This is a genomic window from Caballeronia sp. LZ065 (assembly GCF_031450975.1).
In the GTDB taxonomy this organism is placed as follows: Bacteria; Pseudomonadota; Gammaproteobacteria; order Burkholderiales; family Burkholderiaceae; genus Caballeronia.
In genome coordinates this window covers 513,699-626,675 of sequence record NZ_JARUXV010000001.1, presented here as the reverse complement: position 1 = coordinate 626,675, position 112,977 = coordinate 513,699, and the positions used below count along the sequence as shown (strand labels likewise).

At 64.2% G+C, this 112,977-nt stretch carries 107 protein-coding genes and 1 tRNA gene (2 of these 108 running past the window's edge); 42 read left to right on the top strand and 66 right to left on the bottom strand.

The genetic code is table 11. The features are described from left to right. Both QCE63_RS02965 and QCE63_RS02960 read right to left on the bottom strand, forming a co-directional pair. On the bottom strand, window positions 1-283 hold the 5' portion of the coding sequence (locus QCE63_RS02965; RefSeq protein ID WP_309830375.1) for an HIT family protein. 152 nt of this gene lie to the left of the window's left edge; 283 of the gene's 435 nt are visible here — the first part of the coding sequence; its start codon is at window positions 281-283; its stop codon lies beyond the left edge, outside the window. A gap of 35 nt (window positions 284-318) precedes the next feature. Then, the gene (locus tag QCE63_RS02960; RefSeq protein ID WP_309830373.1) at window positions 319-4,425 is read right to left on the bottom strand and encodes an FAD/FMN-binding oxidoreductase; all 4,107 of its coding nucleotides are present in this window, start codon (window positions 4,423-4,425) and stop codon (window positions 319-321) included. 524 nt (window positions 4,426-4,949) lie between these two features. On the opposite strand from QCE63_RS02960, the gene ilvA reads away from it, so the two are divergent. The 3 genes from ilvA to queF are packed head-to-tail and all read left to right on the top strand — an operon-like array spanning window position 4,950 to window position 8,235. Further along, window positions 4,950-6,473 carry a threonine ammonia-lyase, biosynthetic gene (gene ilvA / locus QCE63_RS02955; protein ID WP_309833661.1) on the top strand — a complete coding sequence of 508 codons (1,524 nt, stop codon included), beginning with the start codon at window positions 4,950-4,952 and terminating at the stop codon, window positions 6,471-6,473. A gap of 5 nt (window positions 6,474-6,478) precedes the next feature. Further along, window positions 6,479-7,414: a 5'-nucleotidase gene (locus tag QCE63_RS02950; RefSeq protein ID WP_309830371.1), complete on the top strand. Its 936-nt coding sequence runs from the start codon at window positions 6,479-6,481 to the stop codon at window positions 7,412-7,414. After that, complete coding sequence (gene queF / locus QCE63_RS02945) at window positions 7,411-8,235, top strand: NADPH-dependent 7-cyano-7-deazaguanine reductase QueF (protein ID WP_309830368.1); 825 nt, start codon at window positions 7,411-7,413, stop codon at window positions 8,233-8,235. The genes QCE63_RS02950 and queF overlap by 4 nt, the downstream gene beginning before the upstream one ends. Before the next feature lie 61 nt (window positions 8,236-8,296). Here queF and QCE63_RS02940 read toward each other — a convergent pair whose 3' ends face one another. Genes QCE63_RS02940 through QCE63_RS02930 form a run of 3 tightly spaced genes read right to left on the bottom strand, consistent with a single transcriptional unit; the run spans window position 8,297 to window position 11,074 of the window. Next, window positions 8,297-8,677, bottom strand: a complete 381-nt coding sequence (locus QCE63_RS02940) for a RidA family protein (RefSeq protein WP_309830366.1) — start codon at window positions 8,675-8,677, stop codon at window positions 8,297-8,299. Between the two features lie 28 nt (window positions 8,678-8,705). After that, entirely contained in the window at window positions 8,706-10,184 is a 1,479-nt protein-coding gene (locus QCE63_RS02935) for a D-aminoacylase (RefSeq protein WP_309830364.1), read from the bottom strand. A 2-nt stretch (window positions 10,185-10,186) separates the two neighbouring features. Further along, entirely contained in the window at window positions 10,187-11,074 is an 888-nt protein-coding gene (locus tag QCE63_RS02930) for a MurR/RpiR family transcriptional regulator (RefSeq protein ID WP_309830361.1), read from the bottom strand. 141 nt (window positions 11,075-11,215) lie between these two features. Here QCE63_RS02930 and QCE63_RS02925 point away from each other — a divergent pair, with 141 nt between their 5' ends. Continuing rightward, window positions 11,216-12,490, top strand: a complete 1,275-nt coding sequence (locus QCE63_RS02925; protein WP_309830358.1) for an amino acid deaminase — start codon at window positions 11,216-11,218, stop codon at window positions 12,488-12,490. Here QCE63_RS02925 and QCE63_RS02920 read toward each other — a convergent pair. Together QCE63_RS02920 and QCE63_RS02915 are read right to left on the bottom strand one after the other, a co-directional pair. After that, window positions 12,487-12,957 carry a MarR family transcriptional regulator gene (locus QCE63_RS02920; RefSeq protein WP_309830355.1) on the bottom strand — a complete coding sequence of 157 codons (471 nt, stop codon included), beginning with the start codon at window positions 12,955-12,957 and terminating at the stop codon, window positions 12,487-12,489. The genes QCE63_RS02925 and QCE63_RS02920 overlap by 4 nt on opposite strands. A gap of 16 nt (window positions 12,958-12,973) precedes the next feature. After that, the gene (locus tag QCE63_RS02915) at window positions 12,974-14,569 is read right to left on the bottom strand and encodes an MFS transporter (RefSeq protein ID WP_309830353.1); all 1,596 of its coding nucleotides are present in this window, start codon (window positions 14,567-14,569) and stop codon (window positions 12,974-12,976) included. A gap of 110 nt (window positions 14,570-14,679) precedes the next feature. Between QCE63_RS02915 and QCE63_RS02910 the strand changes: the two genes are divergently transcribed. Next, window positions 14,680-15,528 carry an EcsC family protein gene (locus tag QCE63_RS02910; RefSeq protein WP_309830351.1) on the top strand — a complete coding sequence of 283 codons (849 nt, stop codon included), beginning with the start codon at window positions 14,680-14,682 and terminating at the stop codon, window positions 15,526-15,528. On the opposite strand, the gene QCE63_RS02905 is transcribed toward QCE63_RS02910, so the two are convergent. The 3 genes from QCE63_RS02905 to QCE63_RS02895 all read right to left on the bottom strand — a co-directional run bounded on the left by QCE63_RS02905 (window position 15,498) and on the right by QCE63_RS02895 (window position 18,262). Then, window positions 15,498-16,424, bottom strand: coding sequence for an alpha/beta hydrolase (locus tag QCE63_RS02905; protein ID WP_309830349.1), 927 nt, complete (start codon window positions 16,422-16,424; stop codon window positions 15,498-15,500). The genes QCE63_RS02910 and QCE63_RS02905 overlap by 31 nt on opposite strands. 10 nt (window positions 16,425-16,434) lie before the next feature. Next, window positions 16,435-16,881 (bottom strand): CHRD domain-containing protein, encoded by a 447-nt coding sequence (locus tag QCE63_RS02900; RefSeq protein ID WP_309830347.1) that lies wholly within the window; start codon window positions 16,879-16,881, stop codon window positions 16,435-16,437. 208 nt (window positions 16,882-17,089) lie between these two features. Further along, window positions 17,090-18,262, bottom strand: a complete 1,173-nt coding sequence (locus QCE63_RS02895; protein WP_309830345.1) for a porin — start codon at window positions 18,260-18,262, stop codon at window positions 17,090-17,092. Window positions 18,263-18,757: 495 nt separating this feature from the next. Here QCE63_RS02895 and QCE63_RS02890 point away from each other — a divergent pair, with 495 nt between their 5' ends. Next, complete coding sequence (locus QCE63_RS02890) at window positions 18,758-19,714, top strand: LysR family transcriptional regulator (RefSeq protein ID WP_309830343.1); 957 nt, start codon at window positions 18,758-18,760, stop codon at window positions 19,712-19,714. Between the two features lie 54 nt (window positions 19,715-19,768). Here the strand turns inward: QCE63_RS02890 and QCE63_RS02885 are convergent, their stop codons facing one another. From QCE63_RS02885 to QCE63_RS02860, 6 genes are all read right to left on the bottom strand, one after another. Then, window positions 19,769-22,630, bottom strand: coding sequence for an ATP-binding protein (locus tag QCE63_RS02885; RefSeq protein WP_309830341.1), 2,862 nt, complete (start codon window positions 22,628-22,630; stop codon window positions 19,769-19,771). Window positions 22,631-22,913: 283 nt separating this feature from the next. Continuing rightward, on the bottom strand, window positions 22,914-23,564 hold the full coding sequence (locus QCE63_RS02880) for a response regulator transcription factor (RefSeq protein ID WP_309830338.1): 651 nt from the start codon (window positions 23,562-23,564) through the stop codon (window positions 22,914-22,916). 129 nt (window positions 23,565-23,693) lie between these two features. Continuing rightward, window positions 23,694-24,401 carry a response regulator transcription factor gene (locus tag QCE63_RS02875; RefSeq protein ID WP_309830336.1) on the bottom strand — a complete coding sequence of 236 codons (708 nt, stop codon included), beginning with the start codon at window positions 24,399-24,401 and terminating at the stop codon, window positions 23,694-23,696. Window positions 24,402-24,510: 109 nt separating this feature from the next. Continuing rightward, window positions 24,511-25,143 (bottom strand): response regulator transcription factor, encoded by a 633-nt coding sequence (locus tag QCE63_RS02870; protein WP_309833660.1) that lies wholly within the window; start codon window positions 25,141-25,143, stop codon window positions 24,511-24,513. Window positions 25,144-25,707: 564 nt separating this feature from the next. Continuing rightward, a complete protein-coding gene (locus QCE63_RS02865; RefSeq protein WP_309830333.1) occupies window positions 25,708-26,250 on the bottom strand; it encodes a single-stranded DNA-binding protein in 543 nt (180 codons plus the stop codon). A 128-nt stretch (window positions 26,251-26,378) separates the two neighbouring features. After that, a complete protein-coding gene (locus QCE63_RS02860) occupies window positions 26,379-27,581 on the bottom strand; it encodes an MFS transporter (RefSeq protein WP_309830331.1) in 1,203 nt (400 codons plus the stop codon). Window positions 27,582-28,008: 427 nt separating this feature from the next. Here QCE63_RS02860 and uvrA point away from each other — a divergent pair, with 427 nt between their 5' ends. Both uvrA and QCE63_RS02850 read left to right on the top strand, forming a co-directional pair. Next, a complete protein-coding gene (gene uvrA, locus QCE63_RS02855; RefSeq protein ID WP_309830327.1) occupies window positions 28,009-30,882 on the top strand; it encodes an excinuclease ABC subunit UvrA in 2,874 nt (957 codons plus the stop codon). Window positions 30,883-31,004: 122 nt separating this feature from the next. After that, window positions 31,005-32,096 carry a hypothetical protein gene (locus QCE63_RS02850; protein WP_309830325.1) on the top strand — a complete coding sequence of 364 codons (1,092 nt, stop codon included), beginning with the start codon at window positions 31,005-31,007 and terminating at the stop codon, window positions 32,094-32,096. Window positions 32,097-32,171: 75 nt separating this feature from the next. Here QCE63_RS02850 and purU read toward each other — a convergent pair whose 3' ends face one another. The 5 genes from purU to QCE63_RS02825 all read right to left on the bottom strand — a co-directional run bounded on the left by purU (window position 32,172) and on the right by QCE63_RS02825 (window position 37,194). Further along, complete coding sequence (purU, locus tag QCE63_RS02845; protein ID WP_309830324.1) at window positions 32,172-33,041, bottom strand: formyltetrahydrofolate deformylase; 870 nt, start codon at window positions 33,039-33,041, stop codon at window positions 32,172-32,174. Window positions 33,042-33,072: 31 nt separating this feature from the next. Further along, on the bottom strand, window positions 33,073-33,930 hold the full coding sequence (locus QCE63_RS02840) for a DUF4743 domain-containing protein (protein WP_309830321.1): 858 nt from the start codon (window positions 33,928-33,930) through the stop codon (window positions 33,073-33,075). Window positions 33,931-33,949: 19 nt separating this feature from the next. Beyond that, entirely contained in the window at window positions 33,950-34,564 is a 615-nt protein-coding gene (locus tag QCE63_RS02835; RefSeq protein ID WP_309830319.1) for a LysE family translocator, read from the bottom strand. A gap of 1 nt (window position 34,565) precedes the next feature. Beyond that, entirely contained in the window at window positions 34,566-35,132 is a 567-nt protein-coding gene (locus tag QCE63_RS02830; protein WP_309807138.1) for an adenine phosphoribosyltransferase, read from the bottom strand. A gap of 67 nt (window positions 35,133-35,199) precedes the next feature. Beyond that, window positions 35,200-37,194 carry a cation:proton antiporter gene (locus QCE63_RS02825; RefSeq protein ID WP_309830317.1) on the bottom strand — a complete coding sequence of 665 codons (1,995 nt, stop codon included), beginning with the start codon at window positions 37,192-37,194 and terminating at the stop codon, window positions 35,200-35,202. A gap of 161 nt (window positions 37,195-37,355) precedes the next feature. On the opposite strand from QCE63_RS02825, the gene kdsD reads away from it, so the two are divergent. The 11 genes from kdsD (at window position 37,356) to QCE63_RS02770 (ending at window position 46,906) form a co-directional block, all read left to right on the top strand. Next, window positions 37,356-38,339 carry an arabinose 5-phosphate isomerase KdsD gene (gene kdsD, locus QCE63_RS02820; protein ID WP_309830314.1) on the top strand — a complete coding sequence of 328 codons (984 nt, stop codon included), beginning with the start codon at window positions 37,356-37,358 and terminating at the stop codon, window positions 38,337-38,339. 20 nt (window positions 38,340-38,359) lie between these two features. Beyond that, window positions 38,360-38,899, top strand: coding sequence for an HAD family hydrolase (locus QCE63_RS02815; RefSeq protein WP_309830312.1), 540 nt, complete (start codon window positions 38,360-38,362; stop codon window positions 38,897-38,899). A 4-nt stretch (window positions 38,900-38,903) separates the two neighbouring features. Then, window positions 38,904-39,506, top strand: a complete 603-nt coding sequence (gene lptC, locus QCE63_RS02810; protein ID WP_309830310.1) for an LPS export ABC transporter periplasmic protein LptC — start codon at window positions 38,904-38,906, stop codon at window positions 39,504-39,506. A gap of 29 nt (window positions 39,507-39,535) precedes the next feature. Continuing rightward, entirely contained in the window at window positions 39,536-40,243 is a 708-nt protein-coding gene (gene lptA / locus QCE63_RS02805) for a lipopolysaccharide transport periplasmic protein LptA (RefSeq protein WP_309830308.1), read from the top strand. A gap of 11 nt (window positions 40,244-40,254) precedes the next feature. Beyond that, the gene (lptB, locus tag QCE63_RS02800) at window positions 40,255-41,022 is read left to right on the top strand and encodes an LPS export ABC transporter ATP-binding protein (protein WP_309830306.1); all 768 of its coding nucleotides are present in this window, start codon (window positions 40,255-40,257) and stop codon (window positions 41,020-41,022) included. Between the two features lie 150 nt (window positions 41,023-41,172). Next, on the top strand, window positions 41,173-42,690 hold the full coding sequence (locus QCE63_RS02795; RefSeq protein WP_309830304.1) for an RNA polymerase factor sigma-54: 1,518 nt from the start codon (window positions 41,173-41,175) through the stop codon (window positions 42,688-42,690). A 181-nt stretch (window positions 42,691-42,871) separates the two neighbouring features. Further along, a complete protein-coding gene (gene hpf, locus QCE63_RS02790) occupies window positions 42,872-43,231 on the top strand; it encodes a ribosome hibernation-promoting factor, HPF/YfiA family (protein WP_309830303.1) in 360 nt (119 codons plus the stop codon). 391 nt (window positions 43,232-43,622) lie between these two features. Continuing rightward, entirely contained in the window at window positions 43,623-44,078 is a 456-nt protein-coding gene (ptsN, locus tag QCE63_RS02785; RefSeq protein ID WP_309830301.1) for a PTS IIA-like nitrogen regulatory protein PtsN, read from the top strand. A gap of 186 nt (window positions 44,079-44,264) precedes the next feature. Further along, window positions 44,265-45,233, top strand: a complete 969-nt coding sequence (hprK, locus tag QCE63_RS02780) for an HPr(Ser) kinase/phosphatase (protein ID WP_309830300.1) — start codon at window positions 44,265-44,267, stop codon at window positions 45,231-45,233. Between the two features lie 100 nt (window positions 45,234-45,333). Further along, a complete protein-coding gene (rapZ, locus tag QCE63_RS02775) occupies window positions 45,334-46,230 on the top strand; it encodes an RNase adapter RapZ (RefSeq protein WP_309830299.1) in 897 nt (298 codons plus the stop codon). A gap of 34 nt (window positions 46,231-46,264) precedes the next feature. Then, window positions 46,265-46,906, top strand: coding sequence for an LON peptidase substrate-binding domain-containing protein (locus tag QCE63_RS02770; protein ID WP_309830297.1), 642 nt, complete (start codon window positions 46,265-46,267; stop codon window positions 46,904-46,906). Between the two features lie 14 nt (window positions 46,907-46,920). Here QCE63_RS02770 and mutY read toward each other — a convergent pair whose 3' ends face one another. Together mutY and mutM are read right to left on the bottom strand one after the other, a co-directional pair. Continuing rightward, window positions 46,921-47,982, bottom strand: coding sequence for an A/G-specific adenine glycosylase (mutY, locus tag QCE63_RS02765; RefSeq protein WP_309830296.1), 1,062 nt, complete (start codon window positions 47,980-47,982; stop codon window positions 46,921-46,923). 5 nt (window positions 47,983-47,987) lie between these two features. Next, window positions 47,988-48,818, bottom strand: a complete 831-nt coding sequence (gene mutM / locus QCE63_RS02760; RefSeq protein ID WP_309830294.1) for a bifunctional DNA-formamidopyrimidine glycosylase/DNA-(apurinic or apyrimidinic site) lyase — start codon at window positions 48,816-48,818, stop codon at window positions 47,988-47,990. Window positions 48,819-48,902: 84 nt separating this feature from the next. Here mutM and QCE63_RS02755 point away from each other — a divergent pair, with 84 nt between their 5' ends. From QCE63_RS02755 to hisC, 8 genes are all read left to right on the top strand, one after another. Beyond that, window positions 48,903-50,780: a tetratricopeptide repeat protein gene (locus tag QCE63_RS02755; protein ID WP_309830292.1), complete on the top strand. Its 1,878-nt coding sequence runs from the start codon at window positions 48,903-48,905 to the stop codon at window positions 50,778-50,780. After that, window positions 50,780-51,400 carry a lipoprotein insertase outer membrane protein LolB gene (lolB, locus tag QCE63_RS02750; protein ID WP_309830290.1) on the top strand — a complete coding sequence of 207 codons (621 nt, stop codon included), beginning with the start codon at window positions 50,780-50,782 and terminating at the stop codon, window positions 51,398-51,400. Before QCE63_RS02755 ends, lolB begins: the two co-directional genes overlap by 1 nt. Window positions 51,401-51,427: 27 nt before the next feature. Continuing rightward, window positions 51,428-52,309 carry a 4-(cytidine 5'-diphospho)-2-C-methyl-D-erythritol kinase gene (gene ispE, locus QCE63_RS02745; RefSeq protein ID WP_309830288.1) on the top strand — a complete coding sequence of 294 codons (882 nt, stop codon included), beginning with the start codon at window positions 51,428-51,430 and terminating at the stop codon, window positions 52,307-52,309. A 55-nt stretch (window positions 52,310-52,364) separates the two neighbouring features. Then, window positions 52,365-52,441: transfer RNA gene (locus QCE63_RS02740), tRNA-Gln, on the top strand. Between the two features lie 50 nt (window positions 52,442-52,491). Further along, the gene (locus QCE63_RS02735; RefSeq protein ID WP_309807122.1) at window positions 52,492-53,445 is read left to right on the top strand and encodes a ribose-phosphate pyrophosphokinase; all 954 of its coding nucleotides are present in this window, start codon (window positions 52,492-52,494) and stop codon (window positions 53,443-53,445) included. A gap of 154 nt (window positions 53,446-53,599) precedes the next feature. Then, window positions 53,600-54,220, top strand: coding sequence for a 50S ribosomal protein L25/general stress protein Ctc (locus QCE63_RS02730; protein WP_309830286.1), 621 nt, complete (start codon window positions 53,600-53,602; stop codon window positions 54,218-54,220). A gap of 126 nt (window positions 54,221-54,346) precedes the next feature. Then, window positions 54,347-54,949, top strand: coding sequence for an aminoacyl-tRNA hydrolase (gene pth / locus QCE63_RS02725; protein WP_309830284.1), 603 nt, complete (start codon window positions 54,347-54,349; stop codon window positions 54,947-54,949). A gap of 12 nt (window positions 54,950-54,961) precedes the next feature. Continuing rightward, the gene (gene hisC, locus QCE63_RS02720; RefSeq protein ID WP_309830282.1) at window positions 54,962-56,029 is read left to right on the top strand and encodes a histidinol-phosphate transaminase; all 1,068 of its coding nucleotides are present in this window, start codon (window positions 54,962-54,964) and stop codon (window positions 56,027-56,029) included. A 13-nt stretch (window positions 56,030-56,042) separates the two neighbouring features. Here the strand turns inward: hisC and QCE63_RS02715 are convergent, their stop codons facing one another. The 3 genes from QCE63_RS02715 to rsmD all read right to left on the bottom strand — a co-directional run bounded on the left by QCE63_RS02715 (window position 56,043) and on the right by rsmD (window position 57,611). After that, window positions 56,043-56,300 carry a YfhL family 4Fe-4S dicluster ferredoxin gene (locus QCE63_RS02715; RefSeq protein ID WP_309807119.1) on the bottom strand — a complete coding sequence of 86 codons (258 nt, stop codon included), beginning with the start codon at window positions 56,298-56,300 and terminating at the stop codon, window positions 56,043-56,045. 77 nt (window positions 56,301-56,377) lie between these two features. Further along, complete coding sequence (coaD, locus tag QCE63_RS02710) at window positions 56,378-56,884, bottom strand: pantetheine-phosphate adenylyltransferase (protein ID WP_309807118.1); 507 nt, start codon at window positions 56,882-56,884, stop codon at window positions 56,378-56,380. A gap of 100 nt (window positions 56,885-56,984) precedes the next feature. Further along, the gene (rsmD, locus tag QCE63_RS02705; RefSeq protein ID WP_309833659.1) at window positions 56,985-57,611 is read right to left on the bottom strand and encodes a 16S rRNA (guanine(966)-N(2))-methyltransferase RsmD; all 627 of its coding nucleotides are present in this window, start codon (window positions 57,609-57,611) and stop codon (window positions 56,985-56,987) included. A 259-nt stretch (window positions 57,612-57,870) separates the two neighbouring features. On the opposite strand from rsmD, the gene ftsY reads away from it, so the two are divergent. Further along, window positions 57,871-59,148, top strand: a complete 1,278-nt coding sequence (ftsY, locus tag QCE63_RS02700; protein WP_309830280.1) for a signal recognition particle-docking protein FtsY — start codon at window positions 57,871-57,873, stop codon at window positions 59,146-59,148. A gap of 50 nt (window positions 59,149-59,198) precedes the next feature. Here ftsY and QCE63_RS02695 read toward each other — a convergent pair whose 3' ends face one another. From QCE63_RS02695 to QCE63_RS02685, 3 genes are read right to left on the bottom strand one after another with little or no spacing between them, the layout of a single operon-like run. Continuing rightward, window positions 59,199-59,831: a LysE/ArgO family amino acid transporter gene (locus QCE63_RS02695; RefSeq protein ID WP_309830278.1), complete on the bottom strand. Its 633-nt coding sequence runs from the start codon at window positions 59,829-59,831 to the stop codon at window positions 59,199-59,201. Beyond that, window positions 59,828-60,472 (bottom strand): maleylacetoacetate isomerase, encoded by a 645-nt coding sequence (gene maiA, locus QCE63_RS02690; RefSeq protein ID WP_309830276.1) that lies wholly within the window; start codon window positions 60,470-60,472, stop codon window positions 59,828-59,830. The genes QCE63_RS02695 and maiA overlap by 4 nt, the downstream gene beginning before the upstream one ends. A 10-nt stretch (window positions 60,473-60,482) precedes the next feature. Further along, window positions 60,483-61,181, bottom strand: a complete 699-nt coding sequence (locus QCE63_RS02685) for a fumarylacetoacetate hydrolase family protein (protein WP_309830275.1) — start codon at window positions 61,179-61,181, stop codon at window positions 60,483-60,485. A 348-nt stretch (window positions 61,182-61,529) separates the two neighbouring features. Between QCE63_RS02685 and ybiB the strand changes: the two genes are divergently transcribed. Next, the gene (ybiB, locus tag QCE63_RS02680; protein WP_309830273.1) at window positions 61,530-62,501 is read left to right on the top strand and encodes a DNA-binding protein YbiB; all 972 of its coding nucleotides are present in this window, start codon (window positions 61,530-61,532) and stop codon (window positions 62,499-62,501) included. A gap of 454 nt (window positions 62,502-62,955) precedes the next feature. Then, complete coding sequence (gene leuA / locus QCE63_RS02675) at window positions 62,956-64,620, top strand: 2-isopropylmalate synthase (RefSeq protein ID WP_309830271.1); 1,665 nt, start codon at window positions 62,956-62,958, stop codon at window positions 64,618-64,620. A 93-nt stretch (window positions 64,621-64,713) separates the two neighbouring features. On the opposite strand, the gene QCE63_RS02670 is transcribed toward leuA, so the two are convergent. Together QCE63_RS02670 and QCE63_RS02665 are read right to left on the bottom strand one after the other, a co-directional pair. Then, the gene (locus QCE63_RS02670; protein WP_309830269.1) at window positions 64,714-65,097 is read right to left on the bottom strand and encodes a nuclear transport factor 2 family protein; all 384 of its coding nucleotides are present in this window, start codon (window positions 65,095-65,097) and stop codon (window positions 64,714-64,716) included. Window positions 65,098-65,141: 44 nt separating this feature from the next. Further along, window positions 65,142-65,708 carry an acyloxyacyl hydrolase gene (locus tag QCE63_RS02665; RefSeq protein ID WP_309830267.1) on the bottom strand — a complete coding sequence of 189 codons (567 nt, stop codon included), beginning with the start codon at window positions 65,706-65,708 and terminating at the stop codon, window positions 65,142-65,144. A 376-nt stretch (window positions 65,709-66,084) separates the two neighbouring features. On the opposite strand from QCE63_RS02665, the gene rpoH reads away from it, so the two are divergent. Beyond that, window positions 66,085-67,017 carry an RNA polymerase sigma factor RpoH gene (gene rpoH, locus QCE63_RS02660; RefSeq protein WP_309833658.1) on the top strand — a complete coding sequence of 311 codons (933 nt, stop codon included), beginning with the start codon at window positions 66,085-66,087 and terminating at the stop codon, window positions 67,015-67,017. 140 nt (window positions 67,018-67,157) lie between these two features. On the opposite strand, the gene nagE is transcribed toward rpoH, so the two are convergent. The 5 genes from nagE to QCE63_RS02635 form a co-directional block, all read right to left on the bottom strand. Beyond that, window positions 67,158-68,969, bottom strand: coding sequence for an N-acetylglucosamine-specific PTS transporter subunit IIBC (nagE, locus tag QCE63_RS02655; RefSeq protein WP_309830265.1), 1,812 nt, complete (start codon window positions 68,967-68,969; stop codon window positions 67,158-67,160). 84 nt (window positions 68,970-69,053) lie between these two features. Then, window positions 69,054-71,651 (bottom strand): phosphoenolpyruvate--protein phosphotransferase, encoded by a 2,598-nt coding sequence (gene ptsP / locus QCE63_RS02650; protein ID WP_309833657.1) that lies wholly within the window; start codon window positions 71,649-71,651, stop codon window positions 69,054-69,056. A 12-nt stretch (window positions 71,652-71,663) separates the two neighbouring features. Then, entirely contained in the window at window positions 71,664-72,671 is a 1,008-nt protein-coding gene (locus QCE63_RS02645) for an SIS domain-containing protein (protein WP_309833656.1), read from the bottom strand. After that, the gene (nagA, locus tag QCE63_RS02640; RefSeq protein WP_309830263.1) at window positions 72,664-73,767 is read right to left on the bottom strand and encodes an N-acetylglucosamine-6-phosphate deacetylase; all 1,104 of its coding nucleotides are present in this window, start codon (window positions 73,765-73,767) and stop codon (window positions 72,664-72,666) included. Before nagA ends, QCE63_RS02645 begins: the two co-directional genes overlap by 8 nt. A 167-nt stretch (window positions 73,768-73,934) precedes the next feature. Then, entirely contained in the window at window positions 73,935-74,669 is a 735-nt protein-coding gene (locus QCE63_RS02635; protein ID WP_309830261.1) for a GntR family transcriptional regulator, read from the bottom strand. Window positions 74,670-74,988: 319 nt separating this feature from the next. Between QCE63_RS02635 and QCE63_RS02630 the strand changes: the two genes are divergently transcribed. Beyond that, a complete protein-coding gene (locus tag QCE63_RS02630) occupies window positions 74,989-75,915 on the top strand; it encodes a bifunctional helix-turn-helix transcriptional regulator/GNAT family N-acetyltransferase (RefSeq protein WP_309830259.1) in 927 nt (308 codons plus the stop codon). An 88-nt stretch (window positions 75,916-76,003) separates the two neighbouring features. Here QCE63_RS02630 and QCE63_RS02625 read toward each other — a convergent pair whose 3' ends face one another. Next, entirely contained in the window at window positions 76,004-76,813 is an 810-nt protein-coding gene (locus QCE63_RS02625) for a MetQ/NlpA family lipoprotein (protein ID WP_309830257.1), read from the bottom strand. 197 nt (window positions 76,814-77,010) lie between these two features. Between QCE63_RS02625 and QCE63_RS02620 the strand changes: the two genes are divergently transcribed. Next, window positions 77,011-77,310 (top strand): YciI family protein, encoded by a 300-nt coding sequence (locus QCE63_RS02620; protein ID WP_309833654.1) that lies wholly within the window; start codon window positions 77,011-77,013, stop codon window positions 77,308-77,310. A 33-nt stretch (window positions 77,311-77,343) separates the two neighbouring features. Here the strand turns inward: QCE63_RS02620 and QCE63_RS02615 are convergent, their stop codons facing one another. From QCE63_RS02615 to QCE63_RS02595, 5 genes are read right to left on the bottom strand one after another with little or no spacing between them, the layout of a single operon-like run. Then, window positions 77,344-77,934 (bottom strand): SCO family protein, encoded by a 591-nt coding sequence (locus QCE63_RS02615; RefSeq protein WP_309830254.1) that lies wholly within the window; start codon window positions 77,932-77,934, stop codon window positions 77,344-77,346. After that, complete coding sequence (gene cyoE, locus QCE63_RS02610; RefSeq protein ID WP_309830252.1) at window positions 77,931-78,836, bottom strand: heme o synthase; 906 nt, start codon at window positions 78,834-78,836, stop codon at window positions 77,931-77,933. Before cyoE ends, QCE63_RS02615 begins: the two co-directional genes overlap by 4 nt. A 9-nt stretch (window positions 78,837-78,845) precedes the next feature. After that, complete coding sequence (locus QCE63_RS02605) at window positions 78,846-79,955, bottom strand: COX15/CtaA family protein (protein WP_309830250.1); 1,110 nt, start codon at window positions 79,953-79,955, stop codon at window positions 78,846-78,848. 36 nt (window positions 79,956-79,991) lie between these two features. Beyond that, window positions 79,992-80,657, bottom strand: a complete 666-nt coding sequence (locus tag QCE63_RS02600) for a cytochrome C oxidase subunit I (protein WP_309830247.1) — start codon at window positions 80,655-80,657, stop codon at window positions 79,992-79,994. Between the two features lie 29 nt (window positions 80,658-80,686). After that, a complete protein-coding gene (locus QCE63_RS02595) occupies window positions 80,687-81,430 on the bottom strand; it encodes an SURF1 family protein (RefSeq protein WP_309830246.1) in 744 nt (247 codons plus the stop codon). Window positions 81,431-81,590: 160 nt separating this feature from the next. Here QCE63_RS02595 and QCE63_RS02590 point away from each other — a divergent pair, with 160 nt between their 5' ends. Then, entirely contained in the window at window positions 81,591-81,800 is a 210-nt protein-coding gene (locus QCE63_RS02590) for a twin transmembrane helix small protein (RefSeq protein ID WP_309830243.1), read from the top strand. Window positions 81,801-81,990: 190 nt separating this feature from the next. On the opposite strand, the gene QCE63_RS02585 is transcribed toward QCE63_RS02590, so the two are convergent. The 8 genes from QCE63_RS02585 to QCE63_RS02550 form a co-directional block, all read right to left on the bottom strand. Beyond that, entirely contained in the window at window positions 81,991-82,848 is an 858-nt protein-coding gene (locus QCE63_RS02585; RefSeq protein ID WP_309830240.1) for a cytochrome c oxidase subunit 3, read from the bottom strand. An 82-nt stretch (window positions 82,849-82,930) separates the two neighbouring features. Further along, complete coding sequence (locus QCE63_RS02580; protein ID WP_309807096.1) at window positions 82,931-83,131, bottom strand: DUF2970 domain-containing protein; 201 nt, start codon at window positions 83,129-83,131, stop codon at window positions 82,931-82,933. 5 nt (window positions 83,132-83,136) lie between these two features. Then, on the bottom strand, window positions 83,137-83,709 hold the full coding sequence (locus QCE63_RS02575) for a cytochrome c oxidase assembly protein (protein ID WP_309830238.1): 573 nt from the start codon (window positions 83,707-83,709) through the stop codon (window positions 83,137-83,139). Between the two features lie 9 nt (window positions 83,710-83,718). Then, window positions 83,719-83,859 (bottom strand): cytochrome oxidase small assembly protein, encoded by a 141-nt coding sequence (locus QCE63_RS02570; protein WP_309830235.1) that lies wholly within the window; start codon window positions 83,857-83,859, stop codon window positions 83,719-83,721. 64 nt (window positions 83,860-83,923) lie between these two features. Next, window positions 83,924-85,537, bottom strand: coding sequence for a cytochrome c oxidase subunit I (gene ctaD, locus QCE63_RS02565; RefSeq protein WP_309807093.1), 1,614 nt, complete (start codon window positions 85,535-85,537; stop codon window positions 83,924-83,926). A gap of 95 nt (window positions 85,538-85,632) precedes the next feature. Further along, window positions 85,633-87,261 carry a cytochrome c oxidase subunit II gene (gene coxB, locus QCE63_RS02560; RefSeq protein WP_309830233.1) on the bottom strand — a complete coding sequence of 543 codons (1,629 nt, stop codon included), beginning with the start codon at window positions 87,259-87,261 and terminating at the stop codon, window positions 85,633-85,635. A 57-nt stretch (window positions 87,262-87,318) separates the two neighbouring features. Then, a complete protein-coding gene (locus QCE63_RS02555) occupies window positions 87,319-87,792 on the bottom strand; it encodes a DUF2244 domain-containing protein (RefSeq protein ID WP_309833653.1) in 474 nt (157 codons plus the stop codon). Window positions 87,793-88,039: 247 nt separating this feature from the next. Further along, on the bottom strand, window positions 88,040-89,020 hold the full coding sequence (locus QCE63_RS02550; RefSeq protein ID WP_309830231.1) for a methyltransferase domain-containing protein: 981 nt from the start codon (window positions 89,018-89,020) through the stop codon (window positions 88,040-88,042). Between the two features lie 204 nt (window positions 89,021-89,224). On the opposite strand from QCE63_RS02550, the gene QCE63_RS02545 reads away from it, so the two are divergent. Then, complete coding sequence (locus QCE63_RS02545) at window positions 89,225-89,965, top strand: ComF family protein (protein WP_309833651.1); 741 nt, start codon at window positions 89,225-89,227, stop codon at window positions 89,963-89,965. Between the two features lie 22 nt (window positions 89,966-89,987). Then, window positions 89,988-90,458, top strand: coding sequence for a tRNA (uridine(34)/cytosine(34)/5-carboxymethylaminomethyluridine(34)-2'-O)-methyltransferase TrmL (trmL, locus tag QCE63_RS02540; RefSeq protein WP_309830229.1), 471 nt, complete (start codon window positions 89,988-89,990; stop codon window positions 90,456-90,458). Here trmL and QCE63_RS02535 read toward each other — a convergent pair. The 5 genes from QCE63_RS02535 to QCE63_RS02515 all read right to left on the bottom strand — a co-directional run bounded on the left by QCE63_RS02535 (window position 90,431) and on the right by QCE63_RS02515 (window position 93,282). Continuing rightward, window positions 90,431-90,961 carry an O-acetyl-ADP-ribose deacetylase gene (locus tag QCE63_RS02535; protein WP_309830225.1) on the bottom strand — a complete coding sequence of 177 codons (531 nt, stop codon included), beginning with the start codon at window positions 90,959-90,961 and terminating at the stop codon, window positions 90,431-90,433. The two genes, trmL and QCE63_RS02535, sit on opposite strands and share 28 nt — an antisense overlap. 64 nt (window positions 90,962-91,025) lie before the next feature. Then, the gene (locus tag QCE63_RS02530; protein WP_309830223.1) at window positions 91,026-92,024 is read right to left on the bottom strand and encodes an NAD(P)H-dependent glycerol-3-phosphate dehydrogenase; all 999 of its coding nucleotides are present in this window, start codon (window positions 92,022-92,024) and stop codon (window positions 91,026-91,028) included. Between the two features lie 33 nt (window positions 92,025-92,057). After that, complete coding sequence (secB, locus tag QCE63_RS02525; protein WP_309807086.1) at window positions 92,058-92,528, bottom strand: protein-export chaperone SecB; 471 nt, start codon at window positions 92,526-92,528, stop codon at window positions 92,058-92,060. Between the two features lie 71 nt (window positions 92,529-92,599). Beyond that, window positions 92,600-92,860, bottom strand: coding sequence for a glutaredoxin 3 (grxC, locus tag QCE63_RS02520; protein ID WP_309830221.1), 261 nt, complete (start codon window positions 92,858-92,860; stop codon window positions 92,600-92,602). Continuing rightward, window positions 92,857-93,282, bottom strand: a complete 426-nt coding sequence (locus QCE63_RS02515) for a rhodanese-like domain-containing protein (protein ID WP_309833650.1) — start codon at window positions 93,280-93,282, stop codon at window positions 92,857-92,859. Before QCE63_RS02515 ends, grxC begins: the two co-directional genes overlap by 4 nt. Window positions 93,283-93,463: 181 nt before the next feature. Between QCE63_RS02515 and gpmA the strand changes: the two genes are divergently transcribed. From gpmA to QCE63_RS02500, 3 genes are all read left to right on the top strand, one after another. Beyond that, the gene (gpmA, locus tag QCE63_RS02510; RefSeq protein ID WP_309830219.1) at window positions 93,464-94,210 is read left to right on the top strand and encodes a 2,3-diphosphoglycerate-dependent phosphoglycerate mutase; all 747 of its coding nucleotides are present in this window, start codon (window positions 93,464-93,466) and stop codon (window positions 94,208-94,210) included. A 318-nt stretch (window positions 94,211-94,528) separates the two neighbouring features. Next, window positions 94,529-96,112 carry a S41 family peptidase gene (locus QCE63_RS02505; protein WP_309830217.1) on the top strand — a complete coding sequence of 528 codons (1,584 nt, stop codon included), beginning with the start codon at window positions 94,529-94,531 and terminating at the stop codon, window positions 96,110-96,112. A gap of 148 nt (window positions 96,113-96,260) precedes the next feature. Beyond that, window positions 96,261-97,019, top strand: coding sequence for a molybdopterin-synthase adenylyltransferase MoeB (locus QCE63_RS02500; RefSeq protein ID WP_309830215.1), 759 nt, complete (start codon window positions 96,261-96,263; stop codon window positions 97,017-97,019). A 6-nt stretch (window positions 97,020-97,025) separates the two neighbouring features. Here QCE63_RS02500 and ptsP (QCE63_RS02495) read toward each other — a convergent pair whose 3' ends face one another. From ptsP (QCE63_RS02495) to QCE63_RS02465, 7 genes are all read right to left on the bottom strand, one after another. Further along, entirely contained in the window at window positions 97,026-98,786 is a 1,761-nt protein-coding gene (gene ptsP / locus QCE63_RS02495) for a phosphoenolpyruvate--protein phosphotransferase (RefSeq protein ID WP_309830213.1), read from the bottom strand. 220 nt (window positions 98,787-99,006) lie between these two features. Then, the gene (locus QCE63_RS02490) at window positions 99,007-99,276 is read right to left on the bottom strand and encodes an HPr family phosphocarrier protein (RefSeq protein ID WP_008351787.1); all 270 of its coding nucleotides are present in this window, start codon (window positions 99,274-99,276) and stop codon (window positions 99,007-99,009) included. A 36-nt stretch (window positions 99,277-99,312) separates the two neighbouring features. Next, a complete protein-coding gene (locus tag QCE63_RS02485; protein WP_309807079.1) occupies window positions 99,313-99,804 on the bottom strand; it encodes a PTS sugar transporter subunit IIB in 492 nt (163 codons plus the stop codon). A 289-nt stretch (window positions 99,805-100,093) separates the two neighbouring features. Next, window positions 100,094-101,050, bottom strand: coding sequence for a glutathione synthase (gene gshB, locus QCE63_RS02480; protein ID WP_309830210.1), 957 nt, complete (start codon window positions 101,048-101,050; stop codon window positions 100,094-100,096). A 52-nt stretch (window positions 101,051-101,102) separates the two neighbouring features. Continuing rightward, window positions 101,103-102,392, bottom strand: coding sequence for a glutamate--cysteine ligase (gene gshA, locus QCE63_RS02475; protein ID WP_309830208.1), 1,290 nt, complete (start codon window positions 102,390-102,392; stop codon window positions 101,103-101,105). 302 nt (window positions 102,393-102,694) lie between these two features. Further along, window positions 102,695-104,161 carry an ammonium transporter gene (locus QCE63_RS02470; RefSeq protein WP_309830206.1) on the bottom strand — a complete coding sequence of 489 codons (1,467 nt, stop codon included), beginning with the start codon at window positions 104,159-104,161 and terminating at the stop codon, window positions 102,695-102,697. A gap of 31 nt (window positions 104,162-104,192) precedes the next feature. Then, window positions 104,193-104,531, bottom strand: coding sequence for a P-II family nitrogen regulator (locus tag QCE63_RS02465; protein WP_014190273.1), 339 nt, complete (start codon window positions 104,529-104,531; stop codon window positions 104,193-104,195). A gap of 444 nt (window positions 104,532-104,975) precedes the next feature. Between QCE63_RS02465 and QCE63_RS02460 the strand changes: the two genes are divergently transcribed. Next, a complete protein-coding gene (locus QCE63_RS02460; RefSeq protein ID WP_309830204.1) occupies window positions 104,976-105,251 on the top strand; it encodes an accessory factor UbiK family protein in 276 nt (91 codons plus the stop codon). A gap of 94 nt (window positions 105,252-105,345) precedes the next feature. Continuing rightward, window positions 105,346-106,890: a YifB family Mg chelatase-like AAA ATPase gene (locus tag QCE63_RS02455; RefSeq protein ID WP_309830202.1), complete on the top strand. Its 1,545-nt coding sequence runs from the start codon at window positions 105,346-105,348 to the stop codon at window positions 106,888-106,890. 377 nt (window positions 106,891-107,267) lie between these two features. On the opposite strand, the gene QCE63_RS02450 is transcribed toward QCE63_RS02455, so the two are convergent. Continuing rightward, complete coding sequence (locus tag QCE63_RS02450) at window positions 107,268-107,873, bottom strand: hypothetical protein (RefSeq protein WP_309830201.1); 606 nt, start codon at window positions 107,871-107,873, stop codon at window positions 107,268-107,270. 166 nt (window positions 107,874-108,039) lie between these two features. Between QCE63_RS02450 and QCE63_RS02445 the strand changes: the two genes are divergently transcribed. Further along, window positions 108,040-108,579 (top strand): TlpA disulfide reductase family protein, encoded by a 540-nt coding sequence (locus QCE63_RS02445; RefSeq protein ID WP_309830199.1) that lies wholly within the window; start codon window positions 108,040-108,042, stop codon window positions 108,577-108,579. Window positions 108,580-108,635: 56 nt separating this feature from the next. On the opposite strand, the gene QCE63_RS02440 is transcribed toward QCE63_RS02445, so the two are convergent. The 3 genes in view from QCE63_RS02440 to QCE63_RS02430 are tightly spaced (at most 45 nt apart) and all read right to left on the bottom strand, a layout consistent with a single transcriptional unit that may run on beyond the window. Next, window positions 108,636-109,970, bottom strand: coding sequence for a sigma-54 dependent transcriptional regulator (locus QCE63_RS02440; protein ID WP_309830197.1), 1,335 nt, complete (start codon window positions 109,968-109,970; stop codon window positions 108,636-108,638). Window positions 109,971-110,000: 30 nt separating this feature from the next. After that, window positions 110,001-111,983, bottom strand: coding sequence for an ATP-binding protein (locus QCE63_RS02435; RefSeq protein ID WP_404990077.1), 1,983 nt, complete (start codon window positions 111,981-111,983; stop codon window positions 110,001-110,003). Between the two features lie 45 nt (window positions 111,984-112,028). Continuing rightward, window positions 112,029-112,977 carry the 3' portion of a dicarboxylate/amino acid:cation symporter gene (locus tag QCE63_RS02430; protein ID WP_309830193.1) on the bottom strand. The gene runs 341 nt beyond the window's last position, so 949 of the gene's 1,290 nt are visible here — the last part of the coding sequence; its start codon lies off the right edge, out of view; its stop codon occupies window positions 112,029-112,031.

Sequence of the window (112,977 nt, the reverse complement as noted above, 5' to 3'; positions counted from 1 at the left end):
GCGGGATGACGTGCCAGTGAACATGCGGCACTTGATTGCCGAGGCTCGCGAGATTGATTTTCTCAGGCACCAGCACCCGGCGCATGACGCGTTCGACGCCATTCACGCCGGCCATCACGCGCGCGCGATCCGGGTCCGGCAAATCGGACATCTCAGCGACATGCGCACCCCAGATCACACGGCACAGGCCGGGCCAATCGGGCTCATCGGCGAGGACGACGCGCAACGCGCCGTCCTGCCACAGTACTTCGCCGCCGTCTTCACGGCAAAACACACAGTCCATCTCGAACCTCTAGCGAATCGTCCTCGATGTCGCTATTACACCAGCACGCGCTCGATACCGCCATTGTTCGCGCGTTCGACGTACTGTTCCATCCAGTTCTCGCCGAGCACCTTGCGCGCGATTTCCACGACGATATAGTCCGCCTCGATGTTGGCGTCCTCGTTGTAGCGCGACAAGCCTTGCAGGCACGACGGGCAGCTCGTCAGGATCTTGACGTCCTGCGGCGCGGCGCCGTTGACCGGCTGCGGGCCGTCGCCGGCCTTGAGCACAGAACCGGGCTGCGCGCCAGCCGCACCCGCCGACGCATTCGCGATGTTGATCGCGTTCGCGCCCGCTTCCGCGACGAGCGAAATGCCGCGCAGCTTGGCCGCGCCCTTGCGGATTTCCTCTTCCTTGCGGAAGCGCACCTGCGTGGAGACGTCCGGCCGCGTCACCGCGAGCGTGCCCGACTCGCCGCAGCAGCGGTCGTTCTTCTCGATCTTGTAGCCGTCCTTCTCCGAACCCATCAGCTGATTGACCAGCTTGACCGGATCCATGGTCTTGATCGGCGAGTGACACGGGTCGTGATACATGTAGCGCGTGCCGCTGACGCCATCGAGCTTGATGTTCTTCTCGAGCAGGAACTCGTGAATGTCGATGATGCGGCAGCCCGGGAAGATCTTCTCGAATTCATAGCCTGCGAGCTGGTCGTAGCAGGTGCCGCACGACACCACCACGGTCTTGATGTCGAGATAGTTCAGCGTATTCGCGACGCGGTGGAACAGTACGCGATTGTCAGTGACGATCTTCTCGGCCTTGTCGAACTGGCCGGAGCCGCGCTGCGGATAGCCGCAGCACAGATAGCCCGGCGGCAGCACGGTCTGCACGCCCGCTTCCCACAGCATCGCCTGAGTGGCAAGCCCGACCTGCGAGAACAGCCGCTCCGAACCGCAGCCCGGGAAGTAGAACACCGCTTCCGAATCGACAGTCGTTGTCTGCGGATTGCGGATGATCGGGACGATCTTGTTGTCCTCGATATCCAGCAACGCACGCGCCGTCTTCTTCGGCAGGTTGCCCGGCATCTTCTTGTTGACGAAGTGGATCACCTGCGTGACGACCGGCGGCTTGCCGACGGTTGCGGGCGGCTTCGCCGTCTGCTTCCTGACGAACTTCTTCAGCACGTCGTTGCCGAGGCGCTGCGCCTTGTAGCCGATGCCCATCATCGCGGTGCGCGCGAGATTGATGGTCTGCGGATTGGTCGCGTTCAGGAAGAACATGCCCGCCGCATTGCCCGCGTTGAACTTCTTCTTGCCCATCTTGCGCAGGAGGTTGCGCATGTTCATGGTCACGTCGCCGAAGTCGATCTTCACCGGGCACGGCGTCACGCACTTGTGGCAGACGGTGCAGTGATCGGCGACATCGTTGAACTCGTCCCAGTGCTTGATGGACACGCCGCGGCGCGTCTGCTCTTCATACAGGAACGCCTCGACCAGCAGCGACGTGGCGAGAATCTTGTTGCGCGGGCTGTAGAGCAGGTTCGCGCGCGGCACGTGGGTCGCGCAGACCGGCTTGCACTTGCCGCAGCGCAGGCAGTCCTTGATGGACTCGGAAATCGCGCCGATATCCGATTGCTGCATGATGAGCGACTCGTAGCCCATCAGCCCGAACGACGGCGTATAGGCGTTGCGCAAGTCGGCGCCGTCGAACAGCTTGCCCTTGTTGAAGCGGCCGTGCGGATCGACGCGCTGCTTGTAGGCGCGGAAATCGCCAATTTCCTCTTCCGTCAGAAACTCCAGCTTCGTAATGCCGATGCCGTGCTCGCCCGAGATCACGCCGTCGAGCGAACGCGCCAGCTTCATGATGCGCGCCACCGCGTGATGCGCGTCCTGCAGCATCGCGTAGTTGTCGGAGTTGACCGGAATGTTGGTGTGCACGTTGCCGTCGCCGGCATGCATGTGCAGCGCGACGAACACGCGGCCGCGCAGCACTTGCTTGTGGATGGCCTGCGCTTCGTCGAGGATCGGCTTGAATTCGCCGCCGTTGAAGATCTGGCGCAACTCGGCGCGGATCTCCTGCTTCCACGAGATGCGCACCGTGCGGTCCTGCGCGACATGGAACACGTTGGCATCCGGCTGCACATCGACGCGGTCCGCGAATTTTTCCGCGAGCGCCTCGTAGCCGACCTGAAGCAAGTGGTGCTGGGCCTCGCGCAGCGGCATGTCGAGGTGCTCGCCGACGAAGCTCCAGCGCTCGCGCACACGCTTGAGCAGATCCAGCGCCTGCTGCACGCGGTCTTCGAGCAGCTCGGCGCTGGGGATCTCATTGGCGTCGTCGGTCTTGCCGAGCGGCAGCTTGCCGGTGCGGAAGAACGCTTCGAGCGCATTGACGAGTTGCAGCTTGTTCTTGATCGACAGCTCGATGTTGATGCGCTCGATGCCGTCCGTGTACTCGCCCATGCGATTGAGCGGAATCACGACGTCTTCGTTGATCTTGAACGCGTTCGTATGCTTGGCGATGGCGGCCGTGCGCGAGCGGTCCAGCCAGAAACGCTTGCGCGCCTCGGCGTTGACCGCGACGAAGCCTTCACCGCTCTTGCCGTTCGCCATGCGCACGACTTCGGACGTGGCGGCGGCAACGGCATCGGCGTTGTCGCCGACGATATCGCCGATCAGCACCATCTTCGGGAACGCGTTGCGCTTGCTCTTGGTGGCATAGCCGACCGCGCGCAGATAGCGTTCGTCCAGATGCTCGAGGCCGGCGAGAATCGCGCCGCCCTGCTTCGACGTCTCGAACAGATAGTCCTTGATCTCGACGATGCTCGGAATCGCATCGCGCGCCTGGCCGAAGAATTCGAGGCAGACGGTGCGCGTGTGCGCGGGCATCTTGTGCAGGATCCAGCGCGCCGACGTGATGAGGCCGTCGCAGCCTTCCTTCTGCACGCCGGGCAGGCCGGCGAGGAATTTATCCGTGACGTCCTTGCCGAGCCCTTCCTTGCGGAACGTGCGGCCGGCAATGTCGAGATTCTCGGTGCGGATCAGCTTCTCGCCCGGCGCGCGATTGCCGTCGAACCAGTCGAGCCGGAAACGCGCCACTTCGATATCGTGGATCTTGCCGCAGTTGTGATCCAGGCGCGTGACTTCGAGCCAGTTGCCTTCCGGATCGACCATGCGCCACCACGCGAGATTGTCCAGCGCCGTGCCCCACAGCACGGCCTTCTTGCCGCCCGCGTTCATCGCCACATTGCCGCCGACGCAGGACGCGTCCAGCGAAGTGGGATCGACTGCGAACACGAAGCCGGCCTGTTCCGCCGCTTCGGTCACGCGCCGCGTGACGACGCCCGCGCCCGAGAAGATGGTCGCGACCTTGTGCTCGACGCCCGGCAGGCTGGTCATTTCGACCGGTCCGAGTTGTTCGAGCTTTTCCGTGTTGATGACGGCCGAGAACGGCGTCAGCGGAATCGCGCCGCCGGTGTAGCCGGTGCCGCCGCCACGCGGAATGACGGTAAGCCCGAGTTCGAAGCACGCCTTGATGAGCCCGGCGATCTCGGCTTCGGTGTCCGGCGTGAGCACGACGAACGGGTATTCGACGCGCCAGTCGGTGGCGTCGGTGACGTGCGCGACGCGCGACAGGCCGTCGAACTTGATGTTGTCCTTCTGCGTCTGCCGGCCCAGCACGCGCGACGCGCGGCGGCGCAGGTCGGCCATGCGGGCGAACTCGGCGGCGAACTCGTCGACGGCGCGCCGCGCCGCGGCCACCAGCAACTGCACGCGCCCGGCGCGTTCCTGGCTGCCAGCTTCGTCGTGGTGAGCGGAGAGGTCCGCGCTGCGGCGCTTCTCGATTTCAGCGAGACGGTGATTCAGCGCGTCGACCAGCATACCGCGGCGCTTCGGGTTGTCGAGCAGGTCGTCCTGGAGATACGGATTGCGGCGCACGACCCAGATGTCGCCGAGCACTTCGTAGAGCATGCGCGCCGAGCGGCCGGTGCGGCGCTCGTTGCGGAGTTCGTCGAGGACGGCCCAGGCTTCGTCGCCCAGGAGCCGCATGACGATTTCACGATCGGAGAACGACGTGTAGTTATAGGGAATTTCGCGCAGACGGGGTTCGATATCGAGCGCCAAGGCGGCATGGGCGCCGTTCGGATCGAAGGCTTGAGGTGCGTTCATGTTCGACGGTTCGGTGTGCCGGCGGGCGCGCTTTGCAAAGCGGAAACGCCGACGATGCGCGTGGGGGCGCAAATTTTCGAGTGAGACTTATCTTGGCGAAGGCTGCCGGGCCGCTCTCTCGCGAAACGCTGCGAGGCGGACGTCATCACGACGCCTTCGGTGTGCCCGGAATCAACGCCACGATCGCGCGTGACGCGCATGCCGCTCGGCCGCCGCGTGCGACGCGCGGGGGACATGCGCCAGAAAATCGATCCGAAGCTGCCGGTGCATCTGCCGATCCTGATTGCTGATACGTAAAGGGAAATTCTAACCCAGGATCATGACGCGCGTTGCCGGGCGCTAGCAGGCGGAAGGGCTTTTTGCTAGTACATTCGCGACGCGTTCATGGCATTTTCGACGCTTTTTTGCACGACCGTCCGGACGGTCGAAGCATAGGCGGGGCGGCGAGCGTCGCGACAGGCGCTATCATGGATGCTTTCGCCCTCAAAACCCGCGCGCATGCGTGCCGCGTGACGATTCCCCGCATGACACATCCCGACTACCTGAAGAAAGTGCTGACCGCGCGCGTGTACGACGTCGCGCGGGAAAGCGAGCTCGAACCGGCGCACAATCTGTCGGCGCGCCTGCGCAACTCCGTGTTCCTGAAGCGCGAGGACAACCAGCCGGTGTTCTCCTTCAAGATTCGCGGCGCCTATAACAAGATGGCGAACCTTTCGGCCGACGAACTCGCGCGCGGCGTGATTACGGCCTCGGCGGGCAATCATGCGCAGGGCGTGGCGCTTTCGGCGGCGCGGCTCGGCTGCCGCGCCGTGATCGCTGTGCCGACCACCACGCCGCAAGTGAAGATCGACGCGATCCGGACGCATGGCGGCCCGACGGTCGAAGTCGTGCTGGCGGGCGAATCGTACAGCGACGCCTACACGCGCGCCGTGCAGCTTCAGGAAGAACGCGGCCTGACCTTCGTGCATCCGTTCGACGATCCCGACGTAATCGCCGGGCAAGGCACCGTCGCGATGGAAATCCTGCGCCAGCATCAGGGGCCGATCCACGCGATCTTCTGCCCGATCGGCGGCGGCGGGCTGGCGGCGGGCGTGGCGGCCTATGTCAAGGCGGTGCGTCCGGAGATCAAGGTGATTGGCGTGCAGACCGAGGATTCCTGCGCGATGGCGAAATCGGTCAAGGCGGGCGAGCGCATCACGTTGAACGAAGTCGGCCTTTTCTCGGACGGCACCGCGGTGAAGCTGGTCGGCGAGGAAACCTTCCGCCTGTGCCGGGAACTGCTCGATGACATCATCACCGTCGACACCGACGCCCTCTGCGCCGCCATCAAGGACGTGTTCCAGGACACCCGCTCGGTGCTCGAACCGGCAGGCTCGCTCGCGGTGGCGGGCGCGAAGCTGTATGCGGAACGCGAAGGCATCGAGGGCAAGACGCTGATCGCGGTGACCTCGGGCGCGAACATGAACTTCGACCGCATGCGTTTCGTCGCGGAACGCGCGGAAGTGGGCGAAGCGCGCGAAGCGGTGTTCGCCGTGACGATTCCCGAGGAGCGCGGCAGTTTCAGGCGCTTCTGCGAACTGGTCGGCACGCGCAGCGTGACCGAGTTCAACTATCGCATCGCGGACGCACAGGCCGCGCATATCTTCGTCGGCGTGCAGATCAAGTCGCGCAAGGAAACGGCGCAGATGATGACGGCCTTCGTCGAACATGGTTTCGCGACCGTGGATCTGTCGCACGATGAACTCTCGAAGCAGCACATCCGCTACATGGTGGGCGGCCGCTCGCCGCTCGCGCGCGACGAACGCCTGTTGCGCTTCGAATTCCCGGAGCGGCCCGGCGCGCTGATGAAATTCCTGTCGTCGATGGCGCCGGACTGGAACATCAGCCTGTTCCATTACCGTAACCAGGGCGCGGACTATAGCTCGATTCTGGTCGGCATTCAGGTGCCGCAGACGGACAACGCTGAGTTCGAGCGTTTCCTTGCGACGCTCGGCTATCCGTGGTGGGACGAAGGCGCGAATCCGGTGTACCGGCTGTTCCTCGGCTGACCGAGATGGCCTTCACGCTCGAAGACAAGCTTGTCGTCGCGATTTCGTCGCGCGCGCTGTTCGATTTCGAGGAAGAGAACCGCGTGTTCGAGACCGGCGACCTTGCGCGTTACGAGGCGTTGCAGCGCTCGCGGCTCGATACGCCCGCGAAACCCGGCGTGGCATTCAGCCTGATTCGCAAGCTGCTCGCGCTCAACACACAGGAACAACGTGTCGAGGTGGTGATCCTGTCGCGCAGCGATCCCATCAGCGGCCTGCGCGCGTTTCGCTCGTGCAAGGAGCATGGCCTGGCGATCGAGCGCGGCGTATTCACGCGCGGGCGCTCGCCGTTCCGCTATCTGCGGCCGCTGCGCGCTTCGCTGTTTCTGTCGGCGAATCCGGAAGATGTGCGGGCGGCGCTCGACGCCGGCTTTCCCGCCGCCAGCGTTCTGCCCGAAACGGTCGTCGCGGCGAGCCATTACGCCCATGAGATTCGCATCGCCTTCGACGGCGACGCCGTGATCTTTTCCGACGAAGCCGAGCGCGTCTTTCAGGAGAGCGGCCTGCCGGCGTTCATTGGCCACGAACTCGACAAGAAGGATTCGCCCTTGCCGGGCGGACCGCTCAAACCGCTGCTCGCCGCCCTTCACAAGCTCCAGCGCATTGCCGCACAAGGCGAGCGCGAAGGGACGACGCCCGCGAACGGCAGCCCGCCGATGCACATCCGCACCGCGCTGGTCACCGCCCGCTCCGCGCCTGCACACGAGCGCGCGATCCGGACGCTGATGGCCTGGAACATCGAGATCGACGAAGCGATGTTCTTGGGCGGCCTCGACAAGGGCGACTTCCTGCGTGAATTCGAGCCCGACTTTTTCTTCGACGATCAAATTCGCCATTGCGAATCGGCCTGCGTTGTCACGGCGACGGGGCACGTTCTCAGCGGCATAGCGAACGCCACATGACACCCGATCAATCTCCGCTCGGCAAGCCCGTCCACTACACCGAACAGTACGATGCGTCGCTGCTGTTCGCGATCGACCGCAAGCGTGCGCGCGATGCGATCGGCGTGCCTGCAAGACTGCCGTTTTTCGGCACCGACATCTGGAACGCCTACGAGCTCTCGTGGCTGAACCGGAACGGCAAGCCGCAGATCGCGGTCGCGACGTTCTTCGTGCCGGCGGATTCGCCGAACATCGTGGAGTCGAAGTCGTTCAAGCTGTATCTGGGATCGTTCGCGCAGACGCCGTTCGATTCCATCGACGACGTCCGCGCCGCCATCAAGCGCGATGTGTCCGCGATCTGCGGCACGACCGTGTCCGTGCAGCTCAGCGCGCCCGCGGATTTCGGCAAGCTCGTGATGGAAGAATTCGACGGCCTGTCGCTCGACCGGCTCGATCTCGATTGCAACGTGTACTCGCCCGACCCGTCTTTGCTGAGCGCGGCGCAGGGTGAGACGTCCGTCGACGAAACGCTGTTTTCGAATCTGTTGAAGTCGAATTGTCCAGTGACGGGCCAGCCGGACTGGGGCAGCGTGCAGATCCGCTACTACGGCTCGCAGATCGATCACGCGGGACTGTTGCGCTACATCGTGTCGTATCGTGAGCACACGGGGTTTCATGAGCAATGCGTCGAACGCATCTTCATGGACATCATGCGGGAGTGCAAACCGGAACGGCTCGCGGTGTATGCGCGTTATACACGACGCGGGGGGCTGGATATCAACCCGTTTCGCACCAACTTCAATCTGCCGATGCCGGATAATGCGCGGCTTGCGCGGCAGTAATTCGCACGGCAAGCCCTGCTTCGCGTGAAGCAGGGCTGGACCCGTCTTACGCCTTCTTGTTTTACGCCTTCTTGTAAGCCACGCAATCCACCTCGACCTTGCAGTCGATCACCATTGACGACACGACACACGCGCGCGCCGGCGGATTCGCGCCAAAATATTCCTTGAACACCTTGTTGAACGACGCGAAGTCACGCGGATCGTCCAGCCACACGCCGCAACGCACCACGTGCTCCGTGCCGTACCCCGCTTCCTGCAGGATCGCGAGCACGTTCTGAATCGCCTTGTGCGTTTGCTCGACGATACCGCCGTTGATCACTTCGCCGTTTTCCATCGGCGTCTGGCCCGACACGAACAGCCAGCCATCGGCCTCGACCGCGCGTGCGAACGGCATATGTGCGCCGCCTTGCCCCTTGCCGCCTTCCACGCCATAACGCTTCATCGCTTCACTCCTTGATTCAAAAACAGTCTTAGAACGCACCGTGCGCATCGAGCTTCGATGCCGCGCCGCGCGCAACGAAATGTCCCGCGCGCGCGCCGGTCACGGCCCGCTCGCGATACGTCAGCACCCCATTCACCCACACCGCGTCGATGCCGTCCGCCGCCTGCTGCGGCTGCGCAAAAGTCGCGGCATCGCGCACGCGCTCGGCATCGAACACGACCAGATCCGCGTGATGACCCACCTTCACCTCACCGCGCTCCGTCAAACCGAAGCGCCGCGCTGTCAGACTCGTCATCTTGCGCACCGCTTCCTCGAGCGGCATCAGCGCCGTGTCGCGCGCATAGTGCCCGAGCACGCGCGGAAACGCGCCCCAAAGACGCGGATGCGGCAACGGATCGTTCGGCAAGCCGTCCGAGCCGACCATCGTCGCGGGATGCGACAGGATGCGACGCACGTCGTCTTCCGACATGTTGTGATACACCGCGCCCGCCGGCTGCAAACGCTTCGCGGCTTCCTGCTGCGTCACCTGCCACGCGTCGGCCACTTCCCGGATCAGCTTGCCCGCCATCTCGGGATGCGGCGTCGACCAGGTGATCGTGATGTCGATGTCGCCCGTGACCTGCTTGAGATCGAGCGTCGATGAACTGCGGTTGTACGGATAGCAGTCGCACGCGACCGGCTGCCCCGCGCGCGTGGTGTCGATCGAGTTCAGCACTTCCGTACTGCGCCCCCAGTTCGACGGCCCCGCGCACTTCAGATGCGAAATCACCACCGGCACGCGCGCATGCCGGCCGACGCGATAAGCCTCGTCCATTGCATCGAGGATTGCGTCGAACTCGGTGCGCATGTGGGTCGTGTAGAGCGCGCCCGCGTGCGCCAGCGGCTCGGCGAGCGCCTGCACTTCCTCCGGCGGCGCGCTGAACGCCGAGCCATAGGCCAGACCGCTCGACAGACCGAGCGCGCCGTGCGCCAGCGCTTCCTCCAGTTGTGCACGCATGCCGGCGATTTCGTCGCCAGTAGCGGCGCGGTCGAGCCGGTCCATATGATTGCTGCGCAGCGCCGTATGGCCGATCAGCGCGCCGACGTTCACCGCCGGGCGCGCCTCGTTCACCGCCGCGACGTAGGCCGCAAAGGTCGGATACTGGAACGCGGCGGCGTCGCCGAGCAGGTTCATCGGGTCGGGCGGCGCGCCCTTCAACGTCACCGGCGACGCGCTGATCCCGCAATTGCCGACAATCACCGTCGTCACGCCCTGGGTGATCTTCGGCATCATCTGCGGTGCGCGGATCACGTGGGTGTCGTCGTGCGTATGAACGTCGATGAAGCCTGGCGCGAGCACCTTGCCTTCGGCATCGAAAGTGTCGTCGGCGCGCCAGCCGGACAAGCCGCCGGGCGCCGTGATCGCGACGATGCGACCGTCGCGCACCGCGACATCGCGCGCCACGGCGGGCGCACCCGTGCCGTCGATCACGCGGGCGCCAATGATCAGCGTATCGGCCTGTTCCATGATCAGTCTCCCAAAGGTTGACGCTCGCCCCCACCGCGATGCGCGTCGAGCGCATGCTTCATGCGGCGCAGCAGTTCGCGGCTGGTGTCGGCCTGCTTGACGGCCAGTTCGGTGACGAGCAAGTCGAGCGCCATCATCATCGCGTAGCGCGACGACGACGGCTTGTAGATGAAGTCGCTCTCCATCGCGATGACCGGGATCAGCCAGTCGGCCAGCACGCCGAGCGGCGACGCCGGCGCGGTCAGCGCGATCACGCGCGCGCCGTACTGCTTCGCGAGCCGGCAGCTCTCGACCATCTCTGGCGTCTGCCCCGTCACCGAGAGCGCGACCACGACGTGTTCCTTCGACAGGGTCGAGGCCACCATCCGTTGCAGCAGGCCGTCCTGGTACGACGCCACCGGCCGGCCAAGCCGCACGAGGCGAAAGCGCATTTCGTCGGCAAGCGCGGTCGAGCCGCCGCCCATGCCGAACACGTAGATCATCGCGGCGGCGGCGAGCGCGTCTGCGGCCTCGGCCACTGGCGCCGCCGCGAGCGCGCCCTGGTTTTGCGCGAGCGTGCTCTGCACTTCCTCGAAAATGCGCGCCGCCAGCGAAGCCGGTACGGCGTCGGCATCGCGCGTCAGGAAGCGCTGGCCGACGCCCGCCGCCTGCGCGAGCCGCAGCTTCAACTCGCGCACGTCCTCGCAGCCCACCGCCTTCGCAAAACGCGTGACCGTCGCGACGCTCACCGCCGCCTTGTCCGCCAGCGCGCCAATGCTCGCGCGCGACGCGGCCACGATGTCGTCGAGAATCAGCGCCGCCACCTTGCGTTCCGCGTCACGCAACTCGGGCGCGCGCTCCGCAATGCGTGCGACGATGTCGATACCGATGGAGTGGGACGGTCCGTTCATGACGTGCGCGGATGACCCGCGATGATGTTACTAAATAACATTTCCATCCCGGATGCTACTTTGGTTACCATCCTAGCGTCAACCTCGGAGCGCGAGAGACGGCGCCCGATTCCATTTAAACGGACGATGGAGCAGCAGCACATGAAAGTTACAAACTATCAAAGCCCGGCGATCGACCCGTTCGGCAAGGGTCTCGGCATGGTGCCGGGCACGGGCATCCAGTTGCAGGACGCAGCGCGTCTGCAATGGAACCTGCTGGAGGAAGATGTCAGCCTGCCCGCCGCCGTGCTCTACGCGGATCGCATCGAGCACAACCTGAAGTGGATGCAGGACTTTGTCGGCGAATACGGCGTGAAGCTCGCGCCGCACGGCAAGACCACCATGGCGCCGCAACTCTTTCGCCGTCAGTTGGAAACCGGCGCGTGGGGCATCACGCTGGCCACCGCGCATCAGGTGCGCGCGGCGTACCGCGGCGGCGTGTATCGCGTGCTGATGGCGAACCAGCTGGTCGGCAAGCGCAACATGGGCATGATCGCCGAGTTGCTCACCGATCCGAATTTCGAATTCTTCTGTCTGGTGGATTCAGCCGACGGCGTCGACCAGCTCGGCGAATTCTTCAGCTCGGTGCGCAAGAAACTCAATGTGCTGATCGAACTCGGCGTGCCGGGCGGGCGCACCGGCGTGCGCGACGACGCCCAGCGCGACGCCGTGCTCGCCGCCATCGGGCGCTGGCCGGGTACGATCGAACTGGCGGGCATCGAGTTGTATGAAGGCGTGCTGCAGGACGAAGCGCGGGTGCGCGAGTTCCTGAAGAGCGCCGTCGATGTCACGCGCGCGCTGATCGCCGACGGCAAGATCGCGCGCCAGCCGGCGATCCTGTCCGGCGCGGGATCCGCCTGGTACGACGTGGTCGCCGACGAATTCGCCAAGGCGCATAGCGATGCCATCGAAGTCGTGCTGCGTCCGGGCTGCTATCTGACGCACGATGTCGGCATTTACAAGAAGGCCCAGAACGAGATCTTCGCGCGCAATCCGATCGCGAAGAAAATGGGCCAAGGATTGAAGCCGGCGCTGCAGCTGTGGGCGTATGTGCAGTCGATTCCGGAGCCGGACCGCGCGATCATCGGGCTCGGCAAGCGCGATTCCGCCTTCGACGCGGGCATGCCGGAACCGGCGAAGCACTATCGTCCGGGCAACGACGCGCCGCGTGACATCGCGGCCGAAGAAGGCTGGGAGATTTTCGGCCTGATGGACCAGCACGCCTATCTGCGCATCCGTCCGGGCGACGATCTGAAAGTCGGCGACATGATCGCGTTCGACATCTCGCATCCCTGCCTGACCTTCGACAAGTGGCGTCAGATTCTCGTCGTCGATCCGAAGTATCGTGTCACCGAAGTGATCGAAACGTTCTTCTAGGCCTTCGCCTCGAGCGCGGCCGCCTGCGAAGCACTGGCGGCCGCCACGTCCTGAATGCGTCCCTCGAACATGTGCAGTGCGCTCGACAGCGCCTCGATGGCCTCGTCGGGCAGCGACGCCATCGTGTCGTGCAGGAACGCGTTGCGCCTTGGCAGGCCTTCCTTCGCGATCGCGCGGCCTTGCGCCGTCAGCGCGACATTCGACACGCGATTGTCGCGCGCATCCACGCTGCGCATGATCCAGCCGAGGCCTTCGAGCGTCTTCAACTGCCGCGTCAGCGCGCCGGGATCGACCTTCAGATGCTCGACGAGCTTCTTCTGCGACAGCACGCCCGCATGCTCGTGCAGCGCGAGCAGGATGCGCCAGCGGGGCATCGGCTGGCCGACGGCCGTCTCGAACGCCGACATGAACGCGCGATAGGTGCGTCCGAACTGTTGAATCACGGCGATACGGTCTTGTTCGTTCATGCTGGGACTCCCGTGCTCACTCGGCGAGGATGACCGGTTCCTGCGGCCCTTTCAGGCGCACCGGAGGAACACGCCGTGACTGCCAGACCGACACCACCGCGATCAGCGCCGCCAGCGCCAGCCCGATGTGAATCGCCGCCACCAGCGACTCGCGCGCGGACTCGAGCAGCATCGCGCCGTCGTGGCCTGCGGCGGCCAGTTGCGCGAGCAGCGTCCGTTGCCCGTCCTGGTTGATGAGGATCTGCGGATCCGAGAGATCGCCGGACCAGCGCAGCGCGTGCGCCTTGTCGAGCGCGAGGTTCACGCCGCTCGCGTACAGCTGGCTCACGAGCGTACCGGTGAGCGCCGTGCCGATCATCCCGCCGATCATGCGCAGCGATTGCAGCAGCGCGGTCGCGATGCCGAGATGCGCGCGCCCGGCCGTCTGCTGGGCGAACACGGTGAGGTTCGGCATCACGAAGCCGAGGCCCAGGCCGCCGAGCAACATGACCACCAGCAACATCGAACGCGGCATGTTGTGCGTGGCCACGACGACGCCCAGACACGACAGCGCCAGCAGCGAAAAGCCGGAATACAGCATCAGGTTGGCGTTCTTCAGCCGCGTCACGATGCGTCCGTTCACGATGCTGCCGATCGTGATGAACACCACGAGCGGCGTGATCATCACCCCCGCATCCTTCGGCGACATGCCGAAGCCGCCCTGGAACAGCAGCGGCGCGTAGAACAGCAGCGAGAACATCGTGAAGCCGCCGAGAATCGCCAGCGTGAAGAGCGCGGCGAGCGCCGGATTGCGGAACATGTCGATCGGCAGGATGGCGTAGTCGCAGCGCTTTTCCCAGCGCCACAAGCCGAAGCCCGCCGCGATGGCGACGACGAGCAAGCCCGCCGTTGCCACGCCGAAGCCGTGCTTGGGCAACATCTCGACGAACAGTTGCAGCGCGCCGAGCGACGCCGCGATCAGCAGCGCACCGGGCCAGTCGAGCCGCATCTTGCCCTGGTGGACGACGTGCCGCAGATGCGGCAGGAAGCGCCACACGAAGAACAGCGAGATCACGCCCACCGGCAGATTGACGTAGAACACCGAGCGCCAGCCGTAATACTGCGTCAGGAAGCCGCCGAGCGACGGCCCGACCGCATTGGCGATACCGAACGCCGAGCTCATCAGCACTTGCCAGCGCAGGCGCACGACGTTGTCCGGAAACAGATCCGCGATGCAAGCGAACGCCGTGCCCACCAGCATGCCGCCGCCGATTCCCTGCAAGCCGCGCGCGAGCACCAGGAACATCATGCTGTTGGCGAGCCCGCACAGTACCGAGGCGATGGTGAACACCACGATCGATGCAATCACGAACGGCTTGCGCCCGTAATAGTCGCCGAGCCGTCCGAAGATCGGCACCGTGATGACGGAGGTCAGCAAGTAGGAAGTGGCAACCCAGGCGTAGAGGTCGAAGCCCTTGAGTTCGGCGACGATGGTCGGCAGCGCGGTGCCCACCACGGTTTGATCGAGCGCCACCAGCATGGTGACGAAAGAGACGCCCAGCATCGCCATGAGCGATTCGCGGAAGGGCAGAACCTGTCCGCTGGAGTGATGCGCGGCGGTATGTACGGCCATCTTTGAGAGCGCAACGATTGACTAGTCAACGGAACGGGCATCATAGCACGCTGTGCTCCGCTCATTCGCGTGGCACTCTACGGCTTATGCTACGTACCGAACCTATCGCAATGGAACCGACGCCGATCATCACCTCTCCGCTCTCCGCCGACGATTTCGCTGCCCTCTCTCGCGCCAAGGCGCTGCTGGAGAGTCCGTCGCTGACCATGAAACTGGCGAGTGTCGTCGGCGCACCGATCGAGAAGCTGCTCGGACGCCTGCCGGGGGCCGCGCAGGAAAAAGTCGACGAAGCGACCCAGCTTGCGCTCCGCAAGTGTCTGCAACTGGCGCTGCGGACAATCAGCAAGAGCGCGCCCTCCGGCTCGCTGCTCGCGCCGCCGCCCGACAAGCCACACAACCTGATGCACAAGCTCGCCGTCGCGACGACCGGCGCGGCGGGCGGCGCGTTCGGCCTGTTCGCGCTGCCCGTGGAACTGCCGGTCACGACGACGCTGATGTTCCGCTCGATCTGCGATATCGCGCGCAGCGAGGGCGAAGACCTGCAACGGGTCGAAACGCAGCTGCAATGCTTGATGGTGCTGGGCATGGGCGGCACGAAAGCCAGCGACGACAACGCCGATCTCGGCTACTTCATCGTGCGCAGCGCGCTGGCGCAGTCGGTGTCGCGCGCGACCAGCGAGATCGCGGCGAAGGGTTTGGGCAGCCACGGCTCCACGGCGCTCCTCAAGTTTCTGCAGACGGTCGCGTCGCGGTTTTCCGTGCAGGTCAGCGAGCAAGTGGCCGCCAAGTCGATCCCGGCGATCGGCGCGGTGCTCGGCGCCATGGTCAATACCGTGTTCATCGATCACTTCCAGCAGATGGCGCACGGCCACTTCACCGTGCGCAGGCTGGAACGCCGTTATGGTGGCGCGGCCGTCGAGCGCGCGTATCAGACCATCGAGGTGATCGGCAGCCGATGAGCGGCACGTAAGGGCGTCATCTCTTCGATGAACGCCGCCGCGCGCTTCAGCGCCTCGCTCGCCTCGGGCATGAACGGCGCCCAGATCTGGAAGATGTGCGGCACGTTGCGCCAGACATCCAGTTGAACCGCGACACCCGCGGCGCGCGCCCGCTCGGCGACGCGCGTCGAGTCATCCAGCAACAACTCCGTGTCGCCGACCTGAAGCAGCAGCGGCGGCAGGCCGGAAAATTCTCCGAACAGCGGCGACGCGTACGGATGGCGCGCATCGGCGCCGCCGAGATACTGCGCGGCCACGCGCGGAAACACCGCCGCGTGATACATCGGATCGCGGCCTTCGTTCGTCCGCATCGACGCTCCGCCGCAGGTCAGATCCGTCCACGGAGAAAAGAGCACCGCCGCTGCCGGCAGCGGCGTGCCGGCGTCACGCAACGCGAGCAAGGTCGCGAGCGCCAGGCCGCCGCCCGCCGAATCGCCGGCGAGGGCAATCGAATGCGCCGGCGTGCCTTCGTCGAGCAAGCGCCGATACGCCGCGACGCCGTCATCCACGGCGGCGGGAAAGCGATGTTCGGGCGCCAGCCGGTAATCGAGCGACAGCACGCTGGCGCGCGCCTGCGCCGCCAGCCTGAAGGTAATCGCACGATGACTGCGCGGCGAGCAGAAGTAATAGCCGCCGCCGTGAAGATAGAGGATGGTCCGCCGCGGGCGCGTCTCGTTGGTGAGCCATTCGTCACCGGACGCGTGAACCATGAGCCGCCAGCCCTTCGGCACACGGGGCGTCCACACGCGACGCGACGCATAGGACCGGGCCTGTTCGACGTCGAATTCAGGCCGCGCGGTATGCGGACGGATACGCGTGCGCAACGCCCAGCAGGCCAGCGCGCGCTGCCAGCTCATCGGCCCGCGCTCAGTTCGACGGCATGACCTGACCGCGTATCTCGCCGGTCGGGTTCTCTTGTGTGTGAATGTTGAAGTACCACTGGCCGGACATCAGGTCCGCGACCTGTTGCTCGTTGAGCGTCGCCTGGCCCTTCATGGGACTGGCAAGCGATTTCTTGTCGACCGGCACCTGCACCTTGGCGTTCTGGCCGACGGGCGCCGGACCATGAAAATGCGCCATCGTCACAGGGCCTGACAGCTCCGCATAGGTCGCGGTCCAGGCGAGGACGTGCGTGTCGGTGTCGAAGGTCGCGTCGAGCGTGCCATGGCCCTTGCTCACGCGCGGCGGAACTTCGCTCGATGGTTGCAGGTTGGCTTTCAGCGCGACAGCATCCGCATGGGCCGCGCCCGATGCAACGAGCATCAGCGCCCATGCAGCGGTCCAGCGGGCAGGCGATCGGCATGTCGAAATCATGTTTGCGCTCCTGGTGACGACCCGAGAGGCGCATCGATGACCTGCGTTCCTGCGCCCGGTGCATGTCATGGTAGTGCAATTCCGCTCGACGGCGCAGGTGGCCACGCGGTGCAATGCAAAGGCAAAGGCAAAGGGCACCCCAAGGTGCCCTCCGATGATGCCTTGCGGGCGCCGCACTCGCGGCGTGCCGCTTTACTTCATGCGGTTATCAGAAACGATGGCGGATGCCCGTGTTCACAAGTACCTGACGGCTGCTCGACGACGCGCCGAACGCGTTGTTGTAGTTGGCGATCGACGCGGTTGGGTAGAAGCCTTCCGCGCCGCCCGAGCCGATCTGCGCCACGCCTTCGACGTGGAAGTCCGTGCGCTTCGACAGCGCGTAGTCCAGCTGGATGCCGAACTGATGGTACTTGACCGTGTCGGTGCTCTTGCCGTAGCCGCTGGCCTTGGCCGTCGAGAACGTATAGGCCGCGCCGAGCGCGAGCGCCGGCGTCAGCAGATAGCGGCCATTCACTTCGTAGTTGTTGATGACCAGTGAACCGCTTTCCAGCGCCGTGTTGTCGAGACGGCTTTGCGTCCACAGGCCGCCGAACGTCATGGCCTCGATCGAGTACGCAGCGCCCGCGCCGAACGTGCGCTGACGCTGACCCGTGGCGGGACCGAAGCCGAACGTGTTGGTGAACTGTTCGCCCGTCACTGAGCCATTGGTCGTGGAGTTCACGCCGTTGGCCTGCATGTAGGCCGCGCCGAACTTCAGCGGACCATTCGTGTAGCCGGCGCCGAAGCTGTACGCCCGGTTGTCGGCGAAGCCGTTGGCGTTGTTCGAGAAGCCATAGAGGCCGCCGAACGTCAGGCCGGCGTAGTTCAGGCTCTGGTACTTGATGGAATTGGCGATGCTGAAGTCGCTGTTCAGGTTGTCGTTGCCGGCGACGTGACCGAAGTATGTGCCGCCCCACGTGCCTGCCGCACTCAGCGGACCGAGGTAGTCGACGACGGAGTCGAACTGCTTGCCGAACGTGACGGTGCCGAAGCCCGACTGCATCCCGACCCATGTCTGGCGGCCGAACGTTGCACCGCTGTCGTTCGATTGGCCGTTGTTGACGCTGAAGCCGCTTTCCACCGTGAAGATGGCCTTCATGCCGCCGCCCAGATCTTCAGAACCGCGCAGGCCCCAACGGCTTTCTTGCAGGTTGCCGCTGGTGAGGCCGCGGAAGCTCCCCTTCTGCGGCTGGCCGGCAGGCGAGCCGGTGGCAACGTTGTTCACGAATGTCATGCCCACGTCGAGCACACCGTACAACGTGACACTGCTTTGCGCGCTCGCCGCCGTCGCAAAAGATGCAGCGATGGCCGCCACGGCCGCTCCGATGAGATTCTTTTTCATGCGTGTTCCTTTGAGTGAGTCCTGCGGACCCGATGGGTTGCTTCGGCTGAACGCTTGTCGAGCGGACCAGCACCTTGCTCGCTTAGCCTCTATCCGAAATTCGGCACGGCGAAGTTTAGGGCCCGCTTTTTTTGAGAAGCCGGCAAAGGAATCGCAAAAGGCTTTTTGAATAATTCGAATAACTTATTTTCGATATGGGAAAACCCTTGGATTGCGCGCACTTAACCTAGGCGTTGTCTGAAGCGCCACCGCAGTCAGAAGGTTTGAAGTTGCGCGCATGCGACAGCGATCGCGCAGTGGTCGCGTAGTGGTCGTATGGAGACACCGCCATAGCTTCGGATTGATCCGATTGCCTGTTGCTGAATCACGCTCTTAACATCGCGCACGCCTATCACGCCGGTACGCGCGGCGCCGCATCAATCAGCGCGTTTGTTTCGCCTTTGTTTCGCCTTTGATCTGCGTTCCCTCCGCGTTCGACCGCTTGTTCTTCCTGTCATGAATCTTCTCCACGCCATGCGCGTTTTCTCGAAGGTCGCGGAAACCGAATCGTTCGGACGCGCCGCCGCTGCGCTGGATCTCTCCAATGCCGTGGTCACCCGTTATGTTTCATTGCTGGAAACGCATCTGAATACGCGCCTGTTGAACCGGACCACGCGCAGCGTGTCCCTGACCGAGGCTGGCCGTCTCTATGCAGAAGGATGCCGCGCGGTCATCGAGCAAGTGGAGGGTGTCGAGGCTTCGGTGACGAGCAGTTCCGTCGATCCGTCAGGCACGCTCAAGCTCGTGGCATCGGCCTCGTTCGCCCTGCTCGGTCTCACGCCGATGCTCGGGCATTTCCACGCGCGCTTTCCAGGCGTGAAGCTTCGGCTCACGCTGCTGCATCGTCCGGTGGATCTCGTCGCCGAGGGCTTCGACGTCGGCATCGTCACCGCGCATCAGGTCAACAGCGGCATGCTGATCAACCGGCCGTTGTTCAGGATCGGGGCGACGCTGGTGGCCTCGCCCGCTTATCTGAGCCGGAGCGGCGTTCCGGACCGGCCGGCCGCGCTGAGCCGGCACGCGTTCCTTGCGCCGTCCGCGGACATTCATGCTTCGACCTGGTCGTTTTCCGGTCCCTCCGGCGCCGTGGAGAGTATCGCGCTCGATCCAACCTACACGGTGAACAGCATGCACATGCTGCGACAAGCGGCGCTGTTCGGCATGGGCATCGCCGTATTGCCGGAGAGCCAGGTCATGCAGGACCTGCGGGACGGTTCGCTGCTGCGCCTGTTGCCGGACTACGCAATCAGGGACGCCGACACGGAAGTGTCGATTGTTTATCCAGGGCGTCGTCACGTTTCGGCCAAGACACGTTCTTTTGTCGATTTCGCGCTGGACTATTTTCGAAGCCATGAACCATCGGGTGAAGAGCGCAACAGGGTGTTGCCATCCGCTACCTCGGTTGGCATCTGACGTGGCACGTGATAAGGCACCTGAGGCATCGGTGCCTGTTGCAGACAGGAACCATCAGATCAGCGCTGCGCCTTGCGTATGAATGCGCTCGACGAGTTGCTCGCATCGTTCGATCAGCGCAAGGCCTTCCCGTTGCCGGATTTCGGCCGACTGGGCGGGCAGGTCGCGACGGAACACTTCGAGCGCATCCAGCAACGGCCGATACTGCAACACACTGGCAGCGCCGACGACCCGATGATGCCAGTCGCGCAGTTCGTCCACCGTGCCGTGAAACAGCAGCTTGCGCAGCGCGAGCAGGTCTTCGCGGAATGAGGAAGCGAAAGCATCGAGAAGCGCCCGCACAGTGACTTCGCTGCCCCATACCTGAGCCATGGCGGCAAGATCCAGTTCATCCTTGTCTTCCAGCGACGCGCCGCGGCTCGGTGGCGCGAGCATCTGCGTCTCGGTGATCACGGTTCCCGAACCGCGCCAGCGATTCAGATGCTCACGCAGCGTTGCCAGCCGCGTAGGTTTGACGAGGCAGTCGTCCATGCCCGCTTCGCGACAGCGTCGCAACTCGTCGGGCGCGGTGCTGGCCGTGATGCCGAGGATCGGCAGGCGGTGCACCGACTCGCGCTCCGCCGACCGCACCCGGCGCGCCAGTTCGTAACCCGTCATGTTCGGCATGTGGCAATCCGTAATGAGGAAGCCGTAGCGCGTGTCCGCGAGCGCCGCAAAGGCCTCCACCCCGTCATGCACGACGTCGCAGGCGAAGCCCAGCAGCGCCAGCTGATGCCGGATCAATTCCTGGTTGACCGGATGATCTTCGGCCACGAGAACGAGCTTGCCGCTGCGCAGCGCGTCCGCGCGGTCTGGCGCCGCCATCTTCGACACGCCGCCGAACACCGCGTGGGCAGCGTGCGCCTGGGCACGCACGGCGACTTGCGGCATGCCCGTGAAGGCCGCCACGCATGCTGCGCCGAGTCCGTGCCAGGAGATGGGGTTCACGCTCACGCGAATGTCGTCGTCGAGAATGCGGTAGCCGGTGGGCTTGGGCTTCTCGGTGAGGTGGATCACGCAGGCGCCCAAGGGCAGGGGCATGGCCGTTCTGTGCACGTCGCTGAGGAGGACGATGTCCGTGTTCCTGCATGCCCCGAAGCCGGGCGACACGAGCTCCGCCGGTGCGCGGCGTTGCAGCTGCAGGCCGAGCGCCTGGCCATAGTTGAGGAGCGCCTGTGCCAGCCGGTCGTCGTCGATGGCGACGATCCCACGCTTGCCGCGCAGCCCTCCCACTTGATACTGCAAGGTGTCGAGCGGCATGGTGAGGCGCACCGTCATGGCGGTGCCGACACCGACCGCGCTCTTGAGCGTCATGGTGCCGCCCATCAGTTCGACCAACCGGTTACAGATGGTGAGCCCGAGCCCGGTTCCGCCGAAGCGCCGCGTGGTGGAGGTTTCGGCCTGCACGAAGGGCTCGAACAGGCTTTCCTGGGCCTCGGCTGCGATGCCGATGCCCGTGTCCTTCACGCACAACTCGATCACCTGCTCCGTCTCGCTCTGCTCGACCGTGTACACATGCAGCGAGACATCGCCCTTGATCGTGAACTTGATAGCGTTGCTCATCAGGTTGAAGAGAATCTGCCGCAGACGCACGCTGTCGCCGCGCAAGGTGGCGGCCACCTCCGGCGCGACGTCCACGCGCACCCGCAGGCCTTTCTCATGCGCGCGGGTCGCGAGCAGGCCGACCGCGCTGTCCACCAGCTCACGCAAATCAATGGGGGTGGATTCGATCGACAGGCGTCCCGCCTCGATCTTCGAGTAGTCGAGCAGGTCGTCGAGAATGTGCAGCAGCGCGCTCGCCGAGTCCTGGATCATGCCGAGCATCTGCGACTGGTCCGAATTCAGCGGCGTATTTTCCAGCACCTCGACGAGCCCCAGCACGCCGTTCATCGGCGTGCGGATTTCGTGGCTCATCATGGCCAGGAAGTCGTCCTTGGCACGCGAGGCGGCCTCGGCAATATCACGCGCCCGCGCAAGCTCCTCCGCGCGCGCATGCTCCACGCTGGCGTCGGCCCAATAGCCGCTCCACACCACCGCGCCGTCTTCTTCGCGGTGCGCGACGAGGTCGGCGCGAATCCAGCGCGTGACGCCCTGCACGGTGGACCGGAATTCGGTATGCAGCGGCTCGAGCGTACGCGCCGACATCTCGATCTCCTCGAGCAGACGCGCACTGTCTTCCGCATGCACGTGGGTCAGTGCGTGGATGGGCTCGTCGGCCAACACGGCAACGTCCAGACCGAGCAGCTGCCGGGTGTCGCCGTCGATGTAGGGAAGACTGTATTTGCCCCGGCTCGCGCGGCGCAGCTGAAACACGACGGCCGGCAGCGAACGCGTGACGTCATGCAGACGGCGCTCGGTCTGGCGCGCGCGCGTTTCGGCGTTGCGGATGTCCGTGATGTCGATCATGGTGCCGATCACGCCAGCCCATTCGCCGTTCGAAGCCGCGAACGCCCCCGTCCAGAACAGGCCGCAGCGCGGATTATTCAGGTTGTCGCAAAACTCCGCCTCGAGCTCCTGACGCTGGCCCGTGGCGAGCGTGGTGCGAGTGAGTTCGTGCAGTACCTGGCTTTGCTCATGCCCCCAGGCCGCTACTTCGAGGCTGGTGAGCCCGAGAATGTCTCCGCGCCGCACGCCCAGCGCCTGCTCGAAGGCGCGATTCACCGCGATGTAACGGTTCTCCATGTCCTTCACGACGAGCGGATACGGCACGACTTCCATCATGGTTTGCTGGAAGCTGAGCTGGGTGCCGAGCCGCTGCTCGGTTTCGATTCGCTTCGCCATTTCCCGTTGCAGGAGGATGAGCGCGCGCAACGTCACAAAAAACACCGCCACGACGCCGATGAGCATGGGCAACAAGCGCAGGTCGGTGATGCTCACGCCCCCCTCCGCGGCATGGCCGGCCAGCGGCATCAACGAACACAGGAGCACCAGACAACGGGCAAACGACACTGACGGCACTCTCAATTCAATCCTCTCTCAAGCAAGCCGGCTTGTTCATGCTCCGGCCAGGCACCTTCCCCGCCGGTGCTCGAAGTTGGCGTGGCGTCGGAAAAATGCCGTTCTAGTCTGACGGTTATTCGCTGTGCACCGAATCAGAACCCTCCCAAATGACGCGCGGCATGGACGTGCGGCAGGCGCCGTGCAGGCACGGCTCACAAATTCAGACCAGTCCTACCTGACGGAGAAACGCGACGAGGTCCGCTTCGGATTCAAGCCCCAGCTTGCGCATGCCGCTGCGCTTCTGCGTCGCGATCGTCTTGCGGCTGCGCCCGAAATACGCGGCGATTTCGTGGATCCGCAGGCCGCGCGCATACAGCTGGAAGACCTCCCATTCGCGCCGGCTCAACACACCCGCGCGGGCGGGCGCGGCGACCGGCGCGCTGCGCAGCGAGGCTTCGATGCCGGGCGAAAGAAAACAGTTTCCCCTTGCCGCCATCGCGATGGCTTGATTCAGGCAAGGCAGGCCGTCCCGTTTGTCGATCACGCCGTCCACGCCGAGCTGAATGAGCCCCGTCAGCATGCGCGGTTGCGAAATCATGGTCATCACGATGACTTTCGGGCGCGCCTTCTGCCAGAAGAGATGTTTCAGAAAGCCGATGGAACTGCTCTCCCCCGCGATGCCGCGCATGCCGATGTCCGAGAGCACGTAGTCACAGGGCGTCGCGTCCAGCCGCTCCGCCAGTTCCCGCGTGTCCTGTGCGGTCGCGACGACCTCGACGCGCCCGTCCCGTTCCAGAAATGCCTGAACGCCCTTCACGACGACCGGATGGTCGTCCGCAACGATCGCGCGGATCGGCGTGGTGATTCCCATAGCTTCCAGCGATATGTTGAGGATCTCCGGCGCACGCCGCGAGGGCAAATGCCTGTCCCAGTGACGGCGGGCGTCTCAGGTGCGGCGTATTGAGTGCCGAAATTCAGCGCCGTCATTCAGCGCCGACCGTCAGATCAGGCCGCTGTCCGCGATGAAGCGGAACAGCGCCGCGTCGGAAGACAGATCCAGCTTGCGCATGGCCGCACATTTCTGCGCACTGATGGTCTTTACGCTGCGCTCCAGATCTCGCGCGATCTCGGTGATGTTCGCGCCGCGCGCATACCGTTCGATCACGTCGAGCTCGCGGTTCGTCAGGCGCTGCCGGATGAAGCGCGCCTGTTTCTCGCCATCGGCAAGCGTCAGCATGCGGCGGATCGTGGGGCCGAGATAGGTCTCGTTGGCCAGGACCGACACGATGGCCAGGTAGATGAGGTCGAGCCGGTCTTCCTTGCTGAGAAAGGCGTGCGCGCCGGCTTCCAGCGCCTGCTGGACGAGCGCCGCGTCGCCGTTGCGCGACAGGACGACGAGATGCACCGCGGGATAGCGCTGCGCCATATGCCGGATCATCTCGACGCCTTCGCCAAAGCGTCCCCCCGGCATGTAGAAGTCGACGATTGCCACGTCGCAGCGGGTTCGTGCGAGAGACTCGTCGAGCTGGGTGGAATTCGCGTTGCGGCTCATCACCTCGACGTTGGGGAATTGCCCGGCGAGCCGCTCAACCGCGAGAATGACGAGCGGATGGTCGTCCGCGATCGCAAGGCGGATGCGGCCGGCGCGCGCGAACACCAGCGCCTCGTCCACAAGATGCGTCGCGACCGACGTCTTTGCATCGTGCATGTCCGCCTCCGCTGCACGCGCCGGGAATCTTGCATCAGATGCCGCGGCATGGTGACAGGAGTAGTGCATCTGAACCTCCAGGGAAAAGCCGAACAGAAACGCCGCGCGGTCAGTTCAAACCGCGTGCGCGCACGAAGGCGAACAGGCCGGGATCGTTGCGCACGCCGAGCTTGTTCATGGCGTCGCGCTTCTGCCGGCTGATCGTGCGGACGTCGCGGTCGAGTTCCCGGGCGATCTCGGTGATCGCATGACCTTGCGCGAACAGGCGCACGACTTCGATCTCCCGCGGTGAAAGCGGCAAGGTTTCGGAAGGAAAGTCGGTTTCGGCCCCCGCTTCAGCCAGCGACGCCGCGAACGAGGCGCTCACGTAACGCCGTTCGACACTGGCATGACGTACGGCGCTCGCCACGTATTCGATCGGCTCGGCCTTGTTCACGAGTCCCATCGCGCCCGCATTCAGAATGGAACGCAGGATGGCGACGTTCGTGACGCTCGTCAGCACGACGACATTGACTTGCGGGAAGTCGTTCCGCACGGTGCGGATGAGACGAAGCCCATCCTTGGCGTCCGCGCCGTGTTCCGGCATGGCGAAGTCGGTGACGAGCACGTCGCAAGCGACACGCTTGAGTTCAGCCAATAAGGTGCTCGCGTTATTCGCCTGACCGACGACTTCGATTGCCTCGTCTGAATCAAGCAACGCTTTCATCCCGACAAGGACGAAGGGATGATCATCGGCCAGCATTACGCGAAGTTTCAAAGGGCCCTCATGCTGTTTATCTGATTAACCGCTCTTGTCTGAACGAGCTTTTGAATTGCATCAAAGTCAATGCCTTACCTGAAATTCCGAATCAGTCCGGAATCACTGCCTGTTAAAAAAACTATAAGCCGTCGCTTTTTTGACCAAACAACGCTGTATCGCTGCATTGAAAGCTTGCATGTCCGTTCCATGGTTGGTTTCGAGATATTAGCTTTCAAGATAGAACGCGGGTATGCCCACGACCATCAGATTATTCCGATTGACCGAATTTACTTTCCGCTAATGGAAAAAATGGCGTTGCTTCATCGTCGGCGGGTTTCCAGATTAATACGGCACGATAAAAAAAGGGAGAACTCAGCCCCAAATTCAGAAGACGACGCAAAAATAAAAAAAACCGTGTTCTGGCGACTTGCCATTTCTCAAGCGGATTCGGGAGGTAACGGCCTTACCGCGTGTACCGCGGCGCTTTGCCCGCCACTTGGCACGCCGCCAAGAAAACAAAACCCCGCACCAGGGCGGGGTTCTTTGCTACAGATTGAAGACGCGATGTCAGAAGGGGATATCGTCGTCCATGTCGTCGAAGCCGCCGCCGGCCGGCGCGCTCGGACGGCCCGAGCCACCGCCGCCGCCCGCCCCGCCTGCGCGCCCGCCCGCAGGCGCACGTCCGCCGCCACCGCCACCGCCACCGCCACCGCCGCCGGAGCGTTCTGCCGGCGCACTGCGGCTATAACCGCCGTCATCGCCGCCGCCCGCGCCGCCGCGTCCACCCAGCATCTGCATCTGGTCGGCGACGATTTCGGTCGAATAGCGCTCCTGTCCCGCCTGATCGGTCCACTTGCGCGTGCGGATGCGCCCCTCGATATACACCGACGAGCCCTTCTTCAGGTACTCGTTGACGATTTCCGCCAGCCGGCCGAAGAACGCAACGCGATGCCACTCCGTCAATTCCTTGAACTCGTTGGATGCCTTGTCCTTGTAGCGGTCCGTGGTGGCGAGACGGATGTTGGCCACGGCGTCGCCGCTCGGGAGGTAGCGGGTTTCGGGGTCGGCGCCCAGATTGCCCACGAGAATGACCTTGTTGACTGATGCCATGATTTCTCCGGTAGATACCTTGCTTGCTGTCGGCCGCGCACTGCTCCGGGCGATTCCGCATCGGGCGGATCCGGTTGCCGCGCGCCGGCCAGATTCGATGATTCGCTAATTCGGCTACGTTACTGCGCTCAGGCCGCCCGCTGGCTCCGGCGCGGCGGCGGCTTCATCCAGGCCGCGACCAGCAGCCAGGCGCACACCAGCGCGGAACACGCGAAGAACACCGCGCTCGGCCCGTCCAGCTTCAGCAGCCAGCCGCCGACGACGCCGCCCAGCGCGAGCCCGATGGATTGCGTCGTGTTGTACACGCCGGCTGCCGCGCCCTTCCTCGTGCCGGGCGCGAGCTTCGACACCAGCGACGGCTGCGAAGCCTCCAGCACGTTGAAGCCGAGGAAGTACACGAACAGAATGGCGGCCACGGACCACAGCGTATGCGGAGCCACGCCCAATAACAATTGGCCGATCAGGATAAGACCAATCGCGCTTAGCATGACGGCCTTCATTTTTCCACGTTTCTCGGCGACGATGATGGCCGGAACCATCATGACGAAGGCGAGCCCCATGACCGGCAGGTAGATTTTCCAGTGCGACGCGACTGGCAGGCCGCCGGCTTCGAGAATGCGCGGCACGACGAGAAACAGCGCCGTCTGCGTGGCGTGCAGCACCAGCACGCCGAAGTTGAGACGCAACAGTTCGACGTTGTGCAGCACTTCCGCGAACGGTGCCTTGACGTGGACGGGGTGCGCGGGCGGATCGGGCACGATCCACAGCACCACGCCGACCGCGACGATGGACAGCGCGCCAATCACCGTGAACAGTCCGCTCATGCCGACCCACTGGAACACGATCGGCGCGCCGACGATCGCCACCGCGAACGACACGCCGATGCTCCCGCCGACGATCGCCATGGCCTTGGTGCGGTTCTCTTCGTGCGTGAGGTCCGCGATGAAGGCGATCACCGCGGAGGACACCGCGCCCATGCCCTGGATCACCCGTCCCGCGATGATCCAGGCCATCGAATGCCCCACCGCCGCGACGAAGCTGCCGAGCGCGAACACCAGCAGCCCGAAGGCGATGACCGGCTTGCGGCCGAGCTTGTCGGAGACCCAGCCGTAGAAGATATAGAGCATCGACTGGGTGACGCCGTAGGCGCCGAGCGCGATGCCGACGAGCAGCACGTTGTCGCCGCCCGGGAGCGTTTTCGCGTAGATCGAAAACACCGGCATGATCATGAAGAGTCCGAGCATGCGCAGCGCGAAGATGGCGGCGAGCGACACGGTCGCGCGCAGCTCCGGCGCGGAGAGACGTGTGGACGTGGCAGACGGATTGGACATCAGGAACGGAAAAGGTGAGGAGTCGGGTCTGGCCTGGCCCGGGGCGCAGCCAGGCACGGCCGCCTTGTTCTTGCTTGAAACGGCACTATATGGAACGCATTGCTTGCTTGGCTTGCCGTCGCTGGATGAAAAGCCCCGCGATCCGGCCGCGCCGCTGGCTCTGAAAGCGCTGCAGTCCGGCAAGTCCCCGCGCCAGCCTGCTGATGGGCGTCCGACGGGTTCTCCACGAGTTTGGCACTCCGGGAGCCCGGGCCGCGCCCGCTAAAAGTCGTTATAGTAGCAGGTTTGGCCCCCCTCTCTTTACGCCCGGCGCCGTCAGCGCAGCTTGCCTTTTGAGGTTTGCAAGGCTTGCCTGCATGCCTGCCCCGGGCCGCCGGAGAACGCTGAACCCGCTGCTGGATCACTCGAAGAACCCCGGAACAAACTCGTGGAAGAAATTCGCATTCGTGGGGCCCGCACCCACAATTTGAAGAATGTCAGTCTCGACTTGCCGCGCCACAAGCTGATCGTGATCACCGGGCTGTCCGGGTCGGGCAAGTCGTCGCTGGCGTTCGACACGCTCTACGCAGAAGGCCAGCGGCGCTATGTGGAAAGCCTGTCGGCGTACGCGCGGCAATTCCTGCAGCTGATGGAAAAGCCGGACGTCGATCTGATCGAAGGGCTCTCGCCCGCCATTTCCATCGAACAGAAGGCAACGTCGCACAATCCGCGCTCCACGGTCGGCACGGTCACGGAGATTCACGACTATCTGCGTCTGCTCTACGCACGGGTCGGCACGCCGTATTGCCCGGACCACCTGATTCCGCTCGAAGCGCAAAGCGTGTCGCAAATGGTCGACGCCGCGCTCGCGCTGCCCGAGGAAACCAAGCTGATGATCCTCGCGCCCGTCGTGGTGGACCGCAAGGGCGAGCACGTCGAGCTGTTCGAGGAAATGCAGGCGCAGGGCTTCATTCGTTTCCGGATCCGCTCCGGCGGCGGCACCGCGAACGAAGGCGTCGCGAAGATCTATGAAGTCGATTCGCTGCCGAAGCTCAAGAAGACCGACAAGCACACCATCGACGTCGTGATCGACCGCCTGAAGGTGCGGCCGGACATGAAGCAGCGGCTCGCGGAATCGTTCGAAACGGCGCTGCGCCTGGCCGATGGCCGCGCCATCGCGCTGGAAATGGACACCGAAAAGGAAAAGCTCTTCAGCTCGAAGTTCGCGTGCCCGATCTGTTCGTACTCGCTGCCGGAACTCGAACCGCGCCTCTTTTCCTTCAACAACCCGATGGGCGCGTGCCCCGAATGCGACGGCCTCGGCCAGATCACCTTCTTCGATCCGAAGCGGGTGGTCGCGCATCCGTCGCTGTCGCTGGCGGCGGGCGCCGTGAAGGGCTGGGACCGGCGCAACCAGTTCTACTTCCAGATGCTGCAGAGTCTCGCGGCGTTCTATGAGTTCGACATCGACGCGCCGTTCGAGGATCTCCCCGAGAAGGTGCGCAAGATCCTGCTGTACGGCTCGGGCAAGCAGTCGATTCCGTTCTCTTACATCAACGAGCGCGGGCGCGCCTCGGTGCGCGAGCATGCGTTCGAGGGCATCATCCCGAACCTCGAGCGGCGTTACCGCGAGACGGATTCGGCGGCCGTGCGCGAGGAACTCGCGAAGTACCAGAACAACCAGCCCTGCCCGGCCTGCGACGGCACGCGGCTGCGTCGCGAGGCGCGCTTCGTCAAGGTCGGCACGGAGGACCAGGCGCGCGGCATCTATGAAATCAGCGGCTGGCCGATGCGCGACACGCTCGGCTATTTCCAGACGCTGCGCCTCGAAGGCGCGAAGGGCGAGATCGCGGACAAGGTGGTCAAGGAGATCGTCGCGCGGCTCTCGTTCCTGAACAACGTCGGGCTGGATTATCTGTCGCTGGAACGCAGCGCCGAGACGCTGTCCGGCGGCGAGGCCCAGCGCATCCGGCTGGCGTCGCAGATCGGCTCGGGGCTGACCGGCGTGATGTACGTGCTCGACGAGCCGTCCATCGGGCTGCATCAGCGCGACAACGACCGGCTCATCCATACGCTCAAGCATCTGCGCGACATCGGTAATTCGGTGATCGTCGTCGAGCACGACGAGGACATGATCCGCATGGCGGACTACGTGGTCGACATGGGCCCCGGCGCCGGCGTGCATGGCGGCGTGGTGGTCGCGCAGGGCACGCCTGTCCAGGTGCAGAAGGATCCGAACTCGATCACCGGCCAGTATCTCTCCGGCAAGCGGACGATCGGCTATCCGGCCGAGCGCGCCGCGCCGGACGAACGGCGGCTGCGCATCGTCGAGGCGCATGGCAACAATCTGAAACGCGTGACGCTGGATCTGCCGGTGGGTCTGTTGACCTGCGTGACCGGTGTGTCGGGATCGGGCAAGTCCACGCTCATCAACGACACGCTCCAGCATGCGGTGGCGCAGCATCTGTACGGCTCGGCGACGGAGCCGGCGCCGTATGAATCGATCGAAGGTCTCGAGCATTTCGACAAGGTGATCGCCGTCGATCAATCCCCGATCGGCCGCACGCCGCGCTCGAATCCCGCCACCTACACGGGCCTGTTCACGCCGATCCGCGAACTGTTCGCGAGCGTGCCGGCGGCCAAGGAGCGCGGCTACGATCCCGGCCGCTTCTCGTTCAACGTCAAGGGCGGACGCTGCGAAGCCTGCCAGGGCGACGGCGTGCTGAAGGTGGAAATGCACTTTCTGCCCGACGTCTACGTGCCCTGCGACGTCTGTCACGGCAAGCGTTACAACCGCGAGACGCTGGAAGTCCAGTACAAGGGCAAGAACATCCACGAGGTGCTGGACCTGACGGTGGAAGCCGCGCACGAGTTCTTCAAGGTGGTGCCGGTGGTCGCGCGCAAGCTGAAGACGCTGCTCGATGTCGGTCTCGGCTATATCCGGCTGGGCCAGTCGGCGACCACGCTGTCGGGCGGCGAAGCCCAGCGCGTCAAGCTTTCGCTGGAACTGAGCAAGCGCGACACGGGTCGGACGCTGTATATCCTGGACGAACCCACGACCGGATTGCACTTTCATGACATCGCGCTGCTGCTCGAAGTCATCCATCGCTTGCGAGATCAGGGCAACACGGTGGTCATCATCGAGCATAATCTTGACGTGATCAAAACCGCCGACTGGGTCATCGACCTCGGTCCGGAAGGCGGCGCGGGCGGCGGGCAGATCATCGCCCAGGGGACGCCGGAGCAGGTCGCGAAGTCGAAGGCGAGTTTTACCGGCAGGTACCTGGCACCTTTGCTGCAACGGCCCAAATCGGCGGCGTAAGTTTCGCCCCCGGGCCACGGCGCCGGGGGCCGCGCCGCTCGCGCAACAGGCCGTCGAATCAGCCGCGCACGGCGCGGCGCGGACAACCGTCGTTAAGCAGCTGGGGATAAGGAAACGCAGTCATGGCGAAGCGCAACGAAGCGGCCAACGAGGAAGCGCGAGTGCGGGACCTGCCCACGCGCCACGTCAGGCTGACGAGCGACATGAGTTTGCCGAAGCTGTCGGCGGTCGAGATCGGCAGCTATTTGCTGGCGCTCACGGCACTGTTTTTTACACTCAAGCTGCAACTGCTCGGCGGGCTGCTCGCGGGCATGCTCGTGTTCCAACTGGTTCACATGATCGCGCCGGTGATCGAGCGCCACGTTGTCAGCCGCGGCGCGCGCCTGATTGCGGTCGGGCTGATCTCGGCGATCATCGTCGGCGCGCTGACCGGCGCGACCATGGCTACCATCCAGCATCTCGAGCACGATTTCCCGAGCCTGCAAAAGCTGCTCGACCAGTTGATGAGCATCACGTCGAGCGCGCGCCTTTCGGTGCCGGACTGGCTCGCGAACTATCTTCCGGTCGATGCCGGGCAGATGAAGGACAAGGCCACCGAGCTGATGCACAAGCACGCCGAAATGCTCCAGCAAGGCGGCAAGGAGATGGCGCGCGGCTTCGGGCATATCGTGATCGGCATGATCGTCGGGGCGATCATCGCGGTCAGCGCGCCGCGCACCGCGCACCATCGGCTGCCGCTGTCCACTGCGTTGGTCGCACGCGTGTCGCGCTTCTCCGACGCCTTCCGCCGCATCGTGTTCGCGCAGATCAAGATCTCGGCGATCAACGCCGTCTTCACCGCGCTCTATCTGCTGGTCGCATTGCCGCTGTTTCACGAACGCTTGCCGCTGTCGAAAACGCTGGTCCTGCTCACCTTCATCGTCGGCCTGATGCCGGTGATCGGCAATCTGATCTCGAACACGATCATCGTCGGGATTTCGCTGTCGGTGTCGTTCGGCACGGCGGTGGCGTCGCTCGCGTTCCTGATCCTGATCCACAAGCTCGAATACTTCCTGAATGCGCGCATCATCGGCGGCCAGATCGAGGCGCGCGCCTGGGAATTGTTGCTGGCCATGCTCGCCATGGAAGCCGCCTTCGGCATTCCAGGCGTGATCGCCGCGCCGATCTTTTACGGCTATATCAAGCGCGAGCTGATCTATTTGCGGCTCGTGTAATTCCCGAGCCCGAAAAAGAAAACGCCCGCAAGACATACCTTGCGGGCGTTGTGCTTTCTGGAGGCGGCGGGCGAATCAGCGGAACACGACCGTCTTGTGTCCGTTGAGCAGGATGCGATGCTCCGCATGCCACTTCACCGCGCGCGCGAGCGTCACGCATTCGACGTCACGGCCAATCGCCGTCAGTTGCTCCGGCGTCATGTTGTGGTCCACGCGCTCCACTTCCTGCTCGATGATCGGGCCTTCGTCGAGATCCGAGGTCACGTAGTGCGCGGTCGCGCCGATCAGCTTCACGCCGCGGTCAAACGCCTGGTAATACGGCTTCGCGCCCTTGAAACTCGGCAGGAACGAGTGATGGATGTTGATTGCGCGGCCGGCGAACTGGTCGCACAGTTCGGGCGAAAGAATCTGCATGTAGCGCGCGAGCACCACGAGGTCGGTGTTGTGCTGCTCGACGATTTCCAGCACGCGCTTTTCCTGGGCGGCCTTGCCTTCGGGCGTCGACTTCAGCAGCGGCAAATGATGGAACGGAATGTCGTAGCTCGCCGCGAGCTGATAGAAATCCTTGTGATTGGACACGATCGCCGGAATCTCGATCTGCAACTGGCCGGTGCGATAGCGGAACAGCAGGTCGTTCAGGCAGTGGCCGATCTTCGACACCATGATGACCACGCGCGGCTTCACCGACGCGTCGTGCAACTCCCAGGACATGCCGAACTCGTCGGCGAGCGTGCTGAAGGACGTGCGCAACGCGTCGATGCCCGGATCGCCGCCGACTTCCTGGAAATGCACGCGCATGAAGAATTCGCCGGTGCGGCTGTCGCCGAACTGCGCGGAATCGAGGATATTGGCGCCGAGATTGAACAGGAAGCCCGACACGGCATGGACGATTCCCGGACGGTCCGGGCACGACAGTTTCAGATAAAAGCTATGTTCGGTCGACATGACCTGTCCTCGTTCATTGGATTCTTGATGTTCACCGCGCGCTGTTCGCGGCGGCCGGCGCGAACAGCGTGGCGATGCCCTCGCACGCGTCCTCGTCGATCCACTGGCGGCGCAGCATGCAATCCAGCGTGGCGAGACTGGCATCGACCGTGAACGCGCCGTCTTCTATCCAGCGCGCGACGTCCGCGATGCGCGCGAGCCGGTGTTCGCCGACTTCGCCGTCCTGGTTGCGCGGCGCGAAATCGGGCGGCAGAAGAAGATCGTAGACGAAGATCTGTTCGGCTTGCGTGCCTTCAGGCAGCGATTGCAACACGTGCAAGGTGCGGCCGGGCTCGGCGGTTTGGGCAAGCTCGGCGCTCATGCCGGCCTCTTCCCAGCATTCCTTCACGAGCGTCGGCATCAAACCGAGTCCCCAGCCGATGCCGCCCGCAACGACGTTGTCGAGCATGCCGGGATCAGTCGCCTTGGTGTCGCTGCGGCGCGCGATCCACAGTTCCGGCGCGCGGTCCGCGTATTTTACGATGCCGTTCAGATGCACCGCGTAGGTCATCGTGCCGAAGAAGCGCGACGCCGCCCGCTCGATGAACGCGAGCGGCGCGGCGTCGAAGTCGTTGCGGATCGCGTAGGTCTCGTCGCGCCAGCCGGGAATCCGGCCTTCGGCGTACAACGCGCCGATCACCGCGCCGAGCGCGGCGCTGCGTGTGTTCACATCGGCGAGGGCGGGTTGCAAGCGCACCGTGGCCGCGTCGAACTGGAACACTTCGGGCCAGCGACGCAGTGCGGCGACATCGGGATGGCGAATCCAGCCGGCTCGTTCATCGCCGATAAGAAATGGAGCGTGCGCGGCGGCGTCGAAACGGCGCGCCGCGTGGATGGCGGGCAGTGTCATGAGCGAGGAATAAAGCGGGTCAGTCGCGCAGTGCGACGCGAATGCCGAGCGCGATGAAGGTCACGCCGGCGAGGCGGTCGAGCCACACGCCGACGCGCGGCCGGCGCGCCAGCCACGCGCCGATCATGCCCGCGCCGATGCCGAACAGCGAGAACACGACCACGGTCTGCAGCATGAACACGCCGCCGAGTTCGAACATTTGCAGCATCACGCTTTGCGCGCCATGCGGATCGACGAACTGCGGCAGGAACACGATGAAGAACAGCGTGACCTTGGGATTCAGCAGATTGCCGATCACGCTCTGGCGGAACACTGTTGCGAGCGGCTGGCGCGGCCGTTCATGCGCGTTGGCAAGCCCGTGGCTCCGCAACGCCTTGATGCCGATCCATACCAGATAGGCCGCGCCCGCCAGTTTGACAGCCTGGAACGCGAGCGGCGACGAGCGCAGCAGCGCGGCGACGCCGAGCGCCGCGAGCGTCGTGTGGAACAGAACGCCGCAGGCGAAGCCCAGCGCGGCGACGAGTCCGGCGAGCCGTCCCTGCGAAATGCCGCGCGCGAGCACTTGCAGATTGTCCGGTCCGGGCGCGACGGTGATCGCCACCGACGCCGCGAGAAACAGCAGGAAGTGGGGCATCTCAATGTCCCCCGAACTCGCACACGGTGTAGAGCGGCACGCCGTTATCACGCAGGAGCTTCGAGCCGCCCAGGTCCGGCAGGTCGATGATCGCCGCCGCCTCGACCACTTCGGCGCCGAGCCGTTCGAGCAGGATCTTGCCGGCCATCATCGTACCGCCGGTCGCGACCAGATCGTCCACGATCACGACGCGGTCGCCCGGCTTGCAGGCGTCCTCGTGAATCTCGACGGTCGCGCGGCCATACTCGAGCTCGTACGACTGCGACAGCGTCCGGTACGGCAGCTTGCCCTGCTTGCGGATCGGCACGAAGCCGAGGCTCAGCTCATACGCCAGAATCGGCCCGATGATGAAGCCGCGCGCGTCCATGCCGGCAATGACATTGATGTCCTCGTCGATATAGCGCTGCACGAACAGGTCGATCAGCGTGCGCAGCGCGCGGCGGTCCTGCAGCACGGGCGTGATGTCGCGGAACTGCACGCCGGCCTGCGGCCAGTTCTCGACGGTGCGCACGCGCTCCTTGATGAAACGCGCGGCGTCGCGCTCGGCGTTCGAAGAGGAAATGGACATGATTTCTCCGGTGTTCGCGCCGTGAGGCCGCGCTCGCCCGTGACTAATAGGAAGACAACGCGGGAAACTACGCCGCCCGACGATGTCGCGAGAGCCGTTCCTCGGCCTGCGCCAGCTTTTCGGGCAGGCCGCGCAGCACGACGATGTCGTTGGCGCGCAACTTGGTTTCAGGATCGGGCGCGACACCCCGGATACCGTGGCGCCGGATCGCCGTCACCTCGACCCCGCGGCCGACCAGCCCCAGATCGTCAAGCGAATGGCCGACCGCCTCCGAGTTCGCGTCGATCGGTACGGATTGTAGCCGGACCTGCTCGTGACTATCGTCGTCGTCATCATCGTCGGCGCCGTGGAAGTAGCCGCGCAGCAGGCTGTAGCGCGCATCGCGCATTTCCTCGACGCGCCGCACCACGCGCCGCATCGGCACGCCCATCAGCACCAGCGTGTGCGACGCCAGCATCAAACTCCCTTCCACGATCTCCGGGATCACCTCGGTTGCGCCCGCGGCCGTGAGCTTCTCGAGATCGGCGTCGTCGACGGTGCGCACGATCACCGGCAAGGTCGGCGCGAGTTCATGGATGTTGTGCAGCACGCGCATCGCCGACGGCGTATTCGCATACGTGATCGCCACCGTCGCAGCACGATGCAGGCCCGCCGCCAGCAGCGACTCGCGGCGCCCGGCGTCGCCGAACACCACGGATTCGCCCGCCGCCGCGGCCGCGGCCACACGGTCCGGATCCAGATCCAGCGCCACATACGAGATGCCCTCCTGCTCCAGCATGCGCGCAAGGTTCTGCCCGGCCCGGCCGTAGCCGCAGATGATCACGTGGCCGCTCTGCTTGAGGCTCTGCGTCGCGATCTTGGTCATCTGCAACGATTGCAGCATCCATTCCGTCGACGAAAGCCGCAGCACGATCCGGTCCGCGTTCTGGATGATGAACGGCGCGGCGAGCATGGACAGCAGCATCGCGGCGAGGATCGCCTGGAGGATGGTGGAATCGACCAGATGTGAATCCAGGATCAGGTTCAACAGCACGAAGCCGAACTCGCCCGCCTGCGCGAGACCGAGACCCGTGCGCATCGCGACGCCCTGCGGCGCGCCGAACGCGCGTGACAGCGCGGTGATCATCACGGCCTTGAGCAGGATCGGCACGACGAAGAAGCCGAGCACCAGGAACGGATGCTCCCAGATCACGCGCGGATTCAGCAGCATGCCGGTGGTCACGAAGAACAGGCCCAGCAGCACGTCGCGGAACGGCTTGATGTCTTCTTCCACCTGATGCCGGTACGGCGTCTCGGCAATCAGCATCCCGGCAATGAACGCACCGAGCGCGAGCGACAGCCCGAACTTGTCGGTGATGAAGGCCGCGCCGAGCGTCACCAGCAAGAGGTTCAGCATGAACAGTTCTTGCGAGCGGCGCCGCGCGACCAGGTCGAACCAGCGCGTCATGAACTTCTGGCCGATGAACAGCAGCACCGTCAGCGCGACGACGATCTTCACCGCCGCGATGCCCAGCCACATCGCCAGCTGGGACGAGTTGCCGTTGCCGAGCGCCGCGATGATGATAAGCAGCGGCACCACGGCCAGATCCTGGAACAGCAGCACGCCGAAGATGTTGCGGCCGTGCTCCGATTCGAGTTCGAGCCGCTCGGCGAGCAGCTTGCTGACGATCGCCGTGGACGACATCGACAGCGCGCCGCCCAGCGCGAAGCTCGCCTCCCACGACATCTCGATCCAGAAATGCGCAATCCAGCCGAAGATCATGGCCAGCGCGATGGTGGCCCCCACCTGGCTCGCGCCGAGTCCGAACACGATGCGCCGCATCGAGCGCAATTTGGACAGCGAAAATTCCAGGCCGATGGAGAACATCAGGAACACGACGCCGAATTCGGCGAGGTGCTGCGCGCGATCCGTGTCTGGCGCGATGCCGGCCGCGTGCGGGCCCACGATGATGCCGACCGTCAGATAGCCGAGCATCGGCGGCAGGTTGAAATAGCGAAATACCACGACGCCCACCACTGAACACAGCAGCAGCAGCAACGTCATTTCGAGCGGAGAAATCATCCGTCTAGCGTCCTCGTTCGGCAGTGTGCGGCAGCGCGGACGACCTTGCGCTGCGGCGTCTTGGAAGAGCCCGGGACGGCGGGGCTCGCGGGGGCGGATAGGCGGCGGCGCGCCACGCGCCGGGCGGCGCGGCGGAGAATCGCCTTTGCTATACTCCGCGCATGATAGCGAAAATCAATGGCGACCGGGCGCTGGCGCTGGCTCGCGATGTAATTCAGATCGAAGCCGACGCCGTTCGCGGCCTCTCTCCTCTCCTCGACGAAAATTTCATCAACGCGGTCGAAGTCCTGCTCGGCTGCCGCGGCCGCGTGGTCGTGTCGGGCATCGGCAAGTCGGGCCATGTCGCGCGCAAGTTCGCTGCGACGCTCGCGAGCACCGGCACGCCCGCCTTCTTCGTGCATCCGGCCGAAGCCAGCCACGGCGACCTCGGCATGGTCACCGCCGACGACATCTTCATCGCGCTGTCGAACTCGGGCGAAACCGAGGAGCTCGTTGCCATTCTGCCGCTCATCAAGCGTCTTGGCGCAAAACTGATCGCGATCACCGGCCGTCCCGAATCGAGTCTCGCGCAACTGGCGGACATGCATCTCAACGCACGCGTCGACAAGGAAGCGTGCCCGATGAATCTCGCGCCCACCGCCAGCACCACTGCCGCGATGGCGCTCGGCGACGCGCTCGCCGTCGCCGTGCTCGACGCGCGCGGTTTTGGCCCCGAAGACTTCGCGCGTTCGCATCCGGGCGGCGCACTCGGCCGGCGCCTGCTGACCTACGTGCGCGACGTCATGCGCACCGGCGACGAAGTGCCGCGGGTTTCACTCGATGCAACCGTTTCGGACGCGCTGTTCCAGATCACGGACAAGCGCATGGGCATGACCGCCGTGATCGACAGTGAACAGCGCGTACACGGCATCTTCACGGACGGCGACCTGCGCCGGATCCTGCAACGCGACGGCGACTTCCGTTCGCTGCGCATCGCCGATGTCATGACCCGCAACCCGCAGACCATCGCGCCGGATCATCTCGCGGTCGAGGCCGTGGAACTGATGGAGCGTTATCGCATCAATCAGATGCTGGTCGTCGACGCCGACGCGACGCTGATCGGCGCACTGAACATGCACGACCTCTTTTCCAAGAAGGTGATCTGATGGCGCAGCAGCCGTCTTCCATGCCATCGGCCGGCGCGAGCGCTGTCGAGCGCGCAAGCCGTCTCCGTCTGATGGTGTTCGACGTCGACGGCGTCTTCACCGACGGCAGTCTTTATTTCACCGCCGAAGGCGACGCGATGAAGTCGTTCAATTCGCTCGACGGCCACGGCGTGAAGATGTTGCAGTCGGTCGGCGTGCAGACGGCGATCATCACGGGCCGCCAGTCCGGCATCGTCGCGGCGCGCGCGAAGGAACTGGGCATCACGCATCTGTATCAGGGCGTGGCGGACAAGACGGTCGCGCTGGCTGAATTGCTCGACAAGACCGGCATCCCGGCCGGCGACTGCGGCTACATGGGCGACGACTGGCCGGACTTGGCCGTGATGCGCCGCTGCGGCTTCGCGGCCGCACCGGCGAACGCGCATCCGGATGTGATCCAGCGCGTGCACTGGGTCGCGCAGTCGCGCGGCGGCCACGGCGCGGTGCGCGAGGTCTGCGACGCCATCCTGCGCGCGCAACACCGCTACGACGACCTGCTCGCCGCGGCGCTCGGGGGCTGACGTCATGCAGCGCCCAGGAAAACTCGCCTCGCTGCTGCCGCTCCTCGCGATGGCCGCGCTCGCGGGTGTCACGTACTGGCTGTTGCAGGCCACGCTGCCGCCGGCGGCGCAGGCGCCGGAGCAGCCGAAGCGCCATACCCCCGACTATTTCGCGAACAACTTCTCGGTGTCCGAACTCGACGCGACCGGCTCGACGCAATACCGTCTGACGGCGAAGTCGATGGTTCACTATGAAGACGATGAAATCAGCGACCTGACGCTGCCCGCGCTGCGCATGTTCCAGCCGCAAAAACCGACGGTCACGGCCACCGCGCAGCGCGGCACGGTCAACGGCGACGTGTCGGTTGTCGATCTCTACGACAACGCCCGCATTCTGCGCGCCGCTGGTTACGGAGATCCGCAGATGCAGGCGGATTCGCAGCATTTTCGCGTGCTGGTGAACGACGATGTCATCGAAACGGAAAAACCGGTTAGACTTCAGCGCGGTCCGTCCGTAATGACGGCCGATGGCATGAACTACAACAATGTGACCCGGGAAATGAAGCTCTTCGGTAACGTGCGCGGCTCGATCGCCGCCTCGGATATCAAGGGCGGCGCATCCAAGTGACCCGGCACTCCCATCCGAATTGTGACTGCATGAACGAAAGGTTCCCTCGTCCCGATGGCGGCTCCGCGCGCGCCACGCACGCGCGCCGCATGGCGCTACCCATCGCGCGCTTCCCGCGACTCCCGGGAGCCGTGCTGTGCGCCGCCCTCGCGGGCTTCATCGCGTTGACGGCAGCGCCCGCGCATGCGGAAAAGGCCGACCAGGACAAGCCGCTCAACATCGAAGCGGACAACATGTCGTATGACGACCTCAACCAGAAGAACATCTTCACCGGCCACGTCGTCGCGACCAAAGGGACGATCGTCATCAAGGCCGACCGCGTCGATGTCACGCAGGATCCGCAGGGCTACCAGTACGCCACCGGCACGTCCACCGGCAACAATCTTTCGTACTTCCGCCAGAAGCGCGACGGCGTGAACGAGTACATCGACGGCAACGCGGTGCGCATCGATTACGACGGCAAGAACGATTTCACGAAACTCACGACGCGCGCCACCGTGCGCCGCCTGCAAGGCCTGACGAACGTACAGGACGAAGTGCACGGCAGCGTCATCACCTACGACGGTCAGAAAGACTTCTATACGGCGAGCGCCGGCAAGGACGTCGCGGGCCCCGGCAATCCAAGCGGCCGGGTGCGCGCCATGCTCGCGCCGCGCTCCGGCGGCGCCGCGCCGCTGAACGGCCCGCCGGCCACGCTGACGCCGTCGAACACCATTCAAGGAACGCCGCAGCAGTGAACGCGCCCGCCATGCCCCACCGTCAGCCGGAAGGCCAGTCGAGCTCGCTCGTCGTCCGCAATCTGAAGAAGCGCTACGGTTCGCGCACGGTCGTGAAGGACGTCTCGCTCGACGTCAAGAGCGGCGAAGTGGTCGGCCTGCTCGGGCCGAACGGCGCGGGCAAGACCACGTCGTTCTACATGATCGTCGGCCTGGTGCCGCTCGACGCCGGCGAGATCCACCTCGACGGCAACTCGATCAGCCTGCTTCCCATTCATCAGCGCGCCCACCTTGGGCTGTCGTATCTGCCTCAGGAAGCGTCGGTGTTCCGCAAGCTCACGGTCGAGCAGAACATTCGTGCGGTGCTCGAGTTGCAGACCGACGAGTCCGGCAAGCGCCTGTCCAGGGACGCCATCACGCAGCGCGCCGAAGCACTGCTCGACGAACTGCAGATCGCTCATTTGCGCGAGAACCCGGCGCTGTCGCTGTCAGGCGGCGAACGCCGGCGCGTGGAAATCGCGCGCGCGCTCGCAACGAATCCGAGCTTCATTCTGCTCGACGAGCCTTTCGCGGGCGTCGATCCGATCGCCGTGCTGGAAATCCAGAAGATCGTGAAGTTCCTGAAGCAGCGCAACATCGGCGTGCTGATTACGGACCATAACGTCCGCGAAACGCTCGGCATTTGCGATCACGCGTATATCATCAGCGACGGCAGCGTGCTCGCGGCGGGTGCGCCGGGCGAGATCATCGAGAACGAGAACGTGCGGCGCGTCTATCTCGGCGAACACTTCCGCATGTGACCGCGTTACCGTGCATCACGTGTGCAGCGTGAAGCGTGAAGCGCAAGCAGCAAAACTTACGTGCCGCCTCTTGGGCGGCACGCGTCTTTCTGGATTCGCCGCGAGGTTTCGCGCGCGTGGCAAACTCTCTACAATGAAGAAAACCTTGCCATGAAAGCCAGCCTCCAACTCCGCCTCTCGCAGCATCTTGCGCTGACCCCGCAACTGCAGCAGTCGATCCGGCTGCTGCAGTTGTCCACGCTCGAATTGCAGCAGGAGGTCGCCATGGCGATCTCCCAGAATCCGCTCCTCGAGAACGAAGACGACTGGATCGCCAGCCCGCTGCGGGTGGCGGCGGACGGTTCGCTCATCGCGGCCCCCGCGTCGTCCAGCACTCCGGGCGACTCGATGATGAGCAATGGCTCGTCCTCCAGCACGTCCAGTTCCGAACGCTCGGAGAACAGCGAGCCTCAGGGCGTCGACGAGTACAACGGCATGGGCTCGGACAGCAGTTCGGACACGAGCTCGTGGAATCTGGAAGACTACGGCCGCTCGAGCAACGCCTCGGACGACGACGACCTTCCGCCGCTGCAGATCCACGAGTCCACCACCACGCTGCGCGATCATCTGACCGCGCAGTTGCGCATGACTTCGGCGAATCAGCGGGATCGCGCGTTGATCACGTTCCTGATCGAGTCGCTCGACGAAGACGGTTATCTGACTTCGTCGCTCGACGAAATCCAGGCCGATCTGCCCGACGAACTCGAAGTCGAAATCGACGAACTGAGCGCGGCACTCGCGTTGCTGCAGAGTTTCGATCCGTCGGGCGTCGGCGGACGGTCGGCATCGGAATGTCTGAAGCTGCAATTGCTGCGGCTGGACGCGTCGCCCACGCGCACGCTGGCGCTGGACATCGTCACGAACCATCTCGAATTGCTCGCCGCGCGCGACTTCACGCGTCTGCGCAAGCAGCTCAAGGCCAACGACGACGCGCTGCGCGACGCGCACGTGCTGATCAAGTCGCTGGAGCCGTTTCCAGGCGCGGCGTATGGCAAGAGCGAGGCGGATTACGTGGTGCCGGATATCCTGGTCAGGAAGACCACTGGCGGCTGGACCGCCGAGCTGAATCCGGAGATCGTGCCGAAGCTGCGCATCAACCATTTGTACGCGAATATCCTGCGCAACAACCGTGGCGATCCCGGCAGCGGTTCGCTCCGGCAGCAACTGCAGGAAGCGCGCTGGCTGATCAAGAATATTCAGCAAAGATTCGAGACGATCCTGCGTGTTGCGCAGGCTATTGTCGAGCGTCAGAAGAACTTTTTTGCACATGGCGAAATCGCCATGCGCCCCTTGGTTTTGCGGGAGATTGCTGATACGCTGGGTTTACACGAGTCGACGGTTTCTCGTGTGACAACCGGGAAATACATGCTCACCCCGTTCGGGACGCTCGAGTTCAAGTTCTTCTTCGGCTCACACGTCTCGACCGACACAGGAGGCGCGGCATCGTCCACGGCGATCCGGGCCCTCATCAAGCAACTGATAGGAGCGGAAGAACCCAAAACTCCTCTTTCAGACAGCCGCATCGCCGAATTGCTGGCGGAACAAGGTTTTGTGGTTGCGCGGCGCACTGTAGCCAAATACCGCGAAGCGCTCCGAATTCCGGCAGTGAATCTGCGCAAGTCTCTATGACCCGTCTCTGTAGTCCATTGCATATTGCGATGGGCGTTGACCGGCCGTCCCGCGAACGCGCGCACGAGCCGGCCGATGCGACCCGTTTTCCAAGCGCATTCGGTTGAAGCGCTGAGGGATCGCACCGCGACCGGCATCGGACGAGCTTCGTGGCACACGGCCACTAGCTTGGAGAGCAACTATGAATCTGAAGATCAGCGGACATCACCTCGAATTGACGCCTGCGTTGCGCGAGTACGTGATCACGAAGCTGGACAGGGTGCTCCGTCATTTCGATCAAGTTATCGACGGCAACGTTGTCCTCTCGGTCGACAATCATAGGGAAAAGGACAAGCGCCAAAAGGCGGAAATCAACCTGCACCTGAAGGGCAAGGACATTTTCATCGAGAGTTGTGACGCTGATATGTACGCGGCGATCGACCTGATGGTCGACAAGCTTGATCGCCAGGTCATCAAGCACAAGGACAAGATCCAGGGCCACGCGCACGAATCAGTGAAGTACCACGTGGAGCCGCAGAGCATTGAAGCGCCGTCGCCGTAAGACTGACCGATGCAGCGTCGTTCAGGCCCGCCGCTCGAATGAGGGCGGACGAATTTGGAGGAAAACCTCGAATCGTCTGACACGCGCCTGACGGAGTTGTATCGAACAGAAGCCGCCTTGCCTGGCGGCTTTTTTGTTGCATTTTGGCTGTGATTCGCCCAAGCCATTGATTTTCAGTGTTTTGTACTGCACATTGGATCGCCAAGCGTACGTTTGCGCGGCGCACCATCGCGGTAAGGCCTGTTCTATAATGGTCCGGTAATTCTTCGGGGCCACACGACCGGCACGCTGCAGGGGACCGCCGTCAGCGCACTTTCCGTTTCACAGCCGTGAGCGCTTTCAGACAGCAGCCACGATGAGGAGCTATCAGGCCACGCATCAGCCTGCCAACATGAATCGTTTAGCCAAATTTCTTCCCATCGAGAACGTCGTTCTCGGACTGTCCGTTACCAGCAAGAAACGTGTATTCGAGCAAGCGGGCCTGATCTTCGAAAATCAGAACGGTATCGCCCGCAGTATCGTCACCGACAACCTCTTCGCTCGTGAAAGACTCGGCTCGACCGGCCTCGGCGAAGGCGTCGCCATTCCTCACGGCCGCATCAAGGGACTCAAGCAGCCGCTCGCCGCTTTTGTGCGCCTGGCCGAACCCGTCGCGTTCGAATCTCCCGACGGCCAGCCGGTCTCCCTTCTGATCTTCCTGCTCGTGCCCGAACAGGCCACCCAGCAACATCTGGAAATTCTCTCGGAGATCGCGCAACTGCTCTCCGACACCGAGGCGCGCGAGCGTCTGCACAAGGAAGAAGATCGTGAAGCGCTCTATCAAGTGCTCACGCAGTGGCAACCGTAACAGCCGCACGAACCCGGCGGAGCCGCGTCCAGAGCGCATCCGTCCTGCTTTCGCATGGGACGCGCCTCGCTTGCGTCAGGCTTCTGGGGCACAATCGGTCAAAAGCAGCGCCATGCAGCGTATCGAAGCAACCCGCTTCGTCGTCAAGCGAAGGCTGCTCCCGGCTTCCAACGGAGTTCCGGCCTCATGGATACGTCCAGCATCAACGCCCAAAGTATTTTCGACGACAACGCCGCCACTCTGAAGCTCAGCTGGCTCACGGGGCATGAAGGCTGGGAGCGCGGTTTCTCGAGCGAAACCGTGGCGAACGCGACGTCGAGCGCCGATCTCGTCGGCCACTTGAACCTGATTCACCCGAACCGTATCCAGGTGCTCGGCGACGCCGAGATCAACTACTACCAGCGCCAGTCCGACGAAGACCGTTCGCGCCACATGGCCGAACTGATCGCGCTCGAACCGCCGTTCCTGGTGGTCGCGGGCGAAGTCGGCGCGCCGCCGGAACTGGTCCTGCGCTGCACGCGCTCGTCGACGCCGCTGTTCACGACGCGCATGTCAGCGGCGGCGGTCATCGACAGTCTGCGCGCCTACATGTCGCGCATCCTCGCGCCGCGCGCGACCTTGCATGGTGTGTTCATCGACATCCTCGGGATGGGCGTGCTGCTCACCGGCGACTCCGGTCTCGGCAAGAGCGAACTGGGCCTGGAACTCATCAGCCGAGGTCACGGGCTGGTGGCGGATGACGCCGTCGATTTCGTGCGGCTCGGCCCGGATTTCGTCGAAGGGCGCTGCCCGCCGCTGCTGCAGAATCTGCTCGAAGTGCGCGGCCTGGGCCTGCTCGACATCAAGACCATCTTCGGCGAGACCGCCGTGCGCCGGAAGATGAAACTGAAGCTGATCGTGCAACTGGTGCGCCGTCCCGACGGCGAATTCCAGCGCCTGCCGCTGGAGAGCCAGAGTGTCGACGTCCTGGGCCTCCCGATCAGCAAGGTGACCATTCAAGTGGCCGCGGGCCGCAATCTCGCCGTGCTGGTGGAAGCCGCCGTACGCAACACGATCCTGCAACTGCGCGGCATCGACACCTTGCGCGACTTCATGGATCGGCAGCGGCTCGCCATGCAGGATCCCGACAGCCAGTTTCCCGGCAAGCTGATCTGAAGCGGTCGCGAACTGAAGATCGCAGTCACCGCCGTGATCATTTCGCGGCCGAATTCGAATCCAGAGCAGGTGCTAAGATTAAGCGAACGAGCCGATTTCCATGCGTATCATCCTGATCACCGGCATCTCCGGTTCCGGCAAGTCCGTTGCCTTGAACGCGCTGGAAGACGGCGGCTACTACTGCGTCGACAACCTGCCGCCGCGTTTCCTGCCCGAACTCGCCGCCCATCTCGCGAAGGAAGGACAGAGCCGCCTGGCGGTTGCCATCGACGCGCGCTCCAGCCTTTCGCTCGATGAAGTCCCGAGCATCATCAACGCGCTCTCAGCCCAATACGACCTGCGCGTGCTCTTTCTGAACGCGAGCACGCAGTCGCTCATTCAACGCTTTTCGGAAACGCGCCGGCGTCATCCGCTGTCCGGTCCGCCGATGCGCGAAGCCGATGTCGGCCTGCTGAACTCGCTGGCCGAGGCGATCGAGCGCGAACGCGAACTGGTCGCCGGCCTCGCGGAGTACGGGCATCAGATCGACACCAGCAATCTGCGCGCGAACGTGCTGCGCGCGTGGGTCAAACGCTTCGTCGAAACCGACGCGGCCGATCTCACGCTGATGTTCGAATCGTTTGGCTTCAAACGCGGCGTGCCGCTCGACGCCGATCTCGTGTTCGATGTCCGCACGTTGCCCAATCCGTACTACGACCGCGAGCTGCGCCCCTTCACCGGCCGCGACAAGCCCATCATCGACTTTCTCTCCGCGCAGCCGCTGGTTGGCGAGATGATCGAGGACATCGGGGCGTTCGTCGGCAAGTGGCTGCCGCGTTTTCGAGACGACAACCGCAGCTATCTGACGGTTGCGGTCGGTTGCACGGGCGGACAGCATCGTTCGGTATTCATCGCGGAAGCGCTTGCCGCGCGTTTTCGCGACCAGGCCAATGTGATCGTGCGGCATCGTGACGCGCCCATCCCGGTGGATGGCGACGCGGTTCACGCGCGAACCTGATCGCCGCATCGGCGATCCACCCTGGAGGGACGCGATGTCTTCGATTCCCGCGAATCCGGTTTTGGACGATCTGCCGCTGTTTCCGCTTCACACCGTGCTGTTTCCCGGCGGCCTGCTGCCGCTCAAGATCTTCGAGGCGCGCTACCTCGACATGGCGCGCGCCTGTCTGCGCGAACAATCGCCATTCGGCGTCTGCCTGCTGAAAAGCGGGCATGAAGTTGCTTCTCCGGGCGATCCGTCGGTGCCGGAACCGGTCGGCTGTCTTGCCGAGATCGCCGAATGCGATGTGGATACCTTCGGCCTTCTGCTCGTGCAGGCGCGCGGCACGGCGCGCTTCAAGCTGATCGATCATCGGGTCGAACCGAGCAACCTGCTGGTGGGCACCGTGCGGTTGCTGGAAGAGGACCAGCCGTTGCAGGGCGCCGAAACGCTGGCCAAGTTCGGCGCATGCGCGGAAGTGCTGGAGCGCATCATCGATACGATCAGGGAGCGCGAGCCGCAGAATCTGCCGTTCGTCGAACCCTTCCTGTTCGACGATCCCACCTGGGTATCCAACCGCCTCTCCGAAATCCTGCCGATCCCGATGCGCGCCCGCCAGAAGCTCATGGAACTGATGGATGCCGGCGCCCGCATCGATGTCGTGCATCACTACATGCAGCACCATCAGCTGCTCTGACACTTCACTACGTCTCAGAGCAGCGAACCGCTCAGCGCGTCGAGCAGCTTGCGCACGGGCGCGGGCACGCCGTACGCTTCGATCCGTGCAAGCGGCGCCCATACGGTTTCGACGTTCATCGCCTCGAGCGGCGCACCACGCGCGACGCCGATACGCGGCTCGATATCGAGCTTGAAATGGGTGAACGTGTGCGTCATCGGTGCAAGACGTTGTAACTGCTCAGCGCCGCCGAAGCGCTGCGCAAGCGTCGCGAGCGCCGTCTCGTCGGCCGCTTCGGGCAGGCTCCACAGGCCGCCCCAGATACCCGTGGGCGGACGCTTCTCCAGCAGCACCGCGTCGCCGTCCTTCAGTACCAGCATCCAGGTCTTGCGCGTCGGCACGGTCTTCTTCGGGCGAGCGGTGGGCAACTCGCGCTGACGCCCCTCGACCTTCGCCACGCAATCCGCCATGAACGGACACCGCGCGCAATCGGGCTTGCCGCGCACGCACAGCGTCGCGCCGAGATCCATCAGACCTTGCGTGTAGGCGGTCACTTCATCCGGTTTCGCTGCATCCGGCAGCAGCGATTCGGCAAGCGTCCATAACACGTTCTCCACACGCTTTTCGCCCGTAAAGCCTTCGACGCCGAATACCCGCGCCAGCACGCGCTTCACATTGCCGTCGAGAATGGTCGCGCGCGCGCTGAACGCAAACGACGCAATGGCCGCCGCCGTCGAGCGGCCGATGCCCGGCAGTTCGGCCAGCTCCTCCACCGTTTGGGGAAACGCGCCGCCATGCTCGTATGCGACCGCCTGCGCGCACCGATGCAGGTTGCGCGCCCGCGAGTAGTAGCCGAGGCCGGCCCAGAGCGCCATGACGTCGTCGAGCGGGGCATCGGCGAGCGCCGTCACCGAAGGAAACCGTTCGAGAAAGCGCGCGTAATACGGAATGACGGTGGACACCTGCGTCTGCTGCAGCATGATCTCCGACAGCCAGATGCGATACGCGTCGCGCGTGTTTTGCCACGGCAGGTCGTGGCGGCCGTGAATGCGTTGCCACGCGATCAGGCGCGTGGAGAAATCGGTGAGAGCGAGCATCGGAATCAGCGTTGGCAGCGCGGGCAGAAGTAGGTGGAGCGTTGCCCCTGGACGATCTGTCTGATCGGCGTGCCGCAGACGTGACACGGCAGGCCCGCGCGATCATAGACGAAGTAGTCGAGCTGGAAATAGCCCGATTCGCCATTGCTGCCGACGAAATCGCGCAAGGTGCTGCCGCCCTTCTCGATGGCGGCGGCGAGCGTCACGCGCACCGCGTCGGCGAGCAGATCGTAGCGCACGAGCGAGATGCGTCCGGCGGCGGTCGTCGGGCGGATGCCGGCGCGAAACAGGCTTTCGGATGCGTAGATGTTGCCCACGCCCACGACGATCCCGCCCGCCAGCAGCGCCTGCTTCACCGACACCTTGCGCCCGCGCGTCTCCCGGAACAGCAGCGCGCCCGAGAATTCCGGCGAGAACGGCTCGACGCCGAGACTCGCGAGCAGCGGATGACCGGACACGTCGCCATCGGCGCGGGGATGCCAGAGAATCGCGCCAAAACGGCGCGGATCGCGAAAGCGCAGGATGAAATCGTCGAACACGATATCGACGTGATCATGCTTCGCGGCGTCAGGCGGACGCGGTGTGTGGCGCAGGACGCGCAGCGTGCCGGTCATGCCGAGATGAACGATCAGCCAGCCCTCTGCGGTTTCGAACAACAGGTACTTGCCGCGCCGTTCGACGCGCTCGATCTTCAGACGATCGAGCGTCTTCGGCAGGTGCGCCGGGATCGGCCAGCGCAACGCCGGGGTACGGACTTCGACATGCTCGACGCGCCTCCCGGCGACATACGGTTCGATACCCCGGCGGGTGACTTCGACTTCTGGCAGTTCGGGCATTTGTGTGGAGTGAGACTTGCTGGGGCGTTGTGCCGGTATTTTAGCGACCGCGTTACAATCGACCGAAACATCGTCTGGAATTCCATGAACTCGTTCGTCATGAAGCTGTTTGCGAAGCGTCAGGCCGGCTTGGCGCAATCGTTCGCCATGCCCATGTCGCGCATCGCCGGCGCCGTCGCGCTCGCGATGTCGGCGCTTGCGTTCACGCCCGTACACGCTCAGGAACCCAATGCTTCACCCGTTCCAAGCGCAACCTCCGCTCCAAGTCCCGACGATCAGGCCGACGCGCAAAACGCCGCCGAGCTGCTCACCGCGCCGGTCAGCGGCAACGAAGCGCAGGACCTGCCGAACGTATCGATGTCCAGCCAGATCGTTTTCCAGGTTCTGGCGGCCGAAGTCGCCCTGCAGCGCGGCCAGCCCGCGCCCGCATTCCAGACTTATCTCGCGCTCGCCCGCGACACCCACGACCCGCGTTTCGCTCAGCGTGCAACCGAGATCGCGATCGCCGCGCAAAGCCCGAACGACGCGCTCACTTCAGCACAACTCTGGCAGCAGTTCGCGCCGCATTCGGAGCGCGCCTCGCAACTGAGCGCGTCGCTGCAGATCGTCGCCGGCAAGCCGGAGGACGCGAAGCCCACGCTCGAACGCGAACTCGCAAAAGTGGCGCCTGCGCAGCGCGGCGAAGCGCTGTTGTCGTTGCAGGCGCTGCTGGCGCGCGGGCCGAACCGTGTGGGCGGTCTGAATGTCCTGAAGGACCTGATCGCCAACGACCAGGACCGGCCCGAAGCGCAACTCGCGCTCGCCCGCCAGCAACTGCTCGCCGACGATCAGCCGGGCGCGAAAGCCTCGCTCGAAAAAGCGCTGCAACTCAAGCCGGACTATCTGCCCGCCGCGCTGACGCTTGCACGCATGGGGCCGCAGGAACGTCAGGAAGGCATCGCTTCGTTCGAGAAGTATGTCGACAAGAACCCGAAATCGCATGATGCACGGCTTGCGCTGGCGCAGCTGTACTTGTCGGCCGACCGGCTCGACGACGCGCAGAAGCAGTTCGAGATCATGCGCAAGAACGACGCGAAAGACCTGACGCCCCTGATGGCGCTCGCGCTCATCAACATCCAGAAAAAACAGTTCGACAAGGCGCAGGATTACCTGAACCAGTACGCGAAGGCCGCGGAGAACACGCCCGGCGCGGACCCGGGACAGGCGTACATCTACTTGGCGCAGATGGCGCTGGAACAGAAGAACGACGACGTCGCGAGCCAGTGGCTCGACCGCATTCCGCGCACAAGCCAGCAATACCTGCCCGCGCAGATCACGCGCGCGCAGATTCTCGCGAAGCAGGGCAAGGTCGACGAAGCGCGTGCGCTGCTCGGCAATCTGCAAAGCTCCGACCCGCGCGACCTCGCGCTGCTTGCGCGCACGGACTCGGCCATTCTGTTCGAGGCGCATCGCTATCCGGAAGCGGAAGCGAATCTCGCGAAGGCCGTCGCAGCCTTTCCCGACGATCCCGACCTCATCTACGACTACGCAATGGCCGCCGAGAAGAACGGCCATTTCGACGTGATGGAAACGCAGCTGCGCACGTTGATGCGCACGCAGCCGAACAATCCGCAGGCCTACAACGCGCTCGGTTATTCGCTGGTCGATCGTAACCAGCGGCTCGACGAAGCGGTGAAGCTGATCGAGCAAGCGGTCGCGCTCGCGCCCCACGACGCCTTCATCATGGACAGCCTCGGCTGGGCGCGCTTCCGTCAGGGCAATGCGGCGGAAGCGGAGAAGATCCTGTCAAGCGCCTACAAGATTCAGCCCAATGCGGAGATCGGCGCGCATCTGGGCGAAGTCCAGTGGAAGTCCGGACAGCAGGACGAGGCGCGCGCCACATGGCGCCAGGCGCAGAAGCTCGAACCGGACAACGACACGCTCGTCAAAACGCTCAAACGACTTCAGGTAAACGATCTTTGATGGCATTCGACTTTCTCGCCGGCGCATCCCTTCGACGCGGTGCGCTCGGCCTCGCAACCGTACTCGCGATGTCCGGTTGCGCACTCCAGCCGCGGCTTCCGACGACGTCCAGCGCCAGCACGTCCCTTTCGACGCAGACGAGCCGTGACTATCACGGCCGCTTCGCGGTGCAGTACAACGATCAGAACGGCGTGCAGCGCAACGCGTATGGCAACTTCGACTGGCAGGAAACCGGCGACACCGTCACGCTGCAACTGCGCAACCCGCTCGGCCAGACGATGGCCATCGTGACGTCGTCGCCGTCGCTCGCCACGCTCGAACTGCCAAACCGGCAGCCCGCCAGCGCCGACAACGTGTCGCAGCTCATGCAGAACACGCTGGGCTTCGCGCTGCCGGTGGAAGGTCTGCGCTACTGGCTGCAGCCGTCGGCCGCGCCCACTTCACGCGCGCAGACGACGCTCGATCCCGAAGCGAACAACGGCCGTCCGAAGGAGATCAAGCAGGACGGCTGGACGATCGACTATCTGGCCTATGCCGACGCGCCCGCAAGCGGCGTCAAGCGCGTGAATCTCTCGCGCAGCGAACCGCCGCTCGACATCAAGCTGGTGCTCGACCAGTAACCGCTTCGCACCTTGTCTGAAACCCGCATGTCCGCACCCCACGATTCGCTCCGTGACTGTCTCGCGCCAGCGAAGCTGAACCTCTTCCTGCACATCACGGGACGCCGTCCGGACGGGTATCACTCGTTGCAGACGGTTTTCCAGCTGCTCGACTGGGGTGACCGCCTGCACTTCACACGGCGCGACGACGGCGTCATCCGCCGCAAGACGGACGTGCCGGGCGTCGCCGAATCCGACGACCTCGTGATGCGCGCCGCCCGCCTGCTTCAGCAGCACACGGGCGTGCAGCATGGCGTGGATATCGAGATCGACAAGCGCTTGCCGATGGGCGCGGGCCTCGGCGGAGGGAGTTCCGACGCAGCCACAACTCTTTTGGCGTTGAATCGTCTCTGGGGTGTTGATCTTTCGCGTGAGATTCTGCAGAATCTCGGCCTGCAACTCGGCGCGGACGTGCCGTTTTTTGTCTTCGGGCAAAATGCTTTCGCAGAAGGAGTTGGTGAGACGCTGCAAGCAGTAAAACTGCCGCAACGTTTCTTCCTGGTGGTGAATCCTGCTGTCCACGTCCCAACCGCGGCGATTTTCTCCGAAAAAAGCTTGACACGGGATACGAAAGTCGCCACAATGATGGACTTTCTTGCACAGCAAAGGTCAGACACTAACTGGCCAGACAGCTTCGGTCGGAACGACATGCAGGCTGTAGTCGCAGGAAAGTACGCGGAAGTTGCGCAAGTGCTCGAGTGGTTTTCCAATCTCGCGCCGGCGCGAATGACCGGATCTGGAGCAAGCGTGTTTGCCGCTTTCCCTAGTCGAGCCGAAGCAGAAATGGCGCAAGTCAAACTGCCGGAAAGCTGGAAGAGCGTGGTAACAGCAAGTCTGGATTCTCATCCTCTCTTCGCTTTCGCGTCATAAGGTTTTGTTTTGCCGGGACTGTCCTACACTTCCCGGCGAAGCTCAAAGTTAGTGTAGGGGAGTCGCCAAGTTGGTCAAGGCACCGGATTTTGATTCCGGCATGCGAGGGTTCGAGTCCTTCCTCCCCTGCCATTCTTTTTCTCGCGTTTTTCCTCTCGCCCCCAGCCGCAGACAGGTGCACGATGAGCAGTGACGGCCTGATGGTTTTTACTGGCAACGCCAATCCCGCGCTTGCACAGGAAGTCGTCAAAATCCTTGGAATCCCACTTGGCAAAGCGATGGTCAGCCGTTTCTCCGACGGCGAGATCATGGTCGAGATTCAGGAAAACGTTCGAGGCAAGGACGTGTTCGTGCTGCAGTCCACCTGCGCACCCACGAACGATAATCTGATGGAACTGATGATCATGGTCGATGCGCTCAAGCGCGCATCCGCTGGCCGGATCACCGCAGCCATTCCCTACTTCGGTTATGCACGTCAGGATCGCCGTCCGCGTTCCGCGCGCGTGGCCATCTCGGCGAAGGTCGTCGCGAACATGCTGGAAATTGCCGGCGTCGATCGCGTGATCACCATGGACCTTCACGCCGACCAGATTCAAGGCTTCTTCGACATCCCCGTCGACAACATCTACGCGACGCCCGTGCTGCTCGGCGACCTGCGCAAGCAGAATCATGACCATCTGCTGGTCGTGTCGCCGGACGTCGGCGGTGTGGTGCGCGCGCGTGCGCTCGCGAAGCAACTGAACACCGACCTCGCGATCATCGACAAACGTCGTCCGAAAGCGAATGTCGCCGAAGTGATGAACATCATCGGTGAAGTCGAAGGCCGTACCTGCGTCATCATGGACGACATGGTCGACACCGCCGGCACGCTGTGCAAGGCCGCGCAAGTGCTGAAGCAGCGCGGCGCCAAGCAGGTTTTCGCCTATGCCACCCACCCGGTCCTGTCGGGCGGCGCGGCGGCGCGCATTACGGCGTCGGAATTGGATGAACTCGTCGTGACGGACACCATTCCGCTCTCGGCCGAGTCCCTGGCGTGCGCGAAGATTCGCCCGCTGTCGAGCGCAGGTTTGCTTGCGGAGACGTTCTCGCGCATCCGGCGCGGCGATTCGGTGATCTCGCTGTTCGCCGAAGGTTAAGCAGAATTGGCGAAAAGACGCGAAGCCTCAAGCTTCGCGTCTTTTTGCATGATCGGTGCGGACGTACGAAGGTTCGCGCCGCTTGTTGTGGGATCACACCTTTTCGATGATCCCGGTTTCCCTGCCTGGTCGCGGGCAGATAGAGGAGTCAAACATGAAAGTCGTCGCTTTCGAGCGTAGCAAGCAAGGTACGGGTGCGAGCCGCCGCCTGCGCAACTCGGGCAAGACCCCGGGTATCGTGTACGGTGGTGCTGCGGATGCTCAACTGGTCGAACTCGATCACAACGCGCTGTGGCATGCCCTGAAGAAAGAAGTGTTCCATTCGTCGATCCTGGAACTGGAAGTGGCCGGCAAGTCGCAACAGGTTCTCCTGCGCGACGTGCAATACCACCCGTTCAAGCAGTACGTGCTGCACGTGGACTTCCAACGCGTCGACGCGAACAAGAAGCTGCACACCAAGGTGCCGCTGCACTTCATGAACCAGGAAACCAACCCGGCCGTGAAGCTGGCGGGCGCGGTGATCAGCCACGTCGTGACGGAACTGGAAGTGGAATGCCTGCCGGCAGACCTGCCCGAGTTCCTGGAAATCGACCTGGCCAAGATCGAAGCCGGCCAGACGATGCACGCCAAGGACATCACGCTGCCGAAGGGCGTGAGCCTGACGATCGCCGTCGACGCAGAAAACCCGGTGGTAGCTTCGGCGACCATTCCGGCTGCCGTCGTGTCGGAAGAGTCTGGCGAAGCAGCCCAAGGCGAAACGCCGGCTGCCGAATAAGCGTCTTTATCGCTATCCTCTCGATCCGTCCGCAAGGGCGGTCGACGTGACCCGCCGGTGCGCAAGCCCGGCGGGTCTTTTTTTGGCTATTGACCAAGCGGGCCTTCGGGCTTGCGCTGATTCGACATGATCAAGCTGATCGTCGGCCTGGGCAATCCAGGCGCCGAATACACCGCGACGCGGCATAACGCGGGCTTCTGGTTCGTCGACCAATTGGCGCGCGACGCCGGCGCCACGCTGCGCGACGAACGCCGCTTCCACGGTTTCTACGGCAAGGGACGCCTGCACGGCCACGAAGTGCATCTGCTGGAACCGCAGACCTTCATGAACCGTTCGGGGCAAGCGGTGGTCGCGCTCGCGCAGTTCTTCAAGATCCTGCCCGACGAAATCCTCGTCGCGCACGACGAACTCGACCTGCCGCCCGGCACCGTCAAGATGAAGCTCGGCGGCGGCAGCGGCGGCCACAACGGCCTCAAGGACATCTCCGCGCACCTGTCGTCGCAGCAATACTGGCGCTTGCGCATCGGCATCGGGCATCCGCGCGATCTGATTCCCGAAGGCGCGCGTGCGGGCGCGAAGCCCGATGTCGCCAACTTCGTGCTGAAGCCGCCGCGTCGCGAAGAGCAGGACGTGATCGATCAGTCGATCGAGCGCGCGCTTGCCGTGATGCCCTTTGTCGTCGCCGGGGAAACCGAGCGCGCCATGATGAACCTGCACCGTAACCCCTGACTGGAGCCGACCGTGAGCCGTTTCTGGAGCGACATCGTTCATCGACTGACGCCGTATGTACCGGGCGAACAGCCCGCGCTGGCGCATCCCGTCAAACTGAATACCAACGAGAATCCCTATCCGCCGTCGCCGCGCGTGCTCGAGGCGATTCGCCGCGAGCTTGGCGAGGACGGCGCGTCGTTGCGCAAGTATCCCGATCCAACCGCACGCGCGTTGCGAGAAACCGTTGCGCGGCATCATGGCCTGCGCGTCGAGCAGGTGTTCGTCGGCAACGGTTCGGACGAAGTGCTGGCGCATGCGTTTCAGGCGCTGTTGAAGCATGAGCGGCCGATCGCCTTCCCCGACATCACCTACAGCTTCTATCCGGTTTATGCGCAGTTGTACGGCGTCGAGTACCGGACGATTCCGCTAAATGCGGACTTTGCCATCGACGTCGACGATTACCGCGCGCCGAGCGGCGGCGTGCTGCTGCCGAATCCGAACGCGCCGACCGGCCGTGCCCTGCCGCTGTCCGAGATCGAGGTGCTGCTGAAGGCGAATCCGGATGTGCCGGTGATCGTCGATGAAGCGTATGTGGATTTCGGCGCGGAATCGGCCGTGAGTCTGATCGACGCCTATCCGAACCTGCTGGTCGTGCAGACGACATCGAAGGCGCGCTCGCTGGCCGGCATGCGCGTGGGCTTCGCATTCGGCGATGCCGGGTTGATCGAAGCGCTGACGCGCGTGAAGGACAGCTTCAACTCGTATCCGCTCGACCGCTTGGCGCAGGTCGCGGCGCAGGCCTCCTACGAAGATCCGCCGTGGTTCGCGCAATGCTGCGCGAAGGTCGTCGCGAGCCGCGAAACGCTCGTGGTGCAGCTACAGGAATTGGGTTTCGACGTCCTGCCGTCCGCTGCGAATTTCGTATTCGCGAGGCATCCCACGCACGACGCCGCGACGCTCGCCGCCGCGCTCAAGACCCGGGAGATCTTCGTGCGTCACTTCAGGCTGCCGCGCATCGACCAGCATCTGCGGATTTCGATCGGCACGCCGGCTGAATGCGATGCGCTCGTCGCAGCCTTGAAGGAAGTGATCGGCTGAGCGGAGGAAGGGCTTACTCGCCCTTCGCCGCCATCAACGCGCGATATTTGACGAGCAATTGTTCCGGCGTTTCGACGTGCGCCGGATCGCGCGGAATGCATTCGACGGGACAGACCTGCTGGCACTGCGGCTCGTCGTAGTGGCCGACACACTCCGTGCATTTGTTCGGGTCGATCACATAGATCTCGGGACCCATCGAAATGGCGTCGTTCGGGCACTCGGGCTCGCAAACGTCGCAGTTGATGCACTCGTCGGTGATGATCAAAGACATGCTTCACTCTCTTGCGCCGGGTCTCGCACCGGCATGAAACCCGCGCGCCCGGTCGTCCGGGTGGCGGGTCCGGCGCATCAGGGCGCCGCGGAATCCTTCTGAGACAGGATAACCACTTTATCGGTCAGCCGCTTTTCCACCGACGGGAACACGAACTTGCTGACATCGCCACCGAGCTGCGCAATCTCGCGCACGATCGTCCCCGAGATGAACTGGTATTGATCGGACGGCGTCATGAACATCGTCTCGACGTCGGGCAGCAGATAGCGGTTCATGCCGGCCATCTGGAATTCGTATTCGAAGTCCGACACGGCGCGCAAGCCGCGCACGATGACGCGCGCGTTGTTCTTGCGCACGAAGTCCTTCAGCAAGCCGGTGAAGCTGCTCACCTGCACGTTCGGATAGTGACCGAGCACGTCGTGCGCGATATCCAGCCTTTCCTGCAGCGAGAAAAACGGCTTCTTCGCCCGGCTGTCCGCCACGCCCACGACGAGCTGATCAAAAATGCTCGATGCGCGCCGGACGATGTCCTCATGCCCGCGAGTCAGCGGGTCGAACGTTCCCGGATACACGGCGACAACCATGGGCTTCTCCTCTTCCAATTGACCTTGGGCCGCGTCGTTGCGACGACCTGTTCTGCTTCAATTCCCGCATGACCGGCTGCGCCAGTTTGGGGAACGCGCATTATTCCTCATTTTGGCGGCGCAGCAAATGATAGCGAACCGCACCTGCCTTGCCGTCGCGCACCACCGACCAGCCGGCCAGCGCCTCGATCTGCGACACTTCCAGCACATCGCCGCATTCGACGTAGAGCGCGCCGTCGGCGTTGACGAGCGACGCCGCCACGTCCAGCGCGCGCAAGAGCAGCGCCTGATCGCCGAACGGCGGATCCAGAAAGACGACGTCGAAGCTGCCGGGCGCGAGGCTCGCGGCCAGACGCAGCGCGTCGGCTTCGGCGATCTCGATGTTACGTGCGCCGAGCTTCGCCTGGTTCGCGCGCATCTGCGCTGCGGCCTTCGCGTTGCGCTCGACCATCAGCACGCGCTGGGCGCCGCGCGACGCTGCTTCGAAGCCGAGCGCGCCGGTGCCGGCGAACAGGTCGAGACAGTGCTGTCCGCTCATGTCCTGGCCCAACCAGTTGAAGAGCGTCTCGCGCACGCGGTCGGGCGTGGGACGCAGGCCGTCGAGATCGAGCACCGGCAGCGGCGTGCGCTTCCAGTCGCCGCCGATGATGCGGATGGTGTGAGGTTTGCCGCCGCGCGAAGGCGTATGGCTGGGCAGGACAGAGCGAGTGGTTGAGGAGCGAGGCATGAGGCAACAGGATTCGATTTCGGGCGCGCAGTCTTCGTCAAGCTTGCGTTTATTTGCGTTTGGTTTTCGTGCGCATCGAGCGCCCACGTTACCACAGCGGCCCGTGGTGCCGCGAACCGTGCGCTTGCGCCCCGGAAAGGGCTCCCCGCGCCTGATAAAATACGCGGCTTCCATCCCTTCGCGCGGGCTTGCCGGCGAGGCGCCCGACAGGCGCACGTGACAGGCCGACGAATGACGCGCGCATCATCGCCAGACACCCATGTTCAGCTTCTTCAAGAAATTCAAAAAGCCGGCTGACGAGCCGCTCGACACGCCCGAGGACTTGTTGCCCGAGGCGTCCGGCGAGGAAGAACTGTCCGACGCCGAACTCGAACGGCAAGCGCTCGCGGCGGAGGAAGCGCTGCAGGATGAACCTGCTGCGGCGAAGGCACCACCGGCACCTGTTGCGGCTCCGGCTTCTGTTGCGGCTTCCGCACCGGCCCCAGCACACAGACCCGCCCCCGTCCAGCCCGTCGCCCCGCACGCCGAAGACGCGAAGCCCTATTGGCAAGGCCGCACGCAGTCGCAATGGTCACGCGGCCCGGAAACGGATCAGGCGAGCGAGGAAATCGTGCCCCCGCCCGAAGCCGACCCGGCCGCCAGGAAATCCTGGCTCTCGCGTCTGCGTCACGGCCTGTCGAAGACGAGCTCCAACCTGACGGGCATCTTCGTCAGCGCGAAGATCGACGAAGATCTGTACGAAGAACTCGAGACAGCGCTGCTGATGTCCGATGCCGGCATCGACGCCACCGAATTCCTGCTCGAATCGCTGCGCGAGAAAGTGCGCTCGGAGCGCCTGACCGAGGCGTCGCAGGTCAAGGCCGCGCTGCGTGAACTGCTGATCGATCTGCTGCGCCCGCTCGAAAAATCGCTGATGCTCGGCCGCGCACAGCCGCTGGTGATGATGATCGCCGGCGTGAACGGCGCCGGCAAGACGACGAGTATCGGCAAGCTGGCCAAGCATCTGCAGCGCTTCAACCAGTCCGTGCTGCTGGCCGCCGGCGACACCTTCCGCGCGGCCGCGCGCGAGCAGTTGATGGTCTGGGGCGAACGCAACAACGTGACCGTCATCGCGCAGGAAAGCGGCGATGCCGCCGCAGTGATCTTCGACGCGGTCGGCGCGGCGCGCGCCCGCAAAATCGACGTCATGATGGCCGACACCGCCGGACGCCTGCCCACGCAATTGCACTTGATGGAGGAGCTGCGCAAGGTGCGTCGCGTGATCGCGAAGGCCATGCCCGATGCGCCGCACGAAGTGCTCCTCGTGATCGATGCGAACACCGGCCAGAACGCGCTCGCGCAGGTGAAGGCGTTCGACGACGCGCTCGGCCTCACCGGCCTGATCGTCACGAAGCTGGATGGCACGGCGAAGGGCGGCATCATCGCGGCCATCGCGCGGCAGCGGCCGATTCCGGTTTATTTCATCGGCGTGGGCGAGAAGGTCGAGGATTTGCAGCCGTTCAGCGCGGAGGAGTTCGCGGACGCATTGCTCGGTTGAATGCGGAGTCTGCCGGAAGAGAGAGGGCGTTCAAGGCGAACGCCCTTTTTTCATCGCGCGAGGAGCAACGACGCCGCGATCCACCACATCACGCAGCCCACGATCACATCCAGCACCCGCCACGAGACGTCCTTCTCGAACCACGGCTCCAGCAAGCGTGCGCCATAGCCGAGCGCGGTGAACCAGACAATCGACGAACCCATCGCGCCCGCCGCGAACCAGGCATTGCCGGGCCAGCCGCGTTGCGCGCCGATGCCACCCAGCAACACGACGGTATCGAGATAAACGTGTGGATTGAGCAGCGACAGCGCCAGCACCGTGGACGCCGCGCCGAGCGCCGTCTGCGTTTCGCCGTCCGCCACATGCAGATGTCCGGCGCCGCGCCAGGCCGCGAGGAACGCGCGCACGCCGTACAGGAACACGAAGATCGCGCCCGCCCAGCGGATCACGTCGAGCAGCACGGGCGCCCGCGAAATGAGCGCGCCCATGCCGCCGACGCCCAACGCGATCAACAGCACGTCGATCGCCGCGCAGATCGTCACGACGACGCCGACATGCCTGCGCTTCAGCCCTTGCCGCAGCACGAAGGCGTTCTGCGCGCCGATCGCCATGATGAGACTGGCGCCCAGTCCCGCGCCCGACAGCAAACCCGGCAGCGCGCCAGCCGACACCACCGCCGTCATTCCGCGTCCGGCTGCTGCGCCGGCGCGGCCCGGGCGAAGGCATCCAGCGTATTGGCGTGATCCGCGATGCGCTCGATGGTCGGATAACGGCTCACGTCGATGCCGAAACGCCGCGCGTTGAACACCTGCGGCACGAGGCAGAGATCGGCGACGGTGGGCGTGTCGCCGAAGGTCAGCGCGCCGACGCGCCGGTCCGTGGCGAGCCGCTGTTCCAACGAATCGAAGCCGGCTTCCACCCAGTGCCGATACCACGCATCCTTCGCTTCGTCGGGCACCTTGACCTGGTGTTTCAGGTACTTGAGCACGCGCAGATTGTCGAGCGGATGGATCTCGCACGCGACCTGCAGCGCCACCGAACGCACGAATGCACGGTCCGACGGCTGCTTCGGCAGCAGCGGCGGCTCCGGATGCGTCTCCTCCAGATATTCGATGATCGCGAGCGACTGCGTGAGCGTGTCGTCGCCATCGACGAGCGCCGGCACGATGCCGTCCGGATTCACCGCGCGATAGTCGGCCTTGAGCTGTTCGCCGCCGTCGCGCAGCAGGTGGATGGCGGCGTACTCGTAGTCGAGCCCCTTGAGGTTCAGCGCGATGCGCACGCGATACGCCGCCGAACTGCGGAAATAGCCGTAGAGCTTCATGGCCGCGGGCTCAGACCACACGCACCGAGAATTCGCCGATGCCGTCTACGCCGCCCTTCAGCAAGTCTCCCTTCACGACCGCGCCGACGCCTTCGGGCGTGCCGGTGAAGATGAGATCGCCGGGGAACAGTTCGAACAGCGTCGACAGATAGGCCACCGTCTCGCCCACCGACCAGATGAGCTGCGAGATGTCCGAGCGCTGCTTTTCCTCGCCGTTGACGGTCAGCCAGATCGCGCTCTTTTCCAGATGCCCGACTTTCGACACCGGGTGAATGGGGCCGATCGGTGCGGAGTGGTCGAAACCCTTCGCAGTGTCCCACGGACGGCCAAGCTTCTTGGCTTCGGCCTGCAGGTCGCGGCGGGTCATGTCGAGTCCGAGCGCATAGCCGTAGACGTAATCGAGCCCGCGTTCGGCGGGAATGTCCTTGCCCTGCTTGCCGATCGCCGCGACCAGTTCCATCTCGAAATGCAGATTTTTCGTCTGCGACGGATACGGAAACTCGCCGGTGGCGCCGGGCGCGACATTCAGCACGGCGTCGGCCGGCTTGCCGAAGAAGAACGGCGGCTCGCGGTCCGGGTCGTGACCCATTTCACGCGCATGGGCCTCGTAGTTGCGTCCGACGCAGTAGATGCGGCGCACGGGAAACTGCTCATTCGACCCGTCGATGGGCACGGCCGCGGCCGGCGCCGGAGAAAACACATAAGTCATCCCGCTCTCCTGTAGCTGATGTCTGGATTGGCAAAGCTGAACGCACGGTCAGGCCGCGCGCTGCGTGAGAAAAAGGAGTTTAACGTGCGCACGCAACTCGTGGCGAGGCCGGTGCGCCTTGTGCGGCGCGGCTTTCAGAGCTTTCGGCGCGCTGGCGCGCAGCATGCCGGATGAGGATGGCGGCGAGCCGTCAGACGAATGGCGCGACTGACAGGAGGCTGTCGCAACTTGCGTACGCCCGCCAAATGCGGTACTGAATGTTATTCCTGCACCCTGAAAATGCGCGGCGGCATCGCTCACAAAGACGCATCCGAACCCACGTGAGCGCCCGGCCCGCGCCCCTCTCCGATGACCGACTCCGCTCTTCCCGTCTTCCCCTGCGCACGCTACATCAAGGAAATCGGCCGTGGACCGAACGGCGCACGCGCCCTCTCGCACGACGACACTTACGCACTCTACGAAGCGATGCTCGACGAGCGCGTGCCCGAGCTTGAACTCGGCGCCGTGCTGCTCGCGTATCGCGTAAAAGGCGAAACGTCCGCCGAACTGAACGCCATGCTGGCGGCCGCGCATCGCTCGTTCGAGCCGCTGCACGTTCAGGATGGCCGCGAACACGCGCGGCCGGTGTCCATCCCGAGCTACAACGGCGCGCGCAAGACCCCGAATCTCGTGCCGCTGCTGTCGCTCCTGCTGGCGCGCGAGGGCGTGCCCGTGCTCGTGCACGGCGTCAGCAAAGATCCCGGGCGCATCACCAGCGCCGAGATCTTCGCCGAACTGGGCATTGCGCACGCCGCTTCGCATGACGAAATCGAAGATAGTCTCGCTTCGCGCCGGCTGGCGTTCGCGCCCATTACCGTGCTCGCGCCGAAGCTCGCGCGGCTGCTGGCGCTGCGGCGCAGGATGGGCGTGCGCAATTCGACCCATACGCTCGTCAAGATTCTTCAGCCGTTCGCGGAGCCGGGGCTGAGACTCGTCAACTACACGCATCCGGAATATCGCGACAGCCTCACCGGCCTGTTCACCGCGCATCCGGAAGCCGCAGCGGGCGGCGCGCTGCTGGCGCGCGGCACGGAAGGCGAGGCGGTCGCGGACACGCGGCGCCAGGTGCAGGTGGACTGGTTCCACGACGGCCGCGTCGACACGCTGCTCTCGCCGGAGCATTCCCAGGCGCACGCGCCGCATGTGGATCTGCCCGAAACGCTGGACGCGGCGACCACCGCGCGCTGGACCGAATGCGTGCTGCGTGGCGATATTCCGGTGCCGCCGGCGGTCACGCGGCAAGTGGAAGTGATCAGCGACGTGGTGCGCCGGACCGCCTGAACGGCCAGCCGTCATCGACATCGCCATTTGACACGGTATTCAACGGTGGTTTAAAGTCCAGCGCATGAGCTTCACCTCCCAAGCCTCCCTCCGAATTATTTCGGGCCGCCTAGCGCGGCCCCTATCGCTACGTCTAGCGTAAGTCGCCAGACGTAGCGCCGTGCGTCGCAAGGCGCCCGGTCCTCCGCCCGTTTTTCGCCGTTCCCGAAGTTCCTTTCTTACCACCTGTAGTCGTCAGTGTTTCGTTCGCGCATCCCGCGAAACGAAAACGCGAGGGTCACATGCACGCTGCTTCGCGCACGTTCACGCTGGTCGCAAGCGTCACCATCGCTGGTGATCCATGCGAACGCGCGCGCCGCCCGGTTTCTCGTGCATCGCGCCATGCCCGGCCAGCCGCCGGAGTCGGCCTCTCTCGCAGGCGCTACGCAAACCGTCCGAAAAGAGGTCGACGATCATGATGCCGAGCCCCGCCGAGAAATACCGCCCGTTCCCGCAAGTCCGCCTCAATGGCCGCCGCTGGCCCAACCGCACGATCGAACGCGCACCCATCTGGATGAGCACCGACCTGCGTGACGGCAATCAGTCGCTGATCGAGCCGATGAGCATCGCGGCGAAGCTCGAATTCTTCGAGATGCTGGTGAAGATCGGGTTCAAGGAAATCGAAGTGGGATTCCCTTCGGCATCGCAGACGGATTTCGATTTCGTCCGCAAGCTGATCGACGAAAAGCGCATTCCCGAGGACGTCAGCATCGAAGTGCTCGTGCAGTCGCGGCGCGAACTCATCGAACGCACCTTCGAAGCGGTCGAAGGCGCGAGCAAGGTGATCGTGCATCTCTATAACGCGATCGCGCCGTCATTCCGCAAGATCGTGTTCAACCAGTCGAAGGACGAGGTGAAGGCGCTGGCGGTCGACGGCACGCGCATGATCAAGGAATGCGCAGCGACACGGCCCGGCACGCACTGGACTTATCAGTACTCGCCCGAAACTTTCAGCATGACCGAGCTGCCATTCGCGCGCGAAGTGTGCGACGCCGTCGCGCAGATGTGGCGGCCGACGCCCGATCACAAGATGATCGTCAACCTGCCCGCCACGGTCGAGGCCGCGACGCCCAACGTCTTCGCCGACCAGATCGAATGGATGGACCGCAACATGGGCTTCCGCGACAGCATCGTGTTGTCGGTGCATCCGCACAACGACCGCGGCACGGCCGTCGCCGCGGCAGAACTCGCGGTGCTGGCGGGCGCGGATCGCGTCGAAGGCTGCCTGTTCGGCAACGGTGAGCGCACCGGCAATGTGGATCTCGTGACCCTCGCGCTCAACCTCTATACGCAAGGCATCGATCCGGGCCTCGATTTCTCGGACATCGACGCCGTGCGCCGGCTGGTCGAGCGCTGCAACCAGATTCCGGTGCATCCGCGTCATCCGTACGCCGGCGACCTCGTTTTCACCGCGTTCTCGGGTTCGCACCAGGACGCCATCCGCAAGGGCTTTGCGCAACGCGAACCGGGCACGGTCTGGGAAATCCCCTACCTGCCGATCGATCCCGCCGATCTCGGCCGCAGCTACGACGCCGTGATTCGCGTGAACAGCCAGTCCGGCAAGGGCGGCGCGACCTATCTGCTGGAGCGCGGCCTCGGTTTCACGCCGCCGCGCCGCGTGCAGATCGAATTCAGCCATGCCGTCCAGCGCATCACCGATGCGTCGGGCGCGGAAATCGGCGGCGAGGCGATCTGCGAACTCTTCAAACGCGAGTACTTCGACGCAGGCGGGCCGGTGTCGCGCGTGGACGCGGCGACACTGTCGGTGTTCGGCAAGCGCGTCGCGGTGCCGGGTGCGGCGAGCGCCTCGAATGCGGCGAGCGGCGATGCGTGGGCGCGGACGGTCGCGTCCGTGCTGGGCATCGAGGCCAGCGTCAACTGGTTTGAAACGGCCGTGACGGCGGGCGGCGATACGGCGGCGTTCGTCGGCTGCCGGGTCGGCGACGGGCAGACGCGCTTCGGCGTCGCGGTGCATGCGAATCCGGCGCTGGCGGTTGCCGATGCGGTCGTGAGCGCGGTGAACCGCTCGAGGGGTATCGGGCAGGCGGAGCGGCAAGAAGAGACGGTGGAGACGGCGTAACGCCGGCTGAAGGGGAAGGAGACGGCGCGTGGCGCTAATCGAGCGCAACGCGTCGCTTGCAGCTGCCCTTCGCGAGTGAGGGCGTGCGCGGCGCTACTCGAGCGCCACGCGCGTCGCCTGCAGCGCCAGCAGTTGCCACTGCCCTTCGCTCTGGACGTGAACCGCGGTATAGGCGATGGGAAACAGCAGCGCGCCGTTCTTCGATTCCATTTCAATCAGCGCCCGCCCAGACACCAGGCAAGTATCACGGCCGGCGGCGAAGACATCCTGCGACTGGATCTCGATCTGGCGATACCGGCGCCGGCCCGCGGTAATCGCGTCGATGAACTGGCGCTTCGTTTCCCGCTTGCCGTTGGTGTGGACATAACTGACGTTCTCAGCCAGCAGCGCGTCGAGCGCCGGGCCATCGCCTTCGACCATGGCCCGGAAGCGGTCGCGCTCGAGGCCGCGGATGGCCTCAATGGTTTTTGCCGGCATCTGTCGGTCCCCTTGTGTCGAGGAACGGTTGCACCGGCGCCTCGTCAGAAGTTGTATTGCAGATAGAGCTGGCTGAAATTTATACCAGGATTCGGCTCTTTGATACTGGCGTTCGAGAGATGCTGGAAGCGGAAGCCGGCCTGATAGTTCTGCTTCTCGCCGAAGATCATGCCGACGCCGACCATATCCGCGAACTGGAACGCGGTGGACACGGTGAAGTCCTGCGTGATGCGCGTGTGCGACAGGAGCCGCACCCCCACGCCCGCCTCGATGAACGGCCGGAAGTAGCCCGAGCTCTTCACGAAGCGCAGCACCGGCGTGAGGCCGAACTCCCAGATGTTCGGGTGCACGGCATTGTCTTCGGTGGTGTGCCAGTAGGACACGTGACCCTCGCCGACGACCGTGAAGTGGAAGCCGCCGATTTCCCACCAGGTGAGGCCGGGATCCCAGACCAGGCCGAGGTCGGCTTTCTTGATGTCGCGATCCGCAACGCCGCCGGCAAACTGCACGCCGAACCGGTCAGCATGCGCGGCAGCCGAGGCCAGGCCGAACGCGGCGCAGACAACCAGACGGCACAGCGGACTCAGCCAGGAACTCTTTTTTTTATGCATGGGCACCCCATATGCTCCGATGACAGGCGGATTCACGAGACGTTGTCGTCTGGCGGATTCTAGAGACGTTTTAAAACAATTGCAGGATTTGCTGAAGCCTTACACGTTTCGTTGAATTTTCTTTCGTCTTACAGCTTCAAACTGGAAATAGATTCGACATCACCGCCCCCATCGGTAAGTCTGACCATCTACGGCGCAACGGTCTGTCCTATTAAACCCGCAAATTCGATAGCATTTGTGGGAACTCACACATCCCCCGCCCCTCTAACACTTAGCACTCGTTGAACCAGAGTGCTAATATCGTGCTTGACTTGCCGCGGCCGGCATCAACGAACGGCCCGGGCAGACAGCGAATGTTGATAAGGAGCTTATGAGCGTGTCCAATGCGATGACCCTTCCGAATGTACTGAGCTCGGCACCTGCCAAGGCATCGGCAGGCGCGCTGACGTACGCACAGTCGTCGATGCTGACCGGCCAGATCGGCAACATCGATTCCTACATACAAGCCGTGAACCGTATTCCGATGCTGTCGCAAGCAGAGGAACGTCAGTACGCCACCGAATTCCGCGAACAGGGCAACCTGAACGCTGCGCGTCAGCTGGTGCTTTCGCACCTGCGGCTGGTCGTGTCGATCGCCCGCAACTATCTTGGCTACGGCTTGCCGCACGCGGACCTGATCCAGGAAGGCAACATCGGTCTGATGAAAGCCGTGAAGCGTTTCGACCCAGAGCAAAACGTGCGCCTGGTGTCGTATGCCATGCACTGGATCAAGGCCGAGATTCACGAGTACATCCTGCGCAACTGGCGCATGGTCAAGGTCGCGACGACCAAGGCACAGCGCAAGCTGTTCTTCAATCTTCGCAGCCACAAGACCAGCCATGCGGCATTCACCCCGGACGAAATCGAAGGCCTGGCAAGCGAACTGAACGTGAAGCGCGAGGAAGTCGCGGAGATGGAGACGCGTCTGTCGGGCGGCGACATCGCGCTCGAAGGCCAGGTGGACGACGGCGAGGAAGCCTTCGCGCCCATCGCCTATCTGGCTGACTCGCACAACGAGCCGACCAACGTCATCGCCGCGCGCCAGTTCGACAAGCTGCAAAGCGACGGCCTGGCCGACGCGCTGGAGTCGCTCGACGAGCGCAGCCGCCGCATCATCGAGGCGCGCTGGCTCGACGTGCAGGACGACGGGTCGGGCGGCAAGACGCTGCATGAACTGGCCGATGAGTTCGGCGTTTCGGCTGAGCGCATTCGCCAGATCGAGGCCAGCGCCATGAAGAAGATGCGTTCCGCGCTGCACGACTATGCGTAACGCCTGACTATGGTTTGAGCAGAAACTGCAAGGCCGGCCGTCGCAAGACGGCCGGCCTTTTCTTTTTACCTTGCGTGGAATGCAGCAAAAAGTAACGGCGCCCGCAGGCGCCGTTACGTTACGACAGGTCCATCAGTGCATCACGCCGGCAGGGGCGCCGCGCCGCCGGCATTGCCCGACAGACGCGTCGACATCTGCGCGGCGTAACGCTGGGCCGCCGCGCCCACGACGATGTGGAACGTGTCCGCCGACACCCACGCCACATCCAGCGTCGACAGCCGCTGCCGATCCACCGACGACGGATCGCGCACGACAACGCGCAAGCGCGTCGCGGCGACTGCATCGAGCGAGGTCACGTTGGTCGCGCCGCCGAACACCGCGAGCCAGCGCAGCGGATCCGGATCGAGCGGACCGGCCGTATGCTCGCCGCCCGTCGCCGCAGCGGATGCCGCAACGGCCGCCGCCGGTTGCGCCGGCCCTGACGATGCCGGCGTCGCGCCGCGGACCGACGAATGTTCCAGTTCACCGCGAATTTCATCGGCGATGAGGTCCGCTTCCGGCCCGATGATCACCTGCACGCTGGTCGCGCCGCGCTTGAGGACGCCACGCGCGCCAATCGCCTTCAGCTGTGCTTCCGACACCTTTTCCGAGTTCACGACCGCAAGACGCAGGCGTGTCGTGCAGGCATCCACATTCGACAAGTTGGACGCACCGCCCAGCGCAGCGATGTACTTCGTCGCGCGCGAGTTTGCAGCCGACGCAGCCACCGAGCCCGGCAGCGGCGGAATCAGCCCGGCTTCCACCGTTTGGGTGGCGTCGGTTTCGGCGTCGGTCGTGGCCGGCTCACGGCCCGGCGTCGCCATGTTGAAGCGGCGGATGAAGAAGCGGAACAGCCCGTAGTAGATGACGAAATACACGGCGCCGATCACCAGCGCCAGCCAGCCGCGCTGCGACAGGCCGTAATTCAGCACGTAGTCGATCGCGCCCGCCGAGAACGTGAAGCCCAGATGGATGCCGAGCGCGGAACAGATCGCCAGCGACAGTCCCGTCAGCATCGCGTGGATGCCGTACAGCACCGGCGCCAGGAACATGAAGCTGTATTCGATCGGCTCGGTCACGCCGGTCAGGAACGCGGTCAGGGCCATCGAGAACAGCAGGCCGCCCACTACCGCGCGGCGCTCTTTCGGCGCTTCGTGGAACATCGCGAGGCACGCGGCCGGCAGGCCGAACATCATGATCGGGAAGAAGCCGGTCATGAAGCCGCCCGCGGTCTTGTCGCCGGCGAAGAAACGATGCAGGTCGCCGTGCACGATCGCCCCGCCGTCAGGCGGCGTGAACGAGCCGAACACGAACCAGGCCAGCGAATTGATGATGTGATGCAGACCCGTCACGAGCAGGATCCGGTTCAGCACGCCGAACACGAAGGTGCCGAGCGCGCCCGCCGTGGTGAGCCAGTTGCCCGCGCTGTCGATGGCCGACTGCACCGGCTGCCAGATATAGCCGAACACGATGCCGAGTATCAGGCAGGCGACGCCCGTGACAATCGGCACGAAACGCTTGCCGCCGAAGAACGCGAGATACTCGGGCAGCTTGATGTTCTTGTAGCGGTTGTACAGATAGCCGGCCACCACCCCGGCGATGATCCCCGACAACACGCCCATGTTGAGCTTGTCGTTGATGTCCTTCATCACGGCGACTTCGATCAGATAGCCGATCGCGCCGGCCAGACCCGCCGTGCCGTTGTTGTCCTTCGCGAAACCCACCGCCACGCCGATGGCGAACAGCAGCGGCAGATTCGTGAAGATGGCGTCGCCGGCGTCGGCGATCATCTTGATATTGAAGACATCGGGCTGGCCGAGGCGCAGAAGCAGGCCGGCTACCGGTAGCACGGCGATCGGCAGCATCAGCGCTCGACCTAGTTGCTGCATTTTCGCAAACGGGTTGGCGTCCATCGGGTTCTCCAAAAATATCGGTCTTGTCGTTACTGCTTCGGGGATGGCCAAAAAGGCTTGCGCGCGACGGACCGCAGGGGACGATCAGTCCTGCGGCCAGATCTCGCGGCTTGCCGCTCTTACTGCCTGTGCCGATTCGAGCGCGAGGCAATCCTCGGCGCGCTGACGGCAAAGTTGATAGTCGAGATTGCGCACCCGCGCCTTGATGCCGGGCACCGACACCGGATCCACCGACAGTTCGATCACGCCGAGTCCGACGAGCAAGGGCGCCGCAACCGGATCGCCGCCGAGCGCGCCGCACACGCCGACCCACTTGCCGTGCTTCGCCGCGCCCTGCACCGCCGTCTTGATGAGGCGCAGGACGGCCGGATGCAGACCGTCCGACTGCGCGGCGAGATCGGGCTGGCAGCGGTCCATCGCGAGCGTGTACTGGGTGAGATCGTTGGTGCCGATGGACAGGAAATCCGCGTACTTCGCGAGCTGGTCGGCGAGCAGCGCCGCCGACGGCACCTCGATCATCACGCCCACTTCCACCGGCTCCGTGCGTCCCGCTTCGCGCGCCAGTTCGTCGATGCGTGCGCGCAGGCGCTGGAGTTCGCCGGAATCGGTGACCATCGGCAGGAGAATGCGCACCGCGCTCGCCGGCTTGACGGCCAGCAGGCCGCGCAACTGGTCGTCGAGCAGATCGGGGCGCACCTGGGCCAGACGAATGCCGCGCAGGCCCAGCGCCGGATTTTCTTCCGGCGGCAGCGTCAGGTAATCGACTTCCTTGTCCGCGCCCACATCCAGCGTGCGGATGATGGCGGTACGGCCCTGCAATGCGTCGACGATGCCTTGATAGCTCTCTGCATGCTCCGTCGCCGTCGGCGCCGACTGGCGATGGATGAACAGCAGTTCGGTGCGCAGCAGGCCGACCGCGTCGGCGCCGTTCTCGACGGCCGCTTTCGCGTCGTCGAGCGTCGCGATGTTGGCGGCGACTTCGATCGCCCGGCCGTCTTTCGTCGAGACCGCCTCTTGCGACAACCGGCGGTTGGCTTCGCGCACGCCGGCCAGTCGATCCCGCTCGGCGCGGGCGCGTTCGACATCGACGTCGGTGGGCGCATGCTCCAGACGCCCCGACGAGGCATCGACGACCACCTGCGTGCCTTCCGGAATAGCATGCAGCGCGTCGCCGATGGCGACCAGCGCCGGAATGCCGATCTGCCGCGCGATGATCGCCGCGTGGGAGGTTGCGCCGCCGCGCGACATCACGAGCGCCGTGACGCGCGTGCGGTCGAGCGAGGCCAAATCGGACGGGGTGAATTCGGTCGCGGCCAGCACGGCTTCCTGCGGCAGTTCCGCCGCCGCCGTATTCGTCAGCCCGAGCGCGCGCAGCACGCGCTTGGCGATGTCGCGCAGGTCGGCGGCCCGCTCGGCGAGCAGTTCGTCCTGCACGTTCGAAAGCAACGCGATCTGCGTCTGGATCGCCTCGCGCCATGCAAAGCCCGCGCTCTTGCCGAGGCTGATCAGATCGCGCGCGGCATCGACCAGCGTCGGGTCTTCCAGCAGCACGCGATGCACCGCGAAAATCCCCGCCTCGCCCACTGCGCCACGCTGCGAAGCGGTGCGCACGGTTTCGCCGAGTTCGGCATCGACCTGGGCGATCGCGCGATCGAGCGCACGGCTTTCCGCCGCCGACGAACCGCTCGCCTGCTCCGGCGGCACGAGGTCCTGGTCGTCCCATCGCACCAGTGTTCCGACCGCGATGCCCGGCGCGGCGCACACGCCCGCGAGCGTGTTGGGCGGCAGCGGCTGACCTGCGTCGGCCGTCCGCGCGGTCGACGCGACAGGCGCCGGCGAATGCGTCTGCGCCCGCGCTTCCTCGACTTCGCCATGCGCCTCGCGCAGCAACTCGGCGGCGACCGCGTCCACGGCCTGCTGCGCCTGCGCGCCGATGCCGACCAGTTCGACCGTCGCACCGTCGCCCGCACCGAGACTGAGCAAGCCGACCACGCTTTCCACCGGCGCCTTCTTGCCTTCGTAGCGCACTTCGACTTTGGCGTCGAAACCGCGCGCGGCCTCGCGCGCCCGCGCCGCCGGACGCGCATGCAGACCGCCCGCGCTCGCCAGCGTCACGCGGCGGCGCGCCTCTTCCATGACGAGCGCGCCCGAGCGTGCCGTCTCGGCCCGCTCGCCGTCCTTCGCACGCAAGACCAGCAAACGCGCACCGGACTGCAGCACACCGCGACCGGCGCGCTCGATGACATCGAACGCATCGCCGTTGGCAATCGCGATCACGGACACGAGGCTCGGCGCGTGTTGCGCGACGAAATCCGCGTTGAACTCGATCAGCGGCTGGCCGGCGCGCACCTCGGCGCCCTGCTCGACCATCGGCGCGAAGCCCTCGCCGCCCAGCTCGACCGTGTCGATGCCGATATGCACGAGAATCTCCGCGCCCTCCTTCGTGCGCAGCGTCACCGCGTGATGGGTGCGCGCGAGATGGGTCACGGTGCCGTCGCAGGGCGCGGCCAGCACGTTGTCGAGCGGATCGATGCCGATGCCGTCGCCGAACATGCCCTGCGCGAACACGGGATCCGGCACGTCGGCGAGCGGGACGATCGGGCCGGTGAACGGCGCGAGGAGCACGACATCGCTCGGGTTATCGGTGGAATGATTCAACAGGGACTCCTCGGCACGGCGCATCGGCTTTCTCACTCAATGGGTTTCGGTGACCTTGTTCAGGTGGCGTGGCGCGTCGGGATTGCGCCCGCGCGCGGCGGCCAGACCCGCGGCCATCACGTAGAACGAAAGGATCGCGGCAATCGGATCCAGCGCCGGATGATCCGTGGCGACGAGCGGCAACTCCGCGTCCGCGACGTCGTCCGGCGCGGCGAGCAGCACGCGCGCGCCGCGTGCGCGCATGTCGGCGGCAAGCTGGATCAGCCCTGCCTGTTCGGGCCCGCGCGGCGCGAACACGAGCAGCGGATAGTCGCGGTCGATGATTTCCATCGGGCCATGACGCACTTCGGCGCTGGAGAACGCTTCAGCCTGGATGCCCGAGGTTTCCTTGAGCTTGAGCGCGGCTTCCTGGGCGATCGCGAGACCGAGACCACGGCCAATCACGATCATCCGGTCGACGTTGGTCAGCTCCGTCACCGCGCGCGTCCAGTCGAGCCGGCCCGCGGCGCGCAGTGCGTCCGGCAGCGATTCGAGCGCCTTCAGCAGTTCGGCATCGCGTTGCACATGGGCGACCACGATGGCCGAGAGCGACAGCATTGCGATATAGCTCTTGGTCGCGGCCACCGAGAGTTCGGGACCCGCGAGCAAGGGCAGAAAGTATTCGCAGGCGCTTTCGAGCGGCGAGCCTTCGACATTGACGGCCGCGACCGTGAAGGCGCCCGCTTGGCGCAATGCCTGCATCGTGCCGACGAGATCCGGGCTCTTGCCCGATTGCGAGAACGCGACGGCCAATTGGCCCGACACGCGCAGCGGCGCCTGTTGCAGCGTGGCCACCGACATCGGCAGCGAAGCGACCGGCATGCCGAGGCGGCTCATCGTCAGGCTTGCGAAATAACTGGCGGCGTGATCCGAACTGCCGCGCGCCACGGTCAGCGCGACGTGACGCGGCTGCTCCGCCAGTTTGACGGCGAGCGCCTCGACGCGCGAGGTATCAGCGAGCTGCGCCGCGACGACGTCCGCGGCTTGCAGCGCTTCGTTAAGCATATTCGACAATGGATTCTCCTTCGACATACGTGGCGGTCAGCGCGTGGGCCCGGTCGAGCACGACGAGGTCGGCCCATGCGCCGCGCGCGATGCGGCCGCGATCTTCGAGTCCGAGGTAATCGGCGGGATAGCGCGACAAGCGATTCGAAACGTCCGCGAGCGGGATGCCCAGCGCGACGAGATTGCGCAGCGCCTGGTCCATGGTGAGCGTGCTGCCGGCGAGCGTGCCGTCCGCGAGCCGCACGCCGCCCATGCACTTGGTCACGTGCTGGCTGCCCAGACGATATTCGCCGTCGGGCATGCCGGCCGCCGAGGTGCTGTCGGTGACCACGTACAGGCGCGGGATCGCACGCAACGCGGCGCGAATCGCGCCCGGATGCACGTGCAGCAGATCGGGAATGAGCTCGGCGTATTCGGCATGTGCGAGCGCCGCGCCGACCATGCCCGGATCGCGGTGATGCAGCGGCGACATGGCGTTGAACAGATGCGTGAAGCCGCGGGCGCCGTGCTTGAGCGCATTGACGGCGTCGTCATAGGTGCCGAGCGAATGGCCGAGCTGCACGCGCACGCCGCGCGCCGCCATGTCGGAAATGATGTCGAGATGGCCGGAGATTTCCGGCGCGATCGTGACCACGCGAATCGGCGCGAGTTCGAGGTACTTCAGCACCTCGCTGCGCACCGCGACGGCGGCCGCGTCCGGTTGCGCGCCCAGCTTGCCGGGATTGATGTACGGCCCTTCGAGATGCACGCCGAGCACGCGTGCGCCGCCCGCCGCGCGCCGCTTCGCCTGTTCGCCCAGGCCGGCCACGACCTGCATGAGTTCGTCGCGCGGCGCGGTCATGGTCGTGGCGAGCAGGCTCGTCGTGCCGTGTTGCGCGTGCTGGCGCGTCACGGTGTCGGCGGCGTCGCCGCCTTCCATGATGTCGCGCCCGCCGCCGCCATGTACGTGCAGGTCGATGAAACCCGGCAGGATGTACGGGGCGTCATTCACGAGCGGATCGACGATGTGCCCTTCGAGCGCCGTCACGCGGCCGTTCTCGAAACGCACCGAGCCGTGGATCCAGCCGTCGGTCGTGAGTATGTTTCCTTTCAGCATGAAGTTCTCTGGAAGTACGCGATGCATGATTGAGGTTCAGTGTCGTCCGCGCCCTGCTGCGAGCAGGCTTCCATCGGATGGAAAGGCGGACGGCTTCCTTCGGTCCTCTCGTTCTGTTCTTTGCTGTGGGTGTTGCGGGGCTTGCTGCTGATTTCTCTACCAGGCAGTTACCGGTGCAGCTCCGCGACGAAGTCGTAGTAGTCGTCGCGGCAATAGGTATCCGTCAGTTCGATTGCGCGTTGATCCGCCGAATAGCCGATACGCGTGATCACGAGCAAGGCGGCGCGTGGCGAAACATTCATCAGACGCGCGATGTCCACACTCGCATTCACCGCGCGAAAGTGCTGCAGCGCGCGAACCACCGACCGCCCGCGCTCCTCCAGATAGCGATACAGCGACAGCCCGATTGCATCCGGATCCGGTACCACCGCGACCGGCAGGGTCGATTGCTCCACGGCCATCACGATGCCGTCCGCACGACGCAGACGTTTCAGGCTCGCAACGGCCGCGCCCGGAGACAGACCCAGACGCACCGTTTCCTCCCGATTCGCTGTGCGAAGTCTGCGATCCAGCCAGACGGAATCGGATTTGAAGCCGCGCTGCTCCATTTTTCGCGTGAAGCCGGTCAGACGGGACAGCGGATCTTCCGTACGGGGCGTGATGAAACTACCTGCACCGCGCGCGCGCCGGATCAAGCCTTGCTCGACCAGCAGCGCCAGTGCCTTGCGCGCCGTGATGCGCGAAACACCCACCGCTTCCGACAACGTGCGCTCCGCCGGCAACGCCTCGCCTGCGCTCCAGGTGCCCGCATGGATGGCGCTGGCAAGACGCGACGCAAGCTGCAGGTAGAGCGGCGTTGCGCTCCGTGCATCGGGCGTCAATGCCTGCCAAACGTCATCCATCCAGGACCCCAAAAATCTTGAACGGAGCCCATTATATAACCAACATAATACCAGTCAACGCTTGTCCGGCATCTCGTAAAAACTCACTTTAATTATTTGAAATCAATTACTTATAAGAATTTACACGCGCTGTTTCGATTTTGACGAACATCAGGATTTACCCGTATTTGCATTCCACTTTTACAAGTGGTTTGCAATGTTGAATTCATTCAACTTTCGGGCATTTTCGTATTCGCAGGTCCATTCCTTCTTGGCACAATGCTGACGCTAATTCGGATTCAAAACTAAATTCAATCAAAAATTTTTGAGAGACTACGCGATGGGCCATCCAGATCCGAGCCGGGCCGTTGAAGCAGTGCGTCGCTTCAACCGCTTCTATGCGCGCCATACCGGCGCGCTCCATGAGCGGCTCCACAAGAGTTCGCTTTCTCTTACCGAGATTCGCATCCTTCACGAACTGGCGCAGCACAAGGCCAGCACGGCGGCGGACCTGGCGCGCAATCTCGGACTGGACACCGGCTATCTCAGCCGGTTGATCAGCAACTTCCAGAAGCTCGGACTGATCGCCCGCCGAAAGAACGAGGCGGACGGCCGCGCACATCTGCTGTCCATCACGCCCGAAGCAAAGGCCAAGGTCGACGAAATCGACCTGCATGTTTCCGGCGACACCGCCACGTTGCTGAAGAGGCTCACGTGCGCCGAGATCGAGCAACTGTGCTCGGCCATGGCGGATGTCGAACGTCTGTTGTCGCCGGCGCGTCCCGATGTCGAGACGCGTCTGCGTGGTCCGCGCGGGGGCGATTTCGGCTGGATGATCGAGCGCCATGCTCATCTGTGCACGGCCGGACGGCCCAAGTTGCAGAACGAGGCGTTCGCCGCAAAACTGGTCGCACGCTTCCTGACGGCGATGCAGGCGAACACACCGCGCATCGCGTGCTGGGTGGCCGAACAGGACAATGCCACGCGCATCGGCGCGGTCATGCTGACCGAGGCGTCGCAAACCCAGGCGTGCATCGACATGTTGTTCGTCGAGCCGGGCGCGCGCCGTCGTGGACTCGGAGAGCGGATGCTTGCGGCCGCCACCCACTTCGCGCACGGCGCCGGCTACGGACAGGTGATCTGCCGTCTCGAGGAGGCCCAGGAAGACCTCTGCGGGCTATTCCTGCACACGGGCTTCACGCCCGTGCAGGACGACTCGGCCACCCTGATCTGGCAACGTGAATTGCAGCAGTTGTTCGTCGAATGAACCGGTGCGGCATGAAAGGCACAACGGCGTCCCGCGGGACGCCGTTGCCTGGCAATGACGGACGAAGGCGTCTGGCCTTCAGGCGCCCTCAGAACGATGGCACCACCGAGCCCTTGAATTCGCTCTTCAGGAACTGGCGCACGTCGTCGGACTGGTAGGCGGCCACGAGTTTCTTCACCCACGGCTGGTCCTTGTCCTGCGCGCGCACGGCGATCAGGTTCGCATACGGGCTATGCACGTCTTCGAGCGCAATCGCGTCCTTCGTTGGCTGCAGGCCGGCAGCAAGCGCGAAGTTCGTGTTGATGGCGGCGGCATCGACGTCGGCGAGCGTGCGCGGCAACTGCGCCGCATCGAGTTCGACGAGCTTGATCTTCTTCGGATTCGACGCCACGTCGAGCGCGGTCGCGTTGTTGCCGTTCGTGCCGGCCCCGGCCTTCAACTTGATCACGCCCTGCGTCTGCAACAGAAGAAGAGCGCGGTTTTCGTTCGACGGATCATTCGGCACCGCCACCTTCGCGCCCTGCGGCAAGTCCTTCAACGACTTCAGCTTCTTCGAATACACGCCGAGCGGCGAGATATAGGTCAGGCCCGCGCTGACGATCTTGTAGCCGCGCTGCTTCACCTGGCTGTCGAGGTAAGGCTGATGCTGGAAACTGTTGGCGTCGAGATCGCCTGCGTCGAGCGCGGCGTTCGGCTGCACGTAGTCGTTGAATTCGATGACCTTCACGTTCAGGCCTTCGCGCTTCGCCACCTTCTGCACGACTTGCCAGATCTGGGCATCCGGGCCGCCGATGGTGCCAACCTTGATGACCTTGTCATCGGCGTGAGCGGCAGCGCTCGCGAACAGCGCGGCCGATGTGAGGGCGGTAAGAGCTTTGAGCAAATTTCTGCGCTGCATGGTGTTCCTGTTTCGATGATGCGAGGCTCGCGTGGCGTGCAGGCACTCATGAGTGACGCGCCAAGGTGACGGATGTTCGCACAGCGCTGGTGCAAACTGAAATACCGTTTGCTCATGTCTTTATCACGCGCATCACGACGCAGCTAGAATCGCGACAGAAGATCACCATTGCGCTCTCGCAGGAGGCGAGCCTCGACATGTATCTGATCAACCTGCGCTATACCGGCGCGCTGGCCGAAATCGACGACGCACTCGACGCTCACCGGCTCTTCCTCGAACGCTATTTCGCTGCGGGCGTGTTTGTCATCGCAGGGCCGAAGGTGCCGCGCGACGGCGGCGTGATTCTGGTGTCGGGCATCGAACGTGAGCGGCTCGACGCGATCCTCGCCGGGGATCCGTTCGCGCAGCAGAAGCTCGCGCACTATGAGATCACCGAGTTCAAGGCCACGCGGCTTGCCCCCGGGCTCAACCTGCCCGAGCCTTTTTCCGACGCATGAGAAAACGGCCCGTCGAGCGGGCCGTTTGCAGCATCAGTCGATCAACAGCTTCAGGTCGTGGACCCAGGGCTCCACGCCCTGGCCGTCGCGCGCGAAGAGACGCAGCTTGCCGTCCTTGTCGAAGACGTAGCTGGCGGCGGTGTGATCCATCGTGTAGTCGTCGGCCGTCTTGCCCGCCGACTTCGCGTAATACACGCGAAAATCCTTGGCGACCTGCGCGAGCTGCGCGTCGCTATCGGGCCTGAGGCCGATGAACGATGGATTGAACGCCGCGACGTACTGACCCAGCAATTCAGGTGTGTCGCGCGCGGGATCGACGGTCACCATCAGCACCTGCACGTCCTTCGCCTTGTCGCCGAGTTGTTGCAGCGCTTGCGAGAGTTCGGCGAGCGTCGTCGGGCAGACGTCGGGGCAATGCGTGTAACCGAAGAACAGCACGACGGCCTTGCCCTTGAAATCGCCGAGCGTGCGCGTCTTGCCGTGCGTGTCGGGCAACGAGAAGGCGCTGCCGAACTGCTTGTTGCCGGTGATGTCGAGATTCTTGAAATCGGGCGCTTTCTCACAGGCGGAAAGCAGCGCGGCAATGAAAAGCAGCGCGAACAGGCGACGCAGTCCGGCCATCATGCCCCGATCACCGTGCGCACGTAATGATCGATGAGCAGCGCGCCGAACAGCAGCGACAGATACACGATGGAATAGCGGAAGGTCTTGCGCGCGAGGGCATCGGAGTAATTGCGGTACATCTTCCATGCATAGCCGATGAACCCCGCACCGAGCGCGATCGCACTCGCCAGATACACGACCCCGCTCATGCCGGAGATGTACGGCATCAGCGTGACGGCGAACAGCACCAGCGTGTACAGAAAGATGTTGAGCAGCGTGTATTTCTCGCCATGCGTGACCGGCAGCATGGGCAGGCCGGCGTTCTCATAGTCCTTGCGGCGATACAGCGCGAGCGCCCAGAAATGCGGCGGCGTCCAGACGAAGATGATCAGCACGAGAATCCACGCGTCGCCGGGCAGGGCGCCCGTGACTGCGGCCCAGCCGAGCGCAGGCGGCATGGCGCCGGACGCGCCGCCGATCACGATGTTCTGCGGCGTGTACGGTTTGAGCAACAGCGTATAGATGACCGCATAACCGACGAAGGTGGCAAGCGTGAGCCACATCGTGAGCGGATTGGTGAAACGGTAGAGCGTCCCCATGCCGATGCCGCCCAGCACCGCCGAGAACCACAGGATCTGCGCCGTGGTGATCTGGCCGCGCGCGGAAGGACGCCACGCGGTGCGGCGCATCTTGGCATCGACTTTCTGCTCGACGAGACAGTTGATGGCGAAGGCCGCGCCCGCCAGCAGCCAGATGCCGACGGCGCCGCCGATCAGCTTGTCCCACGGCACCATGCCGGGAGTCGACAGGAACATGCCGATGACGGCACAGAACACCGCGAGTTGCGTCACGCGCGGCTTGGTCAGCGCGAGATACTGCGCTGCGCGGCTACCGATGGGGGAGTTGAGAGTCGTGCTGTCCATGATGTGGAGTCACGCTGAAACGACGTCGCGCGCGGGAAGCGTGGCGCGGCCGGGACGGCTGGAAGAGATTCGAAAGTTTAGCATAACGAGTAGCAGCAACAGGATCGCGGCGCCGCCGTTGTGCGCGACGGCAATGGGCAGCGGCCATTGCAGCACGATGTTCGACAGGCCGGTCAGGAACTGGATCACGATCACGAACAATACGCCGTTCGCGGGCTTGAGCAGCGATTCGAATCGTCGCAGGCGGCTCGCGAGCCACAGAAGGTACACCACCACGACAATCGCAAACGTGCGATGCGTCCAGTGGATCGCGACCAGCGCGTCCTGCGAGATCACGTCGCCGTCGCCGGTCATGCCGAGCGCGCGCCACAGGTGGAAGCCGTGCTCGAAGTTCATCGGCGGAATCCATTGGCCGTTGCACAGCGGGAAGTCGGTACACGCGAGCACCGCGTAGTTCGTGCTGACCCAGCCGCCCAGCGCAATCTGCACGATCAGCAGCAGCAAGCCGAACATCGCAGCGGGCATCCAGCGCGCGGCGGCCGTGTCGAGCGACGGAATCGGCGTCATGCGCGCCGCCAGCCAGCCGAGCACGCCGAGCAGCGCCAGTCCGAGCAGCAGATGCGTCGTAACGATCACCGGCTGCAGCTTGAGCGTGACCGTCCACGCGCCGAACGCGCCTTGCAGCAGGATCAGCGCGAGGATGCCGGTCGGCCACCACGGCGATACATGCAGCGGGCGCTTCCTGATGCGCGCCGTCCACGCGATGATCGTCTGCGCGATGATCAGCACGCCGATCGCCATCGCGAAGTAACGGTGCAGCATCTCGATCCATGCCTTCATCATGCTGACGGGACCGGTGGGCATCGCGTGATAGGCGGCGGCGATCTGCGCATGCGCGATGAACGGCGAGGACGTGCCGTAGCACCCCGGCCAGTCGGGGCAGCCGAGGCCCGAATCGGTCAGGCGCGTGAAGCCGCCGAACATGATCAAGTCGAGCGTCAGGAAGGTCGTGAGCCAGACGAGCTTGCGGAATTTGCCGTCATCGGCCTTGACCCACACGTAGGACAACGGCAGCAGCGCGATGCACACGCCGATCAGCCCCAGTTGCAGTAGAAACATGCGCTCTTACCCTTGCACTTCAGTATCAGGCGGGCATCAACCGATCCGCGACCACTTCAACAGCTTGGCCACGTCCGCGTTGATCTTCTTCGGATCGGGGTTCTTCGGGAAACGCATCATCAGGTTGCCGTTCGGATCGACGAGATAGATGTGGTCCGTGAGCTTCGTGCCGTCATCGACGGGCAGCCACGCGGCCACCGCTTTCTCGTCGGCGACCAGCATGCGCGTGTCGGGTTGCGGATAGGCGGCCTTGATGACGTCGGAGACCGGTTTGTCATCGGTACGCAGCCAGACGTTGACCACGCGCTCGCGCTCGCCCGACTGCAGCACACGAACCTGGCGCATGAAGTAGAGGCGCGTCACGCATTGCTCGTCGCACGCGCTGCCGTTCACGGTGATCATCAGCCATTTGCCTTCGAGCGACTTGAGCGGCACGCTCTCGCCTTGCTCGTTCGTCACGACGAGCTGCGACGGCAGCGGACGCTGAGGTTCGACCAGCGCGCCGTAGCTCGACGTGCCGCCCGCGGGCTTGAACACGTAGTACATCAGATAGGACGCGATCACCGGCGCCGCGCACACGAGCGCCAGCAAGATCAGCATCCAGCGTCCGCTGGTCCAGGACCCTTGTCTGGCCGTGCGTTGCCGTGCGCGGGGGGGCTTGTCGGGGTCGGTGTCGGCGGAGGTGGAGCGTTGTGTTTGCATCGATGGAACGTGCCTCGGTTCTTCGGTTGTCAGGCGTGGTGTTCGGCTTCTTCGTCAAGCGCGTCGCGTGTCGTGCCTTTCTTCGCGGCGCGCCGCGCGGCGTACAGCCCGAAGCCGACCGCCGCCGCTGCCATGCCCCACCACTGGAACATGTAGCCATAGTTGCGGTCGACGCCCAGTGTCGGCGCGGGCCAGTCGCGCACGAGCTTGTCGCCGGTGTCGTTGGTCTGCTGGATCACGAACGGCTGGAACGACAGACCGGTTTCGGCGGCATACGCGCGGATGTCCAGGTTCTGCCGGATCTCCTTGTGCGCGGCCGAGCCGCCATGTCCCAGTTCGAAAGCCTGCGACGCATTGGCGCGCGCGATGCCCTGCACGTCGACGACACCTTTCGGCGTGTCGTACGCCTCGATGCCCGTGCGGTCCGCCATGTTGCGCGGCAGCCAGCCGCGATTCACGAGCACATAGCCGCCGTCCTCGAGTTTAAGCGGCATCACGACATAAAAGCCCGGCTGGTCGTTATACGGACGATTGTCCAGATACACGACGCGTTCCGGCATGAACTCCCCGCGCGCCTCGACGCGATGGAATTCGATCGACTTCAGCGGCAGCGGGTCGACGCCAACTGTCTGCGCCGGCGCATGTTCGAACGCGAGGATGTGCGCGTTGAGCGCCTCCTTCTGATGGGCGCGGTCGCGCTGCCAGAAACCCAGCCGCACCGTCACCGCGACGACGATCAGGATGAGGAGCGTGGGCCAGAAACGAATCTTCATGCGGCAAGCCTTACCGCCGGCATCCGCTTATGCGGCGCACGGCACAATCCGTCGAGTGAGATAATGGGATGTTTCGATTCCATAGTGCTCAAGGTGGTTCCTGAGTTGATCCCGAAGTGTCGCCAACCGGATCCATGAGCAAACACTGCTGGCTGGTTTCATGCACATCTTCGTTGCTATCGCATTCATCCTGATCATCGGCAGCCTGGGCTCGGCGCTCTACTTCATGATGACCGACAAGGGCCGCACCAAGCGGATGGTCTGGTCACTCGCCGCGCGCGTCGGACTGTCCATCTCGCTGTTCCTGTTCATCCTGTTCGCTCACTGGATGGGCTGGATTCAGTCGTCGGGCATTCCGATCGGACGATAACGCCGTTACGGGCCGTCACTCGCGAGGCTTATTGTCGCGCCCCGCACGCCCTGCCTTTTCAAACGACAACGCCGCCCCTGTGGACTTCGAGGGCGGCGTGTTGATCACTGCTTCTATGCTCTCTGGGTCCAGCGTCGCCGCCGGACCCGCATCGCGAACGGCGCAGCGCGCCGTTCTGCTTCCCGCCTTCTTACAGCCAGTAGACGACGACGTACAGCCCCAGCCACACGACGTCGACGAAGTGCCAGTACCACGCTGCGCCTTCGAATGCGAAGTGGTGCTCCGCCGTGAAGTGGCCGCGGATCAGACGCACCGTCACCACTGCCAGCATCGTGCCGCCCAGGAACACGTGGAAGCCGTGGAAGCCGGTCAGCAGGAAGAACGTCGAGCCATACACGCCGGAATTGAGCGTCAGGTTCAGTTCGTTATACGCGTGGAAATACTCGTAACCCTGGCAGAACAGGAAGATCACGCCGAGCAGCACCGTTGCGCTCAGCCAGATGATCGCCTTCTTCCGATGATCTTCACGCAACGCGTGGTGAGCCACCGTCAGCGTCGCGCCGGACGACAGCAACAGCGCCGTGTTGATGGTCGGCAGGGGCCACGGCACCATCGCGCGGAAATGCGGCACGAGCGCGGCGGGACCGTTGTTCGGCCAGACGGCGCTGAAGTCCGGCCAGATCAGCTTGTAATCGAGGCTGCCGAGTTCGTGCAGCGCGATCTGCCGCGCGTAGAACAGCGCGCCGAAGAATGCCGCGAAGAACATGACTTCCGAGAAGATGAACCAGCTCATGCTCCAGCGGTACGACACATCCACGCGCTTGCCGTACATGCCGCCTTCGGATTCGGAGATGGCGTCGCCGAACCAGTGCCACAGCACGAACAGCACGAACAGCAAGCCGATGAACGTGCCCGCAGGCCCGAAGCTATGACCGTTCACCCACGATGCCAGCGACGCCAGCATGACCAGCAGGCCGGTGGCAGCCATCACCGGATGCCGCGACGGATGCGGCACGAAATAGTACGGGCTCTCGTTTTGACCGCTCATTGTTGATTCTCCACTTCGATCCAGTTGCTTGAATTTTCTTTTCCCGCCGGGTGCATGGCTGGGCCACGTCCCGGCGTTCTGTCTATCCCACTACCGCGCGCACGATCAGCAGCAACACGACGATGAACAGCACCGCGCCGATGACGCCTGCCGCGATCAGATGCAGCGGGTTCAGCTGGGCCGCATCGCTTTCCAGGTCCGCGCGCCGGCGTACGCCGAAGAACGACCAGAACACGGCCTTCATGAGCTTGAGGAAACCACCCTTCGGCGAATCCGCGCTCATGGCCGTCAGCTTCCTTTCCCGACCGTCTTCGGCGCATCCAGCTCGAAGAACGTGTACGACAGGGTGATCGTCCTGATGTCCTTCGGCAGCTTCGGATCGACGACGAACACCACCGGCAGGCGCTTGGTTTCGTTCGGGCCGAGCGTCTGCTGCGTGAAGCAGAAGCATTCGATCTTGTTGAAATACTCGGTGGCCTGCTTCGGGGCATAGCTCGGGATGGCCTGTGCCTTCACCGTGCGACCCTGCTGGTTGGTCACCTGATACATCACCGTCATCACTTCGCCGGGGTGAATGTCCAGCGTGTTCTGCTCCGGCTTGAACTGCAGCGGACCGCGCGCGTTCGCATCGAACTCGATGGACACCGTGCGGCTCGCATCCACCTGCGTGTTCTTTGCCTCGCGCGCGCTGACGTCGCGCTGCACGAGGTTGTTGATGCCGGTGACTTCGCAGATGGCCTTGTACATCGGCACCAGCGCGAAGCCGAAGCCGAACATCAGCGCGGCCACGACGAACAGCTTGACGAGCATCGACCGGTTGAACGACCGGTCGACATGCGAATTTTCCTGCGGAGTAGACACTTGGCTTTCCTACCCTCGTGACAACAGGTACTGCCTGACGACGATACCCACAAAGAAAACGGCGGCGATCAACATCATGATGATTCCGAGCCGCTTGTTGCCCGCGCGGATTTCTTCGGGCGTGCGTCTTTTTTGTGGATCCGGGGCCATGCTTTCCTTACTTTTGGTTCGCGGGGCGCTCGTGGGAGCCGCCCCGCGAAACTTCAGACTCTTTTTACTCGACCGTCGGCGGATGCTCGAAGGTATGGAACGGCGCCGGGCTCGGCACGGTCCATTCGAGGCCTTCCGCGCCATCCCACGGCTTGTCGCTCGCCTTCTCCAGCTCGCCGCCGCCACGATACGTCGGCAGCGCCACCGCGAACAGGAAGTACACCTGCGCCAGGCCGAAGCCGAATGCGCCGATGGTTGCGATCTGGTTGAAGTCGGTGAATTGCGCCGGGTAGTCCGCATAGCGGCGCGGCATGCCCGCGAGACCCAGGAAGTGCATCGGGAAGAACGTGATGTTGAAGAAGATCATCGACGCCCAGAAGTGGATCTTGCCGCGCATCTCGTTGTACATCCAGCCGGTCCACTTCGGCGCCCAGTAGTACCAGCCCGAGAACAGCGCGAACAACGAACCCGCCACCAGCACGTAGTGGAAGTGCGCCACCACGTAATAGGTGCCGTGCATCTGGATGTCGAGCGGCGCCATCGAGAGGATCAGGCCCGTGAAGCCGCCCATCGTGAACACGAACAGGAAGCCGATCGCGAACAGCATCGGGGTTTCGAAGGACAGCGCGCCGCGCCACATCGTGGCCACCCAGTTGAACACCTTCACGCCCGTCGGCACGGCGATCAGCATCGTGGCGTACATGAAGAACAGCTGGCCCGTCACCGGCATGCCGGTCGCGAACATGTGATGCGCCCAGACCATGAACGACAGGATCGCGATCGATGCCGTTGCGTACACCATCGAGCTATAGCCGAACAGCGGCTTGCGCGAAAACGCCGGGATCACCTGCGACACGATCCCGAACGCCGGCAAGATCATGATGTACACCTCGGGGTGACCGAAGAACCAGAAGATGTGCTGGTACATCACCGGATCGCCGCCGCCCGCCGCATTGAAGAACGACGTGCCGAAGTGGCGATCGAACAGCACCATGGTGATCGCGCCCGCCAGAACCGGCATCACGGCGATCAGCAGGTACGCGGTAATCAGCCAGGTCCACGCGAACATCGGCATCTTCATGAGCGTCATGCCCGGCGCGCGCATGTTGAGGATGGTCACGACGATATTGATGCCGCCCATGATCGACGACGCACCCATGATGTGGACCGCGAAGATCGCGAAGTCCATGCCCGGGCCCATCTGCGTGGAGAGCGGCGCGTACAGCGTCCAGCCCGCGGCGGTCGCGCCGCCCGGAGCGAAGAACGAACCGACCAGCAACACGGCGGCGGCCGGCAGCAGCCAGAAGCTGAAGTTGTTCATCCGCGCGAACGCCATGTCCGATGCGCCGATCTGCAGCGGCACCATCCAGTTCGCGAAACCGACGAACGCCGGCATGATCGCGCCGAACACCATGATGAGGCCGTGCATGGTGGTCAGCTGATTGAAGAACTCGGGGCGCATGATCTGCAGGCCCGGCTCGAACAGCTCGGCACGGATGCCAAGCGCCATCACGCCTCCGGAGAGGAACATGATGAAGGAGAACAACAGGTACAACGTACCGATGTCCTTGTGGTTGGTAGCGAAAAGCCAGCGGCGCCAGCCATGCGGCAGCTCGTGCGCATGGTCATCGTGCGCGTGGTCGTGGCCTGCGCCTACATCGTGTCCGATGCTAGACATGACAATCATCTCCTAAAGCGAATACTCGGGGCACTTGGCAATGACGCGTGGTTTTCCGTTGCGGGTCTGCGAAGGAAGACAGCACGCCAGGCACGTCAAGCAGCCGGACTGATTTCAACGCGACGGGCTTCCTTGTTGTCGGCGCCCCCCGTGACGGTTTCCGGTTTCTTCAACACGATGCGGTCTTCCGCCACGCCCGCTGCCTTCAGCGCATCGCGCACGGCTTGCGCGCGGCGCTTGGCGAGGTCGGCGTTGAGGTCGGCGCCGCCGGTGGCATCGGTGAAGCCGGACAACGCGATCTTCGCGTCCGGATGCGCCTTGGCGTAGGCCGCTGCGGCGTCCACCGCGTTTTTCGCGTCGGCGGGCAGCGTGTCCTTGCCCGTCTCGAAATAGATGCTGGCGGGCAGACCGGCGGCCTGCGTCGCGCTGCCGGCGTCCGCGCCCGATGCTGCCGGGGCGCTTGCTTCGGCCGCGGCGGGCGCGGCACTCGCTGCTTCCGGCGCGGAAGCCGACGCCGCCGCTGCCGTGCCGCCGCCCTCGGGCATCTTGCCTGCCTTGGCGTCGATGACCTGCTTCGGTTGCAGCACGTCGCCGGTGTGGTTGCTCCAGCTATTGCGTTCGAAAGTCACGACCGAGGCGATCTCGACGTCGTTCAGCACGCCCTGCCACGAAGGCATCGCGCCCTTGCCGTGCAGCACGAGATTCAGGTGCTCGGCGATCGAACCGTTCGCGATCTTCGAGCCGTCGAGCGCCGGGAACTGGCCTGCGCCCTTGCCGGTCGGCTGGTGGCAGACCGCGCAGTTCGACGTGTAGACCTGCTGGCCGCGCGCCATCAGCTCATCTTTCGTGTAGGTCTTGAGCGGATCGTCCTGGCCTGCGGCCATCTTCTTCTTTTGGCCGTCGACCCACTTCGCGTAGTCGTCGGTGGAGAGGACTTCCACTACTACGGGCATGTACGCGTGCTCTTTGCCGCACAGTTCGGTACAGAAGCCGCGGTAGGTGCCGACCTTCTCCGCCTTGAACCAGGTGTCGCGCACGAAGCCGGGAATCGCATCCTGCTTCACGCCGAATGCTGGCACGTACCACGAGTGCACGACGTCGTTCGCCGTGGTGATGATGCGGATCTTCTTGTCGACGGGCACGACCAGCGGATTGTCGACTTCCTGGAGATACAACGTGGAGATGGGCTTTTGGCCGTTGGTCTCGCTGCGCGGCGTGGACAGGGTGGACAGGAAGCTGATGCCTTCGCCCGGACCCTTCACATAGTCATAGCCCCACTTCCACTGATAGCCGGTGACCTTCACGGTGAGGTCGGCGTTGGACGTGTCCTTCATCGCGACGACGGCCTTGGTGGCGGGCAGCGCCATCAGGATCACGATGATGAACGGCGCGATGGTCCAGATGATTTCGACCGTGGTGCTTTCGTGGAAGTTGGCGGGCTTGAAGCCCTTCGACTTGCGATGCACGAACATCGAATAGAACATCACACCGAACACGCCAACGAAGATGACGGTGCAGATGATGAGCATGAAGATATGGAGGCCGTAGAGCTCCTCGGCGATCTTCGTCACGGGCGGCTGAAAGTTGATCTCGTTGACAGCGGGACCGCCTGGACTGTTTTCGACCGCCAGGGCTGCGCCGGCGGAAAGCAGTGCGCCTGCCGCCAGCACGCCCGAGAGGGCTCGCTTGATTGTTTTCATAGCATCCTTACCCAAATTTTCCATTCAAACCCTCGACCCCCGTGGCATCGCGCATCGGCCGGCTCTTCTCCCAGGCGCGCCTCAAACACTTCTCAGCGACGCCCGCAGCTCGGCAGCAAAGTGTTGGCGACGATGCTGTGCAAGGTGTTGTCCGATTTTCACCGATTGACCGCGCGAGATGATCGTGAGCGGCTCCCTCGGTGTCGCGCCCGCTTCGACCCGCACCCAACGCGGGTTGAACTCGAACTGCGTCAGCTCTTCGGCATTCATCTGTTCGATCAACAACCGGTTTTGATACAGCCGGATTCGCTCGTAGTCCACGGCGTGGCGCGCGTAAATCACGAACGCAATGCCTGTGACCGTCAGCTCGATTCCGGTGAACGGCAGCACCAGCCAGGCGCCATTCAGGAACAGCGGCGTTGCGATTGCCAGCGAAAACAACGCAAGCGACAGATAGAAGCCCACGAACTGACGCGGCGATACCGAACAGTTACGCTTCATGAGCCAGTCCTTGATGACCGGCCCGGTATCCGTCTGCGTCTGGCTGGCTTGCATCGCTGCCTCCATCAATCCGCACGCAATCGCATACTTTTGCTCGGATTTCGCCCAAAATTGTGTCAGCCCGGGCGACAAACTGACGCATTATAGGCGTCTTGAGGGGCATCCACAAGCAAGGGTCGTAACGCTGCAAAGCCAAGCGCCACAAGCTTCTGCGCCCTTTTGACGCACCTTTTTGCGCAGCTTTTCCACGCAAATTTCAGACATAACCTGAGCCCTATTTACGGCTTCGGCGCTTCTCTTTCTACAGCTTTCGTTTCGGTCCTCGTCCGATATCCTCGAGCCGCACGATGCCGTGTCCTTCGGCCGTGGTGCGCGGCACGGCCTTCCATGCATGGCCGTAGATCACCTCGAAGGTCAGCGGAATGGTGCCGTCGTCGCGGCGCAGCGCGTCCAGCGCCTGGTGCACCGCGCCGCGCACGGCCTGCGCATCCGCGCGGGCCGCCGCGTAAGCCCGGACGGACGGATACGCGCCCCAGCGCGTCACGTCGGCCAGCAAGGATTCGGGGGATTGGTAGGTAATGGTCAGGACTTCCTGATCCATCACCGGAATTTCGAAGCCGCTCTCCACGAGCATGTCGCCGAGGTCGTGCATGTCGACGAAATCGATCGTGTGCGGCACAGGCGCGAGACCCAGCGTGCGCTCAGCCTCGCGGTAGGCGGCTCGCAACTCGCGCAGCGTGTCGGGGCCGAAGGTGCTGAACATCAGCAGGCCGTTGCCCTTCAGCACGCGCTGCCATTCCGGAAATACGAGGTCTGGGCGGGCGTGCCAGTGCAGCGCGAGATTCGACCAAAGCAGTTCGAATGCGCCCGATGCGAACGGCAATTCAGAGAAATCGGCTTGCGCGAGTTGCGGGCCGCGCGCGCCGAGCGCCTTGGCGAGCGTCGCGGGGAGAAAGCGCCGCCAGCCTGCGCTGGCGTCGTTATCGGCAGCCTCGGCGGCGAGCGCGCGTGCAAGCATCGCGGACGAAAGATCGACACCCGTTACCGATGCCTCGGCGAACCGTTCCCGCAGACCGGGCAAATCGGCACCCATGCCGCATGCCGCGTCGAGCACGCGCAACGGGGCGACCTTGATGTAATCGAGCCGTTCGCGCATCCGTCCGGCGATCTCGCGCGGCAGGAAGGCGACCTCGTCGAAGGCAGCGGCGCGGTCGTCGAAGATCGCGCGCAAACGACGCGAATCATAGGCCGGACGGCTGGTTTCGGAGGAGGTTGGGGACATGTCGATCTATTTGCGAAGAGTGCGAAGTATACTCGGTCGTCCCGAAAACGACCCATGCGAAGTGCTGATACGAGGCATAAAGGCCGTGGGAAGCACGATGAATGCATGGAAGCAGCCGGGTCGAGCCGTCATTTCTCCAAGCAGGTGGCCTTGAACGCCGACACGATTCGTCCCTCGCCTCAACCGCCGGCCGTGACCAGCGTCATGCGCTTGCGCGCACTCGGCACGAGTTTGAAGCGCCTCGCCTCCGCAGCATTGCCGGGACAGTGTGCGTTGTGCGGCAATTTGTCGCAAAGCCTGCTTTGCCCAGGTTGCGATGCACAAGCCTGGAACGAACCGCGGGTACGCTGCGCCACGTGCGCCCTGCCGCTGACCGGGTTTCAGCTCTGTCGCTCGGGCGATGATGCGCGAGGTCATTGCGGCGCATGCCTCGAAAAACCGCCAGCCTTCAACGATACGCTCGCGCTCGCCGACTATCGCGCGCCGCTCGATACGCTCGCCGTCGGACTCAAGTTTCGTGGCCAACTCGCGGCGGCCTCGGCATTCGCGCGGCATCTGCATGCCGCGTTCGAGGACAGCCGCCTGCCCCGGCCGGACGTGATCGTTGCCGTGCCGTTGTCGCGCAAGCGGCTCATCGAACGGGGCTACAACCAGGCGTGGGCGATCGCGCGTCCGCTCGGGCGCCTGATGGGCGCGAGAAGCGACGCAGCGCTCGTGGTGCGCAACCGGCACACGCCGGCGCAATCGCGACTCGATCAGGACACGCGGCGCCGTAATGTTGCAGACGCGTTTTCGATCACACAAGCGCTGCGCGGCGTGCACGTCGGCGTGGTGGATGACGTGATGACTTCGGGCGCGACGCTCGACGCGCTCGCCCACACGCTCAAGCAAGCGGGCGCGCGCCGCGTCACCAACTTCGTGGCGCTGCGCACGCCGCAGGATTAACTCATTTCATCTTCAAACTGTCATGTTCAATGTCGTACTCGTCGAACCCGAAATTCCGCCGAACACCGGCAATGTGATCCGCCTGTGCGCCAATACCGGGGCGCGGCTGCATCTGATCGAGCCACTCGGCTTTCCGCTCGACGACACCAAGATGCGTCGCGCCGGTCTCGACTATCACGAGTATGCCGAGATGAACGTGCATGCCAACTGGCACGCTTTCATCGCAAAGGAAGCGCCGGAACTGGCGCGCATGTTCGCGTTCACGACGCGCGGCTCGACGCCGTTCTTCGATCACGCGTTCAGGCCCGGCGACTGGTTCGTGTTCGGCGCTGAAACGCGTGGGCTCGCGCCCGAATTACTCGAACGCTTTCCAAACGATCAGCGCGTGCGCCTGCCGATGCGGCCAGGCAATCGCAGCCTGAATCTGTCGAATACGGTGGCGATCGTCACGTTCGAGGCCTGGCGTCAAGCCGGTTTCGAAGGCGGCGCCTGAGCGTCAAGTTCGGCTTGATAGCGCGCAAGCATGTCGTCCTGGAAACAGGCGAAGATCACGCGCTTTAGAGAAGGCGCCACGGGCAGGGTTTGAATCACCGTGCGCACGGCGATCGGCACGGCTTGCTCGACCGGAAAGTGATAGATGCCGCAACTGATGGCCGGGAACGCGATCGACTCGCAACCGGCCTGCGCGGCCAGTTCGAGGGAACGCCGGTAACAGCTTGCAAGCAGTTCGGGCTCGTTCTTGTTGCCGCCGCTCCAGCGCGGTCCGACGGCATGAATCACGTATTTCGCCGGCAGGTCGTAGCCTGCGGTGAGCTTCGCGTCGCCGGTGTCACAGCCGCCGAGCGTTTCGCATTCGCGCAGCAACTTCTTCCCCGCCTTGCGATGAATCGCACCGTCGACGCCGCCGCCGCCCAGCAGGGACTTGTTCGCCGCGTTGACGATGGCATCGACTTGCAGGGTCGTGATGTCGACCTTGCGGGCTTCGAGCTGGGCCATGGCGCGCCTCCGGTTCGGGGACTGCAGGAACGTTTAAGACGCGCCTGTTCGGACCTGCGCGGACTTATTCCGCCTTCGCGTCCCGGTTGAGCAGCGCCTGCACGGCATCGCGCGGCGCGATGTGCTCGAAGAGCACACGGCATACCGCCTGCGTGATCGGCATCTCGATCCCGCGCGACTGCGCGAGCGCCAGCACGGCGCGTGCGCAACGCACGCCTTCCGCGACGTGGCCGAGCGCCGTGAGAATCTCGTCGAGCGTGCGGCCGCTCGCGAGCTGCATGCCGACGGTACGATTGCGCGACAGGTCGCCCGTCGCGGTGAGGATCAGGTCGCCCAGACCGGTCAGGCCCGTGAACGTCTCCGCGCGCCCGCCGAGCGCGACGCCCAGCCGCGACATCTCGGCCAGCCCGCGCGTGATCAGCGCGGCGCGCGCGTTCAAACCGAGACCGAGGCCGTCGGAAATGCCGGTGGCGATGGCAAGCACGTTCTTCACCGCGCCGCCGACTTCCACGCCGATGACATCGTCGCCGGTGTAGATGCGCATGGCGCCATGATGAAATGCCGCGACCGTGCGCGCGCCCAGTTCCGCCGATGCACTCGCAACCGTCAGCGCGACCGGCAGGCCCTGCCCCACTTCGCGCGCGAAGCTCGGGCCGGATAGCGTGCCGTTGCTCCGATGCCCGGGCAGTTCGGCTGCGACGACTTCATTGGGCAGGCACTGCGTGTCGGACTCGAAACCCTTGCAGAGCCACACGATATGCGCCGGCACGACGCCTTCCTGATGCATCGCGCGGCAGAGCTGGCGCAGCCCCGCGACCGGCGCGGCGACGACGCAGAGCGCGTCATCCGCGCACGCGTGCCGCAGCGCGGCGGCGAGATCCGCCTCGAACGCCAGCGAAGGCGGCAGCGTCACGCCGGCCAGATAGCGCGTGTTTTCGTGCGTGCGGGAGAGTGATTCGATGAGCGCGGCGTCGCGCGCCCACAAGGTCGTGTCGTGCCGGACCGCGAGGTGGCCCGCTAGTGCGGTGCCCCACGCGCCGGCGCCGAGAACGGCTACTTTCATTGCTCGGCTCCGGTCGGCGGATGTCTCGGAAACTTAATGCGTAGCGCCGTTCGCCGCGCCTTCCTGCGCCGTGGCGAGCTGGGCCATGCGTTGTTCGTACAGCGCCTGGAAATTGATTTCCGCAAGATGGATGGGCGGGAAACCGGCGCGCGTGATGGCGTCGGCGATATTCGAGCGCAGGTACGGGAACAGGATGGTGGGGCACGCAATGCCGACGAGCGGATCGATCTGTTCAGCCGGAATGTTGCGAATGTCGAAGATGCCTGCCTGCTTCGCTTCGATCAGGAACGCGACCTTGCTCGTGACCTTGGCCGTGACGGTGCCCGTCACCAGCACTTCGAACACGCTTTCCGCGAGACGGTCAGCCTTCACGTCGACTTCGACTTCCACCGAGGGCATTTCCTGTTCGAGGAAGATGGCCGGTGAATTCGGCTGCTCGAGCGACATGTCCTTCAGATAGATGCGCTGGATATTGAAAAACGGCTGGTTGTTCTCGTCGGACATAGTGATTTCCTAGGTGATTCGGTATGGGCGCGCGGTGTCAGGATGAACCGCGCGCCGGAATGCGAGCTGCGTCAGGCCGATTCGAGCAGCGGCACGAGTCCGCCCTGGCGGTCGAGCGCGGACAGGTCGTCATAGCCGCCGACGTGCGTTTCGCCGATATACACCTGCGGCACGGTGCGACGGCCGGTGCGCGTCATCATTTCCTCGCGGCGGCCGGGTTCGCGGTCGATCAGGATCTTCTCGATGGCTTCGACCCCGCGGGACTTTAAAAGACGTTCGGCCATCTGGCAATACGGGCACACGACGGTGCTGTACATGATGACTTTCTTCACTTCACTGCTCCTTGTTTCACCACCGGCATGCCGGCTTTCTGCCAGGCATCGACGCCGCCTTCCAAGACATGGACTTCGGCATAGCCTGCTTCGGACACGCTGCGGCTCGCACGTTGCGATTGTTGACCAGTCTGGCAGACGAGCACGACCGGATTACTCTTATTCTTTGCGATCTGGCCAATTTTTGCTTGGAGCTCGGAGACTTCGAGATTGCGCGAGGACGGCAGGTGGCCGCTGGCGAATTCCGCGGCCGGCCGCAGGTCCACCACGACGGCGTTGCGGCGGTTGATCAGCGTGGTGGCTTCGGCGGCGGAAATGCCGCCCCGGCCGCGCCGCATGATGGCCGGCCACAGGAGCAGCGCGCCGGACACGAGCGCGATGACGATGAGTGCGATGTTCTGGTATTCAGTGAAAAACTTCACGTCGAGCCGCCGAAATTGAGTGAAAAAGGGAGAAAGGGAAATGAGGGCAATCGGCGCATTATAAAATAACCGTTTCCCTCGATGGCCTCTGCCATTCGGCCAATGGCGCCGCGACGCGCGCGCAGGCAGGATGACGGGGTGCGATCGGCGCACCCGCTTTCCCAACTGACCGACCGAAATCATGTACAAGCTAGTGCTCATCCGCCACGGCGAATCGACGTGGAACAAGGAAAACCGCTTTACCGGCTGGGTCGACGTCGACCTGACCGAGCAAGGCAACCGCGAAGCCCGCCAGGCCGGCGTGCTGCTGAAGGAAGCCGGCTATGCGTTCGACATTGCCTATACCTCGGTTCTGAAACGCGCCATCCGCACGCTGTGGCACGTGCAGGACGAGATGGACCAGATGTATATCCCGGTCGTGCACTCGTGGCGTCTGAACGAGCGCCACTACGGCGCGCTCGCAGGCCTGAACAAAGCCGAGACCGCGAAGAAGTACGGTGACGACCAGGTGCTCGTCTGGCGCCGCAGCTACGACACCCCGCCGCCCGCCCTGGAGCCTTCGGACGAGCGCGCGTCGTTCAACGATCCGCGCTACGCCAAGGTGCCGCGCGAGCAATTGCCGCTCACCGAATGCCTGAAGGACACGGTCGCGCGCGTCCTGCCCATCTGGAACGAATCCATCGCGCCGGCCATCAAGTCGGGCAAGCAGGTCGTGATCTCGGCGCACGGCAACTCCATCCGCGCGCTGGTCAAGTATCTCGACAACGTCTCGGATCAGGACATCGTCGGGCTGAACATTCCGAACGGCGTGCCGCTCGTCTATGAACTGGACAGCGACCTGAAGCCCATCAAGCATTACTACCTGGGCGATCCGCAAGCCATCGCGGCAGCGCAGGCCGCGGTCGCCAAGCAGGGCAAGGCCGGCTGAGGGTACAAAGGGTTCGTCCGCAATCCCGGCTTCGGCCGGGCCGCTGGCGCATTGGCCGGCGCGCCGGCGCGCGCATATCGCGGGAAGAGGCATTGCCCCGTCCCGCATGGCGCGCCTCCCTATGCCTGTCCTGCATATGGCACCCCGCTGACATCGCACCGGCCGCATCGACAGCAACATCCAGGACCGGGCTCATCCCCTGCTGACGGGCACGCGCGCCCCAGGCATTTAAGTTGCGATTAAGTCGTCATTTGAGACGAGCAGGTATACTGGCCCGTCACCATAATGCCGCCCATCTGATTCCGACCGCACCCCTCTATGCGAAAGAACCTGAAAAACTTCAGCTTGGTCGCCGTTGGCGTTGCTGCCGGCGCACTGGCAACCCTGCAAATCTCCGCCTACGCGCAACAAGCCGCATCATCGCCTCTCCCGCTCGACCAATTGAGGCTCTTCGCGGAAGTCTTCGGTCAGATCAAGCATGAATACGTCGAACCCGTCGATGATAAAAAGCTCCTGACCGCTGCCATCAAGGGCATGGTGTCGAGCCTCGATCCGCACTCCTCCTATCTCGACAAGACCGACTACGAGGAACTGCAGGAACAGACCAAGGGCCGCTTCGCCGGGCTGGGCATCGAGATCTCGTCGGAAGACGGGCTCATCAAGGTCATCTCGCCCATCGAGGACACGCCCGCGTTCCGCGCCGGCATCCGTCCGGGCGACCTGATCACGCGCATCAACGACAAACCCGTACGCGGCATGACGCTCGACAAGGCCGTCAAGCAGATGCGCGGCGAGCCGGGCACCAAGGTCACGCTGACCATCTTCCGCAAGAGCGACGACCGCACCTTCCCGCTCACTGTCACGCGCGCCGTGATCCGCGTGCAGTCGGTGAAGATGAAGATCCCCGAGCCAGGTTATGGCTATATCCGCATCACAAGCTTCCAGGAGCGCACGGTGCCGGACCTCGCCGCGAAGCTGCAAGACCTCGCGCGCCAGCAACCGAACCTGAAAGGCCTCGTGCTCGACCTGCGCAACAACGGCGGCGGTCTGCTGCAGAGCGCGGTCGGCGTCGCGGGCGCGTTCCTGCCGGACAACTCCGTGGTCGTCTCCACGAATGGCCAGATTGCGGACGCGAAGCAGACCTTCCGCGACACCTATGACAACTACCGTCTGCCGTCCTTCGATTCCGACCCGTTGAAGAGCGTGCCGGAAATCTTCAAGAAGGTGCCGATGGTCGTGCTGACCAACGCCTACTCGGCGTCGGCGTCGGAGATCGTCGCGGGCGCGCTGCAGGATCATCACCGCGCGCTGATCGTCGGCAAGACGACCTTCGGCAAGGGCTCGGTGCAGACCGTGCGCCCGATGACCGCGGACACCGCGCTGCGTCTCACCACGGCGTACTACTACACGCCGAGCGGCAAGTCGATCCAGAACCAGGGCGTGCGTCCTGACGTGCCGGTGGACCAGTACGCAGACGGCGATCCGGACGACGCGCTCGTCACGCGTGAAGTGGACTACTCGAACCACCTCGCGAACACCCAGGATCCGAACGAGAAGAAGGAGCAGGAGCAACGCGAGGCGGACCGTCTCGAGCAACTGCGCATTCTCGAAGAGCAGAACGACAAGAAGACGCCCGAGCAGCGCCGCAAGGATCGCGAGCGCAAGCCGGTCGAGTTCGGCAGCTCGGACGACTTCATGCTGCAACAGGCCCTGAACAAGCTGGAAGGCAAGACGGTGGTCGAGTCGAAGTCGTATAGCGAGCGTAAGCTCGCGCAGAACAAGCCTGGACGTTCGGCTTCGGCGCCGGTCGTCGCGCCGCCTGCACTGCCGGCCACGCCGGGTTCCGCGCCCGCGTCGGGTGCGCAGCCCGCTTCTTCGCCGACCGCGCAGCAGTCGAAGTAAGCGAGTCAGCGTCGTACACGAAGGGCTTCGCGGCATCGCGCCGCGAAGCCCTTCGTCTTTGGTGCGCTTAAAATATTCGATTCCAGCGCGCCGTTCTCACCGGCGTTCCCTTCGCGGCACTCACAGCGCATTCCAGGGCGCGAGCTCGATGAACGACGATCAACTCCTTCGCTATTCCCGCCATATTCTCGTCGATGAAATCGGCATCGAGGCGCAGCAGCGCTTTCTCGATGGTCATGCGCTCATCGTCGGCGCGGGTGGGCTGGGCGCACCCGCGGCGATGTATCTGGCGGCGGCGGGCGTCGGCAGGATCACGCTGGCGGATGCCGATACCGTCGATCTGACCAACCTGCAACGGCAGATCGTGCACATGACGCGCTCGGTCGGCGCGCCCAAGGTGGAATCGGCGCGCGCAACGCTGAACGCGCTGAATCCGGAGGTGGATGTCATCGCGGTGAACGCGCGCGCCGACGCCGCCTGGCTCGCGCTCAACGTGCCCAACGCCTCGGTCGTGCTCGATTGCAGTGACAACTTCGCCACGCGGCATGCCATCAACGCGGCCTGCGTCGAGCACAAGGTGCCGCTCGTGTCGGGCGCGGCGCTGCGTTTCGACGGCCAGATCAGCACCTTCGACCTGCGCTCGCCCGACTCGCCCTGCTATGCGTGTGTGTTTCCGCCGGATCAGGCGTTCGAGGAAGTCGCCTGCTCGACGATGGGCGTGTTCGCGCCGACGGTCGGGATCATCGGCGCGATGCAGGCGGCGGAAGCGTTGCGCGTGATCGGCGGCTTTGGCGAAACGCTCACGGGCCGGCTGATGATGCTCGACTCGCTGCGCATGGAATGGAACACGATGAGGATCGCGCGGCAGCCGGACTGTCCGGCATGCGGCGCGCATCCCAAGGCTTGAAGGACGTCAGACCTTCTGCAGCACGTTGAGCGCGGCCAGCAGTTCATTGGGCTCGTAGGCCGCGAGCACGTCCGCGACCGGCTTGTCGAACGCCTTCAGGTTCGAACGCAGGATCTCCTGCTTTACCACGAGCAACTGGCTCGGATGCATCGAGAACTCGGTCAGGCCGAGCCCGAGCAGCAGCCGCGTCACGGACGGATCGCCGGCCATTTCCCCGCACACCGACACCGGCACGCCGGCGCGCTTCGCCTCGCGCAAGGTGAACGCGATCAGATTCAGCACCGCCGGATGCAGCGGGTCGTAAAGATGAGCGACGGCATTGTCCGCGCGATCGATCGCGAGCGTGTACTGGATCAGGTCGTTCGTGCCGATCGAGAGGAAATCCAGCCGGCTCAGAAACAACCGCACGGCAATGGCCGCGGCGGGAATCTCGATCATCGCGCCGACCTGCACCTGGCGGTCGTAGTCAATGCCCGCGTCGTCGAGCTGGCGCTTGGCCTCGCGGATCAGATCGAGCGTCTGGTCGATCTCCTGCGCGTGCGCCAGCATCGGAATCAGGAGCTTGGTCGGGCCGAACGCGGACGCGCGCAGGATCGCGCGCAGTTGCGTCATGAACATCTGCGGCTCGGACAGGCTCCAGCGGATCGCGCGCAACCCGAGCGCCGGGTTCGGCGCGGTTTCGTAGCCGTCGCCACCGCTCATCGAGTCGAGCGGCTTGTCGGCGCCGACGTCGATCGTGCGGATCGTCACGGGCTTGCCGTTCATCAGCTCGACCGCGCGCTTGTACGCCTCGAACTGTTCCTCTTCTTCCGGCAGCCGGTTCTTGTGATTCATGAAAAGGAACTCGGTGCGGAACAGGCCGACGCCCATCGCGCCCGCCTCCACCGCGACCTTCGCGTCCTCCGGCAACTCGATGTTCGCGCACAGCTCGATCTTCGTGCCGCACAGCGTCTGGGTCGGCGAGAACTTGAGGCGCTGGAGCTTGCGCTGTTCCAGCTGCTTTTCGCTCTGGCGGTAGGAATACTCTTCGAGGACGATCGGCGCCGGATCGACGATCACGATGCCATGGTCGCCGTCGACGATGATCAGATCGTTCTGACGGATCAGCACGCTCGCCTGCTGCACGCCGACCGACGCCGGTATGCCCAGACTGCGCGCGACGATGGCCGTGTGCGACGTGCGGCCGCCGAGATCCGTCACGAAGCCCTTGAACGCCTGCGTCTTGAATTGGAGCATGTCGGCCGGCGCGATATCGTGCGCGACGACAATCATCTCGTTGTGACCGTTGCTCGCGGCCGTATGCACGACGAGCGACGCGGCCGTGGGCGCACCGGCCAGCGCCTTCAGCAGCCGTTCGACCACTTGCTCGATGTCCGCCTTGCGCTCGCGCAGATACTCGTCTTCGATATCGTCGAAATAGCCGCCGAGGATATCCAGCTGTTCGGTCAGCGCCCACTCGACGTTATAGCGGCGTGTCCGGATGAGGTCGATGGTTTCCTGCACGAGCATGGCGTCGTTCAGGATCATGGTGTGGACGTCGATGAATGCGCCCATTTCGCTGGGCGCATCGGCGGCGAGGTCGCTGCGCAGTTCCGCGAGTTCCGCGACGACGGCGGCCTGTGCCGCGAGAAACCGGGCGATCTCCGCGTCGATCTGATCCGGGTCGATCAGGTAATGCGCCACGTCGAGCGCCGCCGGCGCGATCAGATAGGCGCGTCCGATGGCAATGCCGCGCGAGACGGGAATTCCATGCAGCGTGAACGACACGCGCACCTCCTCTAGTTGTGATGTCGCAGCCCCTCGAACGCCCCTCGGTGGGCGCCAGCCGCTCGCACATTATAAATTCGAAACCGCCGCTCAGTCCCGGAACAGCGGGTCGCAGCAGGGCCGGCACGGTTGCGCAGCCGTTGCTGCAAACGGCGCGGATGCAAAAAAGCCGCGTCGGTGCGCGGCTTGCTCGGATATTTCTATGACGGATGACAGCGTGTTACTGACCTTCGCCAAACTTGTCGGCGATCAGCGCCAAGATGGCCTGCATGGCTTCGGCTTCGTCGGCGCCTTCGGTTTCAATGGTGACCGTGCTGCCGATGCCCGCCGCCAGCATCATCACGCCCATGATGCTCTTGGCATTGATCCGGCGGCCGTTCCGGCTCATCCAGATCTCGCATTGAAAGTTGCCCGCCAGTTGCGTGAGCTTCGCCGAAGCGCGTGCGTGGAGACCCAGCTTGTTCACGATGGTTGTTTCTTGTTGCAGCATGATGCTCCGAACGCTAGAGGGATGAAGTGAGCGGCGTCAGTGGCTGGCAGCGGCCTTGGCGTTCTCGAGATCGGCACTCGCGGAGCAGGCCGGATCAGGCGAGCCGGCGGCTTTGGCGGCGAGCGCGCACGGATTCATCGGCGTGGATGCGTCCAGTTCCTGAATGCCCTTCGAGCCGCCCTGGAGAATCTTTTCGGTGAGCGTGTCAAGCGGCGTGGCGCGGTAGCAGACGGCGCGCACGAGCATCGGCAGATTGCAGCCGGCGAGCACGCGCACGTCGGAATCATGCAGGCTGGCGGCGATGTTCGCCGGCGTCGCGCCGAACACATCCGTCAGCACGATGGCGCCGTTGTCTTCCTTCAGACGATCGATCTCCGACCGCGCGAACGCCCGCACTTCGACCGGATCGCAGTCCGGCGTGACGTCGATGACGCCAATGCGCGCGGGCAAACCACCGTAGATATGAGCAATACACTCGCGTAGCGCGGTGGCGAAAGGAGCGTGCGCGATGATCAGAATGCCAGCCATGTCAGGAATGCCATCTCAGCAAAAATCAGACGAAATCGTCAGAGTTCGCTCGAAAGCGCGCGAGCGACGCGGCCATGCAAAGAAGATGGGCGCGGGACGGTGGAAATCAACTTGCTTGCAATCCATGCGCCCGCAGCTTTCGAAACTGTTGCATCAGCGTGCGCTCGGCGGCTTAAAGCAGCTTTAAAGCGCAAGCCTGCCCGCTTTTGCGGCGCAGGGAGGTCAATTGTAACAGTCTCTTCAGAGTCGGTTCTGGCGCTGGTCACCCGCCCTGCGGCGAGGATTCCGCTCAGTGAACCGCGCGCTCCAGTGCATCGATGAACATGCCCGCGACGTCGAAGCCCGTCTGATCCATGATTTCGCGGAAGCACGTGGGGCTCGTGACGTTGACTTCGGTGAGACAGTCGCCGATGGCGTCCAGGCCCGCGAGCAACAGGCCGCGTTCCTGCAGCACCGGCCCGAGCGTTTCCGCGATTTCGCGATCGCGCGCCGACAGCGGTTGCGCGCGGCCCAGCCCGCCCGCCGCCAGATTGCCGCGCACCTCGCTGCCCTGCGGAATGCGCGCGAGCGAGTAAGGCACCGGCTGGCCGCCGATCACCAGAATGCGCTTGTCGCCGTCCTTGATCTCGGGAATGAAGCGCTGCGCCATCACGGTACGCGCGCCGTCCTCCGAAAGCATCTCGACGATCGAACCGAGATTCATGCCGTCCGCCTTCACGCGGAACACGCCCATGCCGCCCATGCCGTCGAGCGGTTTCAGGATGACGTCGCCATGCTCGGCGTGGAACGCGCGCAGCCGTGCGGCATCGCGGGTGACCAGAGTAGGCGTGACGAACTGCGGCCACTCGGCGATGGCGAGCTTCTCCGAGTGATCGCGAATCGCCTGCGGCTTGTTGAAGACGCGCGCGCCGTTGCGCTCGGCGATTTCCAGCAGCCACGCGGCGTTCACGTACTCCATGTCGAACGGCGGATCCTTGCGCATCAGCACCGCATCGAAATGCGTGAGCGGGAGATGCTCGGCCTGTTCGGCCGCAAACCACGGCCAACGGTCGCTGTTCGCTTCGTCGCCGACGATCGCAATGCGCCGCACGCCCGCCTCGACCTTCGTGCCGGTCCACGCCAGATGCTGCGGCTCGCACGCGTACAGCACGTGGCCGCGCCGCGCGGCTTCGGCCATCATCGCGTAGGTCGTGTCCTTGTAGATCTTGAAGCGATCGAGCGGGTCAGCGATAAAGAGAATGTTCATGACGATTTGCGGGTTCGGTGCGCGGCCTGCGAGCTTACCGCAAGCCGCCTGATCACACCTGAATGGCTTCCGGGTCGGTTTTTTCGAGCTCGACCGATGCGGCCAGAAGCCCGAGCCGCGCCACCACGCCATACATGTAGAAGCGGTTCGGCGGCGCGGCGCCGGGCTTCGCGTGGGTGTCGGGCAGCGCCGTGTGCTCGAAGCCGAGCGGCACGAAATGCATGCCCGGCGCGTTGAGGTTCTGGTCGCGCTCGCGCGATTCATGCACGCGGTAGAAGCCGCCGACCACGTAACGGTCGATCATGTACACGACCGGCTCGGCCACCGCGTTCTCGACGCGCTCGAAGGTGTGCACGCCTTCCTGCACGATCACGTCATGGACCTGCAAGCCTTCCTTCGCGTCGTTCATGCGGACGCGCTCACGCTTGGTCAATGCCGCGACTTCGCTGGCATCGTGCACGGTCATCACGCCCTTGCCGTAGGTGCCCGCATCCGCCTTGATGACCACGTAAGGTTTCTCGCTGATGCCGTACTCGCGATACTTCTTCGCGATCTTCTTCAGCACGCCGTCGATGGCGTCGGCCAGCGCTTCCTCGCCGGTGCGCGCCTCGTAATCGACGCCTTCCACGTGCGCGAAGTACGGATTCACCATCCACGGATCGATCTCGACCAGCTTCGAGAACTTCTTCGCGACGTCGTCATAGCAGGAAAAGTGCGTGGATTTGCGCCGCACCGCCCAACCCGCATGCAGCGGCGGCAGCACGTATTGCTCGTGCAGATTCTCCAGCACGGGCGGGATGCCGGCCGAGAGATCGTTGTTGAGCAGGATCGAGCACGGATCGAAGTTCTTCAGGCCCAGACGGCGCGGCGTGCGTTCGAGCGGTTCGAGCACGATCTTCTGGCCGTCCGCGAGCGCGATGGTCACCGGGCCGTGAATGTTTTCATCGAGCGTGCCGAAGCGGATGTTGAGCCCGGCCTGCCGCATGATCAGCGCGAGACGCGCGACGTTCTCCAGATAGAACGCGTTGCGCGTGTGGCGCTCGGGAATCACGAGCAGATTCTTCGCGTCCGGACAGATCTTCTCGATCGACGCCATCGCCGCCTGCACCGCCAGCGGCAGCACTTCTTGCGGCAGATTGTTGAAGCCGCCGGGGAACAGATTGGTGTCGACGGGCGCGAGCTTGAACCCCGCGTTGCGCAGGTCGACCGAACAGTAAAACGGCGGCGTGTGCTCCTGCCATTCGAGCCGGAACCACCGCTCGATGGCGGGCATGGCCTCGAGAATCTTCCGCTCGAGATCGAGCAGCGGGCCATTCAACGCCGTGACTAAATGCGGAACCATGTAGTACTCGCAGTGCGTTTTGCATGTGACCGGAACAGGCGGAGAAGCCCCCGCCGGCCGTTACAGGGGAGGAAAGATTGTAGAGCAATTACCTTGCCTAATTGGGGATGAACCGGCAATTGGCAAGGTTTCCCACGCCTGATGTGTCGGGCTTTCGGCTCCTTCCGCCCCACACTCATGGACGAAACCCCGACGCGCGCCCCAGGCAAAAAAATGCCCGCCTGGAGGGGCGGGCAAAGTCGCTGCGCTCATACCTTCGCGCTGGCCGGACGTCCTCTCGCGACGTCCGGCAAACCTCGTTCTCACTCCACGTGTTCGCCGTGCAGCGTGATGTCGAGACCCTCGCGTTCCTGTTCTTCGGTAACGCGCAGGCCCATCGTCATGTCGATGATCTTCAGCAGGATGAAGGTAACAACGCCGCTGTAGATCAGCGTGACGAGCACGCCCTTCGCCTGGACGAGCAGGCTGCCGTCGAAGCCGCCGATGTCCTTCACCGCGAACACGCCCGTCAGCAGCGCGCCGATGATGCCGCCCACGCCGTGCACGCCGAACGCATCGAGCGAGTCGTCGTAGTTGAACTTGTGCTTGAGCCACGTGGCCGACCAGAAGCAGACCACGCCCGCCACGATGCCGATCACGATCGCGCCCGTCACGCCAACGAAGCCCGACGCCGGCGTCACCGCCACCAGACCGGCAACCGCGCCCGAGATGATGCCCAGCACGGACGGCTTGCCCTTGGTGAGCCACTCCGCGAACATCCAGCCGAAGGCAGCGAAGGCGGTGGCGATCTGCGTCGTGAGCATCGCGAAGCCGGCACGGCCGTCAGCCGCGACCGCCGAACCCGCGTTGAAGCCGAACCAGCCCACCCACAGCATCGATGCGCCGATCAGCGACAGCACCAGGTTGTGCGGCGCCATCACTTCGCGGCCGTAGCCGACGCGCTTGCCGAGCACCAGACAGCACATCAGGCCCGCGATACCGGCGTTGATGTGAACCACGGTGCCGCCGGCGAAGTCGAGCACGCCCGCCGACGCGAGCCAGCCGGTCGGTTCCCAGACCATGTGGGCGATCGGCGAGTAGACGATCAGCGACCACAGCGTCATGAACACGAGCATCGCAGAGAACTTCATGCGGTCAGCAAACGCACCGGTGATGAGCGCCGGCGTGATGATCGCGAAGGTCAGCTGGAACGCGAAGTAGACCGACTCCGGAATCGTCGAGGCGAGATGGCTCACGGTGAGCGTCGTCGCCTTGTCGCCCTTGATGTAGGCCATGCCGTGCAGGAACACGCGTGAGAAGCCGCCCAGGAACGAACCGCCCGGTGTGAACGCGATGCTGTAGCCCACCACGGTCCAGATGATCGTGATCAGGCAGCAGATCGCGAAGCTCTGCATCACGGTCGCGAGCACGTTCTTCTTGCGGACCATGCCGGCGTAGAACAGCGCGAGACCCGGAATCGTCATGAACAGCACGAGGGCCACCGACGTCAGCATCCACGCGGTGTCGCCCGAGCTGATCTTCGACGAATCGACCATGAACGGTTCGGTCGGCGCGGCAGGCGCGGCGTCCGATGCGCCCGAAGCCGCCGCGGCCGCTTCAGCCGACGAGGCCATCGCCGTGTTGGCGGAAGCCGGCGCGCTGGCGGCGGTGTCCGACGACGCGGGCGCCGAGGCCGCGGCCGGAGCCGACGCGTCCTGGGCGAGTGCGGTGCCGACATTCGCGCCGATCAGCGCGCCGGCCACCATCAGTGACATCAAAAAATTACGCATTCTTCTGGTTCCTCTTATCGCCAATTTCTTCTTAGAGCGCGTCGGCGCCGGTCTCGCCGGTGCGGATGCGGATAACTTGTTCGATTGCGGTGACGAAGATCTTGCCGTCGCCGATCTTGCCGGTGCGCGCGGCGCGTTCGACGGCTTCGATCGCCTGATCGACGATGTCGTCCGACACGGCGGCCTCGATCTTCACTTTCGGCAGGAAGTCGACGACGTATTCCGCGCCACGGTAGAGCTCGGTATGGCCTTTCTGCCGGCCGAAGCCTTTCACCTCGGTTACCGTGATGCCCGAGACGCCGATGGCCGACAGCGCTTCGCGCGCTTCGTCCAGCTTGAACGGCTTGATGATTGCGGTAATGAGCTTCATGTATCCCTCGCGGTGGTGTGCTGTTCCTTCGTTGCCTTCTGAAGCGGGATGCGCCGGGTGTTACCGCCATGTCCGCAGGGCCACGCCGCTGGAGGCAGCGTGCCGAAAAGGTCGCGCCAGTTATGCAACTCGTATGCCATGCGAGTGTTCATAAGGGTTTGCGCGATTTTGAGAAACGCGGGCGGAAAGCCTTGGCCGAACGGCCAGCGCGCGCCGCGCCTGCTGGCGTCGAGGTGGGTTCATTGCTAGAGTGGCCTCGAAGTCCCGCAAAAAGGGGCACGGGCGGGAAACGCGAGGCGCCGCGGCGCTAAAATCGCGGCGCCTTGAAGGTGTGCCGAGGCGTGGCGGCATGAAAGCCGGCACGCACCAAAATCGACCATTCGATTATTCGGGGCACTGACCTAACAATGAATGCACTATTTCTGTGCAAAGAAGGGAGCAACGATGAAACAGCCCAACGACGTTTTCAACGATCTGCAGCAGAAGATGAGCGATCTCTTCAAGAATTCGCCGGCCAAGGACGTCGAACGGAACATGAAGGCCATGCTGTCGCAGGGCTTTTCGAAGCTTGATCTCGTGACTCGCGAGGAATTCGACACGCAGACGCAGGTGTTGATGCGCACACGCGCGCGGCTGGAAGAGCTCGAGAAGCGCGTAGCGCAGCTCGAACAGCGTCTCGGGGGCGCGGGCGGGAGCGGAGGCAGTACCGCGCAGGACTGAGGTCACTGACTCCTCACCCGCGTATCCCGGCCAGCGAGCCGTCAGTTCCCAGATGTGTTGCCGGCGCGTGTGCCGCGCCGTTTCAGGTGAAATCATGTCGCTTGCCGTGGTACGCAGCCGCGCGCCCGCTCCTGGGCGCGCGCCGGAAGTCGTCGTCGAAGTCCATCTCGCCAACGGGTTGCCGTCGTTCTCCATCGTCGGCCTGCCCGATCTCGAAGTCCGCGAAAGCCGCGAACGCGTGCGCGCCGCGCTGCAGAACTGCGGCTACGACTTCCCCGTACGCCGGATCACCGTTAATCTCGCGCCCGCCGATCTCCCGAAGGAAACGGGCCGCTTCGACCTGCCGATCGCGCTTGGCATTCTCGCCGCCAGCGGACAGATTCCCGCCGAATCGCTCGAATCCCGCGAATTCGCGGGCGAACTGTCACTCACCGGCGCGCTGCGCCCGATGCGCGGCGCTTTCGCCATGGTCTGCGGCGCCGCGCGCCAGCATGCACGCGCGCACGAGCGGGGCGAGCGCGTGCCGGAAATCTACGTGCCGCTCGCGAGCGCGGCCGAAGCGGCGCTCGTTCCGGGCATCGAGGTATTCGGCGCCGCCGACCTGCCCGCGCTCTGCGCCCATCTGAACGGCGTGCCCGACGCCCGCCTGCGTCCGGTGCAAGCGCCGTCGCTTGCACAGAGTTCGGCGCCTGGTCCCGATCTCGCCGATGTCATCGGCCACCCGGTCGCTCGCCGCGCGCTCGAAGTCGCCGCGGCCGGCGGACATCATCTGTTGATGGTAGGACCGCCCGGCGCGGGCAAATCGATGCTCGCCGCGCGTCTGCCCGGCCTCCTGCCGCCGATGAGCGACGACGAAGCGCTCACCTCCGCCGCGATTCTTTCCGCCAGTTCCATCGGCTTCGCGCCGGAGCAGTGGCGGCAACGGCCGTTTCGGGCGCCGCATCATTCGTCGAGTTCGGCTGCGCTCGTCGGCGGCCGCAATCCGCCGCAGCCGGGCGAGATCACGCTCGCTCATCTCGGCGTGCTCTTTCTCGATGAAATCCCCGAATTCGACAGGAAGGTGCTCGAAACCCTGCGCGAACCGCTGGAAGTCGGGCACATCACCATCTCGCGCGCCGCCCAGCAGGCCGACTTTCCCGCGGCGTGCCAGCTGATCGCAGCCATGAATCCGTGTCCTTGCGGGTGGCGTGGCGATCCGAGCGGGCGCTGCCGCTGCTCGCCGGAAGTCGCCACGCGCTATCTGCGCAAGCTGTCGGGGCCGTTGATGGACCGCATCGACATTCAGATTGAATTGCCTGCGCTGTCGCCGGCCGAATTGTCGGCGCGTACCGCCGCGCGCGGCGAGTCGAGCGCCGTGGTTGCAGCACGCGTGGCGGCGGCCCGTGAAATCCAGTTACAGCGCCAGGGCAAGACCAATCGCGAACTGAGCGGCCGCGAAGCGGACGCGCTCTGTCGCCCCGACGCCGACGGCGAAGCGCTCTTACGTGTGGCCGGCGAGCGGTTCGGCTGGTCGGCGCGCGCGTACTACCGCGTGTTGAAAGTCGTGCGAACGATCGCCGATCTGGCCGGCGTTGACCGGCCTGACGCCGCGCATGTGGCGGAAGCCGTGCAATACCGGCGTGCGCTTTCGGTGGCCTGATCACGCTGAAACGCTCTGGCTCAGGGCTTCAGGGGCAGAAACATGCTTGTCAAGACTTGACTTATGCACATTGGAGCGATCCGGGACCGATTTTCGTCTGATCAAACCCTTGAAAGCACGTTCCTGCACAGACCATTGATTTTATTGAATTATTTAACTTGCCGCGAACGCAGGCAAAGTAACGTAAACCGCATGAATCAAGCATGTGCGCGTAAACGTTCAGTCTTTTCCACATAGTTATCCACAGACACTGTGGATAGTCCAAAAAACCCATATGAATCCGTCGATTAGCTTCCAAACCTGCGACGGAACTTTCAGTCGTGAAGTGGAACTAAGCCGCTTCCAATGTCAGCGGATGCTGAATTCGAAGGTTCCCTCTAAAACAGCTTGAACGACGAAAAGAACTGATCTGACTGCTCGGCCGGCGGCATTTTGTCCCCGACGATCGCGACTTGATAGACATGCGCGCCGCGTGCCACGAAGCGGGCGTGAATGGTCCGCGCTTCGCGCTTGGCCCCGCTCTCGCCTTGCACCTCGATCTCGCTTCCGGACACGTGTCCGCCCATGGCGAGATCGATCTGCGCATCGCGCGTGGCGGGCCGGGCGTTCACGTTGCGCGCCAGTCCGGCCTGAAGAAAGTCCAGCGCGGCGCGCTGCAGCGCAGGATCTGAACTCGGCAGCACCACGGTGCCGACCGCGAACACGGCTTCGTTGGCCTCGGCGGTCTGCATGCGCATCGTCATGGCCTGGCCGCCGATTTCGATCTTGCGCTCCTCCGACCGCGGTTTCGCTGGCAGGGTGACTTCGTAGCCGTCGTCATTGTTCATGATGGTGCGCCAGTCGTAGGCAGGCGTGCAGGCCAGCAGCGCACCGCATGCGACAGAAGCGCACACCACGGCGCGCAGCGCCCGCCCGAGCGGGAGATTCGCATGACGGACATTCGAAACAGAAAACCTGCCGGACAAAGGGAAAACTCGCTTCATGGAAGACTCTTGGAAGACTCGTGCGTGAAAACCTTCATTATCTCGCGCTGATTCCCGGCCTATCGGCGCGTCACGACTCCATACCGAAAACGGCGCTAGAATACGCAGCACTTCCCCGTGCGGCAGCGCCTGTCTCCAGCGCCGTTTCCGGCAATCCGAGGTTCACATGTCCCAAGCCACGCAAGAATCGTCCACGCGCGCCAAAAAAGGCCCACTGCGCTATATCGCGATGGCGCTCGTCGCGGGCGTCATCGCCGGCACCGGCTATTTCGCCTTCGGCGGCCAGCAGAAGGTGCCGGACGCGACCTTCACGCTGCTGTCGGGGCAGAAGGTCTCCACTCAGGGCGATCTGAAAGGCAAGGTCTATCTCGTCAACTTCTGGGCGACGAGCTGCGAGACCTGCATGAAGGAGATGCCCGACATGATCAACACGTACAACAAGTTCAAGGGACGCGGACTGGAATTCGTCGCGGTCGCGATGAACTACGACGCGCCGATGTACGTGACCAATTACGCGCAAACGCGCAATCTGCCGTTCAAGGTGGCGATGGACGACGGCAGCGTCGCCAAGCAGTTCGGCAATGTGCAATTGACGCCGACGACGTTCGTCATCGACAAGAACGGCAAGATCCTCAAGCGCTATGTCGGCGAGCCGACTTTCGCGGAACTGGATCAACTGCTCGACAAGGCGCTCAGCGCTGCCTGAACGAAGCAACCGCCTGATATCAGACGCCCGCTGGATTCCAGCGGGCGTTTTTCATTTCAGCGCTCCGCCGCCTCCCCCTTCACCACGATCCCATACCGCTTGATCTTCTCGTAGAGCGTTGCCTTGCCGAGTTGCAGCCGGTCCGCCGCCACCGCGACCACGCCGCCGCAGTGCTCCAGCGCTTCCGTGATCACCGCGCGCTCGAACAGCTCGGTGCGCTCCTTCAGCGATTGCGTCGACGGTTCCAGCGCGGCCGCGCCGCCGTCGTCGAGAATGCCCAGCACCATGCGGTCCGCCGCGTTGCGCAACTCGCGCACGTTGCCGGGCCAGTCGCGTTGCATCAGTTCCGCGCGCTGGCGATCCGTGATGAGCGGCGCGGGCCGCTCGTAGCGCACGGCGGCATCGAGCAGGAAGTGCTCGAAGAGCGGCACGATGTCCTCGCGCCGTTCGTTGAGCGGGGGCAGCGTGATGGTCACGACGTTGAGCCGGTACAGCAAATCGCGGCGGAACGTGCCGTCGGCAACGAGTTCGTTCATGTCGCCCTTCGCCGCCGCTATCACGCGCAGGTTCGCCCGCACCGGCTGGTTCGAGCCGAGCCGCTCCAGCACGCCGTCCTGCAGCACGCGCAGCAGCTTCACCTGCAACGAGAGCGGCATGCTTTCGATTTCGTCGAGAAACAGCGTTCCGCCCGACGCGGCCTCGAGCCTGCCGATGCGCCGCTTCTGCGCGCCCGTGAAGGCGCCGGCCTCGTAGCCGAACATCTCCGATTCGAACATCTGCTCCGGCAATGCGCCGCAATTCACCGCGATGAAAGGCTTGTCGCGACGCGGCGACATCTCGTGCAGACTCCGCGCGATCAGCTCCTTGCCCGCGCCGGTATCGCCGTTGATGAGCACGGACGCGTCCGTCGGCGCGATGTTCGCGATCAGCTGGCGCACCTGCCCGATCGCCGGACTGCGCCCGATGATGCGGCTCTGTCCCGCCAGCTCGCGCCGCAGCGCCTGGTTTTCAAGCACCAGCGAACGCCGCTCCAGCGCGCGGCGCACCGCTTCGATCAGGCGCTCGGAGGCGAACGGCTTCTCGATGAAATCGTAGGCGCCGTCGCGCATCGCCTGCACGGCCATTGAAATGTCGCCGTGACCGGTGACGAGGATCACCGGCACTTCCGGCGCGCGCTCGCGGCACTGCGCGAGCAGGTCCAGACCGCTTGCGCCCGGCAAACGGATGTCGCTGACGATCACGCCAGGAAAGTTCGCGACGATCAGGCGCTCCGCAGCCTCGACGCTGCCGTGCCCGGTCACGTCGAAGCCCGCGAGTTGCAGACTCTGAACGCTGGCGCGCCGCACGAGTTCGTCGTCTTCAATGAAGATCACCTGCAAACCGGTGGTCATGTCTTGCTCCAGCTAGGGGTTGCGCAGCACTCAAGCGCGCCGCAGCGTCAGCACGAACTCCGCGCCATGCGAATGATCGGCATCGGCTTGCGTGCCGCCCTCGGGGCCGTCCGCGACGATCGGCGCCTCGCGATTGCGCGCGGTCAGCGTGCCGCCGTAGTCGCGCGCGATCGCCGATGAAATCGCCAGGCCCAGGCCCAGGCCCTGGCCCATTTCCTTGGTCGTGAAGAACGGCTCGAAGAGGCGCGGCAACGCGTCGGCGGGAATACCGGGACCATTGTCGCGCACCGTGAGTTCGATCGTGTCCGCGCGCGCAGCCAGCTCGATGACGATGCGCGGCCGGTCGCACGACGCCACCGCGTCCAGCGCGTTGCCGACCAGATTGATCAGCACCTGCTCCAGCCGCAGGTCCTCGCAGCGCACGAACAGCGGCGGGCTGTCGCCGTCGAGTTCCGTTGCGATGTCGACCGTGACGTGCTTCATGCGCGGACGCAGCATCGAGAACACATTGCGCAGCGCTCGCGAGACGTCGGCGCGCGCGTTCTTCGGCCGCGCCTTGGTGACGAACAGCTTGAGCTGGTTCGTGATATTGCCCATGCGTTCCGTCAGCGCGGCAATCGCTTCGAGATTCTCGCGCGCCGCCACGTGCTCGCCGCGCTCGATCAGCACGCGGGTGTTGTCGGAAAAGCTGCGCAACGCGGCGAGCGGCTGATTCAGTTCATGCGTGATGCCCGCCGCCATCTGGCCGAGCGCAGCGAGCTTGCTCGCCTGGATGAGCTCGTCGTGGGCGGCACGCAGGTCCTGTTCGGCACGTGTGCGCTCGGCCACTTCCTTCGTCAGTTGCGCGTTCGCTTCCGAAAGATCCACCGTGCGCTCCGCGACGCGCTGGTTCAGTTCGGCATAAGCGGTCTGCAGCAGTCCGCGGCTGCGGATCATCTCGCGCACGCGCGCGCGCCGCATGCGCCAGTAGAACGCGAGCAGACACAGCGAAACGAACACCAGCGCGGTGACGATCACGGCGTTCTGCGCGGCGCTTTCGACGGGATCGAGCGCGGCCATCGTGATGAGCTGCCAGTCGGGCTCGCCGATCGAACGATGGGTCGCGAGGAACGCCGGCGCATTGCGGCCGCCGCCCACGCGCACGATCTGCGCGCCGCCCGCGAGCGTCTTCACGACGCTCAGCGGCAGCGGCGTGATGGCCTGCTGCGCGTACTGGCGCGTCGCGTACACCGACGCCTCGACGTTCTGCGGCAGCGGCCGCACCGTGTGGTACTTCCAGCCCGGCACCGACGACAGAAAGATGACGCCGTGATCGTCGGTGACGATGAGCGGCTCCGATGCATCCGCACCTTGCAGCCACTCCAGATTGAGCTTCACGACCACGACGCCGATGACCTCCTTCGTGCCTTCGCGGTACACCGGCTGCGAGATGTAGTAGCCGGGTTCGGTCGAGATGGTGCCGATGCCGAAGAAGCGGCCGACGCCGCCCTTTATCGCATCGATGAAATACGGCCGGAAGTTGTAGTCCACGCCGACGAAACTGTCCGCGCCGTTCCAGTTGCTGGCGGCCACGCAGATGCCGTTGGCGCGGATCAGATAGGTGACGGTGGCGTGCGCGCGCGCGTTGAGGTCTTCGAGATAGCGATCGGCCCGTTCGACGCGCGCCGCATCGGGATGATCGAGCACGTCCTGCACGACCGGATGCCGCGACAGCAGGTACGGCAGGTATTCGTAGCGGTCGAGCGTGCTCTTGAGCGTGTTGGTGGTGCGATCGACGCGCGCAGCCGCATTGAGCCGCAATTCGTCGATGCCGCGTTGCCAGGCCACCTGCCACGTGAGCGCGCAACACGCCATGAGCGCCGCGAAGAGCACGAAGAACACGAGGATTCGGCGCGTCACGTGGGCTGAGTCCCGCGAAAGAGGATCAACCATTGTGGCATACGCGCCCGCCCGATCCGGACCCGCAGACGACTGCGGCGAAGCGCTCGTGGAGTGAGGCTTCGCCGCTTGCATGATCACGTCGTCCGGAGGAAGGGGACTTGAAGTGCCTGGTCCGGCTTAGACGGACTTCGCTTCTTCGACGTCGGTCACGTCGACATCACGTGACAAGGCCGCTTTCAACTTGCTGCGGTCGAGTTCCTTTTCCCACGCCGACACGACCACCGTCGCCACGCCGTTGCCGACGATGTTCGTCAGCGCGCGGCACTCCGACATGAAGCGGTCGATGCCGAGAATCAGCACCATGCCCGCGAGCGGAATGGTCGGCACGACGGCCAGCGTCGCCGCCAGCGTGATGAAGCCCGCGCCGGTCACGCCGCTCGCGCCCTTCGAGGTCAGCATGGTCACCGCGAGCAGCGTCAGTTGCTGGCCCCACGAGAGATCCGTGTTGGTCGCCTGAGCGATGAACAGCACGGCCATCGTCATGTAGATGTTGGTGCCGTCGAGGTTGAAGGAGTAGCCGGTCGGCACGACGAGACCCACGACCGAACGCGAGCAGCCGAGCTTTTCGAGCTTGAGCATCAGTTGCGGCAGCGCGGCTTCCGACGACGACGTGCCGAGCACGATCAGCATCTCTTCCTTGATGTACGCGACGAACTTCAGGATGTTGAAGCCGACCATGCGGGCGATGGCGCCGAGCACGAAGACCACGAAGATGATCGAGGTGAGATAGAAGGTGCCGATGAGCTTGAGCATCGGCAGCAGCGAGCCGATGCCGTACTTGCCGATGGTGAACGCCATCGCGCCGAACGCACCGATCGGCGCGAGCTTCGTGATGATGCCGACCATGCCGAACAGGATGCTCGACAGACCTTCGATGAAGTTCGTCACCACCTTGCCGCGCTCGCCGACGTGCGTGAGCACCGCGCCGAACAGCAGCGCGATCAGCAGGATCTGCAGAATTTCACCTTGCGAGAACGCCGAGACCAGCGTGTCCGGGATGATGTGCATGAAGAAGTCGACGGTGCTCTGACCGTGCGCCTTGGTCGCGAAGGAATCGACGGCCTTG

Coding starts and splice junctions, on each gene's coding strand:
- QCE63_RS02470 (WP_309830206.1), bottom strand. CDS start 104,161: ATGCGTAATTTTTTGATGTCACTGATGGTGGCCGGCGCGCTGATCGGC.
- QCE63_RS02460 (WP_309830204.1), top strand. CDS start 104,976: ATGAAACAGCCCAACGACGTTTTCAACGATCTGCAGCAGAAGATGAGC.
- coxB (WP_309830233.1), bottom strand. CDS start 87,261: ATGGAAAATTTGGGTAAGGATGCTATGAAAACAATCAAGCGAGCCCTC.
- QCE63_RS02850 (WP_309830325.1), top strand. CDS start 31,005: ATGGCGAAGCGCAACGAAGCGGCCAACGAGGAAGCGCGAGTGCGGGAC.
- gshA (WP_309830208.1), bottom strand. CDS start 102,392: ATGGTTCCGCATTTAGTCACGGCGTTGAATGGCCCGCTGCTCGATCTC.
- QCE63_RS02550 (WP_309830231.1), bottom strand. CDS start 89,020: ATGTCCCCAACCTCCTCCGAAACCAGCCGTCCGGCCTATGATTCGCGT.
- QCE63_RS02445 (WP_309830199.1), top strand. CDS start 108,040: ATGTCCCAAGCCACGCAAGAATCGTCCACGCGCGCCAAAAAAGGCCCA.
- ybiB (WP_309830273.1), top strand. CDS start 61,530: ATGACCGACTCCGCTCTTCCCGTCTTCCCCTGCGCACGCTACATCAAG.
- QCE63_RS02940 (WP_309830366.1), bottom strand. CDS start 8,677: ATGAAGCGTTATGGCGTGGAAGGCGGCAAGGGGCAAGGCGGCGCACAT.
- ispE (WP_309830288.1), top strand. CDS start 51,428: ATGTCCGCACCCCACGATTCGCTCCGTGACTGTCTCGCGCCAGCGAAG.
- QCE63_RS02485 (WP_309807079.1), bottom strand. CDS start 99,804: ATGGCTGGCATTCTGATCATCGCGCACGCTCCTTTCGCCACCGCGCTA.
- gshB (WP_309830210.1), bottom strand. CDS start 101,050: ATGAACATTCTCTTTATCGCTGACCCGCTCGATCGCTTCAAGATCTAC.
- QCE63_RS02865 (WP_309830333.1), bottom strand. CDS start 26,250: ATGGCATCAGTCAACAAGGTCATTCTCGTGGGCAATCTGGGCGCCGAC.
- QCE63_RS02840 (WP_309830321.1), bottom strand. CDS start 33,930: ATGACACTGCCCGCCATCCACGCGGCGCGCCGTTTCGACGCCGCCGCG.
- QCE63_RS02570 (WP_309830235.1), bottom strand. CDS start 83,859: ATGGCCCCGGATCCACAAAAAAGACGCACGCCCGAAGAAATCCGCGCG.
- queF (WP_309830368.1), top strand. CDS start 7,411: ATGACACCCGATCAATCTCCGCTCGGCAAGCCCGTCCACTACACCGAA.
- QCE63_RS02795 (WP_309830304.1), top strand. CDS start 41,173: ATGAAAGCCAGCCTCCAACTCCGCCTCTCGCAGCATCTTGCGCTGACC.
- QCE63_RS02905 (WP_309830349.1), bottom strand. CDS start 16,424: ATGAGCTGGCAGCGCGCGCTGGCCTGCTGGGCGTTGCGCACGCGTATC.
- purU (WP_309830324.1), bottom strand. CDS start 33,041: ATGTCGACCGAACATAGCTTTTATCTGAAACTGTCGTGCCCGGACCGT.
- QCE63_RS02535 (WP_309830225.1), bottom strand. CDS start 90,961: ATGGCCCAGCTCGAAGCCCGCAAGGTCGACATCACGACCCTGCAAGTC.
- pth (WP_309830284.1), top strand. CDS start 54,347: ATGATCAAGCTGATCGTCGGCCTGGGCAATCCAGGCGCCGAATACACC.
- QCE63_RS02465 (WP_014190273.1), bottom strand. CDS start 104,531: ATGAAGCTCATTACCGCAATCATCAAGCCGTTCAAGCTGGACGAAGCG.
- maiA (WP_309830276.1), bottom strand. CDS start 60,472: ATGAAGCTCTACGGCTATTTCCGCAGTTCGGCGGCGTATCGCGTGCGC.
- QCE63_RS02825 (WP_309830317.1), bottom strand. CDS start 37,194: ATGATTTCTCCGCTCGAAATGACGTTGCTGCTGCTGCTGTGTTCAGTG.
- QCE63_RS02920 (WP_309830355.1), bottom strand. CDS start 12,957: ATGAACGAACAAGACCGTATCGCCGTGATTCAACAGTTCGGACGCACC.
- QCE63_RS02960 (WP_309830373.1), bottom strand. CDS start 4,425: ATGAACGCACCTCAAGCCTTCGATCCGAACGGCGCCCATGCCGCCTTG.
- rsmD (WP_309833659.1), bottom strand. CDS start 57,611: ATGCCTCGCTCCTCAACCACTCGCTCTGTCCTGCCCAGCCATACGCCT.
- trmL (WP_309830229.1), top strand. CDS start 89,988: ATGTTCAATGTCGTACTCGTCGAACCCGAAATTCCGCCGAACACCGGC.
- leuA (WP_309830271.1), top strand. CDS start 62,956: ATGATGCCGAGCCCCGCCGAGAAATACCGCCCGTTCCCGCAAGTCCGC.
- QCE63_RS02630 (WP_309830259.1), top strand. CDS start 74,989: ATGGGCCATCCAGATCCGAGCCGGGCCGTTGAAGCAGTGCGTCGCTTC.
- lptA (WP_309830308.1), top strand. CDS start 39,536: ATGAACGAAAGGTTCCCTCGTCCCGATGGCGGCTCCGCGCGCGCCACG.
- nagE (WP_309830265.1), bottom strand. CDS start 68,969: ATGGACGCCAACCCGTTTGCGAAAATGCAGCAACTAGGTCGAGCGCTG.
- ptsN (WP_309830301.1), top strand. CDS start 43,623: ATGAATCGTTTAGCCAAATTTCTTCCCATCGAGAACGTCGTTCTCGGA.
- ilvA (WP_309833661.1), top strand. CDS start 4,950: ATGACACATCCCGACTACCTGAAGAAAGTGCTGACCGCGCGCGTGTAC.
- QCE63_RS02590 (WP_309830243.1), top strand. CDS start 81,591: ATGCACATCTTCGTTGCTATCGCATTCATCCTGATCATCGGCAGCCTG.
- QCE63_RS02880 (WP_309830338.1), bottom strand. CDS start 23,564: ATGGGAATCACCACGCCGATCCGCGCGATCGTTGCGGACGACCATCCG.
- QCE63_RS02455 (WP_309830202.1), top strand. CDS start 105,346: ATGTCGCTTGCCGTGGTACGCAGCCGCGCGCCCGCTCCTGGGCGCGCG.
- coaD (WP_309807118.1), bottom strand. CDS start 56,884: ATGGTTGTCGCCGTGTATCCGGGAACGTTCGACCCGCTGACTCGCGGG.
- QCE63_RS02545 (WP_309833651.1), top strand. CDS start 89,225: ATGCGCTTGCGCGCACTCGGCACGAGTTTGAAGCGCCTCGCCTCCGCA.
- secB (WP_309807086.1), bottom strand. CDS start 92,528: ATGTCCGACGAGAACAACCAGCCGTTTTTCAATATCCAGCGCATCTAT.
- mutM (WP_309830294.1), bottom strand. CDS start 48,818: ATGCCCGAACTGCCAGAAGTCGAAGTCACCCGCCGGGGTATCGAACCG.
- QCE63_RS02830 (WP_309807138.1), bottom strand. CDS start 35,132: ATGTCCATTTCCTCTTCGAACGCCGAGCGCGACGCCGCGCGTTTCATC.
- QCE63_RS02665 (WP_309830267.1), bottom strand. CDS start 65,708: ATGCATAAAAAAAAGAGTTCCTGGCTGAGTCCGCTGTGCCGTCTGGTT.
- hpf (WP_309830303.1), top strand. CDS start 42,872: ATGAATCTGAAGATCAGCGGACATCACCTCGAATTGACGCCTGCGTTG.
- QCE63_RS02625 (WP_309830257.1), bottom strand. CDS start 76,813: ATGCAGCGCAGAAATTTGCTCAAAGCTCTTACCGCCCTCACATCGGCC.
- QCE63_RS02595 (WP_309830246.1), bottom strand. CDS start 81,430: ATGAAGATTCGTTTCTGGCCCACGCTCCTCATCCTGATCGTCGTCGCG.
- QCE63_RS02770 (WP_309830297.1), top strand. CDS start 46,265: ATGTCTTCGATTCCCGCGAATCCGGTTTTGGACGATCTGCCGCTGTTT.
- QCE63_RS02735 (WP_309807122.1), top strand. CDS start 52,492: ATGAGCAGTGACGGCCTGATGGTTTTTACTGGCAACGCCAATCCCGCG.
- QCE63_RS02950 (WP_309830371.1), top strand. CDS start 6,479: ATGGCCTTCACGCTCGAAGACAAGCTTGTCGTCGCGATTTCGTCGCGC.
- QCE63_RS02685 (WP_309830275.1), bottom strand. CDS start 61,181: ATGACTTATGTGTTTTCTCCGGCGCCGGCCGCGGCCGTGCCCATCGAC.
- QCE63_RS02645 (WP_309833656.1), bottom strand. CDS start 72,671: ATGCTTAACGAAGCGCTGCAAGCCGCGGACGTCGTCGCGGCGCAGCTC.
- lolB (WP_309830290.1), top strand. CDS start 50,780: ATGGCATTCGACTTTCTCGCCGGCGCATCCCTTCGACGCGGTGCGCTC.
- QCE63_RS02860 (WP_309830331.1), bottom strand. CDS start 27,581: ATGTCCAATCCGTCTGCCACGTCCACACGTCTCTCCGCGCCGGAGCTG.
- lptC (WP_309830310.1), top strand. CDS start 38,904: ATGCAGCGCCCAGGAAAACTCGCCTCGCTGCTGCCGCTCCTCGCGATG.
- QCE63_RS02925 (WP_309830358.1), top strand. CDS start 11,216: ATGAAAGTTACAAACTATCAAAGCCCGGCGATCGACCCGTTCGGCAAG.
- QCE63_RS02890 (WP_309830343.1), top strand. CDS start 18,758: ATGAATCTTCTCCACGCCATGCGCGTTTTCTCGAAGGTCGCGGAAACC.
- QCE63_RS02875 (WP_309830336.1), bottom strand. CDS start 24,401: ATGCACGATGCAAAGACGTCGGTCGCGACGCATCTTGTGGACGAGGCG.
- QCE63_RS02730 (WP_309830286.1), top strand. CDS start 53,600: ATGAAAGTCGTCGCTTTCGAGCGTAGCAAGCAAGGTACGGGTGCGAGC.
- QCE63_RS02490 (WP_008351787.1), bottom strand. CDS start 99,276: ATGCTGCAACAAGAAACAACCATCGTGAACAAGCTGGGTCTCCACGCA.
- QCE63_RS02620 (WP_309833654.1), top strand. CDS start 77,011: ATGTATCTGATCAACCTGCGCTATACCGGCGCGCTGGCCGAAATCGAC.
- QCE63_RS02935 (WP_309830364.1), bottom strand. CDS start 10,184: ATGGAACAGGCCGATACGCTGATCATTGGCGCCCGCGTGATCGACGGC.
- kdsD (WP_309830314.1), top strand. CDS start 37,356: ATGATAGCGAAAATCAATGGCGACCGGGCGCTGGCGCTGGCTCGCGAT.
- hprK (WP_309830300.1), top strand. CDS start 44,265: ATGGATACGTCCAGCATCAACGCCCAAAGTATTTTCGACGACAACGCC.
- QCE63_RS02670 (WP_309830269.1), bottom strand. CDS start 65,097: ATGCCGGCAAAAACCATTGAGGCCATCCGCGGCCTCGAGCGCGACCGC.
- QCE63_RS02895 (WP_309830345.1), bottom strand. CDS start 18,262: ATGAAAAAGAATCTCATCGGAGCGGCCGTGGCGGCCATCGCTGCATCT.
- QCE63_RS02930 (WP_309830361.1), bottom strand. CDS start 11,074: ATGAACGGACCGTCCCACTCCATCGGTATCGACATCGTCGCACGCATT.
- cyoE (WP_309830252.1), bottom strand. CDS start 78,836: ATGGACAGCACGACTCTCAACTCCCCCATCGGTAGCCGCGCAGCGCAG.
- rapZ (WP_309830299.1), top strand. CDS start 45,334: ATGCGTATCATCCTGATCACCGGCATCTCCGGTTCCGGCAAGTCCGTT.
- QCE63_RS02815 (WP_309830312.1), top strand. CDS start 38,360: ATGCCATCGGCCGGCGCGAGCGCTGTCGAGCGCGCAAGCCGTCTCCGT.
- QCE63_RS02835 (WP_309830319.1), bottom strand. CDS start 34,564: ATGCCCCACTTCCTGCTGTTTCTCGCGGCGTCGGTGGCGATCACCGTC.
- QCE63_RS02715 (WP_309807119.1), bottom strand. CDS start 56,300: ATGTCTTTGATCATCACCGACGAGTGCATCAACTGCGACGTTTGCGAG.
- QCE63_RS02915 (WP_309830353.1), bottom strand. CDS start 14,569: ATGGCCGTACATACCGCCGCGCATCACTCCAGCGGACAGGTTCTGCCC.
- QCE63_RS02450 (WP_309830201.1), bottom strand. CDS start 107,873: ATGAAGCGAGTTTTCCCTTTGTCCGGCAGGTTTTCTGTTTCGAATGTC.
- QCE63_RS02600 (WP_309830247.1), bottom strand. CDS start 80,657: ATGCAAACACAACGCTCCACCTCCGCCGACACCGACCCCGACAAGCCC.
- QCE63_RS02900 (WP_309830347.1), bottom strand. CDS start 16,881: ATGATTTCGACATGCCGATCGCCTGCCCGCTGGACCGCTGCATGGGCG.
- QCE63_RS02615 (WP_309830254.1), bottom strand. CDS start 77,934: ATGATGGCCGGACTGCGTCGCCTGTTCGCGCTGCTTTTCATTGCCGCG.
- QCE63_RS02870 (WP_309833660.1), bottom strand. CDS start 25,143: ATGCTGGCCGATGATCATCCCTTCGTCCTTGTCGGGATGAAAGCGTTG.
- QCE63_RS02505 (WP_309830217.1), top strand. CDS start 94,529: ATGCGAAAGAACCTGAAAAACTTCAGCTTGGTCGCCGTTGGCGTTGCT.
- ftsY (WP_309830280.1), top strand. CDS start 57,871: ATGTTCAGCTTCTTCAAGAAATTCAAAAAGCCGGCTGACGAGCCGCTC.
- QCE63_RS02555 (WP_309833653.1), bottom strand. CDS start 87,792: ATGCAAGCCAGCCAGACGCAGACGGATACCGGGCCGGTCATCAAGGAC.
- QCE63_RS02605 (WP_309830250.1), bottom strand. CDS start 79,955: ATGTTTCTACTGCAACTGGGGCTGATCGGCGTGTGCATCGCGCTGCTG.
- QCE63_RS02635 (WP_309830261.1), bottom strand. CDS start 74,669: ATGGATGACGTTTGGCAGGCATTGACGCCCGATGCACGGAGCGCAACG.
- ctaD (WP_309807093.1), bottom strand. CDS start 85,537: ATGTCTAGCATCGGACACGATGTAGGCGCAGGCCACGACCACGCGCAC.
- QCE63_RS02755 (WP_309830292.1), top strand. CDS start 48,903: ATGAACTCGTTCGTCATGAAGCTGTTTGCGAAGCGTCAGGCCGGCTTG.
- QCE63_RS02585 (WP_309830240.1), bottom strand. CDS start 82,848: ATGAGCGGTCAAAACGAGAGCCCGTACTATTTCGTGCCGCATCCGTCG.
- QCE63_RS02695 (WP_309830278.1), bottom strand. CDS start 59,831: ATGACGGCGGTGGTGTCGGCTGGCGCGCTGCCGGGTTTGCTGTCGGGC.
- QCE63_RS02500 (WP_309830215.1), top strand. CDS start 96,261: ATGAACGACGATCAACTCCTTCGCTATTCCCGCCATATTCTCGTCGAT.
- QCE63_RS02530 (WP_309830223.1), bottom strand. CDS start 92,024: ATGAAAGTAGCCGTTCTCGGCGCCGGCGCGTGGGGCACCGCACTAGCG.
- QCE63_RS02440 (WP_309830197.1), bottom strand. CDS start 109,970: ATGACCACCGGTTTGCAGGTGATCTTCATTGAAGACGACGAACTCGTG.
- QCE63_RS02910 (WP_309830351.1), top strand. CDS start 14,680: ATGGAACCGACGCCGATCATCACCTCTCCGCTCTCCGCCGACGATTTC.
- QCE63_RS02435 (WP_404990077.1), bottom strand. CDS start 111,983: ATGCAAGCGGCGAAGCCTCACTCCACGAGCGCTTCGCCGCAGTCGTCT.
- nagA (WP_309830263.1), bottom strand. CDS start 73,767: ATGCTGAAAGGAAACATACTCACGACCGACGGCTGGATCCACGGCTCG.
- lptB (WP_309830306.1), top strand. CDS start 40,255: ATGCCCCACCGTCAGCCGGAAGGCCAGTCGAGCTCGCTCGTCGTCCGC.
- ptsP (WP_309833657.1), bottom strand. CDS start 71,651: ATGCGCCGTGCCGAGGAGTCCCTGTTGAATCATTCCACCGATAACCCG.
- QCE63_RS02580 (WP_309807096.1), bottom strand. CDS start 83,131: ATGAGCGCGGATTCGCCGAAGGGTGGTTTCCTCAAGCTCATGAAGGCC.
- mutY (WP_309830296.1), bottom strand. CDS start 47,982: ATGCTCGCTCTCACCGATTTCTCCACGCGCCTGATCGCGTGGCAACGC.
- gpmA (WP_309830219.1), top strand. CDS start 93,464: ATGTACAAGCTAGTGCTCATCCGCCACGGCGAATCGACGTGGAACAAG.